We start from the raw sequence: 113,522 nt of genomic DNA on the forward strand, positions 1-113,522 counted from the left end.
TCGCGCCCACCTCGAACACCGGCGATGGCATCCTGGCGGCGGAGCGCGTCAGTGCAGCGATCGCCCGAGACCTCGACAGTCCGGCGTTGTGGATGCCGAGTTCGGTGATGACGCAGGCCGACGGTCATGTGTCGATCTTCCCGCACATCATGCTCGATCGCGCCAAGCCTGGATTGCTGGCCGTGAACAGGTCAGGCCGCCGTTTCGTGAACGAGGCCGATTCCTATCATGACTTCGTCGCCGCGATGCTGCGATCGAACGCGCCGTCTTCAAGTCCGGCCTTCCTGATCTGCGATGCGACGTTCATCAAGGATTTCGGCATTGGGCTCGTTCGTCCGGGGACGCGAAACCTGAAGGCGTTCGTGCAAGCCAGCTATCTGGTCGAGGCGGAGACGATCGAGCAGCTGGCGCGAAGGATCGGCGTCGACGCCGGGCAGCTTGCGGCAACGGTCGAGCAGTATAATCGCTACGCGGACAGCGGGATCGACGAAGACTTCGGCCGAGGGTCCAGCGCGTTGAACCGGTTCAATGGCGATCCGGAGACCAAGCCGAACCCATGTCTGCGGCGGATCGGTCAGGGGCGCTATTATGCCGTCGCCGTGTGGCCGTCGGATCTCGCCAGCAGTTGCGGTCTACTTACGGATGAGCGCGCCAGAGTGTTGTCACGCAACGGAACGGTCTTGCCCGGACTGTATGCCGTCGGGACCGATGCATCCTCCATTTTCCGCGGCATGTACCCCGGACCTGGAACGATGATCGGCCCCGCCATGGTCTTTGCATGGTGCGCCGCGCTCGATTGCGCAGGAACGCTCGCTGACCGAATGAGGCTGTCTGAGTGACCAACGGGAGGTTCGCAGGCGATTCTGATTCGCGACAATTTTGCCTTCGGGTTCAGGCGCCGGGTTGGCGCCCCCGGAGTCGCGGCTCGGCTGCGCCGCACAGACCCATGAGCCGCTGACGGTACCGATTGTAGACTAAGGCGGCCCCGGGCTGCCAACAGAGAACGATAAGCAAGAGGAGAGAACTGATGCCGATCGCGCGAGGAATTTTTTGGGCAATGCTGCTGGTGGCTGCGACTTGCCAGGTGACATCGGCGTTCGCCGAGCCGATGGCTTGTGACGACGGCATCAAAGCCGCCTTCCATCCCGACGAGATCACGACCGTGATCGCGGTCCGCCGGGTCAACAAGGGTGAGGAGCTTTTGGCGCCCGATGCGCCGAAGCCGATCACGGCGGCAGCCGATCTTTGCCTCGTGAAGCTGTTGGTCGGTCCCGGCGTCACAGCGGAGAAGGACAAAAACGCGCGCTCCTATTCAGAAGGTATCGGCATCGAGGTCTGGCTGCCGACGCAGGCCAACTGGAACGAGCGCATCCGTAACTATGGCGGTGGCGGCTGGGTCGGCGGCGGCCATCGCTTCGCCGACAAGATCGGGAGCAAGGTGCCGGCAATTGTCAACGCCAATATCGGCTATGCTTCGGGCACAACGGATGCCGGCCAGCCGTGGTATCAGGACGGTTCGTTCGCCTTCCTCTCTGACGGCAAGGTTAACGTCGAGGGCCTCCGCGACTTCTCGGTACGGGCGATGGTCGAGCAGGCGATCAAGACCAAAGCGCTGGTCAATCTCTACTATGGCAAGGCGCCGAAATTCGTCTACTACGATGGACACTCGCAGGGCGGCCGCCAGGGCCTGAAGATCCTGCAGGAATATCCAGAGCTCTATGACGGCTACATGATCGCGCAGCCTGCGCCGAACATCGCGCGGTTCGGCACCACCAGCCTCTATCCGCAGATCGTGATGAAGACCGAGCTCGGCTTCTCTGCCATCAACAAGCCGGAGGCTGCCGCGTTCGCCGCCAAGGTCGACGCTGCCAACAAGCGCGCCGTTGCAACCTGTGACAAGGCCGGGCTCGGCTTCCTGCTTGATCCCTTCGCCTGCGACTACAATCCCGCCCGCGACGCGGTGCTGCTCTGTACGGGCGAAACGAGCGACGGCGTCACCGGAAGCAACGCCGACAAGGCAGCTTGCATGAGCTCGAAGGAAGCGGGTGCGCTCAACAAAATCTGGTACGGCGCGACCCGCGATGGCAGCGTCGATCCGGCTCAGACGGCGGAAGCCCGCAGCGGCAAGGCGCTCGGCGTGAAGCAGATGTGGTGGACCTTTACCAAGGGCACGTCGATCTCAACGCAGATCACGAGCCCGTCGACTGACAATTTTGCGCTCGGCATGGAGGACGTCAGCTACGCCGCTGATGCCAGCGCGACCTCAGCCATTCCGATCACCAACACCTCGACCGCAAGGCGCAACCGCTGGCTCGAGCTCGATTATGCCGCCTTCGCTGCTGGCGTCGACAAGAATGTCGAACTGCAGCCCACGCTGTTCAGCAATCTGATCACCGACAAGGCCGATCTCTCGAAGCTGCGCGATCTCGGCCGCAAGGTGATCATATGGAGCGGCCTTGCGGATGATGCGATCCCGCCGGCCGGCAACGTCAATTATCACGAGCGCGTGCTTGCTGCGATGGGCGGCGACGCCGAGGTCTCAAAATTCATGCGGATGTATCTGGTCCCGGGGGCTGCGCATTCCTCGCAGGGCCGCTCGTACACCGTGACCGGCAAGAACGACGCCGTGCCGCTGCCGAAACTGCCGGGCAATGCCAACCAGACGCCGACCCGCGACAAGGATCAGTTCTTCTCCGCATTGACGGATTGGGTCGAGAAGGGAGTGCCGCCGGGCGAGATCACGTTGACCTCGCGCGATGGCAGCGTGAGCTATCCGGTCTGCGTCTATCCGCAGCGGACGACGTGGGATGGCCGCGGCCCTGCGACGCAGCCTTCGAGCTTCAGCTGCCGCTAGTCACTACAATCAAGAAATTCTCGACAGAGGGGAGACAGACGAGAGGCGATGGCGGTCTCAGTTGTCGTTGGAAGAGCCTGACTCTTTCACCGTTGCATGTCGCAGCTCCGTCGTCAAAATAGGAATGAAGAACCATTGGTTTGGGATTGGCAGCGGACTTCGCTACCAATCCTACTATCTCATGCGCCAAACTACGATTTTTCGTGATTCGTACTCCCGCTGCTGGCAGTCCTCGTCCGCGAACGGCACGCAATTTCCGCCGAAGGACGTTGAAACAGGTCAGTCGCTCTCAGTCGGACGTCCGCGCAGTGAAGTCTCTGCGCTGTCCCAGGGCGGTTCCGGCCGCCAAGCCTCTATCAACGCATCGATGAATGTACGCACCTTCGGCGACAAGTGCCTGCTCGAAGGATAGACGGCGCGAATGGGTGCACCATCGGCGTCGACCTCTTTGAGGATCGGCACCAGCCGACCTGCACGCAGATCGTCGCTGACCAGGAATGTGGCAAGCCGAGCGATGCCGAAACCCGCAATCGTCGCGTCGCGCAAGGCTTCAGCGTTGGTCGCGACGAAACGCCCATTGATGGCGATCACGCGAGCTTGTCCGTTCTCGTTGAATCGCCAGTCGACGGAGCGCCCGCCGTGCACGAAGGCGAGGCAGCTATGCTGCGCCAACGCGTCGATGTTTCTCGGCGTTCCTCGCTCGGCAAGATAGGCCGGCGACGCACAGGTCACCAGGCGATGGCGCGCCAGAAACCTATTCATCAGCCGAGAATCTTCGCTGCTGCCGATCCTGATCGCGAGATCCACGCCCTCGTCGATGAGATCGACATAGCGATCGCCGAAGGAGGCGCTGACGGATATCTCCGGCCATTTGCGAATGAACTCATTGAGGACCGGAAGCACGTGCAGCCGGCCGAAGGATACGGGCAGATCCAGCCGCAACCGCCCCCGCGGCGCCTGCGAGTGACTGAGCATCGCCATCTCCGCTTCGTCGAGATCGGCGAGCAGCCTCACGCACCGCTCGTGGAAGGCGGCTCCCTCTCCGGTCAGTGAGACGCTTCGCGTGGTGCGCTGGAGCAGCCTGACCCCGAGCCGGTCCTCGAGCCGAACGATGCTCTTGCCGACTGCCGATCGCGAAAGGCCGATGCGTTCGGCCGCTGCCGTGAAGCTCTTGGCTTCGGCGACATGGACGAACACGCTGATGTCCTTCATCCGGTCGATAGCCATTGCGCCTCCTGAAACAGCCCCGAGCTGCAGCCGCGGCCATTCAAATCCGCCACGAACGGTCCGATCATTGGGGCAATACGTTCCCCAGTGAAGGGAAATCACCGGATATTGTGGCTCCAAGGCGCCTATTCTAACCTTTTTGAAACTGGCTGCACCAGCATGGGAAGTAAAATTCCCCATTCAATCAGATCAATGCAAACCGGTAACATGGTAGTGCGAGGCCAATAACCTGCCGCGCAGAAGGGGAAGCGCACCGTGAAGGCTGTTCGCTATTACGGACGGAAGGACATCCGTGTCGAAACCGTCGATGAGCCCAAGGAGATGGGCGCCAGCCAGCTCCTGGTGAAGCCGCTGTGGACCGGCATCTGCGGCACGGACCTCCACGAATACATTGCAGGGCCGATCGTCACGCCCGCGTCGCCGCACGTGTTCACTGCAGCAACCTTGCCGCAGATCCTGGGACATGAGTTCTCGGCCGAGGTACTGGACGTCGGGCGCGACGTCACTCATGTGCGGCGCGGCGACCGTATTTCGGTGCAGCCGCTGATGATGCCGATGAACGACTATTACAGCCGGCGGGGTCTCAACCATCTCAGCGAAAAGATGGCTTGCATCGGCCTCAGCTGGGCCTGGGGCGGCATGTCCGATCTCGCCGTCATCAACGACTACAATGCGGCGAAAGTGCCCGACTCCATCACCGACGAGGAAGCCGCCATGATCGAGCCGGCGGCGGTCGCGCTCTATGCGGTCGACCGCGGCGGTGTCCAGGCTGGCAGCACCGTGCTGATCGCAGGTGCAGGCCCGATCGGCGCGCTGACCATTCTGTGCGCCCACGCAGCCGGCGCCGCCAGGATCTACGTGTCGGAGCCCAACGCATCGCGGCGTCGAACGATCGAGAGCTGGGGTATTTGCGCCGGCGTCTACGATCCCAAGACGACGGACGTGGTCGCGCGCGTCAAGGAGCAGACCGAAGAGAATGTCGGCGTCGACGTCGCCATCGAATGCGTCGGTAACGAAAGCGCATTGAACACCTGCGTCGAAGCCGTGCGGCGGCGCGGTGTCGTGGTGCAGGCCGGCCTGCACGTCGGCAAAGCCTCGACCGATCCGATGTTGTGGGCCCTGAAGGACATCACCATCGAGGCAACCTGGTGTTACCCGATCACGATGTGGCCGCGCATCATCGGACTGGTCGAGTCTGGCAAGCTGCCAATCTCGAAGATCATCGATGGCCGTATCCGCGCCGAGGACGTGGTCTCGAAAGGCTTCGACGTCCTCACTGCGCCAAGCAACGACAAGCTGAAGATACTCGTGTCGACGCAGCTGGCGGCACCGTCGTGAGGCGGCGTAGGCAAGACCAGGGTTGATTGTCCAGAGCGACGCTCAAGTCGCCACGATCAGTGAAACCAAAGGGGAGGAACACCAATGAGAGTGACTATCGCGAGCTGCCTGTCACTGGCCTGCCTGGCCATGGTGACACCAATTGCCGTCCAGGCGGAATATTCCGGCGCGCCGCGCACGTTCCTGTTCAATCCAGCGCTCGACGTCTGCATTCGCGACACCGCGAAGTTCAAGAAGGCGCCGCCCTACACCATCGGCTTCTCCAATGCCGGCCTCGGCGACAGCTGGCGCGTGGTTGGCCTGCACTCGCTTCAGAAAGCTGCGCACGACCATGCCGACGTCGTGAAGAAGCTGCTGATCACCGATGCGGGCCATGACGATGCCAAGCAGGTCGCCGACATCCAGGATCTGGTCTCCCGCGGCGTCGATCTCCTGATCGTCAGCGCCAACACGTCGCAGGCGCTCGATCCCGCCGTCACCCAGGCGACCGAACGCGGCATCCCCGTCGTGATGGTGGACCGCCGGGTGGATTCTGACAATTTCGTCACCTTCGTCACAGCGTCCGACGCGATGATGGGGCGCCTGTTCGCGCAATGGATCGTCGAGAAGCTGAACGGCAAGGGCAACGTGATCATCCTCGGAGGCCAGGCCGGCTCCAGCCCGAACGAGAACCGTGTCAAACCAGCGATGCAGGTGTTCTCGGCCTATCCCGGTATCAAGATCCTGGAGACCGTCTACTCCGACTGGAGCCCGGTGAAGGGCAAGCAGGTGATGCAGGCCATGATCGCCAAGTACGGCCATAGCATCAATGCCGTGTTCTCGCCGCACGGATTGCAGGTGCCCGGTGCGATCGAGGCCTTTCTCGATGCCGGCTGGAAGGGAAGCGAAATTCCGCCGATCACCTCGGCCGACATGAACGGACCGATGAAGATGGCTATCAAGAACAAGTTCCCGCTGCTCGACATCGACTATCCGCCCGCGATGATGGGCACGGCGCTCGACGTCGCGCTCAAGGTGCTGTCCGGCGCCGCGGTGCCCTGCGTCTATACCATCAACAGCAATATCGTTCTGACCCACGGTGACGAGACGCCTTCCATTCCGAAGCCTGACATGTATGCGGAGCAGCACATCGTGCCCGACGGTCCCGACGACATGCTCGTGTCCGGCGGCATGGGCCCGACCTACAATCCGAGCACGTTCAAGATCGACTATCCGCACTGAACCCGGAACAATGGCGTACCGGCGAGGCCGGCACGCCAAAGGGGCAAGACGGACCGAATGCTCACACTCAAGGCCATTTCCAAGAGTTTTCCCGGCGTGCGCGCCCTCCACGGCGTAAACTTAGACGTCAAACCTGGCGAAATCCACGGCTTGCTCGGCGAGAACGGCGCCGGCAAATCCACCCTGATCAAGATCATCGCCGGCGCGGTTGCGCCCGACGAAGGCGAGATCACCCTCGCCGGTCAACGCGTGAGATGGTCGTCACCGCGCGAGGCGAAGCTCGCCGGAGTCCACGTCGTCTATCAGGAGTTCGCGCTGTTTTCGCAGTTGTCCGTCGCCGAGAACATCTTCCTCGGCAACGAGCGGCGCAACGCGCTCGGCCTGGTCGATCACGGACGGACACGGAAAGAGGCCGCTGAGCTGATGCGCAAGCTTGGCATCACCCTTGACCCTCGCGAGACGGTGGCCTCTCTCTCGGTCGCCGACCAGCAGATGGTCGAGATCGCGCGCGCGATGACGCACAATGTCCGCCTGTTGATCCTCGACGAGCCCACCGCCGTCATTGCCGGGCGCGAGGTCGAACTGTTGTTCGAGCGCCTGCGCCGGCTGCGCGAGGCCGGTGTGTCCATTCTCTTCATTTCGCATCGGCTCGACGAAGTCTTCGCGCTGTGCGATCGTGCCACGATCCTGAAGGACGGCCGTCTGGTCGGCACGACGGATACCGTCGCCGTCACGCGCGAACGGCTGATCTCGATGATGGTGGGGCGCGATCTCGGCGAGCTGTTTCCCCCGCGCTCGACCGCGTCGCGACCGGATCAACCCGTGCTACGCACCGACGGCATCTGCGTCGGCGACCGGGTCCGTGACGTCTCGATAGAACTGCATGCAGGCGAGGTCGTCGCGCTGGCGGGCATGGTCGGCGCCGGACGCACCGATCTGGCGCTCGGTCTGTTCGGCGCAGCTCCTATCTCGAAGGGCACTCTCCACATCGCCGGCGAGCGCTTTACGGCAATGACGCCCGCCAAGGCGATCGGGCTCGGCATGGGCCTCGTCACCGAGGATCGCAAGTCGCAGGGGCTTGCGATGCTGCTCGACATTGCTGCGAACATCACTGGGCCAGCACTCGGCGAGGTCACCCGCTACGGAGTGATTGATCGCGAGGGCGAACTGGCGATCGCCGCCCACGAAATCGAACGATACCGCATCGCCTGCCGCGGACCGGCAACGCCGGTCGCAACCATGTCGGGCGGAAATCAGCAGAAGGTGATCATCGCGCGCTGGGCACGCCTGTGCAGGTCGATACTGATCCTCGATGAACCGACACGCGGCGTCGACGTCGGCGCCAAGGCCGATATTTACCGGATCATGCGCGAACTTGCCGATTCAGGCCTCGCAATCCTGATGATCAGCTCGGAAATGACCGAGGTCATCGGCATGGCCGATCGCGTGATTGTCATGCGCGAGGGACGGATCGCCGGCGAGCTGCCGGGATGCGACGCCACGGAGGAAAGCATCATGTACCTGGCCACGAGCGAGCGCGCCGCATGACCGCGATCGCCGCCCGTCTCGCGATGCCTTGGTGGCTGCGCAGCAATGCGGGGCTTGCCGGCGTGCTCGTCCTGATCTGCGCGGTATATCTTGTTGGCGCAACGGTCTCCGACCGATTCCTGACGCTGGGCAACCTGCTCAATGTCTATGAGCAGACCACCGACCTTGCGCTGGTCAGTATCGGGCAAACCCTGACCATTCTCAGCGGCGGCATCGACCTCTCGGTCGGCTCGCTGATCAGCCTCACCTCCTGCCTGACATCAGGCCTGATCAACGGCAATCCGGATCGGGTCGTTCCGGTCGTGCTCGGCGTGCTCGCGCTCGGGACATTCGTCGGCGTGCTCAACGCCGGCCTGGTCGTCACCTTGCGCGTTCATCCGCTGATCGTGACGCTCGGCATGGGCGCGGTCCTGCAAGGCGTGACCTTGCTCTACGCACTGGGACCGGTCGGTCGGGTGCCGCGCAGCTTCACCGTGCTCGCCTATGGACGCATCTCGGGCATCCCCATCGGAGCGACGCTTGCAGTCGTCCTTGGCATCCTGGTCGCGCTGCTGCTGCGATATTTGCCGCTCGGCCGCCAGATCTACGCCCTTGGCGATGATGCGAATTCCGCGCGTCTCGTGGGATTGCGGCGGACGCGCATCCTGATGCTGGTCTACGGCATCTCGGGCTTCTGCTGCGGGGCGACCGGGCTTTATCTCGCCGCGAGGTTCGGCGTTGGACAGCCCTACACCGGCGTCAACTACACCTTGGCTTCGATCACTCCGGTCGTGCTCGGCGGTACCTTGCTGAGCGGTGGCAAAGGCGGCGTGATCGGCACGCTGTTCGGCGCCTTTCTGATCACGCTCCTGAACAACCTGCTCAACTTCATGGACGTGTCGAAGCACTATCAATTGGTCGCGCAGGCGGTCATCATCATCCTTGCCGTCTCCATCTATGTCGAACGCCGCAGGATCGGGTGAGCAGGATGTCAGGCTCCGTAGAAATCGCCGGCTCCGTCACCCCGTCCTGGTCGGTCCGCAGCGTCATGGAAAGCTATGGCACAGCCCTCGCTCTGCCGCTGCTGCTCGCGCTTGGTGGCGTGATCTCACCGGCCTTCGTCAGTCCCGGTAATTTGTCCAACCTGCTGCTACAAGTCGCGCCGCTCGCGATCGCAGCCATGGGGCAAAGCCTGGTGATGATCGTTCGCGGCCTCGATCTCTCTGTCGCCTCGATGATGGCGACCGCCGCCGTGATCGCGACCGGTTTCTCGGGCCTCGACCAGAATGTCCCCGCCATCGTCGCGACGGCCTTGGTGGTCGCTGTCAGCGTTGGCCTGCTCAACGGCTTTCTCGTCACCAAGCGTCAGGTGTCCCCGTTCCTGGCAACGCTCGCCACGATGATCCTGCTCCAGGGATTCAGGTTCGCCTACACGCAGGGCGCGCCGTCCGGCAACGTGCCGCCGGTACTGCGGCTGCTCGGCTCCGGAAAATTTCACGGCGTGCCCTATAACGTACTCGTTCTGCTGTTCGCAGCGGTCTTGCTGGCTGGGGTCCTGCACCGTTCCGCTTTCGGAAGGAGGATTTTCATTGTCGGCGGCAATCCAGTGACGGGGCGCCTGTTTGGCATCCGCTCCGACGCGGTCATGATCGGCTGCTACCTGATCTCGAGCTGCCTTGCGGCGCTCGCCGGGCTGATCCTGAGCGGTTATGTCGGGCTCGTCGACAACTGGGTCGGGCAGGGGTACGAGCTCGACTCGATCGTAGCCTGTGTCGTCGGACGGGTGTCGCTGCGGGGCGGCCGCGGCTCGATCCTTGGCGCCCTCACGGGAGCCGCCATCATCGTCATCCTCGCCAACGAAGTGGTGCTGCTCGGCGTGCCGGTCCAGGTCCAATTGATCATCAAGGGCGTCGTCATTGTCCTCGCTGCTGCAATCTACACTCGTAGAGATGCACCATAGCGTTTTCTAAGGATGCGATGAGAGGAAACCCACCATGAGCGAGCATTGAGAGGAAACTGTTCCGGGTAGAAAACCGGGTACTCTCAAAAAAGTCCAATTGATTGTGCCGCTGCACCGAAGTTTGTTGCACGAGCGGACAGACCGGAGCGTTGCACGTGTTGTAGCCCCTGCGGAAGAGGTCTCCACAAGCGCATTGTTATTCGGCGATTGCTGAGGACATTCCGTGTTCATTACGATTGCCGTCAGCGACAATATTGGCTGGTTCATGGAGAACTTGCCGAGCGTTGGATGTCAGCCACCAGCGGCCATGACCCACCCCACCCGCACGTGCACATGATCGTACCGGGCGGCGGCATCTCGCCCGACGGCCAGCGCTGGGTGTCCTGGCGGCCAGGATTCTTCCCTGCCAGTGCGGGCGCTTTCACGCCTGTTCCGTCGGCTGTTCCTGGAGCGCCTGGCCACCCTCCACCAGGCCGGGCGCCTGATCTTCGGCAACGACGCCCACCTCGCCGGAGAACAATCATTAGCAACGTTGCTGGCAGCGTCGGGCAAGATGGAATGGGTCGTTTATGCCAAGCGTCCGTTCGGTGGCCCCGAGGCAGCGCTGGCCTATCTGTCGCGCTATTCCCACCGCGTCGCTATCGCCAACAGCCGCCTGCTCGCCTGCGGCCAGCAAGGCGTCACCTTCAGATGGAAGGATTACCGCGTCGAAGGGCCGCGACCGTCAAAAGCGGATGACGCTCGCGACGGACGAGTTCATTCGCCGCTTCCTCATCCACGTGCTCGCCTCCGCCGCATCCGCCACTACGGCCTGCTGGCGCGAGGCGCCTGCACCGACAACGTCGCACGCGCGCGCGAGCTGCTCTTCTCGCCATAGGCGGCTCCAGTCAGCCCGGCGACCTCCATCTCCATCAACCGCTGGGCGGCAAAGCCGATCATCTCGCGCAGAAGATCCGCGTCCGGGGCCTCCTCGACGAGCGCGCGAAGGTTCATCATCTCGTCGGTCATCGGTGGTTCCTCGAATCGAGTTGGTGTCAGCAACCCGACCCTACCGGGCAATCACCGGTGACCACCGCAAAGCCGTCCGCCCGCTACGGCGCTATGGGAGAGCGCGCGGGCGGACGGCTTTGCTCTACCAAGTTACACCACGCCCGGGAACACCGCCCTTAAAAGTATCGCAAAGCGGCAACCCGGACAAGCGCAACGACGGCTCTGGGTCGCGGGCGGAAGTCTCATGCAGAGTAAATCTCGTCTGCACAACCTCGGGCAACTGATACGCGTGGCCCTGACGGGCTTCACCTGAACCGCCTCCGTACCGCGATAGGAAATCTGTGCGTCTTCTCCGTCGTGACCGAAGCGCGACCCTTCTGGCGCCCTAGCGTCCACCCGAAGTCGCCTCCGGATCCTCACCAAGGGCCTACCTCGCCACCCTCGGTCTCGCCGCTTGGCGCGGCAAAGATCGATGTTTGATAATGCGATAGGCCCCGGACGGCTAAGGCCTTGAGCCGGTTCACGGCCTATCGGGTGCTGCGGCGCTTGGTCCTGCGGCCGAGGTCCATGCCGTCAATTGGCCAGGAGACTAAGGCCGCTATCCTACTCGACTTGCCGGCCGACCATTTGGCGGCCACTGATCGCTCACGAACGGCGGTTTTTGGGCGGGTCTTCGAGATCCGACCTTCCGAATTAGGCTGCTCTCCTGTAACAAAATAGGGCTTCTGCGATAGTGGGCTTCACGATGTAGCGGACCCCCGCTACCACCTTTCCCACACTCCCTTTACTCTGCTTGGGTATGCCTCCCCGCCAATCAGCGAGTTGAGACGGCCAGCAATTTCAACACAGACCCCGCCCGGGCGCGTGTCATCTCTCGACACCGTCACCGTCTCCACAAGATCTCGAATTGCTTCGGCAGCCTCCTCGTCGCCTGCGCTCACACCTTTGCCGAGCGCATTTTCGAGCCGCACCAATTGCTCTTCGTATCGCCGAAGAATGACGGGGTGGAGCGCAATCGGCTGCGGAGCGGAGGGCTGGCTTTGCAATTCAGCCATGATCCGCTTCCGATCGGCATCCAGAGCCGTGGACCGCGGGCCGAGAATCGAAGGATCGCCATGCCCCTTGGCGATGGCGTCAGCTGGATGCCGCAGCGAAGAAAAAGAAGCTCAATTATCCAGTATGATTGCGGGAACAGGTTTGCCGGCCGCTTCACAGACTGCCTCGATAAGCAGGCGAACCGCTTTGGCATGCCAATAGATTTTCGCTCACGAATGAACGATTTGCGGGATACTGTTGCTCGGAATTTGCGTCGCCTCCGAACGGGGAAGGGCTGGACGCAGGAGGAGCTTGCGTTCCGAGCAAAAGTCGATCGGAGCTATGTCAGTCAGCTGGAGACAGGGGTATACAGCGCATCTGTGACGATGCTCGGTAAGCTGTCCAAGGCGCTCGGCGTAGAGCCCAGCGAATTTCTAAAACCTTGACCAGAGCCTCTGGTGCTCGTTTCGCTGGGGTGCTCTGGCAGAATTGGCGACAATCGCTCGGGCTGTCCCCTATAGTGAAGACCAGCCACGTCGGCCGATCGGCCAGCGCCAGTAGCCCTCTATACTTGGGAGTCGCGCGACCGGGCCCAGCTTGGTGCGGTATTGGTGCGTGAGGATTTGAAGTAAGTACTGATCCCGCTAACGCGTTGATCGTCCATGAGACCTTATCACCCTAGGGCTGCGACCGGGCCGTTATGGGCGGCAAGCTATCGATCGGCTTCGTTGATTTTGCTGCGTTCTCGTTCGATTTCGATTGAGTTCGTTGCGGCTTGTTCGGATCGTTCTGGTGCGAGACTGGTGCGGCCCGTTGGGGGCAACATCCTCTCTAGGCTGAAACAGAGGGCGATTCTAGGAAACCTTAAGATCACTTGGCAATCAGGGGGCCACCTCGTGTTGTCCGGAAGCCATCATTGGTACACAATGCATTTTCCGAGAGCTGGGAAGCGGGTATCGACAAATTCACGATACACGACTTGAGGCGCAGCTTACGCACCGTCATGCCGCGCGCGTCTACGTCCCATCAATAAGAAGCCCGCCGGCAATCTGGGCCGTCAGCGCGAGAGCAGGGGGGTCCGGCAGAGGGCAGCGGACGAGGCACTGACGACTGCACAGTCGATGACTGCGCCCGGGGTTGCGAGAGTCTATGCTGCGGGATCGGGGCCGCCTGCTGCTGGGACAGCGACGAAGGCGGGGTTGTCGACATTCTCTGTCTGATGTCGTCTGCGACAGCTTGCAGCGTCGCAATGTTCTGGGCCATCAGCTCTTGCTTGGCGGTGAGTTGCTCTACGCTGCGCCGCACGACATCGAGATTGAACGCCAGGGGCTCAAGCTGCTGCATCGGGTCCGGGGCAGTTGAAGCAATGGCTGGCGACTTCGTCGTCGAGACGGATAACAACCAGCCCAGCGATGGAACCCGGGCCACTACCTTGTCCCTTGCTGCGTCACCGTAGGACTGCCAGGCAAGGGTGGCGCCGATACCGATGAGAACTGCAATAACAAACCGGGCAAGGGTATGGAGTGTTCGCCTGCCAGTCGACGGCCGGTCGCTCGCGATATTGTCGTCGTTGAGGCCGGAGGGGCGAGGAGAACGGCCAGGCGGTTTCATGGGCCGTCCAATCCGCGGATCGAATCGGGCGTTTGGATCGCGCGCAGGCCCGTCCCACGCATTCTCTACGAGAGGTATGCTTTGCGAGTACATAAGTAGCTCCTTCCTGACTATTCACGGATCGTGATCGCGAGCTGAGCCGGCGCGACGAGTTTCAGCACAATCAGTCTCAGCAATGTCGTTTTTCCGGACCCGTTCCGATTGTTCCGGGACGTGAAGCCAGGGTCGACCGGCTTGATGCCTTGGTCGTCACGGCATGGCGATAGACAGTTTCGATTCCTTTCCCGAAGGCGTCGACGGAATATTGCGTCGTTGCGCGAAGCCGGGCGGCATGGCCCATGCGCCAGCGCCGCTCCGGATCGCGGAGCAATGTTTCGATCGCTTCCGCCAACCGAACATGATTGCCGGGTGGAACGGTAATGGCCTCGATGCCGTGGCGCGCCACGCGTGGAACGGCCGTGTCAAGCCATGTATTGATGATCGGCCGTCCCGCCGCCATCGCTTCCAGTTGAGCGATGCCAAATGTTTCCGCATTGGTCAGGGACGGCAGGACAAAGACGTCCGCTGTACACATGAGACTGGCGAGTTTGGCCTTCGGAGCGGAGCCGAGCAGGCGGACGCGATCCGCGACGCCGAGGCTATGAATCATTCGTTCAAGCCGTGCCCGTTCTGGACCCTCGCCGATGATCCAGACCTCAAAGCGGTGGCCGACCGCCGCTCGCACCAGCACATCGAAGCCCTTGTAGGGGACGAGTTGCCCGCAAGCCAGCACGAGCCGTCCACGATCGCGTTCGGCAGCGTCATTGTCGCGCGGCTCTGGCCAATCGTACTTCGAGGCATCGACGCCGAACGGAACGACGTGACATTTCTCAGCGAATTCCTGCAGCAGCGGGCTGCTGTACAGCAGAATGGCATTGGACACGATGATTGCGTCCGCCTGCCGCAGCGTCCGGCGCAACAGCGGTTTCATAAACCACCTCAGTCCGGCATGCGAAGCGATGTCCGCATGGTAGTGCACGACCAAAGGTCGATCGCGGCCCAACCCCAGGGCGAGCATGAGATCGGCGAGCGAAAACGGTGCATGAAGCGCGAGCAGATCGTGATCGGCGACCTGGCGCCACAACCGCAGCGGATAAGTCGGCGCGGCCGGAAGCGAACCTACATCGCCGAACGAGCGCACGCGCTCGATCGTAACGCCGTTCACGACGATGCGCCGTTGCCCGTTCGACTTGGAGCAGACCAGCACGCAGGCGGTGAACGCGTCTTTCAGTCCTGCGCATATGTCGCGGATCACCGACGGGGCTCCGCCGAACAGGTCGGGATAGCAGTCATTGAAGATGTGAAGCACCGAGAGGCGCCGAGAGGGAGCGAGCATGGCCGAACTCTCCATGACTGAGCGCCTCCTTTATATGTGGGAAAATTTCACACGTCAATTGATCTCGACGGAAAAGTGGGATTGTATCCCACGGGACTCGCCGCTACAATTTCGCCATGAACGCCAAATCCCGGAGATCGAAGTCGGCTTCGCATCAGCCGATTGCGGCGGCGAGCCTGCGCGCGCCCTTGGCGCGCCTGCTGCGCCCGCTGGTGCGGCTATGCATCCGCGGTGGAATGACATTTCCTGAGCTGGCTCAGCTGTTGCGAGAACTCTTCGTCAATGTTGCCGAGCACGACTTTGCCCTGGAGGGAAAGGAGCAGACTGACAGCCGCGTGAGTCTGCTCACCGGAATTCACCGCAAGGAGGTTGCGCGGCTGCGCGGCGCCGGTGCGCCGGTCAATGAAACGCCTGCCACTCTGTCGCTGACCAGCGCGATCATGGCACGCTGGCTCGCCGCTCCGGAGTTCACGGACGCGAACGGCGATCCGCTGCCCTTGCCGCGCATGGCCAGTGGCGATGCGCCCTCGTTCGAGCAGCTTGTCAGTTCGATCACGAAGGATGTCCGCCCGCGCGCAGTGCTGGATGAATGGCTGGACCGCGAGCTCGTGACCATCAACGGCGATGAAGAGATCGTGTTGGTGGATACCGGCTTCGTTCCGCGCGGCGACGACGAGCGCAAATGGCACTATCTCGGCCGTAACCTGCATGATCATATCGCGGCAGCCGCCGAAAACGTATCCGGGCCAGCACCCCGTTTCCTCGAACGCGCGGTGCACTATGACGGCCTTTCAGCCAAGCTCGCAAAACGTCTCGAAGGGCGTTCGCGCGAACTGGCCATGGACGCCCTGAAGATCGCCAACCGGGAAGCAAACCGCGCGCTCGCCAGGGACAAGGGCGGCGACCACCGCTGGAATTTCGGCATCTACATTTACAGCGAAGGTCCGGACGACGCGGCGAATGGTGATGCTGACGAAGGCGGCTCGTCATGACCAGGCAGCCCGTCATCTCGCGCCGCTCGTTGCTTATGGGACTCTGGCTTGCCGGATCGTCCTCCGCCTGGGCGCAGGTGCGCCGCGGCAGCGATCAGGGTATCGGCGGCACCGGTATCACGCGTGGCCACGATCAGGGCATCGGCGGCACCGGCATTGTTGGCGTCATTCAGCGTTTCGGCAGCATTTTCGTCAACGGCCAACGCATCAGCTATGCGCCGAACGTCCCGGTGCGGATCGATGGCGAACCGGTATCGGCGAAGGCGCTCAAGATCGGACATCTGGCTCGTGTGCTGGCGCTGCCGCAGGCGAACGGTTCGCTGATCACCCGCGGCGTCAACGTGGTCAGCGAGGTGATGGGGCCGATCGAAAGCGTCAGGGACGGCGAGATGACCGTGCTGGGCCAGCGGATCATAGCGGCCGGCCACGAAAGCTGGCGCCATCCGGGCGTCAATGTCGCGGTCTTCGGGGTGCGCCGCATCGACGGCGTGATCGTCTCAAGCCTGGTCGAGCAACGCCTTAACGCGACAACGCGGGTTTCCGGACCACTCGAACGTGATCGCGGCGGCCTGCGAATAGGCGGGTTGCGACTCAACGGCGCCGATGCCGCACTCGTCGGACAACGTGTTCAGGCTGAGGGCCGCGTTACGCAAGGCGTGATGCAGATCTCGCGCATAAGGGCTGACGACCTCTCTGATTTCTTCGGCGCGAACCGTCTGTCGATCGAAGGCTATGTCCGCCGCGTCGGCAGCTATCTGCAATTCGGCTCGGGCTATGTCGCGCATGACAATAGTCGCTTCGCATCCTCAGGCAATGCCCGCGTGGTCGTGAACGCCACCTTTGACAGTTCCCGTGGCTTGCGGGTTGAATCCATCCAGTCCGTCAACAAATTTCCGGGTGACTCGATCCAAGGTACGAGATCCGAGCAAACTCCGGGCGCGACGCCCGGCGGCTCGGACGTCCCGGGCGGCGCTACTGTGCCAGGCGGCGGTCCTCCCGGGCTGGGCGGTGGCGGTCCTCCAGGCCTTGGCGGCGGCGGTCCTCCCGGCCTTGGCGGCGGCGGTCCTCCCGGCCTTGGCGGCGGCGGTCCTCCCGGCCTTGGCGGTGGCGGTCCTCCCGGCCTTGGCGGCGGCGGTCCTCCCGGCCTGGGCGGCGGCAGTCCTCCCGGCCTGGGCGGCGGCCGCGGCCGGCGATGAACAACGAAGATATGGCAGAGCGGGCGAGAGGCGCGCGCTCGCAGCGTCGTCCAGCTTCGCTATGCGATTCATCGCGAGCAACTTGCGCTGCGAACAGCTAGCCCGAGTTCGCGGATTCGCGCTCGAAAATCGGGATTTTGCGATTTTTTGGCGAGCTAAGTAATTGATCTGCAAAGGGTGGGGTGTTCGATTTCGGGCGAGAATGGTTGTAGTGAAGACCTCCCCGATTCCCAAGGGCGTGGCGATGCGGGTGGATCCGCCGCGCGATGTTTCTGCGACGCACGGAGCGACGAGCCCGCGGCTGAGCAGAATATGAACAACCCGACGGCGCTCGCCGCTCTGGCGAGCGCCGTCTCGCAGACGGTGCGACGACAGAAGATTGGCTGAGTTTCCGCTGATCGGCGGAGAGACGTTTGGTGGATCGAAGCGGATGCGGAGAGCACGCTATCTTGCCGGCGATGACAACTCGATTGAGACGTCGAGCGCGCTATTGTGTCTGTGTTGCCCCGCGATCCTGACGAGGACATGTGCGCCCGCTTGGCAGGCGGGGCTGAGCACGGACTCTCGGATGGACCACCAGATGTCATCACCGCGAGATCACGACGGAAGCCGGACCAATGCTATGTTGTCGACCGCTCGTGTGCAGCCGTGTAGTATCGAACAGAGGAGACGATCACGTCGAAGATGAAGGCGGAGAGACGCCCGATGTAAGCGTCCGGCCGCTGCACATGGCCTCAGATCTTGACATGATCGGCCGGCTCGATCGCCGCCGGGTGCACGGTGACGATGTCGGAACCGGCCGCGATCTGTGCAAGCTCGGCCTCTACGCGCTTACGTTCTGCCGCGAGCTCATTGACCTTCGGGTTGTGCGCTGAGCGGGATCAGCAGTCCGAGACGAGCTATGGACAGTCGTCTTGGTCAGGCCGCGCGCTCGAACTGCGGCTGCCAGCGGAGCAAGTAGGATTGCAGCGACTGGACGGCGAGCGCCAGCAGGATGCCGACGAACATCATGATGAAGATCGCCACCATCATCTCGCTCGCATTGGCGCGGGCCTCGGCCTCGATGATCAGCTTGCCGAGCCCGCGCTCGGCGCCGATGAACTCGCCGACGATGACGCCGACGAGCGCGAAGGAGACCGCTGGAAGCAGCGAGGCGAACACCCAGGCCAGTGCGGACGGGACGACGACGGTGCGCAGCACGGTCAGCTCGCTCGCGCCCAGCAGCCGGGCCGCGGCGATCTGGTCGCGGTCGACCGCGCGGGTGCCCTCGAAGGTGTTGAAGAAGACGACGAAGAACACGACGAGCCATGCGGTCGCGATCTTGGAGAGATCGCCGAGACCGAAGATCAGGATGACGAGCGGCACCAGCGCGATGCGCGGGATCGAGTTGAGCGCGATGATGTAGGGACCGAACACGCGGGCGAGAAAGTCCGACCGCCCGAGCACCACGCCGGCGGCGATGCCGGTCAGCGCGCCGAACAGAAAACCCCACCAGGTGTTCTTGAGCGTGACGAGGGTCGCGGTCCACAGATTGTTGTCGGTGGCTCCGATGCAGGCGACGACTCCGGCGGGGTCGCTGAAGCAGCCGAGGCGCAGAAAACTCTGCCAGATCAGCGAGGGCTTTGCGACGAAGTAGGGATCGAGGATCTTCGGCACATAGGCTTTGGGCAGCAGCGCTTTGCTCCACTCGAAGCCCCATTGCCAGACCACGAGCACAATGACCAGGATGGCGATCTGCCAGAACAGGATGGCGGCGCGACGGGTCGACATGATCGGTCAGCCTTCTCAGTCAGCCTTGGTGCGGCGGAATTCCTCGCCGAGGGAATGCCAGATATGGGAATAGAGCCGGCCGAACTCGGCGGTCTCACGCAGGCTCACGGGATCGCGCGGCCTGGGGAATGACACTTCGAAATCGTCCTTCAGGCGCCCGGGCCGGGCCGACAGCAGGATGATGCGGCTGGCGAGCGTCAGCGCCTCGCCGAGATCGTGGGTCACGAACAGCACGGTCTGCCGCTCGCGCTCCCAGATCTCGAGCAGGGTCTTGTGCATCTCCAGCTTGGTGTGGGTATCGAGCGCGCCGAACGGCTCGTCCATCAGCAGGATCTCCGGCGCGAGGATCAGCGTGCGCATCAGCGCCACGCGCTGCCGCATGCCGCCGGACAGCATGCGCGGAAAGCTGCGGCCGAAGCCGGTCAGCCCGGCCTTGCCGATGGCCTCGGTGACGCGCTGCGCGCGCTCCGGCTTCGGCACGCCGGCGATCTCCAGGCCGTAGCCGATGTTCTGCTCGACCGTCCGCCACGGAAACAGCGTGTCGCGCTGGAACACGTAGCCGACCCTTGGATTCACCTTGCCGGTCTCGACCGTGTCGCCGTCGATCAGGATGCGCCCGCCCGAGCGCGGCAGCAGCCCGGCGACCATGTTGAGGATCGTGCTCTTGCCGCAACCGGACGGACCCAGGAGGGCAACGAATTCGCCCTCCCGCACATCGAAGGACACGTTGTCGACGGCGACGAATTCGCGGCCGCCGGTGCTGTAGGTCTTCATCAAGCCCTGCACTGCGATCCGGGTGCGTTCCGCGGCAGGGCTCTCCGCGCCGCGCACCGAGGCGAGGCCTGCGCCAGAGGGCGGCATCATTTGGTCTTCGCCTTCGCCGCCGCGAGGAAGCTGGGATCGACGATGTCCTCGTACTTGATCTCGGGAATGTCCGTCCCCTTGCGGTACCAGGGCTTGGCGCCGCGCGCATAGGACGCGGGGTCGATGCTGCCGTCATAGGCCCAGGTGGCGGTGTCGAAGCCGAGCTCGGCGCTGACCGCTTCGGGATCGATGCCGGAGAAGTACTTCGGCGTCACCAGCGCCTGGACCTCGGTGAGCGGCGTGGCCTTGACCCAGGCCATGGCGCGGGTGATCGCATTGACGAAGGCCTGCACCAGCGCCTTGTCCTGCTCGATCGTGTCCTTCAAGGCGTAGATGACGAGCACCGGGACCGTGCCGCCGAAATCCTTCTCGAACAGTCCGGGCTTGGAGGTGTCGTAGATCACCTTGCCGAAGCCCTTCTTCTCGACCTCGATGATCCAGCTCGGCGGCGCCATGATGGCGTCGAACTGCTTGGTCTGCAGCGATGGGAACATCGTGTTCGGTCCGCCGCCTGCGACCCAGTTCACCCTATCGCCCAGGCCGCGCGACTCGAACACATAGGTGCCGTAGACCCAGGTGCCCGATCCGATCGCCGTGGCGGCGACGATCGGCTTCGCACCGTCGGCGCGCCTGGAGGCGGCGAGCGCCTCGACCGAGGTGATGCCGCTGTCGTAGAGATCCCGGCGCACCACGATGTTGGCGTAGGAGCACACCATCTCGGTCGCCAGCAGGATCTTGCACGGCTTGCCGCGTGCCGTGAGCTGCAGTGGGTGGCTGGCGTCGCCATGCGCGAACAGCACCTGGTCGGCGGCGAGCGTCTGGCGGCCGAAGGTGCCGGAATTGCCGGTGAGGAGCTTGGGATCGAGGCCCTCGTCCTTGAAGTAGCCCTTCAGCTCCGCGATCATTGAGATGGCGTAGACCGGCGACACCGGTCCGAACGCGATCGACGCAGGCCGCGTCTCGGCCAGCAGCCGTCCTGGCAGCAGCGAAGCGCCCGCGAAGGCCGCGCCGGACGCAAGCGCGCGGCGCCGTGTGATCGTCATGGAATCCTCCCGCAGTTCTTATGTTCTCGACGATGTGCGACGTGACCGCTCACCCCGGCGGCTTCACAGGCGAAATCGTTCTGTCCGCTTCCAGCACGGCAATCTCGTCGGACGACAGCCCGATCTCGGCCAGGACATCGCGCGTGTGCTCGCCGACATCAGGCGGATCGTAGCGGTTCGGCAGCCGCTGGCCGTCGAGCGACACCGGCAGCACCGGCGTCTTGGCACGACGACCGTCCGGCATGCGGATCTCGGTGAGGCCGCCGGATGCGTTGAGATGCGGATCGTCGAACAGGTCGCCGGGCTTGTTCACCGGCGCGTAGGGCAGCTCGAGCCGCTCCAGCACCGCGGCGAGATCGTCCTTGTTCCATGTCCTGAAGATCGCGGCAATCTCCGGGATCAGCCAGCCGCGATGATCGACCCGGCCCTGTGCGGTGGCGAAACGCGGATCGTCCAGCCATTCCGTGCGCTCGAAGGCGCGACAGAACGCCACCCATTGCTCCTCGCCGACGATGGTCACGAACAGCTTCGAGCCGTCCTTTGTGTCGAACAGGTCGTAGACCGGCCACGGGCTGTCCTTGATCGAATAGGGGATCGAGGGCTGGCCGGTGACGACCTCGTACATCATGGCCTGCGCCATCAGGAACACGTTGTTCTCATACAGCGCGCTCTGCACGTAGCGGCCACGCCCGGTGCGCTGACGCTCGGCCAGCGCGGCCTGGATCGCGATCACCCCGAACATGCCGCCCATGATGTCGTTGACCGATGCACCGGCGCGCATCGGACGATCCGGCAGGCCGGTCATGTAGGCAAGGCCCCCCATCATCTGCACGACCTCGTCGAGCGCGAGGCGGTTCTCGTAAGGCCCGGGCAGATAGCCTTTCAGCGAGCAGTAGATCAGCTGCGGGGCAAACGCCGCCACGGACTCGTAGTCGAGTCCGATTCGCTTCATCAGCCCGGGGCGGAAATTCTCGATCAGCACGTCGCTGCGCGCGATCAGCCTGCGCGCAACATTCTGGCCCTGCGCCGTCGACGTATCGAGCGCGATGCTGCGCTTGTTGCGGCAGTAGGTGGCGAAGAAGCCGGCCGCCGGTCCCTTGAAGGAGCGGGTGCGATCGCCCTTGATCGGCTCGACCTTGATCACGTCGGCGCCGAGATCGGCGAGGATGAGTCCGCAGCTCGGACCCATCACCATCTGGCTGAACTCGACGACGCGCACGCCCTCGAGCGGCCGAAGCGGAGCGTCGTGCTCTCGGGCCGCGCCCATCACGCTGCCCTCCGCAGCACCTTGGGGATGCCGGCCTCGTGCAGATGGCCGGTGAGGTGCTTCGGCGCGATGTGACGGGCCAGGATCTCGCGCGTGAGCATCAGCCGGTCCAGATCGATCCCGGTCGATAGACCCATGCGTTCGAGCATGAACACGAGATCCTCGGTGACGATGTTGCCGCGGGCGCCCGGCGCGAACGGACATCCGCCGAGCCCGGAGACCGCGGCATCGAAGCGGCGGATGCCGGCCTCGAGGCCGGCGACCGCGTTCGCGAGGCCGGCGCCGAGCGTGTCGTGCAGGTGCAGGCGCAGCGTGACGTCCGGCCCGATCTCGCGCCGGACGGCCGCAACGACCTGCTTGACGAGCATGGGCGTCGCGTAGCCGACGGTATCGGCGAGCCCGATCTCGTCGGCCCCCGCCTCGGCGAAACGGCGCGCCAGATCGCAGACCGCCGCCTCGCTTACATCGCCTTCGAGCGAGCAGCCGAACGAGGTGGAGATCGCGCCCATCAATTGCGGCCGCTCGGCGGCCGGCCGGGCATCGATCGCGGCGCGCACGGCATGGAAGGCTTCGACCTGCTCGGCCACGGTGCGGCGGACATTGGCGCGGTTATGGGTCTCGCTGGCCGAGATCACGAAATAGATGGTGTCCACGCCTGCGGCGATGGCGCGCTCCGCGCCCTTGAAATTGGGGACCAACGCGCCGATCCTCGTCGCCTGATGAGACAGCGCATGGGCCATCACCGCATCGACATCAGCGAATTGGGGCACGACCTTCGGCGGCACGAAGGAGCCGGCATCGATCTCGCGCACCCCTGCGGCCGCGATGGCGTCGATCAGCGCGCACTTCGCTTCGGTCGGCACGAACATGTCGAGGTTCTGCAGACCGTCGCGCGGCGCGACCTCGCAGATATGGACGTCCGGCTCACGGATCATTGGCGTTGCTTCCCCGTCGCTCGCTTCTCGATTGTACATTTTTCATATAAAGAACAATCCGGCAGACGATCTGTCAAGCTGAAAGAGGTTTCCTCGGCATCATGACCGATTGGGACACATCGCCCTCCGCTGCACGGACGGGCACGACCGACCGCGCCGAGCAGCTCGCCGGCCTGATCCTGGCGTTCGCACGCCGCGAAGGCATGAAGGCCGGGGACCGCCTGATCGAGCAAAGGCTGGCCGATGCGCTCGACGTGTCGCGTGCGCCGATTCGGCTCGGGCTGAAGGCCCTGGAGGCGGCGGGGCTGGCGCGGGGCGAGCCCCATCGCGGCTTCGTGCTGACCCAAAACCCGACGAGCGGTGCGGCACGCCCGACGCTCGCCGCGGTGAGCCGCGCCGAGCAGGCCTATGCGGACATCGCGGCCGACGTTCTCGACCGGCGCATCGAGGCCGACGTCACCGAGGCCGAGCTGATGCGCCGCTACGAGCTGAGCCGCACCGAGCTGCAGCGCCTGCTCGATCGCATCGCGGCCGAGGGCTGGATCGCCCGCCTGCCCGGCTACGGCTGGCGCTTCGCCGAGACGCTGTCGAGCCCAGAAGCCCAGGACCAGGCTGCGGCCTTCCGGGCCGTGATCGAGCCGGCAGCGATTCTGCAGCCCGGCTTCGGGCTTCAGCAGGACGTCATCGCGAAGCTTCGCCAGCATCAGCAGCGCGTACTCGGTGGCGAGCTCGACAAGATGACGATCGGCGAGGTCTATCAGTCGGGCTGCGAGTTTCACGAGGAGATCGCGCGCGGCGCCCGCAATCCGTTCTTCGTCGAGTCGCTGCGACGCGTGAACTCGATCCGCCGCCTGTTCGCCTATCGCAGCTTCGCCGATCGAGATGGCATGCGCCGGCACGTCGAGGAGCATTTGCGCCTGCTTAATCTGCTCGAAGCAGGACGTAATCAAGATGCCGCCGAGCTGATGCGCAGTCACCTTCAGCGTCCGCTATCATCGCGCTTGCCTTGAGCTTTTTGGTTCCGCGGCATGTAGTCGGAGCGGAACAGCAAGTAGCAACTTCTGAGCCGTGCGATTGCGATCCCTGGAATGAGTAACAGCCGGCCCGAGCCGGCGCGTGCGCTTGTATCCGTTATACGGGCGACGTCGACTGAATCGGACTCGTGCGTTCAGCTTGCCTACAAAGACGTGCCGTCTCTTCCAAAGGCATTTCAACTGAGGCACCTGCCTTGGGTGGGAGCGGGTACCAAGCTTCCAAGCGCAGGTCGAGTATTCGTCTCAACCAGACCCGAAGCAAGCTGCCAGGATCGGATCGCGTCTGCTCCGAAGCAGTCACAAGCAAATCGTATTTTGCTCGAAAGTCGCTGGTGGGGCCATCTGCCGTGAGAACATCCGCGAACGGTCGTATACGCACAGCGAGTTTCGTCGCACGAGCGCCAATGGCGTTCAAACGGCGGTAAATCGGACGGGTGTCCTTGGCCCGATCCCGCGAGAGGTACGGACAAGCCGATCCTCATTGGCAAAGTCGTCGCGGCCATAATGCAGGTCCATGCTATGGCGGTGCCGCGACAGGGCTGCATGGCTGCTGTGGGCATCCATCCCCGGCGTCGCCAAAAGTTTCCCGCGCCGCGCTCGACCGTCATGGACACCTCGTCGCCCAGATCGCCGGCGGCCCGCAGCCGCCCGCGCGCAGTATCGTTGAGTGCGCGGACCTCGTCGTGATCAGATCGCCGCGCGCCTGCTCGCGGGTTTGGGCTTCATGCACAAAGCCGTTGGAGCGATAGGCCTCAAGCGCAACAGCGGTTTTGCCATTGGCGAGATGGCGTGTGGCGTTGCGCTGCCAATCTTCTCGCTGGCGGCGTACCTCGCCGATTTCCGCGCCGCCGTGTCGTTCGTAAATCGAGCGGAACGCCGCGGCCGCCTCAATGGATTGCAGCTGCTGGGGATCGCCAACCAGCACGACTTTCGCGCCAGTCTCTGCCGCATGGATAGGACGCGCTCCAACTGGCGCGTGCCGACCATACCAGCCTCATCGATCACCAGCGCATCGCGGGTCGTGAGCAGGTCGCGGCCCTGTTGCCAGCCATGCGGTGCGCTGCTTTGGATGGCCGACAAGCGCCCAAGCGGTCAGGGCGAGCGAGCTATGGGCCGCAAAGGGGAAGCAAGCGTTCGAGGCGGACCCGACGACATACGAGGGGACAGATTGAAGTGTGCCAGAAGTTCGTTGTGATGCACGCCGAATAACACTTTTGAGGTTTTTCTTTTGAGCTTCTGTAGCGCGCAACGATAGTGGTAATACTATCAATTATGGCTACCGGCACGGCGTTTCCTGATCTCCGCACCAAGTTGATTCATACCACGATCAAGCTGCTGGCCGAGCAAGGTCCGGCGGCCGTTCAAGCTCGGTCCGTGGCCAACGAGGCTGGCGTCTCTACGATGGCTGTTTACAGCCATTTCGGAGGCATGCCGGAGCTATTGCGCGCAGTTGCCGATCAAGGGTTCCGATATCTGGCCTCTGCCTTTGAGGGGACGCCGAAGACCGATGATCCCGTTACCGACGTCTTCCGTTTGGCGTTGTGTTACCGCGACGTGGCCCGGCAGAACCCGCACCTCTACGATCTCATGTTCGGGCTATCAACTCGAGGAGCCTATCGGGCGATCGAGTATGATCCTACTCCGCCGTCTCGCTCGGAATCCCCTGCATTTCAAGAAGCCTTTGGCCATGTGGTTCGAGCCGCAACTCGTCTTATCAAGGCTGGCCGGATCCGCGACGATGATCCGAATGTCATCGCGGTACAGCTGTGGGGCTTCGTGCACGGGTTCATTACCCTCGAATTGGCTGGCCTCTTGGCTCGCTTTGATGACAGCGTCGAACAGATCCTTTTCCCGATGGCAATAAATATGTTGGTTGGCCTCGGCGACACGCCGGAACGCGCCGTCACCTCCATGATGCCATGCCTCAGGTGAGGGCATCCGCTCTCTGTTGATCCTTACGCCCGTTCCCTGAAACGAATAGGGACATTCAGCACTCCTTGCGTCTGCACTATAACGATGTTATTATCGGTTAATAACATCGTTATGACTGCTCAAGCAGTGAGACGCCAGCATCTGAACTGGCGCTCGTAACAGAGGGAGGATTTGTATGGCTGTATCAGTTCTGCCTGATTCGCCTCAGGGCCGGTCGACGCCGCTTGTTCGGCTACCAGCAATTCCGTTGCGCGTCTGGCTGCTCCGCGCCATCGCGCTGGCGCTCCTCCTGGCTGCGTCCCTTGATGGGTTCGCGGCGATTATGGCGGGGATCGCGTATTACAAGGGAGCCGGGAATCCTGAGATTGCTGCAAAGCGCATCGCGCTGCTGAACGCCGCCGAAGCCGGACAAGCCGTGGATACTCCCTCAAAAGTCGAGGAGTACGCTGGCAGCACGGTCGCGCTGGTGGGATCGGTCAGTTCGTCCACTTATGCTTATGGCAAGGAGAGCATCGCCGAGCATCTCCTTGTCTACAATGTCATGAGCAAGGAAAAGGCCGCAATGCTCATGGTCCATTCCTTGCTGGGCGGCGTGTGCATGCTTTTCGGCGGCCTGCAATTCTGGCCCGCTTTTCGCCGCCGCTTTCCCAAGTGGCACCGCATATCCGGTGGCATCTATATCGTCGTACTGCAGGGCACGATGATCACCGCCATGATCCATCTTGTGCGCACGTCGGTTGCCGACACGCTGGATCATCTGTTTTTCCACGTGGGACTGTGGGGCCTGGCCCTGGGCATATCGTTCAGCCTCTGGATGGCCGTACATGCGTTGTGGCGCAAGCAGATTGCCAACCACCAAGCCTGGATGTGCATAAGCTACGGGCTCTTGCTGAGCACACCCATCCAGCGTTACGGCTGGCTGCTTTTTGGAGCGCTGGATCCGGACATCCGCTTTACCGAAGCAAATTATGACGTCACAGGGGTGCTGATCCCCCTTTCTTTGACGGTCGGCTACCTTCTGTTTACGATCAACCGCTGGGTGCAGCCGGTTCGCCGGGCCGAGTCCGCAAGCATGACTGCGGCTTCCGAAAAGCGCGCGCGTCTTGCACGCAACCTCGCGCTCGTGAGTTTCCCCGCCCTCGTCGCCGCCGCCGCCATTGTTGTTCAATACTACATGGTGACCCCCGCGCTGGAGCAGGCTTTCAGCGCCCGAGAATTGGTCCCGGCGGGTGTCATCCACCTTCATGACACCGTGATTGCAAGCGATGTCGTAAGCCGCGCCACGTTTGCTCTGGCGACGTTAGTTGGTTTGTTGAGCGGAGCGCATCTGCTGTGGATCGCCTTCGTCCGACGGCAACCGAAAGGTGTTCTGGTTGCGTCGTCCTGGGCGTTGGCGTTCTCCGGCGCCGTCGCGGGAATTGTGTTGATGTACTGGGGCCTGCGGATGGGTATGCCGAGCTTCGCTACCCTTGCAGGCGGTTCGATGCACATGATTGGAGGAGCCGCCACTCTGTTGTTCGCGGTTCTGCTTGCCTTCGCCTTGCGCCGCGGAGAGGTGGCCTGGGTCAAGGAATGGGGCGTATTCGTCCTCGCCTGCATCGCGGCTACGCCCACCTTCTACTTTCTACTGCCCGTTATGGGCGCGTCCGGATTTGACGCACAGTGGGTGAGGGAGGGCCACATCTTCCGCCTGGCCCTCGCTGGCCAATGGTTGGTGGCGATAATGGGCGCCTTCATCTACGCGGCCTATGGACAAGCAACCCAAAGCAGACTGGCTCGCTGAAACCGGAGCCGCGGTGGCCATCAAGGGCGGGGACGAGTCCTCCTCGCCCACGCGCCGCGACGTGCAGAGCCCGACCCCACCAGTCCAACTGGTGCGATAACCAGAGGTTTCTCCTGATGGGAGAGGCCACCTACAAAAAGGAGTGATGTCAATGCCAACCTATTATTGCTCCAGCATCGAGGGACGCCTTTCGGGCAGGCAGAAGAGTGCGATTGCGGCTGAGATCACGCGGATCCATGCGGAGGTGACGGGAGCGCCGACCTACTTCGCGCAAGTCATTTTCGACGACGTGAAAGCTGAGAACTACTTCATGGGCGGCGCGCCACTGACGCATGACCAGGTGTTTGTCTACGGTCACATCCGAGGCGGGCGCGCCGCGATCGACAAGACACGAATGATCAAATTGATGGCAGAGGCCGTCGCGGTTGCCGCCTCTGCCGCGGATCACCGCAGCGTATGGGTATATGTCGGCGAGCTTCCAGCGCGGCAGATGATCGAATTTGGTCACGTACTGCCAGAGGCCGGCGATGAACCGGCGTGGACGGCCAATCTGCCGGCAGCGGATCGCGATTTCATGCAATCCGTGGGACCGCAGACAAAGGGCAAATGACAGAAGGGCGGCAACGCCCGCGCCGCGGTTAGCTCGTCGGCAAATAGCGCTCGGACTGCCTGCAAGAGGCTGGCGATTCGATACGCGAAAATGTCAATCAGGGAAGGTCTTCAATGCGTGGCTATACCCGATTCGACATCGACGGCGCTGGGTGGAACCGCTTGGTGGCAACGCGATCCAGGTGATCAATCCCGCCGGCGAGCAGCCGGCAGGACTAATCACTCTAGGAGCGGCTGCGGACGTAGATCGCGCTGTGAAGGCCGCGCGAACGCATTTGCCAGCGTCTCCCGCGGCAGCCGCCAGGAACGGATCGATATCCTTTCCAGAATTTTGAACGTGTACGCGAGGTGTCATGCTGATCTCGGCGCCGCTCGGCAGCAGGTCCCAGCAACAGACCCGGCGGTCGTTGCGCGCACGGTCGGAGATGAACGCGCGGCGCCGGCTCGTCCAGTCCGTAGTAGTTGAGCCGAGCCCTCGCATGGTCGTTGAGGGGAACTCATATCGTGGGCGAGCCTTTCGGCGGCGACTTTGGTCGTCCGAAGGAGCCAACCGAAGTCGGTATGGACGATCAAAATCGAGAGATGTGGCTTGGCTGCGGCGCGTAAGAGCGTGAACGTCTGCTCGCCACCGGTCGGACCCGAAGTAGTTCTATAAAAGAATTGAAATCAGCTTTCGAAGGCGAGCCTCCAGGAGGTACGGTGGGTCAGGGGGCAGCGCACGCATAATCGCGGGCTGCAACAAGTAAATAGTTCAAAGATGACTTCATTTTTCGCTTTTTCGGCCGAAGCGAGCGTGCGCCTAGGTGGTCGTGAGCTTGAGCGGATGGGTCCCGCTCTGGCGATCGAGGGGAAGACTCGAGCGGCTTGACTAGTTCCAAAAAAGAACGTTAGATCGGCGAGGAACGACGGTCGATCAAGGCCGCGCTTTGTTGGATCGTGCCACTCGGGCATGCAATCCTCATTTTTGGGAGGAAGTGATGCTGGGGCTCTTCAGGTCTGCTTTCGCGGTGCTGCTTCTGGCGTTCGGGTCATCGGCTTCTGCTGCCGATATGCCGGGGATCACGCCAACGGAGATCAGGATCGGGGGCATCTTTCCCTTTAGCGGTCCTGCTTCGTCGATCGGTCTCGTTGGTCGAGGGCTTCTCGCGTATGTCCAGTCGATTAACGACCGCGGCGGAGTAAACGGCCGAAAGGTCAACTACATTGCGTATGACGATGCCTATAGCCCACCAAAGGCGGTTGAGCATGCGCGAAGGCTCGTCGAAAGCGATGAAGTGGCCTTCATGTTCAGCCAGCTCGGCACGCCCGGCAACTCGGCCACTGCAAAGTATCTGAGGTCGAGGGGCGTGCCGGCGATCGGCATCGTCTCGGGATCGAACAAGTTCACGAATGTGGCGGAGTTTCCGCTGACGACGACCAGTCTGGTCAGCTTCGACACCGAAGGGAAAATCTACGCCAGGTTCCTGACCAAGACGCTGCCGAACGCGAAGTACGCGATCCTGTATCAGAACGATGATCTCGGAAAAGACTACCTCAACGCTTTCAAGGGGGTCCTTAAAGACGAGTTCGACAAGAAGGTCGTCGCAATTGCCTACGAGGTCAGCGAGCCGACGGTGGATTCGCAGGTGGTGAGTCTCAAGAGTTCGGGCGCCGAGGCATTGTTGGTGGCTGGTACCCCGAAGTTCGCGGCGCAGGCAATCCGCAAAGCTGCCGAAATCGGCTGGAAACCGATGATCGTACTGAACTACCCATCAAGCTCGGTTGGCGCCACGCTGAAGCCCGCAGGTCTCGATAATTCAATAGGCGTCATCGTTGGAACGGTGGCGATGGACCCGACCGACTCGCAGTGGGATAACAACGACGGAATGAAGAACTTTCGAGCATTTGTCGCACGGTACTTGCCCGGAATCGATATCGCCGACACGAACTATCTGTTCGGGTATACGCAAGGCATGCTGCTCGAACGCCTGCTCAAGCAGTGTGGGAACGATCTGTCGCGCGAAAATATCATCGGGCAGGCCAAGAACCTCAAGAACGTCGCGCTTCCCACGCTGCTGCCCGGGATCACGGTCAATACAAGCGACAAGATCAACATGAATTTCACGCAAATGAGGCTACAGCGCTGGACCGGGACGCGGTGGGATCAATTCAGCGAGGTTCTCGATGCCAGCTCGGAGTGATGAGGTTGGTGGTGTCTCGCTAACGCCGGTGGCGTCAATCGCTGCAGCTGAAATGAGGTTATCGTGAAAGGATTGATGCAGAATCAGCCTTTGCTGCTGTCCTCGCTCTTGAAGCATGCGGAGCGCTTCCATTCGCGGACGGAGATCGTTTCGCGCACCGTGGAGGGCTCGATTCATCGCTATACGTATGGGGATGCGGCGCGTCGCACCAGAAGGCTTGCCGATGCTTTGACCCGCCATGGCATCTTGCAGGGCGATCGTGTCGCAACTCTTGCCTGGAACACGTTCAGGCATTTCGAGATCGAGCATGGCGTCACGGGAATCGGTGCAGTATGGCATGCGATCAACCCGAGACTTATCCCGGATCAGATCAGCTACATTGCAAATCACGCCGAAGACAAAATCCTGTTCTTCGACAGCTCGTTTCTTCCCCTCGTGGAGAAGCTGGCGGCCGGGCTTTCCTCCGTGAAGATGTTTGTCCTGATGGCGGATCGAGCCGGCATGCCAAGGACGACGCTGCCGAATTTGCTGTGCTACGAGGAATTCGTGGACTTGGGAAAGGAGGAGTTTGAATGGCCGGTATTCGACGAACTTTCGGCCTCCTCCCTGTTCTACACGTCGGGGACCACAGGCAATCCCAAGGGCGTTCTCTACTCGCATCGATCGGATATCCTGCATTGCCTCTGCATCTGCGGTGCGTACGCAATGGGCATTGCGCCGCGCGACACTCTTCTGCCGATGACCCCGATGTTTCACGCCAACGGGGCCTGGGGCTTGACCCATGCAGCTCCCATGGTCGGTGCCAAGATGGTCCTGCCAGGACCCCAAATGGACGGCGCCGCCATTGCGGAGTTGATAGACAGGGAAGGCGTGACCATGGCCGCCGGGGTCCCGACACTCTATTCAAACCTGCTCCAGTACTTAGAGTCCAGGGGTACCGGTGCTGGGACGCTCGAGCGCATCATAGTTGCCGGTTCGGCGCCCGCGCCTAGCCTGATCGAGGGTCTTGAGCGCCTGGGCGTCTCGGTCAACCATCTGTGGGGCATGACCGAGACGAGTCCTTGCGGTACGTCTTCGCAGCCGTCGCGACGCACGGCGAGCCTTTCCCCGCAGGATCGGCTTCGACGCAAGACCAGCCAGGGGCAGCCGATCTACGGCGTCGACATCAAGATCGCTGACGAGCGGGGCAGCGAGATGCCACGCGACGGAAAATCCAGCGGCCGATTGATGGTGCGTGGGCCGTGGATCATCAGCGGTTACTACGGGGAGGACAAGCCGCTGCTGGAGGACGGCTGGTTCAATACCGGGGATCTCGCTGTGATGGATGACGATAATTACATCCAGCTGACCGATCGCGCCAAAGACGTTGTGAAGTCAGGCGGTGAATGGATTTCGTCCATCGACCTGGAAAACCTGGCGAAGGGATGCCCGGGAGTCACGGAGGCGGCCGTGATCGGCGTTCCTCATCCGAAATGGGAGGAGCGACCGCTGCTTATCGTCGTGCCGACATCCGGAGCGACCGTAACGGCGCAATCGATCAGGGCCTATCTGGACAACAAAATCACCAAATGGTGGATGCCTGACGATATCGTCTTCGTTGACGCGCTCAGCTATGGCGCGACGGGCAAGATCCAGAAGATGGAGCTACGCCAACGCTTCTCAGGGCATTATTCCGCGCCAGCGCGAGGGGACAGTGCAAGAGTGCCACAGGGCACTTCAGCGCAGAGCAACGCATCGTGATGCGAACCTCATCGAGCCGTCGCCAGTCCCCGCCGAAAGGCAAACGCCCGGGATCACGCTGCTTGTCTGCGGGTCCTTGCCTTGCTCGGCTTCTGTTCGGGAGAGGCCTTCTCGAGCTTCGCGCGCGCGCCGGGGCCCGGATGGGTATGAACTTCCTTCGCCGACAGCGGTTCGCCGCATTCCGAGCACACCATTACGGGATCGAAGACCTTGCCGCATTTCTTATGCTCATGCAGCAGAGGTCGCCCGCGTTCGTCGACCATGTGCGTGTCGCCCCAATGGACGAGCGCCATCATGATCGGATAGAGATCGAGGCCCTTTTGCGTCAGGATGTACTCATGGCGCTTGGGTGAATCCTGATACGGAATTCGCCGCAACACGCCGTTCCGCACCAGCTTCTTCAGCCGCTCGGCAAGCAGATGGCGCGTGATCCCGAGCGCAGACTGGAAGCCTTCAAATCGTCGGGTGCGCAGAAAGCATTCGCGTAAAATCAGAAGGGTCCAACGGTCGCCAATTACACCTATGGTTCGTGCCAGTGAACATGGCTCTTCCTCGAGGGCATCCCACTTCATTCGTACTTCTCCACTCTTCCAGCGACGGGGCGCTCGAATCGCCAACGCAACCGTCTTTTCAAGAACCATTCTAGATAGGGACTACGTTCCAAACAACCTCTAACCGATCTGGGCCAAAATAGCAGAAACTGCCAGTTTATTGACAGTTCGTTTTTAGAACTGTATGAGAGTTGGCGATACGGTTCGTGCGGACCAAACATGAACACTTCAACAATGCCTATGCGGGAGAGGCCGGCGTGACAGCTCTGAAGGTTGAATTCCAGTTCGATTTCGGCAGTCCCAACGCCTATCTGGCGGAACGCGCAATACCTGGCGTCGAGCGACGGACAGGCGTGAAGTTTGATTATGTGCCGATACTTCTCGGCGGCATCTACAAGGCGACCGGCAACATGTCCCCGGCGGAGTCGCTGCACGGCATCAAGAACAAGCCCGAATACATGGCGCTCGAGACGCAGCGCTTCATCCGTCGCCACAACATCACGACATTTCGGCAAAATCCGTTTTTCCCGGTGAATACGCTGATGCTGATGCGCGGTGCGGTCGCCGCTCAGTTCGAGGGTATGTTCGAGCCGTATTTCCGGGCTGCTTACCATCACATGTGGGAGGATCCGAAGAAGATGGACGACGTCGAGGTGTTCCGCGCGGCTTTCAAATCCTCAGGGCTCGACATCGACAGGCTGATGGCACGAGCTCAGCAGGACGACGTCAAGAAGAGGCTCATCGACCTGACCACGGATGCGGTCAACCGCGGAGCATTCGGTTCGCCGACGTTCTTCGTCGGCAAGGAGATGTTCTTCGGCAAGGACCAGCTCCGGGACGTCGAGGAATCGATCGTCGAGCAGATGCGACAGCCTGCCGCCAGCATTGCGTGACTCGAAACGCAGCACGAGATAATGCGCCTGGCCGAAGGAGTTGGCGTAAAGGCCGGAAGAACCAGCCAGGAGAGGGGAAACGTCATGCCAGGGCCGCTTAGCGGAGTTCGTGTGCTCGATCTGACCGGTGTGGTATCAGGTCCGTTCGCGACGATGTTTTTGGCCGATCAGGGCGCCGACGTGATCAAGATCGAGCCCATTGGTGGCGACATCACCCGCCGCAGCCGCGCCACCATCGACAAGCGCGGTGAGTTCTCGGCGTTGTTCATCTCATCAAACCGTGGCAAGCGTTCGCTTGCGCTCGACGTCAAGAGCGAAGCCGGTCGCGAGGTGCTTGCCAAACTTGTCGCGCAATCCGACGTGCTGGTGCAGAATTTTCGGCCCGGCACGATGGAACGCCTCGGGCTCGGCGCCGCCGAGTTGCGCGGCCGCTATCCGCGGCTGATTTACGTTTCCATCAGCGGCGTCGGCGAAACCGGCCCTTATGTCAAGAAGCGCGTCTACGATCCGATCATTCAGGGTCTCTCGGGGTTCGCCGACATCCAGTCGCAGCCCGTGACCAACCGGCCACAGATGATCAGAACCATCGTTTGCGACAAGACCACGGCCGTCATGACGGCACAAGCGGTTGCAGCAGCGCTCTATGCGCGAGAGAAGAGCGGACAAGGGGATCACATCCAGGTCGCGATGCTGGATGCAATGATCTCTTACCTCTGGCCAGAAGGTATGATGCAATACACTGTGGTGGGCGCCGAGGCTGCTGCGGCCGATCCCAATGATCGCCCCGACCTCGTGTTCAAGACCAGCGACGGCTACATCACTTGCGGTACTATCTCGGACTCGGAATGGCAGGGGTTTTGTCGCGCGACAGGTGATCCGGAGCTTGGCACCGACCCACGTTTTGCGACGCCGGCGGCGCGTTCCGTCAATGCGACTGCTCGCATCAACAAGATGGCTGAATACATCGCGCAGCACAACACCGCCGAATGGCTGGAACGGCTCGATGCAGCGGACGTCCCCTGCGCGCCGATCCTGCGCCGTGGGGAGATCATTCACAACGAGCAGGTGATCGCGCGCGATCTCATTGCCGAGTTGGACCAGCCCAGTGTTGGTCGCATTCGACAGCCCAAGCCGGCCGCTCGCTTCGAAGTCAATCCGGCTGCGATCGGTGGTCCTGCCCCCCGAATCGGCGAGCATTCGCGCGAGATCCTGGGTGCGCTCGGCTATGACAATGCCGCGATCGAGAAGATGGCGACCGAAAAATCGGTCCGGATCTTGGGTTAAGCCGGCGGAGCTTTTGGCAGCACCGGCGTAATTGGAACGAGCGGAATGTTAGCTTCCTGGCCGAGCCGATAGGCAGGCCGGGCGTGGATGCGCTCCAGATAGGGCAGGGCGTTATCGCAGACGCCCACCTCATAGGTGATCGCCCATTCGAGACACGTGGTCAGCAGGATATCGGCGCTGGTGAACTGATCGCCCATCAGGTATCGGCGTCCATCGGCAAGCGCGACCTCCACATGGCGCAATTGCTCGCGGAAATACTCGCCTGCCCTGGCGACGACTTCGGGAGCAATGCCGTAGATGGTGCCAAGCCCATCTGCCCGATGGCGCCGCATTACATAGAGGCTAGTGGAATCAAGCTCTGCAACGATGAAGAAGCACCATTCCAGCCAGGCAGCATAGTCGCGCTGCTTTTCTGGGATCAGCGCCCGGTCCCGCGTGGAGTAAGTGCGTGACAGGTACGCGACGATGGCGGCACTCTCGCCGATGCAGAAATCGCCGTCCTGTAGCAGCGGAACCTTCTGCCGCGGATTGAGCGCGGTATATTCCGCCGTCTTGGTTTCCCCAGTACGCGGCCCAATCGGCTTGCTCGTGTAGGCGAGACCGAGCTCGTACATCGCCCAGTGCGCCCGTACGGTCCGGCTGGTGCCTGCTCCCCACAGCGTCAGATTCGGCATGGTGTCCATCTCACCATTTCTCCGCGGAAGGACGGAGGTCGAGTTCATGGGTCCAGCCATCTCTGGTCTGCTCGTGCGCGAACCAATAGGCTTCCGCGATCGATGATGTTTTCGTCAGGCTGTCCGGTGGAATCTCGCTCGCCTCCATGCCTTTAGCCGCCTTCATTCGGGCATGGATCGCCGGGCTGTCGACGCCGGCATCGATAATGAGGTGCACCACGTGGATATTTTTTGGGCCCAATTCCCGGGCCATTGACTGCGCGACAGCGCGTAGACCGAATTTCGCGCTGGCGAAGGCCGCATAGCCCGTTCCGCCGCGGAGGCTGGCGGTCGCGCCGGTGAACAGGATGCTGCCCCGACCGCGCGATACCATGTAGCGTGCGGCCTCGCGGCCGACCAGAAATCCGGCGTAACAGGCGAGTTCCCACGCTTTAGAGAACAGCTTCTCGGTTGTCTCCAGTAAAGGCTTGTTGACGTTCGATCCGGCGTTGAAAAGGCAGACCTCGATTGGCCCGATCTCCTTCTCGATGCGCGCGAATATTTCCTGAACCCCGGATTCCTGGCGAGCATCGACACTAAAGGCGTGAATCCTGTGACCCGCCGCTCTCAGCTCCGCCACGAGCGCCTGCGATTTTGCTGCCTCTCGCCTGCAGATACAAACGGTATATCCGCCCTTCGCAAAGCGGCGGGCGACGGCCGCCCCGATCGCGTCGCCAGCGCCGACAAGTATCGCCACTCCGCGGGCTCTCGCCATCTCAATTCCTCCCCCATAAGTTCGTATTTGAAACTGTGTAAATAGACTGTGTCGACGATGCTGTAAACGGCGTCTGCGAGTGAGAGAACCAGTTTCGATGCACAGGCCAGGTAAATCAATCTGAAAATGTCGATTGACTAGTTCTAAAAAAGAACGTTCAATCGTCGTTAGATGCGGTGATTGAGCGGGCTGCCGGCGCTAAGCCAAAGACGCCAGACCTAGCCTGATCGGAGGAAGAGCCATGCAAAAGCGGAGCGCGACCGTCGCTGTGATCGGCGCCGGTGACTATATCGGTGCCGAGATCGCGAAGAAATTTGCTTCGGAAGGCTTCACGGTCTTCGCCGGTCGCCGCAACGGCGACAAGCTGGAGCCCTTGGTCAAGGAAATCGAGAAGGCAGGGGGCGAGATTCATGCGCGTTCGCTCGACGCGCGCAAGGAAGATGAGATCGTTTCATTCCTCGGCGATGCCGACAAGCACGCTCCGCTCGAGGTCTGCATCTTCAACATCGGCGCCAATGTCAATTTTCCCATTCTCGACACCACTGAACGGGTGTTCCGCAAAGTTTGGGAAATGGCGTGCTATTCCGGCTTTCTCGCGGGGCGCGAAGCCGCGCGGCTGATGCTGCCCCGCGGCAAGGGCAACATCTTCTTCACAGGCGCGACCGCCAGTCTCCGCGGCGGAACGGGCTATGCGGCGTTCGCCAGCGCAAAGTTTGGCCTTCGCGCGGTTGCGCAGGCGATCGCGCGCGAATTGGGCCCCAAGAACATCCACGTCGCGCACCTCGTCATCGATTCCGGCGTCGATACCGAATGGGTTCGCCAGAGACGGATCGAGGCGCTTGGGCCGAATGCACTGGACAATCCCGACCTGCTGATGCCCCCAGCCTCCGTCGCAGAATCGTATTGGCAGCTCTATCAACAGCCCCGCAGCGCGTGGACGTTCGAGATGGAAATTCGACCGTTCGGCGAAAAGTGGTAACGAGGCCTTTCGATGGAGCTTAAGCTTTCGAAAGAGGATGCTGCTTTCCGCGATGAAGTGCGTGCATTCATCGTGGAGCACTATCCGCAGGAAATGCGGGTGCCGAACCCGGAGACCGACCTGACCAAGGAGCAGACGCTCCTTTGGCATCGCATCCTCTACAAGAAGGGCTGGATCGCGCCGCTGTGGCCGAAGGAATATGGTGGGCCCGGCTGGTCGATCACGCAGCGCTTCATCTTCGAGCAGGAAACCAGCCGAGCCGGGACGCTGCCGCCTTTGGCATTCAGCGTCACCATGGTCGGGCCCGTCATCTACACTTTCGGTAGCAAGGCGCAGAAGGAGAAATTCCTGCCGCGCATTCTCTCCGGCGAGGACTGGTGGTGTCAGGGCTATTCGGAGCCCGGCTCAGGATCGGACCTTGCGTCGGTCAGAACCAAGGCCGTACGTGATGGCGACCATTACGTCGTCAACGGCCACAAGACCTGGACGACGCTGGCGCAGCACGCCGACTGGATCTTTTGCCTGGTGCGGACCGACCCGGCGGCCAAACCGCAGGCCGGCATATCCTTTCTCCTGATCGATATGAAATCGCCCGGCGTGACCGTGCGCCCGATCATCACCATCGACGGCAGCCACGAGGTCAATGACGTCTTCCTGGAAAATGTCCGCGTTCCGATCGAAAACCTGATCGGTGAGGAGAATAAGGGCTGGACCTACGCAAAATTCCTGCTCGGAAACGAGCGCACCAGTATGGCTGGCATCGGCCGTTCGACGCGCTACCTGGATCGGCTGAAGCAAATCGTGAAGGCCGAGATTCCCGAAGAAGATCCGACGTATCTCGAATTCGTGCGGGATATCGCACGGATCGAGCTGGACGTGTTGGCCTTGGAAGCAACCGAGCTTCGCGTGGTGGCACAAATGGCCCGCGGGATCGATCCAGGCGCCGCCGCGTCGTTGTTCAAGATTCGGGGTACGGAGATCTTCCAGAACATCACCGAGCTGACGCACCGGGCAATCGGTAATTTCGGTCTGGCGATCCGGGAGCATCCCGTCAGTGCCAACCACTTCATGCCGGGCCCGGCCTACGGTCACACTGCGTCCGAGAAGTACCTGAACTCACGCAAGCTCTCGATCTACGGCGGATCGAACGAGATCCAGCGCAACATCATCGCCAAGGCCGTGCTCGGACTTTAGGCCGAGCGGAGTACGGGGGATCGGATGGATATTCAGTTCACGGAAGAGCAGGAACTATTGCGGTCCAGCGTGCAGCGGCTTCTGCGGGATCGATACGACTTTGAAGCGCGTCGCAAGATCGTAGCCAGCGAAGAAGGCTTCAGTCGCAAGCACTGGGCCTCGTTCGCCGAACTCGGCCTGCTTGCCGCACCTTTTTCGGAGGATGCGGGCGGCCTCGGCGGTGGTCCCCTGGCGACCATGATCGTGATGCGGGAATTCGGCCGTCACCTCGTGGTCGAGCCATTTTTGGAGACGGTCGTTCTGGCCGGCGGCCTGATCGAGAGTGAAGCCTCGCCTGCACAGAGGGATCAGTTCATTCCCAACATCATCTCCGGGAAATCAATCTGGGCGCTGGCCTGGGCAGAAAAGAGCTCGCGCTACGATTTCGCTGACGTCACCACAACGGCGCGCCGCGAAGGTACTGACTATGTCCTGAACGGCGAAAAGGCGGTCGCGATCGCGGCCCCCTGGGCGGATTACCTGATCGTCTCAGCACGCACCTCGGGCCACCGTCTCGATTCGGAAGGCGTCAGTCTGTTCATCGTTGATCGTCGCGCCGCCAATCTTCACCTGCAAGGCTTCAAGACGATCGACGGCCGCCGAGCGGCCGAGGTCAGCCTCAAGGACGTGCGCGTCGGCAACGATAGCTTGCTAGGCGAAGAAGGAGGGGGCGCCGCCGCGCTAGAAGCGATTTCCGAACGCGTCATTGGCGCGCTGTGTGCCGAGGCCGTCGGCGCGATGGCCGAATTGAACTCGGCGACGCTGGAATACACCAAGACGCGAAAGCAGTTCGGCGTGGCGCTCGGCACCTTCCAGGTTTTGCAGCATCGGATGGTAGACATGTTCATCGCGCATCAGGAAGCGGTGTCCCTGATGCAGCATCTCAACTTAGGTCTGGCGGCAAACGAATCGGGCCTATCGAGACTGGCGTCGGGAGCCAAGGCAAAGGTCGGCTACGCCGCTAGATTCGTGGCCGATCAGGCCGTGCAACTGCATGGCGGCATGGGCATGAGCGACGAGCTCAATGTCGGCCACTACTTCAAGCGGATTTCTTCCATCAACATCCAGTACGGCGATCCCGCATTCCATGTTCTGCGCTATGCGCAGACCGATGCGGCCGCTTAAATCAGAGGCAAAATATGACAGAAGCAGTCATCGTATCGACCGCGCGCACCGGGGTCGGGAAGGCCTACCGCGGGGCGTTGAACAACACCGACGGACCGACCATGGCGGGCCATGTGATCGCGGAAGCCGTCAGGCGCGCCAAGATCGAGCCCGGCGAAGTCGAGGACATCGTGATGGGTTGCGCGATGCAGCAGGGCACCATGGTTATGAACGTCGCTCGCAAAGGCGCGATCCGTGCCGGATTGCCGGTGACGGTTGCCGGCACGACCATTGATCGGCAATGCGCATCCGGCTTGCAGGCCATCGCGGTCGCCGCGCGCTCGATCATGCTTGACGGCGTCGATGTCGCCATCGGAGGCGGCATCGAATCCATCAGCCTCGTCCAGAACGAGTATATGAACAAGTTTCACGCTGTCGACGCCGATTTGATGGCGATGAAGCCGGAAATGTACATGTCGATGCTGGAGACCGCCGAAGTGGTCGCCGAGCGCTACAAGATCGGGCGCGACCGCCAGGATGAATATTCGCTCGAATGCCAGCGTCGCGTCGGAGCCGCGCTGCAGGGTGGGCGCTTCAGTGACGAGATCGTTCCGATCACGACGAAAATGGCTGTCGTCGACAAGGACACCAAGGAGATCTCCTACCAGGAGGTTACCCTGGCACAAGACGAAGGTCCGCGCCCGGAGACCACGGCCGAGGGCTTGGCCAAAATCAAGCCGGTGTTCGAAGGCAAGACCATCAGCGCCGGCAATGCCAGCCAGCTCTCCGATGGCGCGTCGGCTTGCGTAATCATGAGCGACAAGATTGCTGCAAAGAAGGGAATCCAACCGCTTGGCATTTTCCGCGGCTTCGTCGCCGCGGGTGTCGAGCCCGACGAGATGGGGGTCGGGCCGGTGGCCGCGATCCCTCGCTTGCTGAAACGGCACGGCTTGCGAATCGACGATATCGATCTGTGGGAGCTGAACGAGGCCTATGCGGTTCAGGTGATCTACTGCCGCGACAAGCTGGGCATTGATCCGGACAAATTGAACGTCAATGGTGGGGCGATCGCCATCGGCCCCCCCTATGGCATGACGGGCTCGCGACTGGCCGGCCATATCCTGATCGAGGGCCGGCGCCGCAAAGCGAAATTCGGCGTGGTGACGATGTGCATCGGCGGCGGCATGGGCGCGGCCGGGCTTTTCGAGATCGTGCACTGATCGGAAACTGGAGGCTTACGTGAAGACAGCTATCACTGAACTATTTGGCATCCAGCATCCGATTATTCAGGGCGGCATGCATTATGTCGGCTTTGCCGAACTGGCTGCAGCGGTGTCCAACGCCGGCGGCCTTGGCATCATCACCGGCTTGACGCAGAAGACGCCGGAGCTGTTGGCCAAGGAGATCGCGCGCTGCCGCGATATGACGGACAAGCCGTTCGGCGTAAACCTCACCTTCCTGCCGACCTTTTCGGCGCCACCCTATCCCGAATACATTCAAGCCATCGCCGAAGGCGGCGTCAGGGCCGTCGAGACCGCGGGCCGCAGTCCCGAGCAATACATGCCAGCGCTCAAGGCGGCCGGCATCAAGGTGATCCACAAGTGCACGTCCGTCCGGCATTCGCTCAAAGCCCAGGAAATCGGGTGCGACGCCGTCAGCGTCGACGGTTTCGAATGCGGCGGTCATCCCGGCGAAGACGACATGCCCAACATGATCCTGTTGCCGCGCGCCGCCGATGAGCTGTCGATCCCATTCGTGGCGTCGGGCGGCATGGCGGATGCCCGCAGCCTAGTCGCGGCGCTGGCGATGGGCGCGGCAGGCATCAATATGGGCACGCGTTTCATCGCTACCAAGGAAGCGCCGGTGCACGACAACGTCAAGAACGCGCTGTTGGAAGCTACCGAACTCGACACCCGCCTTGTAATGCGCAACTTGCGCAACACCGAGCGTGTGTTGAAGAACAAGGGCGTCGATCGCCTGCTAGAGATCGAGCGTGAAAAGGGCAAGAGCCTGAAGATCGAGGACATCCTCGACCAGGTCGCGGGCGTCTACCCCAGGGTCATGATCGATGGCGACATGGATGCCGGGGCCTGGAGCTGCGGCATGGTCGTCGGCCTCATCCATGACATTCCAACGGTGAAGGAACTGATCGATCGCATCATGACCGATGCGGATGCGATCATCCGTCAGCGACTAACCGGCTTCCTCGATGCCGACGAAAATTCCGTCCGAAAGGGGGCTTGAGGCGACAGACGTCCGCTAACGAGGTGGCGGATTGCTGATGGTCCTGGGCCGGGAGGCTGCGTATCATGACCGATGGATCAATTTCGATCGACACCGGAACGAACGAACTACTCTGTTCGGTCCGAGATCGCGTTGCCATTATCACGCTGAACCGGCCCGAAGCGCGGAATTCACTATCGGACCATTTGACGCCGGCGCTGCGCCGGATGATCAGGCAAACTGGCAGCGATCCTGATGTCGGCGCTCTGCTGATCACCGGCGCCGGCACCGCGTTTTGCTCCGGCGGTGATGTCAAGGGTATGGGCACAAAGTCGTCCACGAGGCCCATGGCCTATGGAGACAAGGTCGTGCGCCTGATGGAAGGGCAGCGGACGCTGACCGGGGCGCTTGTTTCTCTCCGCAAGCCAACGATCGCGGCGCTTCCGGGGCCGGCCGCCGGCGCCGGCCTTGCCATCGCGCTTGCTTGCGATATCCGGATTGCCTCCGAATCTGCCTTAATGACTACTGGTTATGCCAAGATTGCATTGACCGGAGACTACGGAATTTCCTGGCTGCTGACCCGGTTGGCCGGGACGGCGCGCGCGAGAGAGCTGATGTATTTGTCAGAACGGATCGATGCCCGCCGCTGCGAGGCGTTGGGCCTTGTCAACCGTGTAGTACCCGATGCAGATCTGCTAAGCGAAGCATTTGTCATCGCAAGAACGCTCGCGAATGGTCCGGCCCATGCGTATGCAGCGATCAAAGACAATCTCGATCTGGCGCTGTCGACAGATTTTGTGACATCGCTGGACCATGAAGCCAAAAACATGGTCATGGCGGCGGAGACTGCACAGCATACTGAAGCCGTAAAGGCGTTCATCGAGAAGCGCTCGCCTGATTTTCGAGGCATTCCATGAAGACGGCAATTGTCATCGGAGTGGGCCCAGAGCGGGGACTGGGGGCCCAGTTGTGCAAGAGATTCGCCGCTGAAGGTTTGAGGGTGATAGTCGCCGGCCGTACGAAACTCGCGCTTGAGACGATCGCAAATGACATTACCTCATCGGGCGGACAGGCTCTCCCGATAGTGGCGGATGCGACCAACGAAGCCGATATAGTCGCAATGTTCGACAGAGCCGGCGATGAACTCGATCTGGCGATCTATAATGCGGGCAACAACACACCCGGGCGTATTCTGGAGATGGAAGCGGGGTACTTCGAGCAAAGCTGGCGTGTCGTCTGCTTCGGTGGGTTCCTGTTTGGCCGCGAGGCCGTTCGCCGCATGCTGCCGAACAAGGCCGGCACGCTTTTGTTTACCGGCGCCAGTGCTTCGCTGCGCGGAAAAGCGGGGTATGGCGCGTTCAATTCGGCGAAAGCTGGCCTGCGGATTCTCGCGCAGGCCATGGCAAAGGAATATGCCAGCGAAGGGATCCATGTAGGGCACGTCGTTGTCGACGGAGCCATCGCCGGTGACAAGATCTTCAGGCGCATACCCGACGCAGCCCAGCGGGAGAACAGCCTGGTCAGTATCGAGGGCATAGTCGACGCATTTGCGTTCCTCTACCGGCAATCACCGCGAGCATGGTCATTTGAAGTTGATGTCCGTACCTCCCAGGAAAGGTGGTGATCGCCGTCAGGCCGGTGCGTCATTCATGGGAGGCGGGCCCGTGGCCACCTGAAATTTCTCAGCGTCATGACGTGCAATTGCAAGCCGTGGCCTATGCTCCGCCTCCCGGTGCAGGAAGGTGATGGACTACGGGCTGGCGTTCGGAATCGTCACTAAGGGTAAAGGCGCGAACATTTCGGCTGCGAAGGCGCGCGATCACATATTTGGCTACACGATTTTCAATGATTTTTCCGCGCGAGATGCCCAGCTCATAGAGATGGCAGGCCGGCTGGGGCCGGCCAAGGGTAAAAGCTTTGATGGGGGCAATGTGCTGGGGACCCTGGATCGTCACGCCTGACGAAATTGACGACTCCGACAAACTCAGGATGGAAGCTCGCGTGAACTGAGAACTTCGTTCTCAAGGTACCAGCGAAGGCATGCTTTTCTCGTTCGAGGAAATCATTGCACACGTCACCCTGGATGAGACGTTGATGCCCGGCGAGTTCATCGAGTCCGGCACGGTTGGCAACGGCTGCGGCCTCGAACTCGGCTGGTACCTCGAGCATGGAGAGAGCATTGAGCTCGAAGTCGAGAAGATCGGCATTCTGAAGAACCGCATGGAACGCCGGACTGGTTGATATCGATGATGACTTGCAAAACGCAAGTCATCATGTATTGTGCCTGCAAGAGCCGGAGTGTGCATCTGCAGGTGCGGGGCCGGAAAACAGGAGGCAACTTTGTCCGAGGAAGCGATGGTTGCGCGCGAGGAGCGTGGCAATATCTCCGTTTTGACGATGGTTTACCGGCCGTACAATCTGCTCGGCCCGAAGCTCATCAACGCTATCGTGGAGCAGGTGGAAGCATCGCGAAAGGCGGGTAGCCGTGCCATCGTGATCAGAAGCGGATTGCGCCACTTTTCTGCCGGCGCCGACCTGGACATCTTTGACAAGCGCGTAGCGGCGGGCACATCTGATCAGAGCGGTGAAAATCGGCTGCTGAGCGGCGTCGAGTTCCTCCGCTTCATGGAATTATTGCCGATTCCGTTGATCGCCAGCGTTCATGGCGTTTGCCTCGGCGGCGGGCTCGAGCTCGCGCTGTCATGCGACTATGTCATCGCGGCTTCGTCAGCAAAGATCGGCTCGGTCGAGGCGACGCTTGGGTTGCATCCGCTACTTGGCGGAATCCAGCGGCAAGTTCAGCGGATCGGGGCACAGCGAGCCAAAGAGATGTCGATGCTGGCACGGCGCTACGATGCGCCGACATTGGAGAAGTGGGGCCTGATTAATCTTACCGTGCCCGAGGAATCCTTGGAAAAGGCGACGATGTCTATCGCGGAGGAGTTCGCTCAGGGGCCGACGGTGGCACACGCGGCGACCAAGGAGCTTGTGCATATTGCGGTCAACGACGGTGTGGTGGCGGCAGACGAAGCGATGGCAAGAGTGCAGGCGCCGATTTGGGCATCGGAAGATCTGAAAACCGGTCTTGCGTCATTCCGCAAGAACGGCCCGGGTCTCGCCAAGTTCGCGGGGCGCTGACATGGGCGGTCCTCTCAACGGAATCCGTGTCGTCGACTTCTCCCGTGTGTTGGCAGGCCCCTTATGCGCGCGAACCTTGCAGGATCTCGGTGCCGAGGTCATCAAGGTGGAGCCGCCAAGCCCGGACGTCTCACGCTTCGCGTTTCCCTCAACCGACGGGATGTCGGGCTATTACGCGCAGCAGAACGCCGGTAAACGCAACGTCAGCATCAATCTCAATGTTCCCGGTGCTTATGAACTCGCACTGAAGCTCTGCGATACCGCCGATGTCGTCGTGGAAAACTTCCGCGCGGGCACGCTTGGTTTCTTCGGCCTTGATTATGAAACCCTGTCCAAGCGCAATCCGCGATTGGTATATGCCTCGATCACCGGCTATGGCCAGGGCGGACCCTGGCGCAGCCGGATGGCCTATGCGCCGACCGTGCAGGCCGAGGCCGGCTTCACCGAAAACAGCATTCGTCACTATGGAGAGGCGTTGACTGAACCGCGCACGGACAGCCTCTCGCACGCGGACGTCTACGCCGGCCTGCAGGCCACCATCGCGATTCTTGGCGCGCTGAATAGCCGCCAAAGGACAGGTCAGGGCCAATATATCGATGTCGCGATGGCTGCGACACTGCTCGCGGTCAACGAACGTGCACATGTCGATCTTTCCGACGATGATATTGGAGCCGAGCCCGCCGTGCTCGGCGCGACGGACTGCTCATTCTTTACCGGACCTAATGGAGAGCATTTCACGGTTGCGACGAGCATTATCGGCAGCCGGACCTTCCCATCCTGGCTGCGCGCGATGCGTCGCGTGGATTTGATGGACGACCCGCGCTTTGCGAGCGCGGCCGCGCGTCGCTTGAATTTCGGTGTGCTGCACCAGATGATCCAGTCGTGGATCTTGACCTTCCCCGACATGGCGACGCTCGATGCCCAATTCGACGAAGCCAAGATCGCGATGGGCGAGATCCGCTCGATCAAGGAACTGAGCGCGTCGGAATGGAGCGATTATTGGGGCGCAGTGCAGCACGTGCCGGACCGCAGCGGCGGCGAATATCGACTGCCGGGTCGGCCGTGGCGGTTCTCGGCGGAGGAGTTGAAGCCGATCGGAGCACCTGCGTTCCAGGGAGAGCACAATTTCGAGGTGTTCAGCGAGCTGGGCGTGAGCCAGGAGGAACTGAGACGCTTGAGCGAAGCGGGTGTGCTGGTCACGCATCCCCGCGCTCTGGAGCCCGAGATTGGCGTCAAACCGCCGGCCGAGTCGGGCCATGCGGCATGAGATCCGAGAGAACCATTCGGCTGCGAAGGTTTGCAACCCGCTAGCTGGCACTGGACATACTGGGATTCCGCTCAATATGGTATGAGCTGAATTCGAAGCTAGGAAAACTATGTCCGGTGCGAAGCAGAGCCGTCTTGCCAATAAGGAATGCTCCATGGCTCGTGCCATGGAGGTGGTCGGCGACCGCTGGTCCATCCTGATTCTCCGTGAAGCCTATTATGGCGTGAAGCGGTTCGATGAGTTCGAACACTACATTGGCATTGCTCCCAATATCTTGAGCAATCGCTTGAAGAAGTTCGTCGATGCTGGTGTGATGACGCGCGTGCCGCTGCCCGAACATTCCGGACGATACGAGTACGTACTGACCGAGAAGGGGCGCGCTTTCTTTCCGGCCTACCTGGCTCTCAAGAAGTGGGGCGATGATTGGCTCGCAGAGCCTGAGGGACCGCAGGTCGTCTTCCGCGATCGTGTCGCTGGGCGCCCGATTGAATTTCCCGTACTGCGGACGTCCAGCGGCAAGCCTCTGCGGCTCGAGGACGTCGAAGTGGTGCCGGGCTCGGGCGCCGTTCCCTTCAATCGCAAGCGATTTGGTGGCACGGCTTCCGCGGAAGCCTCGGCTGGTGTGAGGGCAAGCGCCCAAAGACGAAAGCGGAAGTAACGGCTTGCCAAGATGTAGCTAAAGCGGCCGGGAGAACGCAGCAGCCGTGGCCCGCTCCGCTTTTGCTGGAGCTGAGCCCCGCTCTACTGCCAGCGCCGAAAAATGATGCTCGCGTTGACGCCCCCAAAGCCGAAACCGTTGGAGATCGCATGCTCCATCGTCATGGGCCGGGCCTGACCGGCGACAAGGTCGACACCTGCCGCGGCGGCATCGCAAGTTTCGAGATTGAGAGTAGGTGGCGCGACTTGATCGCGCAGCGCCAGAATCGTGAAGATTGCTTCCGCTCCGCCGGCCGCTCCGAGCAGATGGCCAGTTGCGGATTTGGTGGCACTCACGGCAATCTGCCCCTCGCGGCCGAAGACCGCCTTGATCGCCTCCAGTTCGGAAACATCGCCGACTGGCGTTGACGTGGAATGCGCGTTGAGGTGCTGGACGTCACCGGGTTTGAGGCCGGCCTGCCGCAATGCGCCTTCCATGGCGCGGCGCGCACCGTCGCCGTCCTCGGGCCCTGACGTGATGTGGTACGCATCTGCCGTCGTTCCGTAGCCGACGATTTCCGCAATCGGCTTTGCGCCGCGGCGGATCGCATGCTCCAGCTCTTCTATGACCAGGACGCCCGCGCCTTCGCCCATGACAAAGCCGTCGCGATCACGGTCGAAGGGACGGGAAGCGCGGGCGGGCGTTTCATTGAAGCCGGTCGAAAGCGCACGCGCAGCGGCGAACCCGCCCAGGCTCACGAGATCGATGCAGGCTTCCGAACCGCCGCAAACCGCGGCGTCGACTTCTCCAGATCGGATCAGGCGTGCGGCATCGCCGATTGCCTGCACGCTCGCGGCGCAAGCGGTGACCGGCGCGCCGATGGGACCCTTGAAGCCGTAGCGGATCGAGATGTGGCCAGCCGCGAGATTTGCGAGAAAGGACGGCACGGTGAAAGGCGAGAGACGCCGGACCCCGCGCTGGTCTGTGGTGCGGACCGCTTCCACGATCGCCGGAAAGCCTCCGATGCCGGAAGCGATCACTGTCGCCGTGCGCTCAAGCGAATGCGCGTCGGACGGAGTCCATTCCGCCTGGGCAATGGCCTCGGCCGCGGCGGCAAGCGCGAACAGGATGAAGCGATCCATCCTTCGCTGATCCTTAGGCGCGACGGTCAGATCCGGATCGAATCCGCCCTCTTGATCTTTGGCCCTTGTCGGCACCATTCCTGCGACCCGCGCCGGCAGGGCGGCCGCCCACTCGGGAAGGGCGGCAAGCCCCGAACGGGCCGCGAGCAGCCGTGACCACGCCAGCTCGCTGCCGCAACCCACCGGCGATACCAATCCCAATCCCGTAACGACGACTCGGCGCATCACGGATTCCGTCTCACAAGGAAAGCGCAAGTAGCGCGCGTCTGGTCTCGGTCCGGATCAGATTCGCCCGATACTCCGCTGAAGCGTAGCGATCCGAGAGGCATTCGGTGGTCTCGCTCAGCAATGTGGCCGCCTGGTCGATATTCTCCCGCGACAACGTCTTTCCGGTCAGGAAATCGGCAGCGGCCTGGCCGGCGAAAGCGTGGTTCGCCGCGCCTGTCACGCCGAGGGAGACCTCGGCCACCACGCCGTCTCGCATGCGCACGCCGACCGCAATGCCCACGACAGCAAAGCCGCTCGCGGGATGCCGGATCTTTCGGTATATGAAGCGCATGCCGGCTGTCGGCCGCGGGATATGAATGCTGGTGAGAACCTCGTCCGGTTCCAGCACAGTAGAAAAGATATCGACAAAGAAATCCTGCGCCGCGACCCGTCTGTGGCCGTTCGCGCCGGCGATCTCGATCTCTGCCTTCAGCGCGACGACGACCGCCGGCCAGTCAGCCGCCGGATCGGCATTCGCAAGCGAGCCGCCGATCGTGCCACGGTTGCGCACCTGGGGATCGGCTATCAGACTCGCCGCCTGGCGAAAGATGGGCAATTCCTCGAACAGCGTCTCTGATGCAAGCAGGTCGGCATGCCGCGTCAGCGCGCCGATCCTGACTCCGGCTTTGCCGATCTCGATGCCCTTGAGCTCGGTGATGCCTCCGATATCGATCAGAAGTTCGGGCGACGCCAGCCGCAGCTTCAGGGCCGGAAGCAAGGTATGGCCACCGGCCAGGAGCTTCGTTCCGTCGGGATCTTCCCGCAGCAGATCGATGGCCTGGGCGAGCGAAGCCGCGCGGACATAGTTGAAGGCTGCCGGGATCATTGGAGTTCTCCCGAGCGCGCCTCTTGTACCGCCTTCCAGATTCGCGGCGGCGTCAGCGGCATATCGAGATGTTTGATACCGAACGGTGACAACGCATCGAGTACGGCGTGGACCATGCAGGGGGGCGCCGCGATCGAGCCACTCTCGCCGATGCCCTTGACGCCAATCGGATTGGTCGGCGAGGGCGTCTCCTGGAACTGCGAACGGATGTTCGGCACGTGCTCGGCGCGCGGAACGGCATAGTCGAGCAGCGAGCCGGTCAGGAGTTGTCCATTGTCTGGATCGTAGCTGACCTCTTCATAGAGCGCCTGCGCGATGCCCTGCACGACGCCACCATGAATCTGGCCCGCCGCGAGACGTGGATTGATCAGGGTGCCGACGTCGTCAACCGCGACATAGTCGAGAATGTCGACGATGCCAGTCTCAGGATCGACCTCGACGTAGGTGAGGTGGACGCCTGACGGCGAGCCCATACCGGTTGGGTCGTAAAACTCCGTTTCGTCCAGGCCCGGTGTAACGCCATCCGGCAGCTTGTGGCCGACATAAGCCATGCGGGCCACCTTCGAGAACGTTAACGGCGCGATATCCGTGCCAGGCACGCTGAACGCACCGGCGGAATAGGAAACGTCCTTCTCATCCACTTCCAGCATGCTCGCCGCGATCTTCTTTGCTTTGGCCACGACGCGCTGCGAGCACACATGCACACTGGATCCGCCGACCGCCATCGAGCGGGAATTGAACGTGCCGTGGCCGGCCTGCACTTGCCGCGTGTCCCCCTGCACGATGTCGATGTCCTCAACGGGAATCTGCAGCACGTCCGCGGCAATCTGCGACAGCGACGTGATATGGCCCTGACCCTGGCTCATCGAGCCTGAATAGATCGTAGCCCGGCCGCTGGAATCGATGCTGACCCGCGCACTTTCCCAGCCGCCGCGATCAAATCCGCTGAGCGCCAGCCGCCGCGACGGCGCCATGCCACACATATGCGTATAGGCGGCGATGCCGACGCCGCGATAGACACCGCTGGCACGCAAGGCATCACATTCCTTTCGGCGCCCTTCGTAGTCGAAGGCGGCAAGCGCCTTGTCGAGCAGTCCCTGATAATTGCCGCTGTCGTACATCACGCCCGTGCTGCCATACGGTCGATACGGAAATTCCGCTGCTTGAACGAAATTCTTCCGCCGCACCTCGACCTGGTCGAGATGAAGGTGGCGCGCGACCGCATCGATCGCCCGCTCGGCGATATAGGCGCCCTCTGGTCGTCCATAGCCGCGATAGGCATCCACCGGCACCGTATTGGTGACAACGACTCGGGATATCGCCTCGTAGTTATCGATCTTATAGGTTCCGGTACCGAAGTTGACGGTGTTCACGGTGGGACCGCCGCTCGCCATGTTCGATAGATAGGCGCCGACATTACCAAGGGTCTCGACTTTCAGGCCTAGGATCTTGCCGTCGTTTTTGAACGCGATCTCGATATTTTCCGTGTGCGCGCGACCGTGGCTGGTCGATTGATGGCTTTCGGAGCGGCTTTCCCACCATTTGACTGGCACGCCGAGCTCGCGTGCGAGATAGGGGCAGAGCAAGTCTTCAGGGTAGAGGTGCATTTTGGCGCCAAACCCACCTCCGATATCAGGCGCGATCACCCGCAACTGATGCTCGGGAATGCGAACCGTCTCGGCGATCCAGCGCCGGTGCATGTGCGGAACTTGGCTGCCAATATAGACCGTCAGCGTCCCGTCTGGCTCCGGCGTGGCAACGATCGCGCGCGTTTCCATGCAGGTCGGGATCAGGCGGTTGTTGACGACGCGCAGTCCGATGACCTGATCGGCCTCGTTGGCGGCCTTCTGGTAGTCGCCGCCACGCACCTTGTAGATCGTAGTGATGTTGCCGGGAACGTTGTCATGAAGTTGCGGCACGTCCTGCCGGATAGCGGTCTCTTCGTCGATCACGGCAGGCAGCACTTCGTAACCGACGTCGATCAGCCCGACGGCGTCGTAGGCTTCGGCCAACGTTTCCGCCACTACCAACGCGACGCATTCGCCGACAAAGCGGACGCGGTCGGTCGCGACTACAGGGCGGAACGGCACCTTGCTGCCCGGAAGAACCCAGTTCGGAACAATCGGGCCAATCTTGCCGGCGAGCGCCATCCCGGAAAGGACCAAGCGAACCCCTGGTGCGGCTTTTGCTGCAGAGAGATCGACGCTTCTAATCTCGGCGTGGGCGTGCGGCGATCGCAGTACCGCCATGTGCAGCATGCCCGGCAGCCTGACGTCATCGACGTAGCGGCCCTTGCCAGCGAGCAGCTTGAAATCTTCGCGCCGCTTTAAGGGCCGACCGATATGGCGGATCGCAGGCGTGTCGTTCAAGGCTGCTGCTCCTTCGCTGCGAGGCTTTCAACGGCGCGGACAATGTTGTGATAGCCGGTGCAGCGGCAGATATTGCCGGCAAGTCCATGGCGGATGTCGTGCTCGCCGGGATTGGGATGATCCCTCAGGAGCTGCCGTACGCTCATCACCATGCCCGGCGTACAGAAGCCGCATTGCAGCGCGTGATGTTCGTGAAAGGCGGCCTGAACAGCGCTGAGTTCGCCACCGGGATCGGTCAATCCCTCGACTGTGGTGATCGACGCGCCGTCCGCCGTCACGGCCAGTACCGTGCAGGATTTGACCGCCAGTCCATCGATTTCGACGGTGCAGGCACCGCATTGGGAGGTGTCGCAGCCGACATGGGTGCCGGTGAGGCCAAGATCCTCCCGGATCAGATGGACCAGCAACTTTCGCGCTTCAACGAAAACCGTCTTGCGCGATCCGTTTATCTCGAATGTCACCAAGTGCCGGCTGTGAGGGTCGGGCATTTATCCTCCTGGGATCGGCGCGCGGTTTTTGTTATCCAATAGCCACTCTAATAATAAGAGTGACAAAAATGCAAGACATTTCTTGTCGATGTTCGCGGCTTGGCGCTTGGATGGCGTCCCGAGCATGATTATTCTGCTGAGAAGTGTTGTTAGGAGGGATGATGCGCTCGAAGGGCTTTGAAGGAATGGCGTGCTCGATCGCCGGCGTATTGAACGCTGTCGGTGACCGCTGGGCCATGCTCATCCTGCGCGATCTGTCACTGGGATTGAGCAGATATGAGGAGTTGAGGAAGTCGACCGGCGTCACACATGCCACCCTGTCCGATCGGCTCAAGCATCTCGAAGAAAATGAACTGCTCGAGCGGCGTCGGTATCAGACCGGCCCTGAACGCTACGAATACCTTCTGACCCGAAAGGGCAGGGACATTATCCTGGTGATCCAGGCGCTTGCCCAGGTCGGGGACAAGTGGGCGATTACGGGGGATGCGGGTCCGCCGCTCAAATTCATCAACAAGAACAGCGGACGTCCGGTTAAGCTCGCTCTTGTCGATGACAAGTCGGGCGAATTGGTACGCATGAGGGATGTCCGGCCGCTGGCCGGACCAGGGGCTGACGACCTTGTTCGGTGGCGGCTCGCCAAGTTCGACCAGCGATGATTCGGATTGCAGAAGGTGGACCGGGGCTGAGCTTCCCGATAGAAAATCGGCAAGCGACACCATTTGGGCCGCTTGCCAAGTGCTTTTTGCGAGCTGGCCTCGACTAGCGAACGATACGCTGGACGGCGATTGCAGTGGCTTCACCGCCGCCGATGCAGAGTGCGGCGACGCCGCGTTTGAGGTTCTGCGCTTCCAGCGCATGCAGCAGCGTCACGATCAATCGCGCGCCGGTGGCGCCGATCGGGTGGCCGAGCGCGCAGGCGCCACCATGGACGTTGAGCTTTTCGCGGGGAATGCCGAGGTCCTTCTGCGCGGCCATCGCCACCACCGCAAAGGCTTCGTTGATTTCAAACAGGTCGACGTCGCCGACGCTCCAGCCGACCTTGTCCAGGAGCTTGCGGATCGCCGGGATCGGCGCGGTGGTGAACCATTGCGGTTCTTGGCTATGGGTGGCATGGCCCCTGATTTCCGCCAGTGCCGGCAGTCCCTCGCGATCGACGAGCGAGCGCTTCGCCAGGATCAGGGCGGCGGCTCCGTCGGCGTTCGCCGAGGAAGCGGCAGGCGTGATGGTGCCGTTGGCGCGGAACGCCGCCTTCAAGCCTGGGATCTTGGCAGGGTCTACCTTCAGCGGATGCTCGTCATTGGCGATGACGCGCGGCCCTGCTTTTTCGGTCAGAGTGATCGGTGCGATCTCGGCCTTGAACGCGCCGCTTTCCACGGCCTTGCGTGCTCGGATCAGCGTCTCCATCGCATAGGCGTCTTGGTCCTTGCGGGTGAACTGATAGGCTTCGGCCGTGGCCTCGCCGAAGTCCCCCATCGAACGGCCGGTCTCATAGGCATCTTCCAGGCCGTCCATCAACATGTGGTCGATGATCCGGTCGTGGCCGGCCCGATAGCCGGCGCGCGCCTTTGCCAGCAGATATGGCGCGTTGCTCATGCTCTCCATGCCACCGGACAGCACGATGGCGGCAGAGCCCGCATTGATGATGTCGTGACCGAGCATGGTCGCCTTCATGCCGGAGCCGCAAACCTTGTTGATCGTGGTGGCCCCGGTCGCATCAGGCAGCCGGGCGCCGCGCGCAGCCTGGCGGGCCGGCGCCTGACCCTGGCCGGCCGGCAGCACGTTACCCATAAAGACCTCGTCGATCCGCTCCGGCGCGAGCTTGGCACGCTCCAGCGCTGCCGCGATCGCGTGAGAGCCGAGCTTATGTGCCGAGAGCGGCGACAACTCACCCATGAAACGTCCCAAAGGCGTGCGTACGGCCGAAAGAATGACAACGGGATCGGTGACTGCGGACATGATGAAATCTCCCCGACAAGCGGTGTTGTTTGTATGACGATAATCATATAACTTGGCTCATCTTGCAATGAAATGTTGCGGGGAGGCATGGCGCAAAATCCAGGACTGAAACGCCGTCGCCGATGCTTAGATGTCGGCTGGAATCGGAGCGGCCGGCCATGGGGCGTTTGGCGTCTGATGAGCCGCCCAACAGATCTTCTGCAAATCGGATGAAGCACGATGCGTTACGTGAGAGATCATAAGCGTCAGACCCGCAACCGGATCGTCGAGAATGCCTCCTACGGTCTGCGCAAGAAAGGTGCCGAAGCGCTCAGCGTTGTCGATTTTATGCAGCTCGTTGGTCTGACACATGGCGGCTTCTATAACTATTTCGCGTCCCGTGCGGCTCTCGTTGCTGAAGCAACCGGCTTTGCAATGGATCAGACTATCGAGCGCTGGAAACGGCTGACGAATGGGAGCGCTGTCCCGACGTGCGTTGATGCGATCGTTGCCGATTACCTCAGTCCTCGCCACCGTGACGATCCCACGCACGGTTGCGCGCTTCCGGCGCTCGCCGCCGACATCGGGCGATCAGAAGCGCGGGCACGCCGGAGCTTTGAGCGTAAGCTGGATCAAATGGTCGACGTCCTAGCTGAGCTAAATTCCGGCGCTTCTTCTCAAGAGGCACGCCAGATCGCCACAGGCATCATCTCGACCATGGTAGGTTCAATTCTGCTCGCCCGTGCTGTCAACAGCAAAGCAGCTTCTGACCATATTCTTGGGGCCGGTCGAGAGATCGTTGGTGAACTTGGTGCTCGACGGTCCGACCGCGCGGCCAGCAGCTTAGTTCGAAAAAATGATCGTGATGGCGCTTCTGCTCCACACCGAGGTGCTCGGTGAGGCCCGCTCCTATGTTTTCGCCGGATCTTCGCGCCCCACGTTCTCCGGAGACTTCGGTAGTGTAGGATAGTCGGTATAACCGTGGGCATCCGGACCGTAGAAAGTTTCGGGGCGGGGCTGATTGAGCGACGCGCCGAGCGCCAAGCGCTTAGGCAGATCCGGATTGGCAATGAATGCCTTTCCGAAGGCAACCGCATCGGCCCAACCCGCATCGAGAACCGCCTGGGCGGTTTCCGCAGTGAAACCTTCATCTGCAATATACTTTCCGCCGAAGGCGGCCTTGAGAGACGGTCCCAAGCTGTCGGGTCCCAAGCGCTCGCGAGCGCAGATGAAGGCGATGCGGCGCCGTCCGAGTTCAGCTGCCACGTATCCGAACGTCGAGGCACGGTCGGAGTCGCCCATGGAATGCACGTCAGCCCGAGGCGCAAGATGCATTCCCACCCGGTCGGGTCCCCATACCGACACTGCAGCATCTGTGGCCTCGAGCAAGAGCCTGGCGCGGCTTTCGATTGAGCCTCCGTACCGATCCGTCCTTTGGTTGGAGTTATCTTGGAGGAATTGGTCCAGCAAATACCCATTCGCGCCGTGGAGTTCCACGCCATCGAAGCCAGCTATCTGGGCAAACTTGGCAGCATTGCGAAATGCTTCGACAACCTCCAAGACTTCTTCTGTCGTAAGCGGGCGCGGCACGCTGAAAGCCCGTTCCGGACGGACAAGGCTGACGTTGCCTTTCGCGGCGATGGGGCTGGGGCCGACCGGCGCCTGACCATCCAGGAATATTGGATCGGAGATCCGGCCGACGTGTCAGATCTGCATGAAAATCCGCCCCCCACGTGCCTTCACCGCGCGTGTAACGGCTTTCCAGCCCTCGACGTGGTCTGCCGACCAAATGCCGGGAACGCCGGCATAGCCCACTGCCTGAGGCGAAACAGGAACACCTTCTGTGATGATCAGACCCGCCGAAGCCCTCTGCGCGTAATACTCCGCCATGATCGCATTGGGGATCCGGCTCTGGCCTGCGCGTAGCCTGGTCAGCGGGGCCATGATGACCCGGTTCGGCAGATGCAGATCGCCAATAGTTACGGGGTCAAACAGCGACGGCATTTAGCCTCCGGAATACGGTTGCAAGGCGTTCGCGCGAAGTTGTTGATCGGGAGGTTCAAACATCCTGTCGCGGCGATCGTGGAAATCGCTCGCGATCGACTGTTTCGACGGGATCACCCCGGCAGCCCCATCTGCTTGCGAAGGCTTTTGTCGAACATTCCTTCAGGCACAAAACGACGAAGGATGCTCACCTGGCGCGCAACCTTTCCGCAGGTGTATCGCCGACGAGGTGATGGCGTTGTCGCGGCCAAAATCACCTTCTCGGCAACAACCTCGGGACTCTCGGCTGTATTCATCACATCGCGTAGCAGCGCGCTGGCTCGGGTTCGCGCCGACACATATTCCTTCAGGTTCCGGTCCGGAAGCACCATGTTCTGCTCAAACGAGGTGCGGGTATAGGCCGGCTCAAGCAGGCAAACGCGAACGCCAAAGATCCGCACTTCGTGGTCGAGAGATTCGGAGTAACCCTCGATGGCATGCTTCGTAGAAGAATAGAGGGCGGAAAACGGCGCAGGTATCAATCCCAGGACAGAACTAATGTTGATGATCCGTCCGGCTTTTCGATCTCGCATGGTCGGGAGGACCGCATTTGTCATGCGCATCACTCCGAAGACGTTCACGTCGAACAAGGCCTTGGCCTGATCGGCCGAGGATTCTTCGGCCCCGCCCAGCAAGCCGAAGCCTGCGTTGTTCACCAGAACATCGATCCTGCCGGTCGCAGCCAGTACCTTGTCGACGGCCGCTTTCACCGAGGCGTCGTCCGTCACATCGCAGCTTAGCATCTCAGGATCGCTCGCGGCAGCTCGTCGGCTGGTCCCGAACACCCGGAATCCCGCCTCGCGCAATGCTCTTGCGGAGGACAGCCCGATTCCCGTCGAAGCCCCGGTCACGGATCGCCACTTTTCCGTCCTGTCGCACAGAAGCTCTCCGTTGACGCAGTTGAACCCTAGATTAGATTAAGATATACATATCACATGATTTACATCATACAATAGGCTGTTCGTTCGGAGGGCCTGCATGCGGTATGCCAAGGGGCACAAGGATAGTTCGCACGAACGGATACTGAAGGTCGCCGCAAGGAAATTCCGGCGACAAGGCTTTGCGGCGACTGGAATGACGGGAATTATGTCCGAGGCGGGCCTTACGAATGGCGGCTTCTATTCTCACTTCGGCTCGAAAAGCGATCTCGTTCGGGAAGGGCTTGAGCGGGCGCTGGACGAGCAGTTGCGGCGACTGAGTGAAGCCGACGTTGTCCCCGGGGAACTGAGCACGCTGATCCGGTCTTACCTGTCTGCGGAGCATCGCGATCGGCCGGACGTTGGATGCGCCTCGGCTGCACTGCTTCCAGAGATCGGTCGCCAACCTCGATCCGTCCGAAAGGCCTACACAGCTAGATTGCGCGAAATATTCGAGCAGCTAAAGAGGCGATTGCCGCGGAAAACGTCCAGCCGCGCCGCGCAAGAGGCCGCAATCGGAATTTTCGCTGTACTCGTCGGCTCTCTCCAGCTTGCTCGTGCCGCCGAAGACTCGTCGATGTCGGATGCGATACTTGCGGCTGGCATTCATGCAGCAAATGCGCTCGCGCTCGTACCTCAACAAGAGCGCTGAGCTTGTCTCGTCCGGCTTTCAGATAATCAGACCAAGTAAACGATCGAGATCAGGGAGGACACGAGTATGAAGAGCAAGGCGCCAATTCTGGTGACGAGCGCCGGTGGACAAACCGGCTCGGTTGGCCGAACCATTGTTCGCGGCCTGCTGCAGCGCGGCCTTCCCGTCCGTGCGTTCGTGCGGAAAAATGACGAGCGGGCGCAGAGTTTGCGCGACATGGGAGCCGAGGTGTTCGTGGGCGATCTCCTAAATCCGCGTGACGTCACGCAGGCCGTCAAGGGTGTGCGGCGCATCTATTTCAGCATGAGCCTGAACCCGTCCTACGCCGATGCCACCATCTTAATGGCCGCAGCGGCCAAGAAGGAAGGAGGCACCGAGATATTCGTCAACATGTCGGACTATGAGCAATGTTACATGACGCTCGAGACCATGTCGGCGCCGGACGCGGAGCGCATCGCCGTGCTGGGCGTGGACGTCCAGTGGTCGCCCCAGCAAAGGGCGCATTGGGCGGGCGAGCGAGCCCTCGATTGGTCAGGCCTGCCGATCGTTCATATCCAGGCGGCGATGTTCGTCGAGAACCCAATCACACTGTGGGTGCCGGCTATGACCATCAAGGAGGACGGCACGATCCGTCTGCCATTCGGCCTGGGAAAGACCGCGCCGGTGGCAACGGCCGACGTCGCTGATGTCTGTATTGAGGTGTTAGCTGACCCAGCCGGCCACGCTGGGAAGTCCTACGAGTTGACGGGGCCGGAACGAAAGGACATGTACGGGTTTGCCGAGGATTACTCGGCGGCGCTCGGTCGAAAGATCGAATACCTGCCGACGACGATGGAAGAGTTTCGGCAACGTATGCGTAAGCTCATGCCTCATATCGCTGAGCATCCTGCGTTGCATCTGGAAAACCTGTGCATGCAAAATGGCGGTGATCGGTATATTGCCGAGGTAACGCAGGACGTCGAGAAGCTGCTCGGCCGGCCGGCCACCACATTCAGGAAGGTCATTGAAAAGGAGGCGTGGCGCTTCGAGAGGGGGACGCCAAACCATCTGCAGCACCGCGAAGTGAAGGATCTGAACCCGACCCGTGTCTTGCAGGCATAGCGGCTTTGCCTCGCTCAAAACTCCGGACCTGAAAGCCCTAGAATGGAAAGCAGCGCATATAGGCGGCGAACAGATCTGCATCGCTTGGAACGATGAGCCGCGACTCGATCGCCTCCGCAAGCTCGAGATCGCGGCTAAGCACTCGGAGCCATGCCTCGCTATCGGCCGTGATCGAAAGCCGGGCGTCGCCGGCATGGGTTCCGGGCGTTACATCCAGAATCTTGTCGTTGATGCGCACTGTCCCTTGGAACGGAGTTTTTCCCGTAAAGGTCCAATGAGTGACCAGATCGAGCTTCTTTGCCTTTCCACGCTGGAAGCCGAGCCTCAGTGTAAAGAGGTACGCCTGAACGCTTCCGATCGGACGTCCTGCGCGCACATGCCGGATCGTCTTATTCGGGAACCGTCGTGGCGCACTCTCCTCGGCGTCCGATCCAGGAATCACGAACAGCGTCTCTTCTTTCTCGAGCAGAGGTTTGACCACATCATTCACATAGGACACCCGGTCATCAAGATATGGTCCGATTACATCCTCGCCAGCCGGGCAGACCGATACGCAATATGCAGCCTTGTACCCGGGCTTGAATGAGAGAGATTGCCAAATGCTCTGAGTCTCGGAAGGGCTCACGCGGGACCTGTAGTCCTTCGCGTCACGCGAGTCCGCAACCTCTTCGACCCATTTGGTAAAGTTTCCGAGAAAATCGTGGTAGTTGTGCGTGAAGCAGGTCTGAAAATCGAAGTACCCATCGTGCTTTATCGCGCCGACGGGGCAAGCTCCGACACATAGTCGGCATTCCAAGCAAGGATTATAGTCGATCGGCTGGTCATAGGCATCGATCTCGTCCGCCAGCAAGATCGTTCCAAGCAGGATGAAGCTGCCAAATTTCGGGTGGATGATGTTGCGATGAATCCCCATGCGACCCAGCCCGGCCTCGACGGCGACCGGCTTGTGCTGCACCATCATGATGCGTGCCTGGTCCATCTCCATGGGAAATGCGGCAACCGAATTGCAGGCCGCGATGCCGTGCTCCGCCAGGGCGCGGACAATTGCGCGCGAAGTCTCGTTCACATGGTCATAGGTTCCATGAAATTCCTCATTAGCCACCGAGCGAGTGGGAGAGCGTACCGGCTCGCGATTCATATGACATGCGATCGCCATCAAGGACTTCGTGCGGCCATAGACCTTTCGGATGTAGTCGACTTGGGGACTGATTGCCGGACGGCCAATCTCGACCAGCCCGACATCGTCCGCTCCACAGCTTATCGCGATCCTCTTGACGAGCTCCGCCGACAGCGGCGCCGCGTCGGTCCGGGCCAGGCTGCGCGACCGAAAGGCCTTTACCGTCGGATGATCCTCAATGGTCAATTTTCGTCTCCTCAGATGCGTCGAGTGTCATTCCGACTGGGAAGCGACCTGCGATTGATGCAACGAAAGAATGCTGAGACTGCCACCAGGCGCTGCCCCATCCTCGATAGTGCTTGGCCCTGCACATCACACGGCAAATGACCAAACATTGCGCGGACGCTCATGTGTTTTCGCGACATCGGCGCCCTCTGATGACGGGGTAGGCCATCGACAGAGAGCCCAGCCGTGGTTCATGATCGCGCCGCTTCCTGCGGCTCCGAGAGAATGGCCTGCAGCTCTCCAGACCGGAACATCTCCGTCACGATATCGCAGCCACCTACGAATTCGCCCCGTACATACAGCTGTGGAATGGTCGGCCAGTCCGAGTAGTCCTTGATACCCTGCCGCAACTCCTCCGACTCGTAGATGTTGTGCGATTTGAACGAAACTCCCAGATGATCGAGGATGCGAACTATCTGCGCCGAGAACCCGCAGGCCGGCGACGAGGGCGTACCTTTCATGAACAGGACGATCTCGTTGGACTCCACCTCACTGCGAATGAACTGCGCAACGCTCATGTTGGTCTCTCCATCTGTCCGTCGCATCAGTTCGAATTTAGCACTTAATGGTCGGGCCAGAAAAGAGCAAAATTGCCTTGAAGCCTGCTTGGCCGGCCTCGCGCTAAGGCGCGGTAGCTATTATTTTCCGCAGAGTCCACGAAAGATGCCGGTCGATCGGACAGTCGACCATCGCTTGGAGGGATTAGAACGACCGGGCGCTCGATTAGATCGAATATCAATTCTAAAAAGGAATTGACGAGCGTTCTGTGGCAGCTAAAGTCGGGTCAATCACAAGAAGAGACTGATGGCTGTCGTCTGCGCCGAAGCCACTGTTTCAGGAGGGAAAATGGGCGCTCGACCCCAATTTTTGGAATTTGGAGGTTGTCCGCGCATCAGGGGGCGGCAAGCTCAAGGCGACCGGGGCGGTCGAATTCGTCTGGCCCAGACTCAAGGCGTCTTAACATTCCGTCTTGGCAGGCTCCGCTGCTTCTGCCGGGGAGTTGGATGACGAGCGCAATGACCAGCATCGACTTCTATTTCGACTTTCGCAGTCCTTATTCCTATCTCGCCAACGCTCAGCTCGGCACGCTGGATGCTGAGCTGAGCGACCACCCTGTAGATATCGTCGCAGTCATGAAGCAGGTCGGTAACAGGCCGACGACCTTGACCTGTCCGGTCAAGGGCAAATACGCCGGCGCAGATCTACAGCGCTGGGCGAAGAGATACGGCGTACCGCTGAGCCGGCATAAGGACATAAAATCGATCGACGGCCGCAGGCCGCTGCGCGGCGGAAGATTGCGGTCTCGCCAAGGAGGTCGTTGCGGCGATCTTTCCGGCGTTCTGGCGACATGGCTTGCCGCTGAGCACAGCCGGGGATCTGGTGCGGATCCTTGAAGCTTCCGGAATACGTGACCCCCAAGTTGCTTCCAGTGTCGATAGCAGCGAATTGGATGATCGGTTGACGCAGAGAAATGAAGCAGCGGGAGCGCGTGGCATCTTCGGCGCGCCGACTTTCATCGTGAACGACGAAATGTTTTTCGACAATGACCGCCTTGAATTCATTCGCGAAGAACTGAGGGCAGCATGAGCAAGATTGATGCGCAGCCGCTGGCAATTGTCACCGGAGTCGGACCTGGTACCGGCTCTGCTATCGTCAGGCGGTTCGCGGCCGGAGGGTATCGCGTCGCGATGCTCGCGCGCGACAAGGCGCGCCTGGACGCGCTATCGGCGGAGATTCCGTCGAGTATTCCGATGGCGTGTGACGTCTCGGACTCGGCAGCGCTCGCGCGGGTGCTCGACGAGATCGACCAGCGGTCCGGCCCGCCGAAGGTCGTTGTCCATAATGCGGTTGGCGGGGCGTTCGGAAAGTTTCAGGAGGTAGGTCCCGAGGTTCTCCGAGCCAATTTCGAGACAAACGTGATGGCACTGCTCCATCTCGCGCGGCACGTCGCGCCCCCAATGATAGCGGCTGGCGGCGGAGCGCTCCTCGTAACGGGCAACACGTCGGCTCTGCGAGGAAAGGCGAACTTCGCGGGTTTTGCGCCGACGAAGGCAGCCCAGCGTATCCTCGCCGAGTCGATCGCGCGCGACCTCGGCCCGCAAGGGATTCACGTGGCTTATCTGGTCATCGATGCGGTCATTGACGTGCCATGGCAGCGGGAGCGAATGAAGGACGCGCCCGACGATTTCTTCATCAAACCCGCGGCGATCGCCGAGGAAATCTACCACATCGCGCATCAGGACCGCTCGGCGTGGTCTTTCCTCTCGGAAGTGCGACCGTAACGCGAACCCTGGTAGATCCGGGGCGAGCGGTCCGTCGTCGTTCGCGGTGTTGGCGCCGCGCTCCACATCTGAACGTCATCGGGCAGCCCGCCTGACTGATCGGGAGGAAACAGCCAACTCCCGGTTGGTGCGACGACAACCTCTTTTTAGGAGAGAGCCCATGATCAAGGTTGGACTTCATCAATATCCCCCGATGGATCAGGTGATCTTCGGAAAGCCTGCCGGGCAAGCGCTGGCCGAGGAGGCGGAGCGGCTCAACGCGCACAGGGTGTTTCTGATTGCCAGCCATACGTTGAATACGAAAACCGACGAGATCGAAAAGATCCGCAAAGCATTAGGTTCCAGGTATGCGGGGACGTTTGATGGGGTCCCGCAGCACACCACACGTACGTCTGCCGTAGCTGCAGCCGCAAGGGCGGTCGGGGCGGGCGCCGACCTGATCGTGGCCGTCGGCGGTGGTTCTGTCGTCGACGCGGCAAAAATCGTTCTGATGTGCATTGAGCACAAGATCACCGATGAGGGCGGCCTCGACGGGTTTGAAGTAGTCTCGACCCCGGAGGGCCCGCGCCCTGGTCCGTTTCGAGCTCCGAGCGTCAGGATGATCGCCATCCCGAGTACATTGTCCGGCGGCGAATACAACGCCGGTAGCCTCGTTACCGATACACGGCGGAAACTGAAGCAGATCTTTCACCATCCCTTGATGATGCCTCGTTCGATCATCCTCGACCCCGCGATTACGGTTCACACGCCCCAGAACTTGTGGCTCGGCTCCGGAACGCGCGCGATGGACCACGGGATCGAAGCCGTCTGCTCGCCGAGAGGCAATCCCCTCGTCGAAAGCGTTTGCCTGCGAGGACTGCGCTATCTCTATGACGGGCTGCTCGCGACAAAAATGAATCCGGACAATCTTGAGGCCCGGCAATCCTGCCAACTCGGGTCGTGGCTGTCCGCCTTCGGGCTGCAGTGTCGGGTTCCGATGGGGGCGAGCCATGCTATCGGACACGTGCTTGGCGGTACATGCGATGTGCCGCATTACTTTTGCACCGCGGTCATGATGCCCAGCGTGCTGGAGTTCAATCGCCCGGATACGGCTGGAGCACAAGACAAGCTCGCCGAAGCTTGGGGAGTGCCGGGGGCGAAAGCAAGCGAGACGTTCGCCGAATTTATACGACAGTTGGAGCTCCCGCGTCGATTGTCTGAAGTTGGCGTGACCGAGGACAAATTCGATCTGATCGGACGGAACGCGATGCTTTCGGTTTTCACGCGCGCAAACCCGCGTCCGATCAAAGGCCCCGAAGACATCGTTAAGATTCTCCGGATGGCCGCTTAGCGCGTGTCAGCCCGGCGGCCAGGGATGCGGTGGGCCGTACGGTCGGTACAAAGCTCGTCTATTTCAATCGGATAGACCGGCCGAACGGAAGGCGAGCAAATTGCAGAGTGTTCAAGTCGCTCGTGAATGGGAGCGGAGGAAATCCATGACGACGAATGTTGCCGCGCGCGCCACGTCTGACGTCAACTTCGCTCCACGCGAGGTCAGTATCGAAGTGCATCCCGATGGAAGCCTCATCCTGAGGTCGCCGATCAACTTCGTCGAGCCGAGCTGGTCGGTCACCGACTTTCTACCCGTATGGGCGATGCAGGAGCCCGATCGCGTCTTTCTGGCGCAACGCGAAGCTGCCGGGTGGCAAAAGATATCGTATCGGCAGATGTGGCTACGGACTCAGTCCGTAGGTCAGGGGTTGATCGATCGCGGAGCTCAGCCGGGCGACAGGATTGCAATTCTCTCGGGGAATTCGATCGAGCATGCAATCGTCATGTTCGCGGCCATGTCGATCGGGATGGCCGTCGCTCCCATTTCGCCCAACTATACATTGATGCCGGGCGGGCTGTCCCGCTTGACGGACATCGCTCGGCTGCTCAGGCCATCATTTGTATTCGTCCAGGACGGCAGCGCCTTTGCGGCAGCCCGATCAGTTAGTGGGCTGGAGGAGGCGACTTGGATCGCATGCGGTGGATCCGACGGGCTTCTGCCGCTTGAGGCCCTGTACGAGGGACGACCAACCTCGGAGTTTCAGCGGCGGTTCGGAAACCTCGATCGTGACGCCATCGCAAAAATTCTGTTCACGTCGGGCTCGACCGGCCTGCCGAAGGGCGTCATCAACACGCATCGCATGATGGCATGCGCCCTCGAAATGGGCAGTCTGCTGGCGCCGGCAAACCAAGCTCCGGTTCAGGTCGAGTGGTTGCCCTGGCATCACACGATGGGGGGCAATGTCATTCTGCAGGGCACCCTGAAGAATGGGGGGACGCTCTACATCGACGACGGACGCCCCGTCCCACAACTCTTCCATAAGACCATCGCCAACCTGAGGGAAATTTCCCCCACAGCGATGTTCAACGTGCCCGGCGGCTACACGCTCCTGTGTGATGTTCTCGAAGCGGACGAGCATTTCAGAAATACATTCTTCAACCGCATGGAGCGAATGACCTACGCCGGAGCGGCAATTCCGCAGCCCACACTGGACAAGCTCTATGACCTGTCATTTCGTGCGACCGGCCGCCGCATTCCCGTCATGTCTGGGTACGGCACGACCGAAACGGCCCCAACGATCAGCACGACGCACTGGGCCACCGAGGAACCGGGAGAGGTCGGCCTTCCGGGACCTGGTCTCAGGCTCAAGCTGCTGCCTGCGGGAGATAGTTACGAGGTTCGCGTAAAGGGACCGAACGTCACGCCGGGATATTTCGGCAGATCCGATCTCACGGAAAGTGCATTCGACGAGGAGGGCTACTACCGGGTTGGAGACACCGTGGCTTTCCTCGACCCGGAGCGGCCGCATCTCGGATTGAGATTCACGGGCCGTCTTTCCGAAAACTTCAAGCTCACGAACGGGACCTGGGTGGTTGTCGGGAACCTCAGGGCGACCATCCTGGGCGCAACGCGTGGCGTTCTTCAGGACGTCGTCATTGCGGGCGAAAACCGGGACCAATGCGCGGTTCTTGCCTGGCTAAATCCCAGCCAAGCCAAACAACACGTCTCCTGGCCCGTTGGCGATCTCGAGCGAGATCCAGGCGTGCTGGCATTCCTGAGAGAGTGCTTTCGGGCACACAACGAAACAGTCGGAAGCAGCGAACGAATCCGCTCATTCAAGTTGCTGAAGGAGCTTCCGTCGCTTGCCGCTGGTGAAATCACCGACAAGGCCTATGTAAATCAGCGGGCTGTACTCGGCCACCGAGCGCATAGCGTTGAGGAATTGTATGCCGGGTCACCTGCTGAAGATGTGACCTTCATCTGAGTGCCCCGACTTCGCAAGGAGTGCTCCTGGAAGTGAAGGTCCGAGGTGGCACTGAACCGGCTCTGAGCAAGGTTCCTCCATCTCAGACGTTGTCATCGCGGCGAAGCCATCGGCTGAAGTTGAGACGCTCGCCGGCGCCGGACAGTCGACCTCATCAGAGGAGAGCCGATGGTCGGTGCCGCGCAGACTCGGCTCACGCGGAATAAATCATCGGTCTCTAACGAGGAAGAGGGCAATGAAAGGATCGAGCCTGCCTGACATTTCGCCGAAGGAATATGCGGCAATGGTGGGTAAGGAGGTCGGCGTGTCACGCTGGTTCGAGATTGACCAATCTCGCATCGACCAATTCGCCGACATTACGGAGGATTGGCAATTCATCCACATAGATCCGGTGAAGGCCGCCGAGACGCCGTTTGCCGGAACCGTCGCTCACGGCTTCCTGACGCTTTCTTTGCTTGCGCCGATGGCGTTTGACGCGCTTCCGAAGCTTTCGGGGAGAGTCATGGCGGTCAACTATGGTTTCGACAGGATACGATTTGTGTCCGCCGTACGATCCGGAGGTCGGGTGCGGGCCAGATTCAAACTTCTGGATATGACGGCTCGCAATCCGAAGGAGGTGGCCACCAAGTTGGAGGTCTCTGTTGAGATCGAGGGGGCGCAAAAACCCGCGTTGATCGCCGAATGGCTCGGAGTGGCCTATTTCGCCGAAGCAGTCGTCGTCTAATTTGCCGCGGATACTTTCCACCTGCGTCCGGTCGACATAGCGAAGAAGAGCCGCGAACATTATGCTCTGCTCGCAAGGTCTGCCGCGGAAGAGAGGGAGCAGTTAGCGGTTATCTCTTTTGTCCAACTGCCCCTCGCTCCGCGCCCTCGAAAATGTTCAGCCCTTGCTGGTGGCCTTGATGAAAGCGCCGATTTGGGCGGAAGCCTCGTCCGGATATTGATGATGCGGCCCGTGCCCGGCTCGCGCATAGGTGATCAGATGAAGGGTCGGCAGCTGTCGATTCAACGCATACCAGTTCTCGATCGGGAACACGATGTCGTGGTCGGCTCCCAGGTGCAGGATCGGAACCGACGTCGTCTTCAAGAGCTGCAAAATCTGGTCTGATGGAAACACCGGGTTACGCGGCGTGTTGCCGATCTGCGCCATGGCCCAGTCGGCCGGAACGTCGGGGCTGCGGTCTTTCTTTCGCGCCATGATGCGATCGAACGAGCGCTTTGAAGCCGCCCGGCTGCCTGCGTCCGCAGGTTCGAAGAACACAGTCGTGAACTGCTCCAATGCGATGCCGGGGATTGCCGCGGTATCATAGAAGAGTTGTTCGCCCGTCTTGACCAGCGGGCCCGGAGGTGTCGTGGCCAACAGAACCACATGAGTTGCCATCGGCCCGGTCATTGCCAGCAAGATCTGCGCGGCGATCCCACCGATCGACCATCCACCGATCGCGACGTCCTTGAGGCCGAGTGCCTCGATGAGATCCTTACCATCCTTCGCGAGCGACATCGGATTGTAGGATTTTTCGCCAGTCGACTGGCCGAGACCTGAATAGTCGAAGGTTACGACCTGAAAGCCCTGAGCGGCCAATCCGTCGATGAAGGCGGGATCCCAAAGATCGAGGACGCCTCGAAAACGGTTGCACAGGACCAGCGGCTTGCCCGTGCCGACGGATCGATAGGCGAGGCGGCGTCCGCCAACGTCGACGAACTGGGTGGAGGCGGTCGCCGAACTGGCGGCGGCCTGCGCCTTCAGCGGTAGCGCAAGTGCCGCAGCGCCCAGCGCTCCGGCGGTGATCATCGTGCGACGAGATTGAGAGTTCATGTCCGCAATTCCTGATGAGGCAGCATTGAGGCTGCACGCTGGATCGAAGGGATGGCTACGCGTTTCGAGATGAGGAGCGGGAGTACCGATCGGCCGGTATCGCCGGCCGATCGGAGCGTTGTGACTAGGCGCTGGCGCGCGCGCGGTAGCGCTCGGCGGGCTGCGCCCCCAAACCTGAGGGCAGAACCGCTCGTGCGCCCTCGAACGCCTCCCAGAGGCCCAGGTCCGAAAGGGGCGGTATCGTCACGGCTTCGCGGCGATCGAAGCCGACCAGCGCCGCGTCGACCAGGTCCTCGACGCCCATGAGATTGGGAATTTTCGAGAGATCGGCACCCGCCCGTTCCCAGATTTCGGTCCTGGTTGCCGCCGGTACCACGGCCTGGACGTAGACGCCCTTGGGCCCGACCTCGGCCGCCAGCCCCTGCGAGAACGTGAGCACGTAAGACTTGGTCGCCGAATAAATCCCCGGAAAAAACGCGGGCATGAACGACACCACCGAACCGAGATTGATGATGGCGCCGCTTCCGCGTTTCACCATGCCCCCGATCGCCGCCGAAGCCAGCAGCGTCGGCGCAGTCACATTGAGCTTGAGCAGTTGCTCCATGGCGGCGGGATCCGCCGCCTCGAACGGGCCGAGCAGCGCCGCGCCAGCGTTGTTGACCAGAATCTCGACTGGGCTGCCCAAATGGAGCCGGTTCGCCACCATTTGCAGCTGCGCGGCATCCGTCAAATCCGCTGTCAGGACTTCGACGGCAATCCCGTGCGCCTTGCGCAGTTCCGCGGCCAGGGCCGCCATTCGCTCCGTCGCGCGAGCGACGAGGACGAGGTCATGGCCGCGCGCGGCGAGGCGCCGCGCATAGACGGCGCCGATGCCGCTGGAGGCGCCAGTAATGAGTGCAGTAGACATGTCTTCTTCTCCGTGGGAGGGGCCAATCTGTCCCCAAAATGTAGATGACAATCATCATCTACTTGCAAAGATGATGTTTGTCATCTACATTTTTGAACTGAGGGAGATTTATTTTGGCAAGAAGCCGGGAGCAGAAGGCGGAGAGCAGGCGGGCGATCGTGAACTCGGCCGCTAAGTTGTTCCGGGAGAAGGGAATTGACGGTGTTACCGTCGCCGAGATCATGGACGCAGCGGGGCTGACGCACGGCGGCTTTCCAAGGCACTTTGCGAGCAAACAGGAGCTCGTGACCGAGGCCCTGGCGGACGTTTTCGAGGCCAGCAGGCGTCAACCCCTGCTGCCGACGGATGTCCGTGGCTTCGCCCGCGCGTATCTGCGGCCAGAACATCGGGATGCGGCGGGGGCGGGATGCGTCTTCGCGGCGCTCGGGCCCGAGATGTCGCGGGCGCCGGCGCCCACACGCCGCGTCCTGACCGAGGAGATGCGACGGCAGATCGAACAATTCATGGCCTCGGCGCCAGGTGACGATCCGCACCAGAAGCGTGTCGCGGCGATCGGCAGTTGGGCAGCGATGATTGGGGCGATGTTGCTCGCGCGCATCTCCGATTCAGAAGAACTGTCGGACGAAATCCTACGGGCGACCCGCGCGTTCCTCGGCGCGGAGCCCTGAGAGCTGGAATTCCCAAAGTGCGGTCATAGTCGCCTGTCCAAAGCCGTCGCGCAGATCCTCGCTGGCGAAGCGGGCGGTCAATTCGATACGTGCGCGAAGAGGGCGCAACGCCGAAGATCGCCAAAAGACGGTCCTGAAGGTGCTCCCGTCTAGTAGGCGCCAAACCTTTCTGTGCGCATCGCAATCACCTCTGCCGATGTCGGAACGCTTCATGGACCGCTTAGCGCAGAAATCCAACGGCGGCCCGAGCCTCGCCTGGAACGCGGGTCCGAGGCCGGAAGCGATGGTCCAGCATGAGGTGCTGACCGAGCCAGCACCAAGGAGCCTCGTTGTGCGTAGGATTGCAGGAAGTATCGTAGGTCCGCCGGCTGTGGGGAAAGGCGGTAGCGCTCCCCCGCGACCACCTTTCCCTGCACTCGCTTCATTCGGCTCGGATACGCCTCTCCGCCAAGCGGTGAGGCTGTGACCGTTTCCACCGGGTCCGGTTTGCTTTCCTCGGCATCGCCCGCGATCACGGCTTTGCCGGCCGCACGTTCCAGGGCCCATCGGTTTCGGGGCGTCCCAGCGACTGCCACGCGGGGTGGGTGTGCGGCGGAGAAGAACTATATCGACGGCTCCGTTTCCGTACTCTGCTGATTTGCCGTTCCCAACAGAGGGGCAGGACCGATCGCAAAAGAAGCCTACGAGCCGGGATCGTCGATCAGGGGCTTTGGCCGGGCAAACAGCTCCAACCGCTCCTTGTGGTCGATGACGATCTCTCGTCCGCGGACGCGAACCCCATGGCTCGTAAGTTGGGCGAGACTGCGTGACAGGTTTTCGCGCGTCGTGCCGATGTGGGAGGCCAGCGTGCCGCGGTCGAATGGGATGACGATATTCGCATGCCCCGGCTCGCGCTGGGCCTCGGCGAGGATCCAGTTGGCGAGGCGCTCGATGCTCGACCGGGCCAGGGTGCCCTTCAGCTTCTTGACAGAAGCGCGATAGGCATACGCCAGCTCCTGAGCAACAATCCGTGCGAATGCGATGTCTTCGTCGAAGAGCGCCCTTACATCGCGGGCGGGGATCAGCAGCACCCGCGACTCCGTCAGCGTGCGGGCTGAATTGAGATACGCCTGATCGACGACGACTGCAGCAAGTATGAAGGTCGACACGGGACGCAGCAGTGAGATGCCCCACTCGGCCTCGTCGAGCTCGGTGTAGATTTCCACCAACCCGCCAATCAGCACATGCAGGAAGTCGGCCTGATCTCCCTCGCGAGCCAACCGCACCCCGGGCGGAAATTGCTGCAGCAGAGCCGCGCCGAGCAGCCGCTTCAGGTTCTCCTCGCTGAGGTCCGCAAACAGCGGCAGCGTCTTCAACTGGGCGAGTTCGTCGGGGCGCAAGCGAAGCTCCAAGAGTCACTCATCCGCTATCGCGCCGAACTGTGACAAAAGTCAATTGCATACGTGCAGTCTGACAATTCGATCTGGGACATTTGGCAGATTGTGGCCGACCGGACCGTCCGGTTGATGCATCGCAAAACCTTTTCCCGGTGCCCCGAATAACTGCTGTGGCGTCGAAGCCATACGTCGAGGCCACCATGGACGCCGTAGATTTCAGCCCTGAGCACCGAACGCGAGCACTCTGGCTCTCAACAATCTCGTTCACGATCTGCTTTGCGGTGTGGACGATCTTCTCGATCATCGGCATCCGGATCAAGCAAGAGCTGGATCTGAACGAAACCGAGTTCGGTCTCCTGATCGGCACCCCGATCCTGAGCGGCTCGCTGATCCGGCTGGTGCTCGGCATCTGGACCGATCAGTATGGCGGGCGCCGCGTCTACACCGTCGTGATGCTCGCCGCGGCGGTCGCGACCTATCTCCTGACCTGGGCGCATACCTATCCGCAATTTCTCGTCGCCGCGCTCTTCGTAGGAATCGCCGGTGGCTCGTTCGCGGTCGGCGTCGCCTATGTGTCGCGGTTCTATCCGACGGCCAAGCAGGGCACTGCGCTGGGAATCTTCGGCGCCGGCAATGTGGGCGCCGCCGTTACCAAGTTCGTCGCGCCGTTCGTGCTGGTCGCCTATGGCTGGCAGACCGTGGCCCAGATATGGGCGCTCGCGATCGGCGTCATGGCGATCGTCTTCTGGCTGTTCTCCGAGGAGGACCCGGTGGTCCGCTCGCGAAGGCAGCGCAAGCAGAAGGCCGGCAGCGCCTGGCTCGAGCTCGCGCCGCTCAAGAACATACAGGTCTGGCGCTTCGCGCTGTACTACCTCTTCGTTTTCGGCGCCTTCGTCGCGCTGTCGCTGTGGCTGCCGCAATACCTGATCAAGGTCTACGGCGTCGGAATCCAGTCGGCCGGCATGATGGCCGCCATGTTCTCGTTTCCGGCCAGCGTGTTTCGCGCCTATGGCGGACACTTGTCCGATCGCTTCGGTGCCCGTCGCGTGATGTACTGGACATTTCTGGTCGGTGTCGCGGCGACCTTCCTGTTGTCCTACCCGCCGACGGACTACGTCGTGACGACCGTCAACGGAAAGGTCGGCTTTCATCTGGAGATGGGGCTCGTCCCGTTCGTCGTCATCGTCTTCGTGCTCGGCTTCTTCATGGCGCTCGGCAAGGCCGCCGTCTACAAGCACATCCCCGTCTACTATCCGAACAATGTCGGAGCCGTCGGCGGCCTGGTCGGCATGATCGGCGGGCTCGGCGGATTCGTGCTCCCGATCGCGTTCGGCGCGCTGGTCGATCTCACCGGTCTGCGAACCAGCTGCTTCATGCTGCTCTTCCTGCTCGTCGGGGTCGCGCTGGTCTGGATGCATCTCTCGATCCGGCAGATGGAGCGCGGCGTTGCCGGCGAGGCGCTGAAGCGGCTGCCGGAGCTGCCCGAAATGGAGGAGATCCACCGGCCCGAGCACATCGGAGCCCTGTCCGGCGCGGTTCTCACCGACTGGCGGCCTGAGGACGACACGTTCTGGAGGGAGCAGGGCCGAGCCATCGCGCGACGCAATCTCTGGATCTCCATTCCGGCGCTGCTGTTGTCCTTCGCGGTCTGGCAGGTCTGGTCTGTCGTGGTTGCGAAGCTGCCTTCGGTCGGCTTCAAGTTCACGACCGATGAGCTGTTCTGGCTGGCGTCGCTGCCTGGGATCTCCGGTGCAGTTCTGCGCATCTTCTACTCCTTCATGGTGCCGATCTTCGGCGGCCGGCTGTGGACCACGCTGGCCACGTGGTCGCTGCTGATACCCGCGATCGGAATCGGCTATGCGGTGCAGAATCCCGCAACGCCCTATCCGGTGTTCCTGATACTGGCGCTGTTGTGCGGCTTTGGCGGCGGCAATTTCGCCTCGTCGATGGCTAACATCTCCTTCTTCTTTCCCCGCGCCGAGAAGGGCAACGCGCTCGCGCTCAATGCCGGCCTCGGCAATCTCGGCGTCAGCGTGGTCCAGTTCGTGGTGCCAATCGTCATCACGGTCGGCGTGTTCGGCTGGTTCGGCGGAGATCCGGCGATGGCAACGAGCGGGTCGCAGCCGATGCCGATCTGGCTTCAGAACGCCGGCTTCGTCTGGGTGCCGTTCATCGTCGCCAGTGCTTTCGCCGCCTGGTTCGGGATGAACGACATCGCCTCCGCGAAAGCGTCCTTCGCTGATCAGGCCGTCATCTTCCAGCGGCGGCACAACTGGATCATGTGCTGGCTCTACACCGGCACGTTCGGCTCGTTCATCGGCTATTCTGCGGGCTTCCCGCTGCTGGCGAAGACCCAGTTCCCGGCCGTCGACGCGTTGCAGTTCGCATTCCTCGGGCCGCTGGTGGGTGCCTTGTCGCGGTCCGCGACGGGCTGGATGGCCGACAAATGGGGCGGCGGGCGCGTGACCGTCGGGGTGTTCCTGCTGATGATGGCCGGCGTGCTCGGGGTGCTCTACTTCCTCGGCATCAAGGATCAGCCCGGTGCATTCTGGGGCTTCTTCGCGATGTTCCTGCTGCTGTTCTTCGCGACCGGCGTCGGCAATGCATCGACCTTCCAGATGATCCCCAACATCATGCGCCAGGAAATGACCCGGCTCATGCCGACCGCGGACGCGGAGACGCGGCTGCGCCAGGCCGAAAAGGAATCCGCCGCCATCACCGGCTTCACCTCCGCGATTGCCGCCTTTGGCGCATTCTTCATTCCCAAATCCTACGGCACCTCGATCGACCTCACCGGCGGCGTGCAGGCCGCCCTATGGGGCTTCTTCGGCTTCTACGTCACCTGCGTGCTGATCACCTGGGCCGTCTACACCCGCAAGGGCGGCGTCCTGCACGATGTCGAACGGCGCCGGGCGATCGCGGCCGCTGCCCAACCCGCTGAATGAGGACGTAAAAGATGAGCCATTTTCTCGATAGGCTGACCTTCTTCACCCGGGCCAAGGAGGAGTTCGCAGGCGGACACGGCGTGACGACGACCGAGGACCGTTCCTGGGAGGAGGGCTATCGCAAGCGCTGGCAGCACGACAAGATCGTGCGCTCGACGCACGGCGTGAACTGCACCGGCTCCTGCTCGTGGAAGGTCTACGTCAAGGGCGGCATCGTCACCTGGGAGACCCAGCAGACCGACTACCCCCGGACGCGCCCTGATCTTCCCAATCATGAGCCGCGCGGCTGCGCCCGCGGCGCGAGCTACAGCTGGTACCTCTATTCCGGAAACCGGGTGAAATATCCGCTGGTGCGCTCGCGGCTGCTCAGGCTGTGGCGCGAGGCGCGAGCGCGGATGACGCCGGTCGCAGCCTGGAAGTCGATCGTCGAGAATCCGGGCAAGCGCTCGGACTATGTGCAGAAGCGCGGACTGGGCGGCTTCGTGCGGGCGAGTTGGGCCGAGGTCAATGAGCTGATCGCGGCAGCCAATGCCTATACGGTCAGAGCCCATGGTCCGGACCGCGTGTTCGGATTTTCGCCGATCCCGGCGATGTCCATGGTGAGCTACGCGGCCGGCGCGCGCTATCTGTCGCTGCTCGGCGGCGTCTGCATGTCGTTCTACGATTGGTATTGCGACCTGCCGCCGGCCTCGCCACAGACCTGGGGCGAGCAGACCGACGTACCTGAAAGCGCGGACTGGTACAATTCAGGCTTCCTGATGCTGTGGGGCTCCAACGTGCCACAGACGCGTACGCCGGATGCGCACTTCTACACGGAGGTACGCTACAAGGGGACCAAGAGCGTCATTGTCTGCCCGGATTATTCCGAGGCTGCGAAATTCGCCGATCTCTGGCTGTCGCCGAAGCAGGGCACCGACGCGGCGCTCGCGATGGCGATGGGTCACGTGATCCTCAAGGAGTTTCACATCGACCGGCAGACGCCGTACTTCAACGACTATGTGCGCCAGTATACGGATATGCCATTTCTGGTGCGGCTGGTGAAATCCGAGGGACGGCTCGTTCCTGAGCGGTTCGTGCGCGCCTCGGATTTCGCCACATCTCTCGACGAGGCCAACAATCCCGAATGGAAGACCGTCGCCTATGATGAGATCAGCGGGGCCATTGTCGTGCCCAAGGGATCGGTCGGCTTCCGCTGGGGCGAAAAAGGCAAGTGGAGCCTGGAAGAGAAGAGCTCGGCGAACAACGACACCCGGCTGCGGCTGTCTCTGGCCGGCATCGAGGACGACATCGCACCGGTGGGATTCCCCTATTTCGGCAACCGTCAGCACGATCACTTCAGCGGCACCAATCATCCGGATGTGCTGACCCGCAACGTGCCGGTGAAGCGACTTCGTCTTGCCGATGGCGAGGCGGTCGTGGCCACTGTGTTCGATCTGTTCGCCGCCAATTATGGCGTCGATCGCGGCTTCGGCGGCGACCACCTCGGCAGGAGCTACGACGATCTGGAACCGTACACTCCGGCATGGGCCGAGGCGATCTGCGGCGTGCCGCGCGGCCAGATCATCGCGGTTGCCCGCGAGTTTGCCTCGAACGCGTCCAAGACCCGGGGGCGCTCGATGGTCATCGTCGGGGCCGGTCTGAACCACTGGTACCACATGGACATGAACTATCGCGGCATCATCAACATGCTGGTGATGTGCGGCTGTGTCGGCCAGTCCGGCGGTGGCTGGTCGCATTATGTGGGGCAGGAAAAGCTGCGGCCGCAGTCGGGCTGGACGCCGCTCGCCTTTGCGCTCGATTGGGGGCGCCCGCCGAGGCAGATGAATTCGACTTCGGCGTTCTACGCTCACACCGACCAATGGCGCTACGAGACGGTCAATGTCAGCGAGATTCTCTCACCGACCGCACCGGCCGGTTCTTGGGAGGGAGCGCTGATCGACTACAATGTCCGCGCGGAGCGCATGGGATGGCTGCCGTCCGCGCCGCAACTGCAGGCCAATCCGATCGAGGTATCGAAGCGCTCCGCCGCCGCGGGCCTGGAGCCGAAGGACTACGTCGCGAAGGCCTTGAAGTCGGGCGAGCTGAAGCTCGCCTGCGAGGATCCCGACCATCCGAAGAACTGGCCCCGCAACCTGTTCGTCTGGCGCTCCAATCTGCTCGGCGCCTCAGGCAAGGGCCACGAATACTTCCTCAAGCATCTGCTCGGCACCAAGCATGGCGTGATCGGCAAGGATCTCGGCGACCAGGGCCACAATAGACCGGTCGAGGTCGCTTGGCACGAAGAGGCCCCGGAAGGAAAGCTCGATCTGCTGGTCACGCTCGACTTCCGGATGTCGACCACGTGCATGTATTCGGACGTCGTGCTGCCGACGGCCACTTGGTACGAGAAGAACGACCTCAATACGTCCGACATGCATCCATTCATCCATCCGCTCTCGGCGGCGATCGATCCGGTGTGGGAATCGCGCAGCGATTGGGACATCTACAAGGGGATCGCCGAGGCCTTCTCCAGGGTCGCGCCCGAAGTGCTCGGGGTCGAGAAGGACGTCGTGCTGACGCCGATCATGCATGACAGTCCGGGCGAAATCGCGCAGGCGTTCGACGTCAAGGACTGGAAGCAGGGCGAGATCGATCCGATCCCCGGCAAGACCATGCCAGCGGTCACCGTGGTCGAACGTGACTATCCGAATCTCTACAAGCGCTTCACCTCGCTTGGACCGTTGATGAACAAGCTCGGCAATGGCGGCAAGGGGATGGCCTGGAACACCGACCATGAGGTCGAGCTTCTGAAGCGCCTCAACGGCGTCGTCGCTGACGACGGACCGACCCAGGGGCTGGCTCGCATCGACAGTGCGGTCGACGCTTGCGAGGTGATCCTCAGCCTGGCGCCGGAAACCAATGGCGAGGTCGCGGTCAAGGCGTGGTCGTCCCTGGAGCAATTCACCGGCCGCGACCATGCTCATCTCGCCATTCCGAAGGAAGACGAGAAGATCCGATTCCGCGACGTCGTCGCGCAGCCGCGCAAGATCATCTCGTCGCCGATCTGGTCGGGGCTCGAGTCGGAGAAGGTCTGCTACAACGCCGGCTACACCAATGTCCACGAGCTGATCCCCTGGCGGACGCTGACCGGCAGGCAGCAGCTCTATCAGGATCACCTATGGATGAGGGCCTTCGGCGAGGGCTTCTGCGTCTACCGGCCGCCGATCGATACCAAGACCGTCAAGCCGGTGATCGATCGCAAGCCGAATGGCAATGCGTCCGTCATCCTGAACTTCATTACGCCCCACCAGAAGTGGGGCATCCACTCCACCTATACCGACAATCTCCTGATGCTGACCCTGTCGCGCGGCGGTCCCATCGTGTGGATCAGCGAGATCGACGCAAAGGCTGCCGGTATCGCCGACAATGACTGGATCGAGGCCTACAACACCAATGGCGCGCTGGTTGCGCGCGCTGTGGTCTCCCAGCGGGTCAAGCAGGGCATGTGCATGATGTATCATGCTCAGGAAAAGATCGTGAACGTGCCGGGCTCCGAGCAGACGGGGCTGCGCGGCGGCATCCACAATTCGGTCACGCGTGTCGTTCCGAAGCCGACGCACATGATCGGGGGCTACGCTCAGCAGGCCTATGGCTTCAACTACTACGGCACGGTCGGCGCCAACCGCGACGAGTTCGTCATCGTCCGGAAGATGTCGAAGATTGATTGGCTGGACCAGCCGACTGCTGACCGGTCGGCCACGACCCCCTCGGAGGCTGCAGAATGAAGATCCGTGCTCAGATCGCAATGGTGCTCAATCTCGACAAGTGCATCGGCTGCCACACCTGCAGCGTGACCTGCAAGAACGTCTGGACCAGCCGCGAGGGGATGGAATACGCGTGGTTCAACAACGTCGAGACCAAACCAGGCGTTGGCTATCCCAAGGATTGGGAGAACCAGTCCCGCTGGAAGGGAGGCTGGTCGCGCAATCGCGACGGGTCGATCCAGCCGCGGATCGGCGGCAAGTGGCGGGTTCTGGCGAATATCTTCGCCAATCCCGACCTCCCCGAGATCGATGACTACTACGAGCCGTTCACCTTCGACTATCAGCACCTGCAAAGTGCGCCCGAGGTATCTGCGATGCCCACGGCACGGCCGCGCTCGCTGGTGTCTGGAGAGCGGATGGAAAAGATCGAGTGGGGACCGAACTGGGAAGAGATCCTGGGCGGCGAATTCGCCAAGCGCTCTCAGGACATCAATTTCGACGGCGTGCAGAAGGAGATCTACGGCCAGTTCGAGAACACCTTCATGATGTATCTGCCGCGGCTGTGCGAGCATTGCCTCAATCCGGCATGCGTCGCATCCTGCCCGTCCGGCGCGATCTACAAGCGCGAGGAGGACGGCATCGTCCTCATCGATCAGGACAAGTGCCGCGGCTGGAGAATGTGCGTCTCCGGCTGTCCATACAAGAAGATCTATTATAACTGGTCCTCGGGAAAATCGGAGAAGTGCATCTTCTGCTATCCTCGGATCGAGGCGGGGCAGCCGACCGTGTGCTCCGAGACCTGTGTCGGGCGCATTCGCTATCTCGGTGTCGTGCTGTATGACGCGGACCGCATCGCAGAGGCCGCGGCCAAGCCCGACGAGGGCGATCTCTACCAGGCCCAGCTCGACATCTTTCTCGATCCGAACGATCCGAACGTGCTTGCGGAAGCCGAGCGCCAGGGCATCCCTCATGCATGGCTGGAGGCGGCGATACGGTCGCCGATCTGGAAGATGGCGATGGAATGGAAGGTCGCCTTCCCCTTGCACCCGGAATATCGGACCCTGCCGATGGTCTGGTATGTGCCGCCGCTGTCGCCGATCACGTCGGCGGCCTCGTCCGGCAAGATCGGGCACGATGGCGAGATGCCCGACGTCAAATCCTTGCGCATTCCGATGCGGTACCTCGCCAATCTGCTGACTGCGGGCGACGAGAAGCCGGTAACGTTGGCGCTCGAGCGAATGCTGGCCATGCGTGCCTATATGCGGGCCAAGACCATCGACGGCGTGGTCGACGAGGCGATCGCGAGGCGCGTCGGCCTGAGCGGCCCGCAGATCGACGACATGTACCACATCATGGCGATCGCCAACTACGAGGACCGCTTCGTGATCCCGACCGCGCACCGCGAGCTCGGTGCCGACGCGTTTGATATCCGCGGCTCGTGCGGCTTCTCGTTCGGCAACGGCTGCTCCGGGGGCGAAAGCGAAGTCAACCTGTTCGGATCGCCGCGTAAGGCCAAGAACCCGATGGAGGTCGCCTGATGAAGACGTTCAAGGTGCTGTCGGCATTGCTGAACTATCCGAGCGGGGAATTGATCACGGCCATCCCGGAGCTCGCGCGGGTGCTCGACCAGGAAGGCCTCGTCCAGCCCGGCATTCGCCGGGAGCTCGATGTGCTGCTGCAGGAGATCGCCACGGGCGACGTCTACGACCTGCAGGAGCGCTACGGCCTGCTGTTCGACCGCAGCAAGACCCTGGCGCTGCATCTGTTCGAGCACGTCCATGGCGAAGGCCGCGACCGCGGCCAGGCCATGGTCGACCTGCGGGCCATGTATGACCGTGCGAACCTCGTCATCGCCGGCAACGAGCTGCCGGATTATCTGCCGCTGTTCCTCGAATTTCTCGCCACCCGGGAGCTTGCGGACGCGCGCGAGTTGCTTGGCCAGACCAGCCACATCATCGCCGCGCTCGCGGAACGATTGGGGCGTCGGCAGTCGAGCTATCGGGCGGTGTTCGATGCGCTGCTCCAGATCGCCGCGGATCAGCCCCGCGCGGAGATCGTCGATGAGCTGCTGAAGGCGGCGGACGTGGATCCGATGGACCTGCACGCGCTCGACGCGGCCTGGGAGGATGAAGAGGTCAGGTTCGGCCCGGGAGGGGGCGACCAGGCAGCCTGTGGGCACGACCATCTGATCGCAAAACTGCGCCACGCCAAACGTGCGGTCAACGCGCCGCCGTCACAGTTGCAATGAGGGATTGGCCATGCAAACGCTCAATGCCATCGTCTTCGGCTGGTATCCCTATCTCTGCCTGACAGTCTTTCTGGTCGGCAGTCTGATTCGGTTCGACCGCGAGCAATACACGTGGCGCTCAGGCTCGAGTCAGCTGCTTCGGCGGCGCCAATTGATCTGGGGCTCGAACCTTTTCCATGTTGGGATCCTCTTCATTTTTGCGGGTCATTTCGTCGGGCTGCTGACGCCGATCTGGGTGTTTGACATGCTCGGCGTGTCCCACGGCTTCAAGCAGATGCTCGCGATCGTCGCCGGTGGCGGTGCCGGACTGATGTGTCTGGTCGGCATTTCACTCCTCGCGCATCGCAGGCTTTTCGATCCCAGGATTCGCGCGACGTCGTCTTTTGCTGACACGGGTATCCTTCTGGTGCTGTTCGTCCAGTTGCTGCTTGGCTTGGCGACCATCCCCGTGTCGCTCGGTCATCTCGATGGTCATGAAATGGTCAAGTTCATGGCCTGGGCGCAGGGCATTCTCACGTTGCAGCCCGGAATCGCCGCCAACATTGTCGACGTCCATCCGATCTTCAAGGCGCATCTGGTCCTGGGAATGACTATCTTCCTGCTCTTCCCCTTCACCCGCCTTGTCCACATCTGGAGTGCGCCGGTGTGGTATCTCGGCCGCCGCGGCTATCAGGTGGTGCGCAGCCGCGACGGGCGCCGTCATCTTGTGCAACCAATTCAGCCCGCGGAGTAGCCGATGGACTGTTCATTGGGCGCGGCGCTTCCAAAGCCGAAGCTGGTCAGTGTAAACGGGGTCGTGATCGAACGCGACGTCATTGCCCGGGAAGTTCAGAACCATCCGTCGGACAAGCCGATCCTCGCCTGGCAAGCGGCGGCGCGCGCGCTTGCGGTGCGCGAATTGCTGAGACAGGAGGTCATGCGGCTCGGCATAACGGCCGCTCCTCTGCGCGATGCCGAAGGTCGCAGCGAAACCGAGGAAGAGGCGGCGATGCGGGCGCTGATCGCGCGTGAGGTTCTGATACACGAGCCGGACGAATCGACGTGCCGTCGCTTCTACGATCAGAACAGGCAGCGGTTCCTGGTCGGAGAACTCTACGAAGCGTCTCACATCCTGCTGATCGCGCCGAGCAGCGATTCGCTGGCTCGGTCGGCTGCGCGAGACGAGGGGCGGACGATCGTGGAGGCCGTGCAGAGAAGCCCGGAACTGTTCGAGACCATCGCGCGCGATCGCTCCGATTGCAGGGTCTCGGCGGAGAATGGTGGCAGGCTCGGGCAGCTGTCGCGTGGGCAGACGACCGCAGAGTTCGACGCCGCGCTGGCCCGGATGTCGGTTGGAGAGGTCGGTCTGATTGAGACACGCTTTGGTATCCATGTCGTGCGCCTCGACCGACGGGCCCTCGGACAAGTCCTGCCGTTCGACATGGCAAGGGCGCGCATTTCGCAATATCTCACCGAGCGTGTGCGGCATCAGGCGCTCGCGCAATATGTAGCCAATCTGGCAGACCGCGCGGAGATCGTTGGCGTGACGTTGCCGGCGCCGCAATCGGTACTGCCGCAGTAGGGGGGCGATCATGCTGCTCGGGGATCTCATTCACGATCTCAGTGACGACGCGAAGTCGAGTGCGGTGTTGCAGGGGTGCGGCGACCTCACGCTCCTGGTGCGCATCAGCTCTGTCGCGGATCGCCTCGGCGAGGATGTCGGTGAGTATGCGTCGGCTGCTGTCCGGCGCTTTGCAAATCTCGCAGAGAATGAGGATTGGCTCGGGTTGATGAGCGCTATCGACCGCGCCGCCGACCCCGCGATCGTCTGTCTGACGTCCATGATCAAGTGGTCGCTGCAGAGGGATGAAATCGAGCTCTCCTAGAACGGATCCACCGCAGGCTATCCGTGCTGGAGGGGCGGGTCAAAAATGTCGAAGCGTCAAATTGATGTTGGGATTCGCATGCACGATGTGATGGTAGAGAAAGTCGGCGTTGCGGCCGCGCCGCTCGTGGCGCTCGTATACGACGACGGGAAATATCCCTACGAGACGTTCGATCACCTCGTGGATCACTCGCGTCGAGCGCGATTGAAGGTCGCCGGCGCACTGCAGCGAAGGCTGTTCCTCGACGAAAATCGCAGGTGCGACGTCCTGCTCGAGGAGATCGACACGGCAAATCAAACCCCGATCTTCGAGGATCGTGGATCGGGAGCGAGAGGTTGCCGGCTGGATGAATCGGCGCTTGCAGAGGTGACAGTTCGGGTCCTCGCCAGCTTGGATGCGCGTCCAAACATCCTGGTGTTGAACAAATTTGGTAAGGCAGAGTGCGGGGGAGGCGGAACGCTTGATCTGATCGCCCGCGCGTTGGACCTTGCGATACCGACGATTGTCGGCGTGCCGCGCAGCAATATCGATGCCTGGAGAGATTTCGCCGGAGATATGGGGGTTGAGCTCGAAGCCCGCGGAGACGTGGAGCGGTGGCTGGAAAGTGTTCGGCAGGATCGAACCATAGACTCAGCCAGCCAGCTGCGCTGATTGCGATTGCGAGCAATCGAGGGGTCGGGGACACAGAACTGCCAAGCCAGACCGTCGAAGATGTCTGCCGGCTGACATGGATGTTCCTCGACGAGACAGGAAACCCGCCGGTCGATCTGGAGTGGTCATCACGACGCTGATGACACGGAATGTTGCGCTCCGACAAAGAATGGCCGGTCGCGCCAGTTTAGCATCTTTCCGATCGCCGGGGATTGTATGGCGCAAGCTCATTGTTCGCGCCCCCTTGGCTGCGTTCCTCCGGGCGCCACGGCAACTGCCGAATGGCGCATCGTCGTGGCGAGTGCTGCGTCCGCGATCAACAACTGGAGCCGCTCATGATTGGGGCGAAGATCTCGCGCTGGACGATGAGCTATTTCGCGGCAGCGCTGGGGTGGCTGCTCGTTGCCTTGGCAATGCTGGTCGGCGGACTCGGTTACCCCGCCGCAGAGCTCGGCGCTCCCGATACGCTTGTCGTTGTGCATGCGGTCTGTATCGGTTGGCTCAGTCTCTCGGTATGCGGCGCCTTGTTCCAGTTCGTTCCCGTTCTCGTCGCAAGGCCGCTCCCCTTCGACAAATGGGCCTTGCCGGCCTTGTTCCTCATCAACGTCGGTCTGGTCTGCTTGATATTGGGCTTCCTCTCGCTGGCCGGACGAATTGCTCCAGCCGTTTGGCTTCTGCCGGCCGGCAGCGTGGTGCTCGGCGCGGGTCTGGCGATGGTCGCGCTCGATCTGGGCCTGACCCTCTTCAGCCAGCCGAAGGGATCTGCTCTCTTTGTCATCGCCGGACTTGGCGCGTTATGCGCAACTGTCGCGCTCGGCGTCGCGTTCGCGTTTGCTCTCGCCGGATCGGCGGGCGCCTACGGCGACGCGCTCCTGGCCGCGGCGATTCCGATCCATGCGATTGCCGGGCTGGGAGGCTGGCTGACCCTGACCGCCATGGGGGTGAGCTATCGCCTGCTGGCCATGTTCATGCTCTCGGCGGACCTCGGCGAGCGACAGAGCACATCCGCGCTGAAATTTGGTGCGCTCGCGCTATCGGTCGGTGTCGTGGGCGGATTGTTCGCGATCGGTCTCGAGGCCGGGCTCGGAGCCGTGCTCATCCTCGCCGCCGTTCTTGGGGTGATCTCGCTTGCGCTCTATGGACGGGACATCGCGACGATCTATCGCTCCCGCAAACGGCGCCAGCTCGAGTTGAACATGCGGATGGCAACCGTGTCTTTCGCCAACCTGGCGGCGACGGTGACGCTCGGCGCCGTCATCATCGTCAGCGGAAAGGTCGGCGTTCATGTCGGCGCGTTCGCGTTCTTGGCCGTGTTCGGCTGGCTGTCTGGTCTCATATTCGCGAAGCTCTACAAGATTGTCGCCTTTCTGACCTGGCTCGAAACCTACGGTCCCGTGATGGGGCGCGCCCAGACGCCACGGGTTCAGGACCTGGCGGTGGAACGTCGGTCCGAGAAGTGGTTCATCATCTATTTTCTAGGCGTCTGGGCGGCGACCATCATGTTGATGATGGGCGAGGGCCAGGCGTTTCGCGGCGCCGCGGCGGTCATGGCCGTGGGCAGTATTGGAATCATACACGAGCTTGTGCGAGTCCGACGTCTTTCCGATGTTGCGGGCTCCCGTAGGCTTCCGGCCGGAGCCATCGCGCCAAGCCTGTTGTTCGCCAGAAACTAGGAGGAGAGCCATGACCGCGTACATTGACGTCGACGTCCGACCGATTCTCAGGGCCGGAGGCGAACCGTTCTCCATCATCATGGACGCGGTCGACCGGCTGGCGCCAGGCCAGGGTGTGCGGCTGATCGCGAGCTTCAGGCCGGTTCCGCTGCTCTCCGTCATGGCAAGAAAGGGCTTCGCCCACACCGATCGACCGCTCGACGATGGCGATTGGGAAGTGCTGTTTTCGCCGCTGGCTGCCGAGGACGCCGGTCAGGAAGACGCTGGTGCCGGCCTCGCCTTCGAGCAATGGCCAGATCCCGTAGTCACGCTCGACAACCGAGAGCTCGACCCACCCGAGCCGATGGTGCGCATCCTCGCGGCTGCGGAGGAGCTGGGCCCTGGAGAGACCTTGTCGGCACTTCTGGGCCGCGAGCCGGTCTTCCTGTTCCCTGAACTTGAGAAGCGCGGCTTTCGCTGGCTCGGCGGGTTTACGCCGGATGGATCGACCTACGAACTGTCGGTGAGGGCTCCGCTATGAGCCGCGATGTCATCGACCGCATCCGCGACGCAATGCGCGTGGTCATCGATCCGGAACTGGGGGAAAACGTGGTCGATCTCGGCTTCATCTATGAGATCACGGCGACGGATGGCGTCGTGCATGTCACGATGACGGCCACAACGCCCGGGTGCCCCGCAACAGGTTTTCTCAAGGAAGGGGTCGCAAGCAGCATTGCGGAGATTGCGGGCGTCGAAGCCGTGGACGTGACGATGACATTCGATCCGCCGTGGACCCCATCCAGAATTGATCCGGCCGTTCGTGCTGCGCTGGGTTTCGACAACGTCAATTGACCGAACGAAAGCGAAAAGCTGGCAGCGCTCGGCCGGAGAGGCGGCGTCGTTACGCCCGCTCGTCGAAGAACACGTCAACCGTCGTGGACGCCTTCGGCCCATCGCCCGAGTGGATCTGTCGTGTTCTGTCTTCAAATCCTATTGCCTGTCTTGCTTCCCTATCTCAACAAGGTTGCCTGCTTCGGTCGTCCGGTCCGGAAGCCACTCCCGCGCGTTGGCGTGGAGCCCGGGGACGCCGAGCAGGTTGATCGCGCGACAGGCGATCTGCTCGATGACGTCATCGAGCGACTGGGGCTTCAGGTAGAACGCCGGCATTGGCGGCGCGATGATCGCGCCGATCTCGGTGGCCTGCGTCATCGCTCGGAGATGACCGAGATGCAGCGGGCTCTCCCGCACCAACAATATCAGCCGGCGGCGCTCCTTGAGTTGAACGTCGGCGGCGCGGACCAGCAGGTTGTCGAGTTGGCCCCAGGCGATCGCCGAGAGGGTGCGGATCGAGCAGGGCGCCACGATCATGCCGGCTGCAGAAAACGAGCCGCTGGCGATGCTCGCACCGATGTCGGCGACATCATGAGCATGCGCCGCCAGTTCGCGCAGCCGCGCGAGGCCGCCCTGGCCGACCTCCTCGTGCAAGGTGCGCACGGCAGCGTCGGACACCACGAGATGGACCGCGCATTGCGGCTGCTCCGCGAGCCGTTCGACGATGCGCGCACCGATCGCGGCGCCCGAGGCGCCGCTGATGCCGACGATGACGTGATGCCGCCCATTCATGTCGAGGCCGTTCGGTCGGCCATGGCGTCGCCGAGGCCGAGGCTCGGCCACATCGCGTCGATGCGCGCGGCTACAGCAGGGTCCATCGCCAGCACCTCGCCCCAGGCGCGTTCGGTCTCGACCCCGAGCTTGGTTGTGGCGTCGATGCCGAGCTTCCCGCCGAGGCCGGATTTTGGCGAGGCGAAGTCGAGATAGTCGATCGGCGTGTCGGCAAGCGGCACGAGGTCGCGCGAGGAGTCGCTGCGCGTCGCGACGGCCCACATTACCGCGCGCCAGTCGCGGACGTCGATGTCTTGGTCGACCACGATGAGGAGCTTGGTGTAGCTGAACTGCGGCAGCATCGACCAAAGGCCGAGCATGATGCGCCTTGCTTGGCCCGGATAGCGCTTCTTGATCGCCACCACGGCGATCCTGTAGGAACAGGCCTCCGGCGGCAGATAGCAGTCGACGACCTCCGGGAATTGTCGTCGGATCAAGGGGACGAACAGCGTGTTCAGCGCCTCGCCAATTCGAGACGGCTCGTCCGGCGCGCGTCCCGTGAACGTCGACAGATAGAGCGGACTTCGACGCGTGGTGATCGCGGTGACCTGAAGCACCGGAAAGCTCTCGACGGCGTTGTAGTAGCCGGTGTGATCGCCATAGGGCCCCTCCGGCGCGGTCTCCGTGGCCGACACGATGCCCTCGATCACGATCTCGGCGGCCGCCGGCACCGTCAGGGGCACGGTGAGGCATTCGACCAGCTCGGGACGGTCGCCGCGCAGGACGCCGGCGAAGCGCAGCTCGGAGATGGTCTCGGGCAATGGCAACACGGCGCTGAGGATGGTGGCGGGATCGGCCCCGATCACGACCGCAATCGGCATGTCGCGCCCCTGCGCCTGCCACTGCTGGTGGTGGCGGGCGCCGCCGCGATGGGCGAGCCAGCGCATGATGGCGCGATCGCGGCCGAGCACCTGCATGCGGTAGACGCCGACATTTTCCTGCTCGCCGGCGGACGCGTCCGGCGGCACGGTGATGACGAGCGGCCACGTCAACAGCGGCGCCGGCTCGCCCGGCCAGCAGATCTGGGCCGGCAAGGTGGTCAGGTCGATGTCATCGCCCATCGTGACACGTTCATGCACCGGCGCGGCTGATCGCAGCCTCGGCCGGGTCGACAGTGCTGCGCGTGCCAGCGGCAGCTTCTGCAGCGCATCCCTGATGTCGCGCGGCGGCTGCGGGGCGCGCAACTCCGCCATCATCTCGCCGAGCTCCGCCAATCGTTCCGGCTGCACGCCCATGCCCCAGGCCACCCGCTCCACGGTGCCGAAAAGATTGGTGACGAGCGGCATTGCCGAGAGCGATCCGCATGCCTTGATCGGCCGTTTGAACAGCAGCACGGGCCCTTCGGCGGAGATGACGCGGCGATGGATCTCGGTGATCTCGTGGACGACCGAGACGTTGTCGCGAATGCGTCGCAGCTGTCCCCGCTCGTCGAGAAAGCGCAGGAAATCCGACAGCTCGCGGAAGCGAGGGACATCACGTCGCAACGATAGGCTCCGTTCAAAAAACGCCTCGTAGCTGGAACAATCAGTGTGATCTTTGTTCCGGGTCAAATACTTCCCCCGCCGATCCGGCCAGAGCTTGTGCCATGAGCTCTCTTCAGGACGCGTCTTCGACCTCGCTGCCCCTGTTGCCGCCACTGCTCAGGCAGGTGCTGCGTCCGTTGCCGTTGCTGCCCCTGCAGATCGCGCTCGGCGCTTTCTTGCGTGGGCTCTTGCGCCGGCATCCGCATCTGCTCGACCGGCTCGGGTCGCATCGCGGAAAGCGCTTTGGCATCAAGCCGACCGATCTGCCGTTCGCATTCGTGATTCAGGCGGGCCCACAGCAGCCGCAACTCGCAGCGGTGCGCGAGCTGCCCACCGGCCTCGATGCCTCCATCTCCGCGTCGATCGTGAGCCTGTTGGCGCTGGTCGAGGGCCGGCTCGACGGCGATGCGCTGATGTTTTCGCGTCAGCTCGTCGTCGAAGGCGATATCGAGGCGGTGCTGGCGCTCCGCAATGCGATCGACGATGCCGGTCTGGATCTGGTCGGCGAGATCGCAGCGCTTTCGGGACCGTTCGGCGTGCCCGCGCAACGCCTGCTGGCGGCCGCGCGTGACTCGCTGCTGAGATCAACGACGAACGAAAGCGGGATGCGACGATGGAGTTGATCTGTCCGGCAGGGACGCCGGCGGCGCTGAAGAGCGCGGTCGAAGCCGGTGCCGATGCCGTCTATTGCGGCTTCGCCGACGAGACCAATGCCCGCAACTTTCCTGGGCTGAATTTCAGCCGCGAGCAGATGCGCGAAGGAGTAACGTTCGCGCATCGGCGCGGCGCCAAGGTGCTGGTTGCGATCAACACCTTCCCGCGCGCCGGCGCCGTCGAGCTGTGGCGTCGCGCGGTCGACGATGCCGTCGAGGCCGGGGCCGACGCGCTGATCCTTGCCGATGTCGGGCTGATGCACTATGCCGCGCGGCGCCATCCCGAACAGCGACTGCATGTCTCGGTGCAGGCGGCGGCGGCGAATGTCGACGCGATCGCGTTCTATGTCGAGAATTTCGGCGCCCGCCGCGTGGTGCTGCCGCGCGTGCTGAGCGTACCCGAGATCGCCGAGATCACCCGTGAGACGGCATGCGAGACCGAAGTGTTCGTGTTTGGCGGACTATGCGTTATGGCCGAGGGGCGCTGCTCGCTGTCCTCCTACGCCACCGGCAAGTCGCCGAACATGCAGGGGGTATGCTCGCCGGCCAGTCATGTCGTCTATCAGGAGACGATACTGGGCACGACCTCGCGGCTTGGTGCTTTCACAATCAACCGATTCGGACGCAACGAACCTGCCGGCTATCCAACGCTGTGCAAGGGGCGTTTCTCGACCGCACAGGGCTCTGGCTACATCTTTGAGGATCCGGTCAGCCTCGATGCCACGACCCTGCTCGCAGGCTTGCGCGAAGCCGGCGTCACCGCGCTCAAGATCGAGGGCCGCCAGCGCGGCCGCGCCTATGTCGACGGGGTCGTGCGGCATTTCCGCAGCGTGCTGGCAGCGCTCGATGCCGGCCGGTCCGCCGACGCGTCCGACCTCACGCCGTTCACTGAAGGGCAGGCCACCACGCAGGGCGCCTACCGCAAGACCTGGCGCTAGGACCACATGACAATGGCGGAACAAGGCGCAGGCCGAATGCAGCTCACTCTGGGGCCCGTGCTCTACAATTGGCAGCCCGAGCGCTGGCGTGATTTTTACTTTCGCATGGCCGACGAGGCCCCGCTCGACCGCGTCGTGGTCGGCGAGGTCGTCTGCTCGAAGCGCGCGCCGTTCTTCGAACCCCATTTGCCTGAAGTCATCGAGCGGCTTATGGCTGCCGGCAAGCAGGTGCTGCTGGGTTCGCTGGTCCTGGTGTCGTTGCGACGCGAGCGCCGGCAGACGGCAAGCCTCGCCGAGTATGGCCACGGTCTGGTGGAGGTCAACGACCTCACCTGCCTCAAATCGATCGCCGGTCGGCCGCATGCCATCGGGCCATTCGTCAACATCTACAACGAGGCCAGCGCCGCGTTTCATGCCGCCCAGGGCGCTTCCCGGATCTGCCTCCCGCCGGAGCTGCCGCTGTCCTCGGTTGCCGCGATCGCCGGCGCCGTGCCGCAGGTGGCGATCGAAGTGTTCGCCTTCGGCCGTGTGCCGCTCGCGATCTCCGCGCGCTGCTATCACGCCCGCCTGCACAAGCTCGCCAAGGACAATTGCCGCTTCGTGTGCGAGCAGGATCCGGACGGCCTCGTCGTGACGACGCTGGACAATGAAGCGTTCCTCACCATGAATGGCGTGCAGACGTTGTCGCATGGTTGCTGCAATCTGCTCGGCGATCTCGATCGTCTGACGCAGAGCGGCGTGAGATCGCTGCGGCTGTCACCTCAGGCCTGCGACATGGTCGCGGTGTCCGAGCAATTTCAGGCGGTCCTGGCGGGCCGCGTGGAAGCTGGGGCCGCCAGGGACCGCTTGCGCGAGATCTATCCGGACGTTCCATTCGCCAACGGCTTCTTGCACGGCGCCCCCGGTGCCTCCTACGTCTCGGGGTAGGTACTGCCGTGTCCTTCTGTCGAGGTGAACTCGGATATGCTCAGTGTGCATGTCGACCCATCTCAAATTGACTGACCACGGATGGACGACGTTGAGAGACGGCGCGCAGCCGTTCTTGCCGGCGTGCTGCAGATTGCTGACCGCGCCAAGGCGGAAGCCCAGGAAGCCGGGGAAATCGTGGTCTGTCCCCGATTTCCCCTCCCAAGCCGGCTGGCGTCCGACGCGCCGACCGCAGAGCCCAGCTGACGGCCGACGCCTCATCCCGATTTGTCGCTGAACGCGGCGGGAAGCGTAGCGAGGAACGCCATGACGCGCTGCGTGCGCAGCGGCGGCCGGCGGTTCGAGGTGCGCAGCATCCATAGGGGCTCCGCCGGCGCGCGCCACGGCTCAAGCACTTCGACGAGCCGACCTGTGCGCAAGTCGTCGTGGACGAGCCATGCCGGGCCCCAGCCAATGCCGAACCCATTCGCGATCAAAGCGACCGAAGCGTGCGCGTCGTCACAAATGTGCTTGGGCTTGGGCGCGACGCGAACGAGTTTTTTGCCGCGCGGGTCGGTGAAGCGCCAGGTCAGGATCTGCCCGCTCGCGGGATTGCGGAAGCCGACGTGGTCATGTTCGGAAAGCTCGTATGGAGTCGCCGGCGCACCGCGCGCGTTCAGATAGGCGGGCGAGGCGCAAGCGATCCAGGAGAACGTGCAAAGCCGCCGCGCCAGATGACCGGGCGCGCGATCGAGGGGTCCTGAGCGGATGGCGATGTCGACGCCTTCCGCCGCGAGATCAAGAATCTCGTTGCGGAATTTGATCTCGATCTCGATTTCGGGCCGCTCCCGCAGGAACGCAGGCAGTCGCGGCAGGATGCAGGCACGCGCGAACGAGGCGGGGGCGGTCACTCGCACCCGTCCGCCATCGTTACGCGCGGCTTCGCTGAGCGCGGATTGGACGCGATCGAGACTGTCGGCCAGCGCGCGTCCCGCTGCCATCAGCCGCTCGCCCTCTTCGGTCAGCGCCAGCGAGTGGGTCGTGCGATGCAAAAGCCGTATTCCGCGAGCCTGTTCGAGGCGGGCGACCGCCTTGGACATCGCCGAGGTGGTCGTCCCCGCCCGCCGCGCGGCTTCGGCGAAGGAGCCCGCCTCGACGACGCGGACGAAGGCGAGGAGGCGCGAGAGGTCGGGAGGCAAGGCCGTTGTGGACATCCAGTCCACATAGTCATGGCGGCGTGGTCGCTACAAGAGACCGTTCCGATGGGCCAAATGGGGAGCGTCAGCGCGCATGCTGCGCCGCTAGAAACCGCGAGAAGTCCCATGCACCCCATCGAAATCACGCTGCAAGCCCTCGACGTCGCCGAGCGCGCGATTCCCCCCGGCCAGCCGGTCTACATGCTCAATCTGTTGCGCTACCGCGCGTATGCGCGTTACGAGGACGGCTTCGACGCCGCGCCCTGTTCGGGCCGCGAAGCCTTTAACGAACGCTATAGACCGGCCTTCCGGCGTCTCGCAGCCGGTAAGCCGCTGGTGCGGATGTTTTCCGGGCCGGTTCTGGCGAGCCTGGTCGGCCCGCAAGGCGAACGCTGGGACGAAGCGGCGATCAATGAATACGGCGATTTCGCCGCCTTCCGCTCGATCGTCGACACCGAGACCTACCAGCGCGAAGTCGCTCCGCATCGGCACGCGGCGCTCGAGGATTTCCGGTTGTTCGCGCTCGCCAAGGCGATGTGAACGCCTTGAGGCGGCGGCCTCATGCATTTGCCTTAACCAAGCGTGACGCTCCGACGAGCCCGGGAAACCGTTCCACCGATCGCAAGAATTGGTGTCGCGGGCCCCGGGATTTGGACTTGTCCATCGGCATTTGGGCTACCCGCCGATAAGAAAACAGGGCTTCCGAAATAGTGGGTCTAGCGATGTCGCGGACCCCTGCTATCAATGTTCCCCGCGTTCCCTTTTTGCTGGGCTCGACATGTCTGTCCGCTGATCGGCGGGTTGAGATGGTGAGACCGTGTCCGTTTCCACGGGTCCGGGTTGCTTCTGATGGCTGTCGCGCGTCGCCCTGGAATGGCGGCGAGGCGCCGACAAAAAAACGGCGGCCGGGGGGCCGCCGTTGGAGTCGAGACCACGCGACGCTGATCGTGGTGCTCAGGAGGTTCGGAGCTGGACGCGCTGGATCTTGCCGACGATCAGCAAGTAGGCACACGCCGCGACCAGGGCGTTGAGGCCGACGAACACCAGCGCGCCGTTGAAGGAGCCGGTGGCCGACAGGATGTAGCCGATCACGATCGGCGTCGTGATGCTGGAGAGGTTGCCGAAGGTGTTGAACAGGCCGCCGGAGACGCCGCCGGCTTCCTTCGGCGAGGTGTCGGAGACGACCGCCCAGCCGAGCGCGCCGATGCCCTTGCCGAAGAACGCCAGCGCCATCAGGCCGACCACCAGCGCCTGGCCGTCGACATAGTTGCAGCCGATGATCGCCATCGACAGCAGCATGCCGCCGACAATCGGGATCTTGCGGGCGAGTGTCAGCGATCCCGTCTTGCGCAGGATGGCGTCGGAGATGAAACCGCCGAGCACGCCGCCGATGAAGCCGCACAGCGCCGGCAGGGTGGCGACGAAGCCGGCCTGCAGGATCGAGAGGCCGCGCTCCTTGACGAGATAGACCGGGAACCAGGTCAGGAAGAAATAGGTCAGCGTGTTGATGCAGTACTGGCCGATATAGACGCCGAGCATCATGCGGTTCGACAGCAACTGCCCGATATGCGACCAGGTCGGACCACCGGAGCTGGCCTTGGCGTCTTTCGCGCCTTCCATGTCGACCAGCGCGCCGCCGTCCTTGATGTAGTCGAGCTCGGCCTGGTTGACGCTCGCGTGCTCCTTCGGTCCGTACATGGTCCTGATCCACATTAGGCCCATGAGAATGCCGAGCGCGCCCATCACGGTGAAGACGTGGCGCCAGCCGAATTCATGCGCGATCCAGCCCATCAGCGGTGCGAAGATCACTGTCGCGAAATACTGGCCCGAGTTGAAGAACGCCGACGCCGTGCCGCGCTCGTTGCTCGGAAACCAGGCGGCGACGATGCGGGCATTGGCCGGGAAGCTCGGCGCTTCGGCGAGACCGACCAGGAAGCGCAGCGCGAACAGCGCGGTGACCGCGGCGGCGCCGGAGAAGAAGCCGATCCAGCCCTGCATCATGGTGAAGATCGACCAGATCACGATGCTGCAGGCATAGACCCAGCGCGAACCGAAGCGGTCGAGCAGCCAGCCGCCCGGCACCTGCGCGAGCACATAGGACCAGCCGAAGGCGGAGAACACATAGCCCATCGCGACGGGATCGAGATGCAGCTCCTTGGACAGCGAAGGTCCTGCGATCGACAAGGTCGCCCGGTCGGCGTAGTTCACGGTCGTGACCAGGAACAGCATGGTCACGATGAATAGCCGCACGCGCGATCGGCGCAATTCGGCCGTGGTTACGATTGCGCTCATGCGCTCCACCTCTCTTGTCACGTTCCTCGATGACTGTCCTAGAGGAGAGGGAGGGCCGGGGTCCAAACCGAAGCCTGTATCGATCGATCCAAATTTTGGATCAATCCCGGGGTCTCCATGCCGGACAAAGGCGCTCTTTCCTGAGCAGCCGCGGCGTGCGACGCATGAGCCGATCAGGCTTGCACGTCGAGGTTTTGCAGATTTCGTCGCGCATTCCGACGGCCGTCGCGGCAATCGCCAGCATGCGGATCTCTCCTCACGTCCACCGCGCTTCGCGCCAGATCGCCCGGATCCCGGCGAACCCGCTGCCGGCAAGATGCGAGGCGCAGCGTTCCGTTCCGCCGGTTGGAAGCTGCGGGCACGGACCAACGGACGTGCGAACCATCTGTGCTTGTATCGGCTGCGACTGCGTGCACAATCGTCGGTGCAAGCGAACAGGAGCCACTGCGCGTGAAGGCCGTCTACACCGAGCTGCATCGCAGCCATGATCCGCAATTCTATCTGGTGCGCGGCGTCGTCAAGCGCACCACCGAGCAGCCCGAGCGGGCGGATCGTCTGCTTGCGGGATTGAAGGCCGGCCATCACGAGGTGGTCGCGCCGCTTCATTTCGGCCAGGAAGCTCGCGCGCGCGTGCACAGTCCGGAATACCTCAGTTTCCTGGAAGAGGCTTGGGACGCTTGGGCCGCGCTCGGCGATGCCGGTGCGGAGATGATCCCGAACATCCATCCCGTTCGCAATGCCGCCACCTATCCGACGCACATCGTCGGGCGGCTGGGCTGGCACACGACCGATACCTCGGCGCCGATCGGGCCGGGGACGTGGGAAGGCGCCTGCGCCGCGACCGACGTGGCTGCGACCGCGGCGCAACTGCTGCTCGATGGCGAGGATGCGGTGTACGCGCTGTGCCGGCCGCCGGGCCACCATGCCTATCGAGACATGGCCTCGGGCTTCTGCTTCTTGAACAACTCCGCCATCGCGGCCGCGCATCTGCGTCAGCGCTACGAGCGCGTCGCCATCCTCGACGTCGACGTCCATCACGGCAACGGCACGCAGGGCATCTTCTACGAGCGGCCCGACGTGCTCACCATCTCGATCCACGCCGACCCCACGCATTACTACCCGTTCGTCTGGGGCTATGCGTATGAGCGCGGCGCAGGCGCGGGGCTTGGCGCCAACCTCAACATTCCGCTGCCGCTGAAGAGCGGCGACGACACCTATCTCAAGGCGTTCGAGACCGCGGCCAAGACGATTCATGCGTTCGCGCCCGGCGCGCTCGTGGTGGCGCTCGGTCTCGATGCCTCCGAGCACGATCCGCTCAAGGGGCTCTCCGTGACGACGCCGGGTTTCCGTCGCATCGGCGGCGCGATCGCGCGGCTCGGCCTTCCCACGGTGTTCGTGCAGGAGGGCGGCTATCTCTCGGACATTCTTGGGCAGAACCTGACCGCAGTGCTCGGAGGTTTCGAGGCCGCGCGGTAGGCCATCATCTCTTCCTCGCGATCTCTTCTTGGTGTGTACCCCAGAACGCCATCGCAAATCATTCGCATGGCGGCATCTGACGTGTGGAGGCGAGCCGCGACGCGACCACTCGAGGCTCGACGGTGCAGGCGACCGTCGAAACATCCGGCTCCAATTGCTGCACCATTTAGCAAGTGCTAGGCTTTGTGAACTACCCTCGGCTGTAGGCGGCTCGGAGGGACGTGATGAAGCGGCGAATGATCGGCCTGGAGACCCTGGTCACGGGATCCGAAGAGGCGTTGGCTCCGCCGAAGTCCAAGCCGACCGGGCCGGAGCTCAGCTCTGCAGCCTCGGCCGGCCGGCCATCCCGCCGAAGGCTGCTGGCCTCAGCCGGCCTTGGCTTCGGCGCTGCGGCATTGTCGTTCTCCGCCGGCCCGGCTGTCGCGCAGCCACGTGACGGCGCAAGCCTCGGCCAGCCGGTGCGCATCAGCAAGGATCGGCTCGATGCGCTCGCAGCGAAGCTCCACGCCGTCTTCAATGAGCACAATATCTTGCCGCCATTCTCGGCCGACAAGCACGGGGCGCGGGTCGACGTCGAACTGCGTCGGCTGACGACCTACACGCGCATTCCCGGCACCGGTGAGCGCGTCAAGGTCAGCGGCCTGCTCGCGCTGCCCGCCGATCACAAGGGCGCACTGCCGGTCGTGTCGTGGCAGCACGGCACCATCCTGTCGTTCGACCAGGTCCCGTCCAATCTCGTCAAGCTGGCCGATCCGAACTACGAGCCGCGCGACAATGTCGATTCGATCGAGACGCTGTTCAACGTCCAGCGCCTTGTCGGCAACGGCTTTGCGTTGATCGCGGCCGACTATCTCGGCAAGGGACCGTATCGCCAGGGGCGAGGCGAGGCCTATGCGGTGAAGGACGCGACCGTGCAGTGCTGCCTGGACGTGCTGAGCGCGGGTCTGCTCGCGCTCGATCATCTCCGCCTGCGAAAGTCCGGGCTGTTCCTGAACGGCTGGTCGCAGGGTGCCTTGAACACGCAATGGCTGCGCCAGGAACTGCAGCGGCGGCGCGTCGCGGTGGCGGCGAGCGCCACGCAGAGTCCGTTCAACAATCTTGCGGATTCGATGCGCTATTGGGTGTCGGCCCAACCGGGCAGCGCGTCGACCGACAGCACCTATCCGAAGCAGCCGATCTGGATAACGCCCTGCGTCATCGTCCTCCTGGGCAGCTATCGCCAGTATTACCGGCTCGGCGACCTGTTCAAGACTGCGATCAAGCCGCAGCACCTCGCGCTGGCCGAGAAATACTGGGCCGACTACAGCATGGACGAGGCGTTCAGCAAGTCGGTGCCGCAGCCCTCGGACCTGCTGGTCGACGGCTTCTTCGAGCGCTTCACCCACGAGACCAACAGCCGCTTCCTCCGTCGTCTGGCCGGCAATAGCTCGACCTATTGGGACTATGACGCCCCGATGCGGTTCTATTACGGTCTTCTCGACGAGGCGCTGCCGCCGAGCCTCGTCAAGATGCCGCTGGCGGCCGACGGCCGCTTTGCGCAAGGCATCGCGGTCACCGGCGCCAGCCATCGCGGCACGTTCCTGGCAAGCCTGTATGGCGGCGGCGACGTCACCGGCGGCGCTTCGACCGTGCTGGACTTCTTCAAGGCCAGCTCCTGAGCTTCGGCCATGATCAGCTCGCCAGCGCCTGCGGCGTGCGCGAGGCGAGCTCCCGCTCAGCGGTACGGACGATCTCCATGGTGCGCACGATGCTCGCCGGATTGACGCTGATCGAATCGATGCCGAGTTCGGCCAGATAGCGCGCGACTTCCGGATAGTTTGCCGGCGCCTCGCCGCAGATGCCGACATGGCGATGGTTGCGGTGCGCGCCCTCCACCGCCATCCGCAGCATCGCCAGCAGGCCGGGATCGCGCTCGTCGAAATCGAACGCGACGATGTCGGAGTCGCGGTCGACGCCGAGCGTGAGCTGGGTGAGATCGTTGGAGCCGATCGAGAAGCCGTCGAAATGTTTGGCGAACTCATCGATCAGGATCACGTTGTTCGGGATCTCGCACATCATGTAGATTTCGAGCCCGTTTTCGCCTCTGACGAGGCCATGCCCGGCCATCGCCGCGATCACCTTGCGTGCCTCCTCGACCCGGCGGCAGAACGGGATCATGATCTTCAGATTGGAGAGCCCCATCGTGTCGCGCACGCGCTTCATCGCCGCGCATTCCAGCGCGAAACCGGCGGCGTAGGCGGGATGCGCATAGCGCGAGGCGCCGCGGAAGCCGAGCATGGGGTTCTCTTCCTTCGGCTCGAAATCGGAGCCGCCGATCAGGCTGGCATATTCGTTGGTCTTGAAGTCCGAGAGGCGCACGATCACCGGCCGCGGGTAGAATGCCGCGGCGATGGTGCCGACGCCTTCCGACAGCCGCTCGACGAAGAAGTCGGCGGGCTTCTTGTAGCGCGCGGTCAGGCGCTTGATCGTCGCGCGGTCCTTTGCCGCGGTCACCTTTGCGGGCGTCGCCAGCGCCATCGGGTGGATGCCGATCGCCTGGTTGATGATGAACTCCATGCGGGCGAGGCCGACGCCATCGTTCGGCAGCAGCGCGGTCTTGAAGGCCAGTTCGGGATTGCCGAGATTGACCATGATCTCGGTGCGCGGCTTCTCCAATCTGTCGATCGCCAGGCGCTCGACATCGAACGGCAGTGCGCCGTCGTAGACATGGCCGGCGTCGCCCTCCGCGCAGCAGACAGTGACCGTCGTTCCGGTCTTCGCGCGCTTGCTGAAATCCTCCGTGCCGACCACGGCCGGCACGCCGAGCTCGCGAGCGACGATCGCGGCATGGCAGGTGCGGCCGCCATGATCGGTGACGATCGCCGCCGCGGTCTTCATCACCGGCTCCCAGTCCGGACTGGTCGACGCGGCGACCAGCACCTCGCCGGGGCGGAACGCGTTCAGATCCTTGGGAGTGCGGATCAAGCGGATCTTGCCGGTGGCGATCTTTTCGCCCACGGCGCGGCCGGTTGCCAGCGTTCTGCCGGTCTTCTTCAGAACGTAGGTCTCGATCGCCTCGGGCCGCCGCTGCGAGGCCACCGTCTCCGGCCGCGCCTGGATGATGTAGAGCGCACCGTCGCGACCGTCCTTGGCCCATTCGATGTCCATCGGCGTCGGCCTGCCGGCCTTCTGCGAGTAGTGCTCCTCGACTACGATGGTGGCCTGCGCGAGCTCCAGCACGTCGGCATCGCTGATGCAGAATTTCGCCCTGTCAGCCGGCGGCGTCGCCTCGGTGCGCGTCGTCGGGCCACGGCTGCGCGCGCCGGCCTTTGCGCTGGCTTTGGCATAGACCATCCGCTTGTCCTTGGCGCCGAGCCGGCGCGACAGCACGCTGCGGAAGCCGGCCGCGAAGGTGGGCTTGTGGACGTAGAACTCGTCCGGATCGACCGTGCCCTGCACGATGGTCTCGCCGAGGCCGTAGACCCCGGTGATGAAGGCGACGTCGCGAAAGCCGCTCTCGGTGTCCAACGAGAACATCACGCCGCTCGCGGCGCGGTCCGAGCGCACCATCTTCATCACGGCCACCGACAGCGCGACCTTGTCGTGGTCGAAGCCGTTGTCGATGCGGTAGGAGATCGCGCGGTCCGTATAGAGCGAGGCGAAGCAGTGGCGGCACGCCTCGAACAGGTCCTTGGCGCCGCGAATGTTGAGAAAGCTCTCGTGCTGGCCTGCGAAGCTCGCATTCGGCAGGTCCTCGGCGGTGGCCGAGCTGCGCACGGCAACCGCGACGCCGCGGCCATACTCCTGCTCCAGCTGCTTGTAAGCCTCTGCGACCTCGTGGCGTAGATCGTCACGGTCGGTCGCCGCGAACACGATCGCGCGCGCCTTCGCCGCGCGTTTGGCGAGATCGGCGATGCGGCGCTTGTCGAGGCCGGCGAGCAGCTTGCGCAGCGCGTCGTCGGCGCCGGTCGCGCGCAAGGCGTCGCGATAGGCGGCGGCCGTCAGTGCGAAGCCGTTGGGTACGCGCACGCCTTGCGACGCCAGCGCCGAATACAGCTCTCCGAGCGAGGCCGTCTTGCCGCCGACGCCGGGCACGTCCTCGATACGAAGGTCCTTGAACCAGCGGATGTAGCCGGGTGCCGTCATCGGTGATCTCCCGCATCGCAGCGCGAACTTCAGTTTGTCGCGGCGGGCGGCGACTGCCTTGCGCAAGATCAAGCAAGGCGCTTCGCGAGCCCCTTAAATCGCGGGATGACAACGGTTCCACCATAGGCGAGGATGTTTGTTAAGACCCATCAATCGTACCCATCCGGATCACCAATGATCTCCGACGACGAGAACGAGGACGGCAATCGCGAATGGTCGCGGTTCTGGCTCACGGCGCGGCAATTCTGGCTCGGATCGACGGCATGGCGGGTCTGGCTGCTCTGCGTCGCCCTGATCGTCCTCGTGGTGCTTCAGCTCTACGTGCAGTTTCGGTTCAATTACTGGAACAGGGATTTCTTCGACGCATTGGAGGGCCGCGATCCGACGCGGCTGCGGCAGCAGGCCGTTCTGCTCATTCCGCTTTGTCTGGCGAGCGTCGTGCTGGCGATCGTCTCGGTGTGGGGCCGCATGGTGATGCAACGCAACTGGCGGCAATGGTTGAGCGCCAAGGTGATCAACTACTGGGTCGAGAACGATCGCTATGCGCGGCTCGCGACGGTGCAGGGCGATCTGAAGATTCCGGAGTATCGTATTGCCGAGGATGTCCGCATCGCCACCGATGCACCGATCGACTTCGTGGTCAGTGTGATCTCCTCGCTGCTGACGGCGGTCGTGTTCGTCCAGGTGCTGTGGCAGGTCGGCGGATCCATCGGCTTTGCCGTGGCCGGGCACCAATTGTGGATTCCAGGCTACCTGGTGGTCAGCGTCGTCATCTATTCCGGGCTGGTGACCGGGGCCATGCTGTGGGTCGGTTCGCCACTCACGCGCGTCATCCAGACCAAGAACCAGGCCGAGTCGGAGCTGATCACCGCAGCCCATCACTTGCGCGACATCGGCGAAGGCATCGCGCCCAAGCAGGAAGAACGCAGCGTCGTTGCCGGGCTGTGGATGGCGCTCGACCGCACGATCCAGCAATGGAAGCGGCTGTGCTGGCAGCTGATGCGCAACACCCTGGTGTCTCATCTGAATACGCTGCTCGCGCCGATCATCGGCCTCGTGCTGTGCGCGCCGAAGTTCCTCGGCGATCAGATGACCCTGGGCGAACTCACCCAGGCAGCCGCTGCGTTCACGCTGGTGCAGGGGTCGTTCAATTGGATGGTGGACAATTTCAACCGCCTCGCAGAGTGGATGTCGTCGCTGGAGCGCGTCGGCGGGTTGCTGCTCTCGCTCGATCGGCTCAACGGTGATGCGGCGAGCGATGTCACGCCGTCTCAAGCCGCACGTCAGCCTGCAGACGGCTGACGTCGGCGGGATCGGACAGCGCGGTGCCGGTGCGCAGCAGCGCCGCGGCACCTGCGGCGACCGCAAAGCGAAACGCGTCGTCCAGCAACTCGCCCGCGGCGAGCTTCGCGACCAATGCGCCGAGAAAACTGTCACCGGCGCCGACTGCGTTGACCGGCACCATCGTCAGCGGCTGAGCGCGCAGCACGCGGTCGCGGGTGACCAGCAGGGCGCCGAGATGACCCATGGTCAGCGCGACGGTGCCGGCCTTGCCGCTCGCGACCAGCGCGTGGGCGGCTTTCTCCCACGCCGTGGCATCGGGCAGCGCGCCGCCGACCAGCTCTTGCATCTCGTGCAGCGACGGCTTCATCAGGTCGATGCCGCCGGCTACCGCCGCGGCCAAAGCTGGCCCCGAGGTGTCGAGCACGAATTGCGCGCCGCGTGACCGTGCAAGCGTCGCAACGCGCGCATAGAAGTCGGTCGGCACGCCGCGCGGCAGGCTGCCGCTGCCGACGACGAAGCGGGGAAACGGATCCTGGGCTGCGAGCAAGGCAAGGCCGGCCTGCCATTCGGCCTCGGTCAGCGTCGGACCCGGCAGGATGAAGCGATAGGGCTGGCCGCTGACGCGCTCCTGGACGAAGAAGTCCTCGCGCGTGTCCTCGGCCGTCGCCCAGGTGCGGCTGGCGACGCCTTCCTTCTCGACGAGCTGCTTCAGCAGCAGGCCGGTCGGACCGCCGACCGGATAGAGCGCGGTGACGTCGCCGCCGAGGCGGGCGATGACACGGGCGACGTTGATGCCGCCACCACCGGGATCTCGCTGTTGCGTCGTGCCGCGCAGCTTGGCCACCGGCACGATTTTCTCGACGGTCGTCGAGATGTCGACGGCCGGGTTCGGCGTGATCGTGACGATGTCGCTCATTCGATCTCAGTGGGTCGGGGAGCCGCCGCTCGCGGTGATGCCGGCCTCGAAGAACGATTTGAGACCGAGGAAGCTGATGTCGGGCTTGATAACGAGATGAACCGGGATCGGACGCAGATAGCTGTCATAGCGCCCCTTGCCCTCGAACTGCCGGCGGAAATCGGATCTGGCAAAGTAGTCGGGAAACCGCGGCGGGATGCCGCCGGCGATGTAGACGCCGCCGCGGGCGCAGAAGGTGAGCGCGAGGTTGCCGGCGACGGCACCGAGCCAGGCGCAGAACATGTCGAGAGTCGCGCGGCTGGTGGCGCAACTGCCGTCCAGCGCGGCGTGGGTGATCGCTGCGGCATCGCGCGGCGGCACCGTGACCCCGTCGACCGCGGCAATGGCCTGATAGACGTTCGAAAGGCCCATGCCCGACAGCGCACGCTCGATCGAGACATGGCCGAAGCGCTCGCGCATCTTGGCGAGCACGGCGGCCTCGCGCGCCGTCGTCGCCGGCAGCGTGGCATGGCCGGCCTCGGTCACGGCAACCGTGGGACGGCCTTCTGCCGGGAGATAGCACGCGGCGCCGAAGCCGGTGCCGGGGCCGATCACCAGCATCGGCGCGCCGTCGACCGCGGCGCTTCCGCCAAGCGGAAACAGGTCGTCGGGATGCAGCGCCGGCAGCGACCAGCCGACCGCCTCGAAATCGTTCAGGAGCTTGGCCGAGCGCAGCTTGAACCGCTCCGCCAGCTCGGCGCCGTCGATCACCCAGGTCGAGTTGGTGAGCATGCCGCGATTGCGCTCGATCGGGCCGGCGATGTCGAGCACGGCTGCGGTGGGCGGGCCGCCGGCGGCGTGTCGCAATAGGAAGTCGGTGATCGCGTCCGTGATGGTCGGGAAGTCGGCGACCTTGAGATGCGCGACCTCGCTGATGACGTGGCCGTCAAGCAGCGCGAACCGCGCATTGGTGCCGCCGATGTCACCCAGAAGAACGCGTTCGCTCATCCTCACTCTTCCGCCCGGTTGTGCCGCCCGGCGGGATCGTCGGATACCCGGTGAGCGGCAATCATGTTCGAATACCACCGCGCCGACGCCTTGGGAATGCGGCGCTGGGTGGCGCGATCGACATAGACAATGCCGAAGCGCTGCGAATAGCCCGCTCCCCATTCAAAATTATCCAGGAGCGACCAGACGAAATAGCCGCGCACGTCGGCGCCCGCCGCGATCGCCTGTTCCATCGCGGTCGTATAGGCCTTGAGATAGCCGATCCTGCCGTCGTCCTGGATGCAGCCGGATGCATCGACGGTGTCATTGGCCGCCGTTCCGTTCTCCAGCACGTAGATCGGAAGCCGGAACCGGCTGTGGATGTCCAGGAGCGTATCGCGGAACGCCTCGGGCACGACGGGCCAGCCGATTGCGCTGCGCGGCACTGCCGCGGGAGGCGCTCCGAAGCTGGCGCCCATCAGGTTGCTGCCCGCCTTGATGTAATGCGGCGAATAGTGATTGAGCCCGAACCAGTCGACGGGGCGCGCGATCTGCGCCATGTCGCCGGGTGCGATATAGGGCGCGACGGCGTCCTGGAGCTCCGGCGGGTAGCAGGCAAAGGCCTGCGGAAACGGGAAGGCATCGTTCCAATAGGCGGCGAGCCGCAAGGCGGCCGCGGCGTCCTCCGCACCGTCGCTCGCAGGGTAGCAGGGCTGCCGATTGTGGATGGCGCCGATCGAGGCGCCGGCCACGTCCCTGCGCAGCACGTCGACGGTGCGGCCATGGCTGAGATTGACGTGATGAATGGCCTTGTGCAGGGCCGCTCCGTCGGCGATCCCCGGCGCGTGCCAGCCGAGGCCGTAGCCGAACAGCGTGAACACGCAGGGCTCGTTGAAGGTGGCGAAGCGCTTGACCCGGTCGCCATAGCGCCGCGCGACCAGCGCGGCATAGTCGGCGAACCAGCCGACGATGTCGCGGTTCTGCCAGCCGCCGAGCGCCTCCAGCGCCTGCGGCAGGTCCCAGTGGTAGAGACAGAGCCACGGCTCTATCTCAGCGGCAAGCAGGGCGTCGATGAGGCGGTCGTAGAAGGCGAGGCCGGCTTCGTTGGCCGCGCCGCGGCCTTGCGGTAGCAGCCGCGGCCAGGCGATCGAGAACCGATAGGCATTGAGGCCGAGATCGCGCATCAGCGCCACGTCCTCCGCGTAGCGATGATAGTGATCGCAGGCGGTCTCGGCGGTGTCGTTGTGGCTCACCCGGCCGGGGGCGCGCAGATAGACATCCCAGATGCTGTCGGCGCGGCCGTCGAGGTGCGCCGCGCCCTCGATCTGGAAGGCCGAGGTCGAGGCGCCCCAGAGAAAGCTCGGACGGATGGTCATGATCGAGATGGGCCCTTGCGTTGTTGCGATCAGCCGCATGATGACGGTCGCCGGCGCTCCGCCGTTGACCGGGATCAAGCCGGCGATACCCCGGCGGGTGCGGTGTGCGAAGGTGCCTCCGCCCGGCAATGGCAATCATGCAGGCAATGGGCTTGCATCGGAGCCGAAAGCTGTGGAACGTGCGGCCGCCGAAAACTGGAGTCCCGGCGCGAATGAGCGTTTTTCTGCTGCGGCGCTTCCTGACCTTGCTGGCGACCCTCGTCGGCGCGTCGCTGATCATATTCCTGGTGCTCGACGCGCTGCCGGGCAATGCCGCCCAGATGCTGATGGGCGCGGATGCCTCGCCGGATGCGGTCAGGGCGCTGACCGTCAAGCTCGGGCTGGATCAGCCGCTGGCGTTGCGTTACCTGCACTGGATCGGCGGCCTGCTGAGCGGCGATCTCGGCAACAGCTACGCCTATGGCACGCCGGTGGCCGAACTGATCCGCGAGCGGCTGGCGATGACCATTCCGCTCGCGATCCTGGCGATGGGGCTCACGACCGTGCTGGCGCTCGCGGCCGGCATCTACACGGCCGCCAATCACAACCGCCTCGGCGATGTCGGCGTCATGTCGCTGACCCAGATCGGCATCGCCTTGCCGAACTTCTGGTTCGCGATCCTGCTGATCCTCCTGTTCGCGGTGAAGCTGCAATGGCTGTCGGCCGGCGGCTTTCCCGGCTGGGAGGACGGCATCTGGCCCGGTCTGCGCGCGCTGCTGTTGCCCGCTGTGGCGCTGGCAGTGGTGCAGGCCGCGATCCTGGCGCGGGTGACGCGTTCGGCCGTGCTCGACGTTCTGCGCGAGGATTTCGTCCGCACCGCGCGCGCCAAGGGCCTGACGAAGCGCGAGGTGCTGTGGCAGCACGTGCTGCGCAACGCCATGATCCCGGTGCTCACCGTGATGGGGCTGCAATTCGCCAACCTGCTCGCCGGCACCATCGTGATCGAGAACGTGTTCTATCTCCCGGGCCTGGGGCGCCTCATCTTACAGTCGATCGCCAATCGCGACCTGATCGTGGTGCGCAACTGCGTGATGCTGCTGGCGGCCATGGTGATCATCGTCAACTTCGTGGTCGATGTCCTGTATGCGGTGATCGATCCGCGCATCAAGGTGCACGAGCTGTGAGTTCCGCCGTGGTCGTTCAAACGGGCGCTGCGCCTGCGTCCAACGCGTTCTGGCGCCGCGCGCTGCGCCATCGCAGCTTCACGATCGGCGCGCTGCTCTGTCTGCTGGTGCTCGGCGCCGCGCTGCTGTCGCTGCTCTGGACGCCATGGTCGGCCTATGAGATCGATGTCGCGTCCAAATTGCGGCCGCCATCAGCAGCGCATTGGCTGGGCACCGACGTGCTCGGCCGCGACATCGTCTCGCTATTGCTGGTGGGTGCGCGCGCGACCATTCTGGTCGGCATCATCGCCGTCGGCATCGGTCTCACCTGCGGCGTCTGCCTTGGCCTGGTCGCAGCCGCGCAGCGCGGCTGGAGCGAGGAACTGATCATGCGCTTCAGCGACTTCACCTTCGCCTTTCCCGCGGTGCTGTCGGCGATCATGCTGGCGGCGGTGATCGGGCCGGGCATGGTGACGTCGATCACCGCGATCGGCATCTTCCAGATCCCGGTGTTCGTGCGCGTCACCCGCGGCTCCGCCGGTGCGGTCTGGGCGCGCGAGTTCATCCTGGCTGCGCGCGCCGCCGGCAAGGGCCGCTTCCGCATCACCATCGAGCACGTGCTGCCGAACATCTTGTCGATTCTGATCGTGCAGGCGACGATCCAGTTCGCGCTGGCGATCCTGGCGGAAGCGGCGCTGTCCTATCTGGGCCTCGGCACGCAGCCGCCGCAGCCGTCCTGGGGACGCATGCTGAACGATGCGCAGACCCTGTTGTTCCAGTCGCCGAGCCTCGCCGTGTATCCCGGTGCCGCCATCGCGCTCGCGGTGCTCGGCCTCAACCTGCTCGGCGACGGCCTGCGCGATCTGCTCGACCCACGGCTGGCGAGGCAGCGATGACGGTAGGCGATCAGCCTCTGCTCGATGTGTCGGGTCTCGGCATCCGCCTCAATACCAGCCGCGGCTCGGCGCAAGCCGTGCGCGAGGTCTCCTTCACGCTCCGGCGCGGCGAGACGCTCGGCATCGTCGGCGAGTCCGGTTGCGGCAAGTCGATCACGGCGCTCGCTCTGCTTGGCCTTCTGCCTGACAGCGCCGTCGTCAGCGGCAGCATCACGCTCGACGGCCGCGAGCTGGTCGGTCTCGGTGATGCCGATTACTGCAAGCTGCGCGGCAACCGCATCAGCATGATCTTTCAGGAGCCGATGACCGCGCTCAACCCGATGCATACGATCGGTCATCAGGTGGCCGAGCCGCTGCTGCGGCATATCGGCTGCACGGCGACCGAGGCGAAACGACAGGCGATCGCGCTCCTCGACCGCGTCGGTCTGCCGGATCCCGCCCGACGCTACGGCGCCTATCCGCACCAGTTCTCCGGCGGCCAGCGCCAGCGCATCACCATCGCGATGGCGCTCGCCTGCAAGCCCGACGTGCTGATCGCCGACGAGCCGACCACTGCGCTCGACGTCACCATCCAGCGCCAGATCCTCGACCTCATCGCCGATCTGGTCGCCGAGCGCGGCATGGCGATGATCTTGATCTCGCATGATCTTGGCGTCATCGCCGAGAACGTCCAGCGCATGATCGTGATGTATGGCGGCACGGTGGTCGAGAGCGGCACCACGGACGCCGTGTTCTCGCGCATGGGGCATCCCTACACGCAGGGCCTGTTCCGCGCGCGGCCGCGGCTCGGGGCCCGCAAGGGCACGCGCCTTGCGACCATCGCCGGTACCGTGCCGGAGCTCGCCGATCTGCCGGCCGGTTGTCCGTTCGCAGATCGCTGCGGGCTGGCGATCGACGCCTGTCGCACGGCGCTGCCGCCGTCGATCGAGATCGGCGCCGGGCACGGCGTCCGGTGCATCCGGACCGGCGTCGCGCTCGCGTGTGATCCGGCGGGAGTGGTCGCTTGAGCACCGCCGCGCAAGGAGTTGCAGAGACGCCGCTGCTCGAGGTCAGGGATCTCGTACAGCGCTACGCGCTGCCGCGCGAGAGTCTGCTGCGGCCGCCCGGCGAGGTGCTCGCGCTGAACGGCGTGTCACTGTCGTTGAAGGCGGGCAAGAGCCTCGGCATCGTCGGCGAGTCCGGCTCTGGCAAGTCGACCCTGGCGCGGCTGATCATGGCGCTGGAGCGGCCGTCAGCGGGATCGGTGCTGATGGTGGGCCGCGACCTCAACCGCCTCCCGGTGGATGAGCTGCGGCGGGCGCGCCGCGATTTCCAGATGGTATTTCAGGATCCGTACGGATCACTCGATCCGCGCCAGACCATTGCGCGCATCGTCGCCGAGCCGCTGACCGCTCTCGAACACCCGGATCGCGATTCTCTCCGCAGGCGCGTCGCGAGCGTGCTGCGGCAGGTCGGATTGCGCGATGCCGACATGGACAAATATCCGCATGAATTTTCCGGGGGGCAGCGCCAGCGCATCGCGATCGCGCGGGCCCTGATCACCCAGCCGAAGCTGATCGTCGCCGACGAGCCGGTGTCGGCGCTGGATGTCTCCGTGCAGGCGCAGGTTCTCAACCTGATGCAGGATCTGCAGGAGCAGTTCGGCCTGAGCTACGTGCTGATCAGTCATGATCTCGCGGTCGTCGACTATCTCTGCGACGAGGTTGCGGTGATGTATCTCGGCCGCATCGTCGAGCGCGGGCGGCCGGAGGACTTGTTCGGAAGTTGCGCGCATCCCTACACGCGGGCGCTCCTCGACGCCGTGCCGCGGGCCCAGGCCGGCGCGGTCCGGCGCCGTCGCGAGAGCGTTGCGATCGCTTCGCAATCCCTCGGCGCGGCCGGATGCGCCTACGCGCCGCGCTGTCTGCTCGCCGATGCCCAGTGCCGCGCGACGGCCCCCGCGTTGCGAGCGCTCACCGGACAGCATTCCGCTGCCTGCCATCGGGCGGAAAGCGTAATGGCGCTGCCGGCGCTCGTCGCAACGGAACTGCAGCCACTTGTCTCGAAGCCGCTTTGACGCGTAATTTGGCTTCCTCAGGGAGAAACAAACAATGTTCAAGAAACTATCGATCATCGCCATGGCCGCGCTCGTTGCGGCCGTCGCGCCGGCTCTCGCGCAGAGCAAGAAGGATAGCGTCGTTGTCGGCATGACCTTGGAGCCGCCGGGGCTCGATCCGACCAGCGCGGCCGCGGCGGCCATCGCCGAGGTGACGCTCTACAACGTCTATGAGACGCTGACCAAGATCAACGAGGACGGCTCGGTCTCGCCGCTGCTGGCCTCGAGCTGGCAGGCCTCGTCCGACCTGAAGAGCTACACGTTCAAGCTCGCCAAGGGCGTGAAATTCCAGAACGGCGAGGCGTTCGATTCCGCCGCGGTGAAGTTCTCGTTCGAGCGCGCCGGCGCCGCCAACAGCACCAACAAGGACAAGGCGCTGTTCCAGTCGATGGAGTCCGTGACGGCTCCCGACGCGGAGACCATCGTCGTCAAGCTGAAATATTCTGAGCCCAACCTGCCGTTCCTGCTCGGACAGGCCACCGCCTCGATCGTCGAGCCGAAGAGCGCGCCGACCAACGCGACGCAGCCGGTCGGTACTGGGCCGTACACGCTGGGTAGCTGGGCCAAGGGCTCGTCCCTGACCTTGAACAAATGGCCCGATTATCGCAACGCCGCAGCCGTGAAGCTGTCCAAGGTGACGATCCGCTTCATCTCCGATCCGGCGGCGCAGGTCGCTGCGCTGTTGTCGGGTGACGTCGATGCCTTCCCGCGCGGCACCACGGCGCGCACCATCGCGCAGTTCAAGTCCGACCCGCGCTTCACCGTGCTGATCGGCGGCTCAAAGGCGAAGACGATCGTCACCATCAACAACAAGAAGAAGCCGCTCGACGACGTCCGCGTCCGCCGCGCGATCCTTGCTGCGATCGATCGCAAGGCGATGGTCGAAGGCGCCGTCGACGGCCTGGGTACGCCGATCGGCAGCTTCTACGTGCCGGGCTCGCTCGGCTATGTCGACACCACCGACATCAATCCCTACGACCCGGAGAAGGCCAAGAAGCTGCTCGCCGAAGCCGGCGTGACCACGCCGCTGCAACTGTCGCTGCGGCTGCCGCCGCCGGCCTATGCGCGCCAGGGCGGTGAGGTGCTCGCGGCTCAATTGGCCAAGGTCGGCATCGTCGCCAAGATCGAGAATCTCGAATGGGCGGCGTGGCTGTCACAGGTCTTCAACGGACCGCATGATTTCGACCTGACCATCGTCTCGCATGTCGAGCCGTTCGATCTCGTGAAGTTCACCGACAAGAATTACTACTTCGGCTATCAGTCCGAGGCCTTTGACAAGCTCTACCAGTCGATCGTCGATACGCCGAACGAGACCGAGCGCGCCAAGCTGCTCGGCGATGCCCAGCGCATGCTGGCGACCGATGCCGCTGCGGGCTTCCTGTTCCAGCCGCAGTGGATCACAATCATCAACAAGAAGCTCAAGGGTGTCTGGAAGGACGTGCCGCAGTTCGAGAATGATTTCTCGAGCTGGTCGTGGGAATGATGACGACCCCGTTTCGCACGGCTTTGCGGTGACACTGCAGAATACAGCGCCCTCTCCCCTTGTGGGAGAGGGCATCGCAAGCCTGTCCGCAAACTCTGTCCTACTTGCCCTCTCCCATAAGGGAAGAGGGCGCAATAACGACCGCCGCGCTGTCTGGTCGAACGCAATACTTCAACTTGAGCGCTGAGGTGAGCCCCACGATCCTTGCCCAGTCAGTTCGGCCAATCGATCGGCGTGAAGCGCAACTGCCGCCGCCGCATCTCGGCCTGGAGCTCCTGCGCGTACTGCTTGGCCCGATCGCCGATCAAACGGTAGGGGCCTCCGATCCGGCTGTCGGCGGCCACCTGCTTTCGGACACTTTCGTAGTACGCCATCAAGCTTTCATCAGTCGAATTTACAAATCGCATCCACGCGCCCTCGCAACAAATCCCCTCGCTGCCAAGTTTGCACGGCTTTTCCGCCGCGGCAGCGACATAGGTTAACGTCCCTCGGTGGCAAAAGTTCCACTTGTGTTCCAGAGAGTTCCGGGTCGATTTCATCGATACGTTTGCCGAAATGTTTTCCGCGCGAGAACTTTCTGCTCCGATGCAGCTTGAGCCAAGACTGGAGCAGGGCGGCAATGCGCACCGAAGTCCTCGTCATAGGCGGCGGGCCAGCTGGACTGATGGCCGCGATTTACCTGGCCCGGTTCCGGCGTGAGGTCGTGGTCGTCGATGGCGGCGCATCGCGGGCAGCGCTGATTCCGCGGAGCCACAACCTGCCGGGGTTCCCGAACGGCGTGCCCGGAAGCGAGCTGCTCGCACGAATGCAGCGGCAGGTCGAGGAACTTCACGTTCCTATCGTCCGGAGGACGGTGAGCGCTCTCGAGACGCATGATGGAGATCTGGTCGCCACTCACGAGCGCGGTACGGTCGCGGCACAGCGCGTCATCCTCGCGACGGGTATCGTCGACAAGCAGACGCCGCTCGCCGATTGGAGAGTGGCGGTCCGTGACGGCGAGCTGCGCTATTGTCCGGTCTGCGACGGCTTTGAAACCATCGACCACAAGATCGCGATCGTGGGCGCGCTCGGTCACGCCGCTGGCAAGGCGCTGTTCATGCGCGTCTACAGTTCGGACGTCACCTTGATCCCGATCGATGATGAGCAGGATGCGGCGAAGCGGCAGGAGCTTGCCGCCGCCGGCGTCCGGGTGACGCCGCAACTTCATGCGTTGCAGCGCCGAAACGGTGCGATCGAGGCGTCATTCGTCGACGGCAGCAGCGAACGGTTCGAGATCGTGTATCCTGCGATGGGCGCCGATGTCCGCTCCGAGCTCGCCATCAAGCTCGGCGCGCGGCATACATCCGATGGCTTTCTCGAGGTCGATGCCAAGCAGCGCTGCGGCGTGGCGGGACTCTACGGCATTGGCGACGTCGTCACCGACCTGCATCAGATCGCGGTGGCATTCGGCCACGCCGCGGTCGCCGCCTGTCACGCGCATCATTCATTGCCGATGCGCCATGCGGATCCATCGGGGTAAGGCAGGCCTGGAATTGATCACAACCGGAAGTCGCGATATCATATGTAAGTTCCGTTTGCGTTGATGTGTCGGACCATGATTCATGGACAGAAGATCGGCGTGCATGACTGCGGCATTGAGCTGTCGCGAGGAGGCCGAACGCGATCCGGCTCGCCGCGATCAGTGGTTGCAGCAGGCGTCGAGATGGATGGCGCTGGCGGGCGAGCAAGCGGGGCATGCCCTGATCATCTGCGAGCATAGTGCCGCGGCGAGTCACGAGGCTCGCCGCTGATCGAGGCTATTGCAGCGTCGGATCGAGCCGGTCGCGCAGCCTGTCGCCGATCACCGAGACGGCGAGCGTCGTCACCACGATGGTGATCGCCGGTGCCAGCATGATCCATGGTGCGCGCGTCAGATATTCGCGGCCATAGCCGACCATGTTGCCGAGGCTCGTCATCGGCGGCTGCACGCCGAGGCCGAGGAAGGAGAGACCGGACTCCAGCAGGATGACTTCGGGAAACACCAGCGTCATCGACACGATCAGGGTCGAGGCGATGTTCGGCAGGATGTGCCTGAGATAGACGCGCTGCGGCGTTGCGCCGAGCTGTCGGACGGCGGCGGCATAGCCTTGTGCATTGGCGGAGATGGCAAGGCCGCGCGCGATGCGCGCATAGCGCTCCCAGCCGAACAGGCCCATCAAGCCGATCAAGAGCGGCAGCGAGTTGCCGAAGAAGGCGAGCACGGCGAGCGCCAGAATCAGGAACGGCATGCTGGCCTGGAAGTCCGCCAGCATCAGCACGGCCTGCTCGACCAGGCCGCGGAAATGCGCGGCGAGAAAGCCGAGCGTGGTGCCGGCGATGGCGGATATCGCGGTCGCGCCGAACGCGATCAAGAGCGAAATCCGGATCGACACGATCAGACGCGACAGCACGTCGCGACCGAGCTCGTCGGTGCCGAGCCAATGCGCCGGGTTGCCCGGCAGCGACAGGCGATTGCGCAGATCGAATTTGGTGAAGCCATGCGGCGCGAGCTGATCGGCGAAAATCGCCAGCAGCAGCATCGCGACGATCCAGCCGACTGCGATGGTCACGGAGACGGGAATGTTCGGCCAGCACAGCCGCCGCGCGGCGGGCGATTTCAATGCAAGGTCGGTCATGCCTCTGCTCCCTTGCTGCGCAGCCGCGGATCCAGCAGGCCGTAGAGGAAATCCACCATCAGGTTCGACGTGACCATGGTCATCGCCACCAGCAGCAGGATGCATTGCACGACCGCGAGGTCGCGGTTGGCGACGGCGACGACCAGGAGACGGCCGACGCCGGGCCAGGAGAACACGCTCTCGACGACGACCGCGCCGGCGATCAGGCTGCCGACCATGAAGCCGAGAATGGTGACGGTGGGGATCGCCGCGTTGGGCAGCGCGTGATCCGTGATCACCCGGCGCCACGGCACGCCCTTGGCCGACGCCGTTCTGATGTAGGGCTGGCCGAGGATTTCCAGCATGGCGCTGCGCGTGAACCGCGCCAGCACCGCGGCGCCGCCGAAGCCGAGCGTCACGATCGGCAGGATGGCGTGCCGCCAGGAATCCTGTCCGCCCGACGGCAGCCAGCCGAGCTGCACGGCGAAGATCAGCACCAGGATCAGGGCCAGCACGAAGCTCGGCACCGTGAAGCCCGCGACCGCCGTGATCATCACGGCGCGGTCGATCGCCGATCCCCGATGCAGCGCGGCGTAGATGCCGGCGGGAATGCCGAGCAGCACTTTCAGCAGGAACGCCGGAATGGTCAGCGCCAAGGTCGCGGGGATGCGCTCGATGACGAGCTGGATCGCGGGCCGGCCGTCGCGCATCGAGCGTCCGAGCTCGCCTTGGCCGATCGCCTTGAAGTAGTCGAGATACTGCACCCAGATCGGATGATCGAGGCCCCACGCCTTGCGGAACGCTTCGATCACCTCGGGCGGCGCCTCGGGCCCCATGATCATCAGCGCGGGATCGCCCGACAGCCGGAGCACGATGAAGGCGAAGGTGACGACGAGCGCGATGGTCAGCAGCGCGCGCGCCAGGCGGATGGCGAGATAGCGCAGCATCACGCGGCGACCTCGGTCTGCGACTGCGGCCCCGAAACGAGATGACAGGCCACCTGGCGCTGCCGATCCAGCGCGGTGAGCGCGGGCACCTCGTTGGCGCAGCGGGCGGTCGCGTGGCTGCAGCGCGGGTGGAAGGCACAGCCGGAGGGGCGCGCGGCCGGGTTGGGCGGGTCGCCCGTCAGCACGATGCGGCTGGTGCTGCGGCGTCCCGGGGCAGGGGAAGCGGACACCAGCGCCTGCGTGTAGGGATGCTGCGGCCGCGCGAACAGGTCGTCGACATCGCCATATTCGACGATGCGGCCGAGATACATCACCGCCACCTTGCTGCTGATCTGTCGGACGACGCGCAGATCATGGCTGATGAACAGCATCGTCAGACCGAGCCGGGCCTGGAGATCGACCAGCAGGTTCACCACCTGCGCCTGGATCGAGACGTCGAGCGCGCTGACCGGCTCGTCGCAAACGAGGAAGTCGGGCTTGGTCGCCAGCGCACGGGCGAGCACGATGCGCTGGCGCTGCCCGCCGGACAGCGCGCCGGGATAGCGGGCGCCATGGCTGTCGTTGAGATCGACAGCCTGGAGCAGCTCATGCACGCGCGCGTCGCGCTCGGCGGCCGTGCCGATGTCGTGGATGTCGAGCGGCTCGCGGATCTGCGCGGCAACGGGAAGTCGTCGATCGAGCGCGCCGAGCGGATCCTGGAAGATCATCTGCATGCGCGCGCGCTGGGCGCGCCACGCCGCCGAGCCTGGCGCTGCGATCGGGGCGCCGTGGAAGCGCACACTGCCGCGGTCCGGCGGCTCGAGACCGAGCACCATGCGGCCGGTGGTGGATTTGCCGGAGCCGGACTCGCCGACGATGCCGAGCGTCTCGCCCTTTTGGATCGAGAAGCTCAGGCCGTCGACGGCGTGGACGGATGCGGCGCGTCCGAACAGGCCGGTCCTCATCCGATAGGTGCGCGAGATCGCCTGGACCTCGACCAGCGGCGCTGTCATTCGGCGGCGAGCTCCATCGGCAGGCGCTGCGGCCGCAGGCAGGCCACCGCGCGGTCCGGCTCGACCGGTGCCAGCGGCGGCACGCCGGCATGGCAGCCGTCGCCGGCAAACGTGCAGCGCGGCGCGAAGGCGCAGCCGCTGGGCAGTGCGCGCGGATCAGGCACCGTTCCGGGAATGGCCTGCAGCCGCCGCCTGATGCCATCGAGCGGC

The 113,522-nt window shown here is 62.9% G+C and carries 101 protein-coding genes and 5 pseudogenes (2 of these 106 running past the window's edge); 67 read left to right on the forward strand and 39 right to left on the reverse strand.

Annotated elements, in window-relative coordinates; genetic code table 11:
* On the forward strand, nt 1-839 hold the 3' end of the coding sequence (locus ACQR03_RS09255) for an FAD-dependent oxidoreductase (protein WP_315706503.1). It extends 883 nt beyond the left edge of the window; only the last 839 of its 1,722 coding nucleotides appear in the window; its start codon lies off the left edge, out of view; it ends in the stop codon at nt 837-839.
* On the opposite strand, the pseudogene ACQR03_RS09260 reads toward ACQR03_RS09255, so the two are convergent.
* A pseudogene (locus ACQR03_RS09260) lies at nt 840-968 on the reverse strand (hypothetical protein); the annotation flags it as partial.
* A gap of 59 nt (nt 969-1,027) precedes the next feature.
* Between ACQR03_RS09260 and ACQR03_RS09265 the strand changes: the two are divergent.
* Nucleotides 1,028-2,854 (forward strand): tannase/feruloyl esterase family alpha/beta hydrolase, encoded by a 1,827-nt coding sequence (locus tag ACQR03_RS09265; protein WP_315706502.1) that lies wholly within the window; start codon nt 1,028-1,030, stop codon nt 2,852-2,854.
* 279 nt (nt 2,855-3,133) lie between these two features.
* Here the strand turns inward: ACQR03_RS09265 and ACQR03_RS09270 are convergent, their stop codons facing one another.
* On the reverse strand, nt 3,134-4,201 hold the full coding sequence (locus ACQR03_RS09270) for a LysR family transcriptional regulator (protein WP_316179841.1): 1,068 nt from the start codon (nt 4,199-4,201) through the stop codon (nt 3,134-3,136).
* 135 nt (nt 4,202-4,336) lie between these two features.
* Between ACQR03_RS09270 and ACQR03_RS09275 the strand changes: the two genes are divergently transcribed.
* From ACQR03_RS09275 to ACQR03_RS09300, 6 genes are all read left to right on the forward strand, one after another.
* Nucleotides 4,337-5,419, forward strand: coding sequence for a 2,3-butanediol dehydrogenase (locus tag ACQR03_RS09275; protein ID WP_315706500.1), 1,083 nt, complete (start codon nt 4,337-4,339; stop codon nt 5,417-5,419).
* An 84-nt stretch (nt 5,420-5,503) separates the two neighbouring features.
* Nucleotides 5,504-6,640, forward strand: a complete 1,137-nt coding sequence (locus tag ACQR03_RS09280; RefSeq protein WP_315706499.1) for an ABC transporter substrate-binding protein — start codon at nt 5,504-5,506, stop codon at nt 6,638-6,640.
* A gap of 57 nt (nt 6,641-6,697) precedes the next feature.
* Nucleotides 6,698-8,188, forward strand: a complete 1,491-nt coding sequence (locus ACQR03_RS09285) for a sugar ABC transporter ATP-binding protein (protein ID WP_315706498.1) — start codon at nt 6,698-6,700, stop codon at nt 8,186-8,188.
* Nucleotides 8,185-9,150, forward strand: a complete 966-nt coding sequence (locus ACQR03_RS09290) for an ABC transporter permease (protein WP_315706497.1) — start codon at nt 8,185-8,187, stop codon at nt 9,148-9,150. Before ACQR03_RS09285 ends, ACQR03_RS09290 begins: the two co-directional genes overlap by 4 nt.
* Nucleotides 9,151-9,302: 152 nt before the next feature.
* Complete coding sequence (locus ACQR03_RS09295) at nt 9,303-10,127, forward strand: ABC transporter permease (RefSeq protein ID WP_434841367.1); 825 nt, start codon at nt 9,303-9,305, stop codon at nt 10,125-10,127.
* A 409-nt stretch (nt 10,128-10,536) separates the two neighbouring features.
* A complete protein-coding gene (locus ACQR03_RS09300; protein WP_315706495.1) occupies nt 10,537-11,004 on the forward strand; it encodes a transposase in 468 nt (155 codons plus the stop codon).
* On the opposite strand, the pseudogene ACQR03_RS09305 reads toward ACQR03_RS09300, so the two are convergent.
* Together ACQR03_RS09305 and ACQR03_RS09310 are read right to left on the reverse strand one after the other, a co-directional pair.
* Nucleotides 10,980-11,135, reverse strand: a pseudogene (locus tag ACQR03_RS09305) (IS256 family transposase); the annotation flags it as partial. The gene ACQR03_RS09300 and the pseudogene ACQR03_RS09305 sit on opposite strands and share 25 nt — an antisense overlap.
* Before the next feature lie 743 nt (nt 11,136-11,878).
* Nucleotides 11,879-12,172: a hypothetical protein gene (locus ACQR03_RS09310; RefSeq protein ID WP_316193222.1), complete on the reverse strand. Its 294-nt coding sequence runs from the start codon at nt 12,170-12,172 to the stop codon at nt 11,879-11,881.
* On the opposite strand from ACQR03_RS09310, the gene ACQR03_RS09315 reads away from it, so the two are divergent.
* Complete coding sequence (locus tag ACQR03_RS09315; RefSeq protein WP_316169300.1) at nt 12,158-12,598, forward strand: helix-turn-helix domain-containing protein; 441 nt, start codon at nt 12,158-12,160, stop codon at nt 12,596-12,598. The two genes, ACQR03_RS09310 and ACQR03_RS09315, sit on opposite strands and share 15 nt — an antisense overlap.
* 1,334 nt (nt 12,599-13,932) lie before the next feature.
* Here the strand turns inward: ACQR03_RS09315 and ACQR03_RS09320 are convergent.
* The gene (locus tag ACQR03_RS09320; protein WP_316201287.1) at nt 13,933-15,153 is read right to left on the reverse strand and encodes a glycosyltransferase; all 1,221 of its coding nucleotides are present in this window, start codon (nt 15,151-15,153) and stop codon (nt 13,933-13,935) included.
* Between the two features lie 101 nt (nt 15,154-15,254).
* Here ACQR03_RS09320 and ACQR03_RS09325 point away from each other — a divergent pair, with 101 nt between their 5' ends.
* The 3 genes from ACQR03_RS09325 (at nt 15,255) to ACQR03_RS09335 (ending at nt 18,201) form a co-directional block, all read left to right on the forward strand.
* On the forward strand, nt 15,255-16,130 hold the full coding sequence (locus ACQR03_RS09325) for a DUF6502 family protein (protein ID WP_315714183.1): 876 nt from the start codon (nt 15,255-15,257) through the stop codon (nt 16,128-16,130).
* Complete coding sequence (locus ACQR03_RS09330) at nt 16,127-17,326, forward strand: hypothetical protein (RefSeq protein WP_315714184.1); 1,200 nt, start codon at nt 16,127-16,129, stop codon at nt 17,324-17,326. The genes ACQR03_RS09325 and ACQR03_RS09330 overlap by 4 nt, the downstream gene beginning before the upstream one ends.
* A gap of 746 nt (nt 17,327-18,072) precedes the next feature.
* The gene (locus ACQR03_RS09335; protein WP_316169296.1) at nt 18,073-18,201 is read left to right on the forward strand and encodes a hypothetical protein; all 129 of its coding nucleotides are present in this window, start codon (nt 18,073-18,075) and stop codon (nt 18,199-18,201) included.
* Nucleotides 18,202-18,244: 43 nt separating this feature from the next.
* Here the strand turns inward: ACQR03_RS09335 and ACQR03_RS09340 are convergent, their stop codons facing one another.
* Genes ACQR03_RS09340 through ACQR03_RS09360 form a run of 5 tightly spaced genes read right to left on the reverse strand, consistent with a single transcriptional unit; the run spans nt 18,245 to nt 23,205 of the window.
* Complete coding sequence (locus ACQR03_RS09340) at nt 18,245-19,096, reverse strand: ABC transporter permease (protein WP_315714186.1); 852 nt, start codon at nt 19,094-19,096, stop codon at nt 18,245-18,247.
* A 15-nt stretch (nt 19,097-19,111) separates the two neighbouring features.
* A complete protein-coding gene (locus ACQR03_RS09345) occupies nt 19,112-19,960 on the reverse strand; it encodes an ABC transporter ATP-binding protein (protein WP_434841366.1) in 849 nt (282 codons plus the stop codon).
* The gene (locus tag ACQR03_RS09350) at nt 19,957-21,003 is read right to left on the reverse strand and encodes an ABC transporter substrate-binding protein (protein WP_316174918.1); all 1,047 of its coding nucleotides are present in this window, start codon (nt 21,001-21,003) and stop codon (nt 19,957-19,959) included. The genes ACQR03_RS09345 and ACQR03_RS09350 overlap by 4 nt, the downstream gene beginning before the upstream one ends.
* 49 nt (nt 21,004-21,052) lie before the next feature.
* On the reverse strand, nt 21,053-22,270 hold the full coding sequence (locus ACQR03_RS09355) for a CaiB/BaiF CoA transferase family protein (RefSeq protein ID WP_316174916.1): 1,218 nt from the start codon (nt 22,268-22,270) through the stop codon (nt 21,053-21,055).
* Nucleotides 22,270-23,205 carry a hydroxymethylglutaryl-CoA lyase gene (locus ACQR03_RS09360; RefSeq protein ID WP_316174915.1) on the reverse strand — a complete coding sequence of 312 codons (936 nt, stop codon included), beginning with the start codon at nt 23,203-23,205 and terminating at the stop codon, nt 22,270-22,272. Before ACQR03_RS09360 ends, ACQR03_RS09355 begins: the two co-directional genes overlap by 1 nt.
* 101 nt (nt 23,206-23,306) lie before the next feature.
* On the opposite strand from ACQR03_RS09360, the gene ACQR03_RS09365 reads away from it, so the two are divergent.
* Nucleotides 23,307-24,215, forward strand: a complete 909-nt coding sequence (locus tag ACQR03_RS09365) for a GntR family transcriptional regulator (protein ID WP_315714191.1) — start codon at nt 23,307-23,309, stop codon at nt 24,213-24,215.
* Between the two features lie 391 nt (nt 24,216-24,606).
* Here ACQR03_RS09365 and ACQR03_RS09370 read toward each other — a convergent pair.
* A pseudogene (locus tag ACQR03_RS09370) lies at nt 24,607-25,325 on the reverse strand (AAA family ATPase); the annotation flags it as partial.
* A 186-nt stretch (nt 25,326-25,511) separates the two neighbouring features.
* Here ACQR03_RS09370 and ACQR03_RS09375 point away from each other — a divergent pair.
* The 5 genes from ACQR03_RS09375 to ACQR03_RS09395 all read left to right on the forward strand — a co-directional run bounded on the left by ACQR03_RS09375 (nt 25,512) and on the right by ACQR03_RS09395 (nt 32,483).
* Nucleotides 25,512-26,171, forward strand: a complete 660-nt coding sequence (locus tag ACQR03_RS09375) for a TetR/AcrR family transcriptional regulator (RefSeq protein ID WP_316174913.1) — start codon at nt 25,512-25,514, stop codon at nt 26,169-26,171.
* 175 nt (nt 26,172-26,346) lie between these two features.
* A complete protein-coding gene (locus ACQR03_RS09380) occupies nt 26,347-27,954 on the forward strand; it encodes a DUF2306 domain-containing protein (RefSeq protein WP_434841364.1) in 1,608 nt (535 codons plus the stop codon).
* Between the two features lie 151 nt (nt 27,955-28,105).
* On the forward strand, nt 28,106-28,564 hold the full coding sequence (locus ACQR03_RS09385) for a 4-oxalocrotonate tautomerase family protein (RefSeq protein ID WP_315714194.1): 459 nt from the start codon (nt 28,106-28,108) through the stop codon (nt 28,562-28,564).
* Nucleotides 28,565-29,540: 976 nt separating this feature from the next.
* The gene (locus tag ACQR03_RS09390) at nt 29,541-30,743 is read left to right on the forward strand and encodes an ABC transporter substrate-binding protein (protein WP_316174910.1); all 1,203 of its coding nucleotides are present in this window, start codon (nt 29,541-29,543) and stop codon (nt 30,741-30,743) included.
* Between the two features lie 63 nt (nt 30,744-30,806).
* Nucleotides 30,807-32,483, forward strand: a complete 1,677-nt coding sequence (locus tag ACQR03_RS09395) for a long-chain-fatty-acid--CoA ligase (RefSeq protein ID WP_434841363.1) — start codon at nt 30,807-30,809, stop codon at nt 32,481-32,483.
* A 53-nt stretch (nt 32,484-32,536) separates the two neighbouring features.
* Here the strand turns inward: ACQR03_RS09395 and ACQR03_RS09400 are convergent, their stop codons facing one another.
* Nucleotides 32,537-33,055, reverse strand: a complete 519-nt coding sequence (locus tag ACQR03_RS09400) for a winged helix-turn-helix transcriptional regulator (protein ID WP_315827680.1) — start codon at nt 33,053-33,055, stop codon at nt 32,537-32,539.
* Nucleotides 33,056-33,300: 245 nt separating this feature from the next.
* Here ACQR03_RS09400 and ACQR03_RS09405 point away from each other — a divergent pair, with 245 nt between their 5' ends.
* Together ACQR03_RS09405 and ACQR03_RS09410 are read left to right on the forward strand one after the other, a co-directional pair.
* Nucleotides 33,301-33,927, forward strand: coding sequence for a 2-hydroxychromene-2-carboxylate isomerase (locus tag ACQR03_RS09405; RefSeq protein ID WP_315714388.1), 627 nt, complete (start codon nt 33,301-33,303; stop codon nt 33,925-33,927).
* A gap of 84 nt (nt 33,928-34,011) precedes the next feature.
* Nucleotides 34,012-35,211, forward strand: a complete 1,200-nt coding sequence (locus ACQR03_RS09410) for a CaiB/BaiF CoA transferase family protein (protein WP_434840581.1) — start codon at nt 34,012-34,014, stop codon at nt 35,209-35,211.
* Here ACQR03_RS09410 and ACQR03_RS09415 read toward each other — a convergent pair.
* Both ACQR03_RS09415 and ACQR03_RS09420 read right to left on the reverse strand, forming a co-directional pair.
* A complete protein-coding gene (locus ACQR03_RS09415; RefSeq protein ID WP_316169625.1) occupies nt 35,208-35,885 on the reverse strand; it encodes a glutathione S-transferase family protein in 678 nt (225 codons plus the stop codon). The genes ACQR03_RS09410 and ACQR03_RS09415 overlap by 4 nt on opposite strands.
* A 10-nt stretch (nt 35,886-35,895) precedes the next feature.
* Nucleotides 35,896-36,639 (reverse strand): SDR family NAD(P)-dependent oxidoreductase, encoded by a 744-nt coding sequence (locus ACQR03_RS09420; protein ID WP_316172586.1) that lies wholly within the window; start codon nt 36,637-36,639, stop codon nt 35,896-35,898.
* 241 nt (nt 36,640-36,880) lie between these two features.
* Between ACQR03_RS09420 and ACQR03_RS09425 the strand changes: the two genes are divergently transcribed.
* From ACQR03_RS09425 to ACQR03_RS09475, 11 genes and pseudogenes are all read left to right on the forward strand, one after another.
* Complete coding sequence (locus ACQR03_RS09425) at nt 36,881-37,618, forward strand: SDR family oxidoreductase (protein WP_315714199.1); 738 nt, start codon at nt 36,881-36,883, stop codon at nt 37,616-37,618.
* A gap of 12 nt (nt 37,619-37,630) precedes the next feature.
* Complete coding sequence (locus tag ACQR03_RS09430; RefSeq protein WP_316172585.1) at nt 37,631-38,812, forward strand: acyl-CoA dehydrogenase family protein; 1,182 nt, start codon at nt 37,631-37,633, stop codon at nt 38,810-38,812.
* 24 nt (nt 38,813-38,836) lie between these two features.
* Nucleotides 38,837-39,976 carry an acyl-CoA dehydrogenase family protein gene (locus ACQR03_RS09435; protein WP_316172584.1) on the forward strand — a complete coding sequence of 380 codons (1,140 nt, stop codon included), beginning with the start codon at nt 38,837-38,839 and terminating at the stop codon, nt 39,974-39,976.
* Between the two features lie 14 nt (nt 39,977-39,990).
* On the forward strand, nt 39,991-41,175 hold the full coding sequence (locus tag ACQR03_RS09440; protein ID WP_434841362.1) for an acetyl-CoA C-acyltransferase: 1,185 nt from the start codon (nt 39,991-39,993) through the stop codon (nt 41,173-41,175).
* Nucleotides 41,176-41,194: 19 nt separating this feature from the next.
* A complete protein-coding gene (locus tag ACQR03_RS09445) occupies nt 41,195-42,199 on the forward strand; it encodes an NAD(P)H-dependent flavin oxidoreductase (RefSeq protein ID WP_316172582.1) in 1,005 nt (334 codons plus the stop codon).
* 65 nt (nt 42,200-42,264) lie between these two features.
* Complete coding sequence (locus ACQR03_RS09450) at nt 42,265-43,095, forward strand: enoyl-CoA hydratase-related protein (protein WP_434841361.1); 831 nt, start codon at nt 42,265-42,267, stop codon at nt 43,093-43,095.
* Nucleotides 43,092-43,802: an SDR family NAD(P)-dependent oxidoreductase gene (locus tag ACQR03_RS09455; RefSeq protein WP_434841360.1), complete on the forward strand. Its 711-nt coding sequence runs from the start codon at nt 43,092-43,094 to the stop codon at nt 43,800-43,802. Before ACQR03_RS09450 ends, ACQR03_RS09455 begins: the two co-directional genes overlap by 4 nt.
* 106 nt (nt 43,803-43,908) lie before the next feature.
* Nucleotides 43,909-44,419, forward strand: a pseudogene (locus ACQR03_RS09460) (fumarylacetoacetate hydrolase family protein); the annotation flags it as partial.
* A 99-nt stretch (nt 44,420-44,518) separates the two neighbouring features.
* Nucleotides 44,519-45,316 (forward strand): enoyl-CoA hydratase/isomerase family protein, encoded by a 798-nt coding sequence (locus tag ACQR03_RS09465; RefSeq protein WP_316169281.1) that lies wholly within the window; start codon nt 44,519-44,521, stop codon nt 45,314-45,316.
* Between the two features lies 1 nt (nt 45,317).
* Nucleotides 45,318-46,583: a CaiB/BaiF CoA transferase family protein gene (locus tag ACQR03_RS09470; RefSeq protein WP_316172579.1), complete on the forward strand. Its 1,266-nt coding sequence runs from the start codon at nt 45,318-45,320 to the stop codon at nt 46,581-46,583.
* Between the two features lie 154 nt (nt 46,584-46,737).
* Nucleotides 46,738-47,241 carry a winged helix-turn-helix transcriptional regulator gene (locus tag ACQR03_RS09475; RefSeq protein WP_315714209.1) on the forward strand — a complete coding sequence of 168 codons (504 nt, stop codon included), beginning with the start codon at nt 46,738-46,740 and terminating at the stop codon, nt 47,239-47,241.
* An 83-nt stretch (nt 47,242-47,324) separates the two neighbouring features.
* On the opposite strand, the gene fabF is transcribed toward ACQR03_RS09475, so the two are convergent.
* The 4 genes from fabF to ACQR03_RS09495 are packed head-to-tail and all read right to left on the reverse strand — an operon-like array spanning nt 47,325 to nt 52,312.
* Nucleotides 47,325-48,587 (reverse strand): beta-ketoacyl-ACP synthase II, encoded by a 1,263-nt coding sequence (gene fabF / locus ACQR03_RS09480; protein WP_434841359.1) that lies wholly within the window; start codon nt 48,585-48,587, stop codon nt 47,325-47,327.
* A 13-nt stretch (nt 48,588-48,600) separates the two neighbouring features.
* Nucleotides 48,601-49,455: an FAD binding domain-containing protein gene (locus ACQR03_RS09485; RefSeq protein WP_316225914.1), complete on the reverse strand. Its 855-nt coding sequence runs from the start codon at nt 49,453-49,455 to the stop codon at nt 48,601-48,603.
* Complete coding sequence (locus ACQR03_RS09490) at nt 49,452-51,824, reverse strand: xanthine dehydrogenase family protein molybdopterin-binding subunit (protein ID WP_316172577.1); 2,373 nt, start codon at nt 51,822-51,824, stop codon at nt 49,452-49,454. Before ACQR03_RS09490 ends, ACQR03_RS09485 begins: the two co-directional genes overlap by 4 nt.
* The gene (locus tag ACQR03_RS09495; protein WP_315714213.1) at nt 51,821-52,312 is read right to left on the reverse strand and encodes a (2Fe-2S)-binding protein; all 492 of its coding nucleotides are present in this window, start codon (nt 52,310-52,312) and stop codon (nt 51,821-51,823) included. Before ACQR03_RS09495 ends, ACQR03_RS09490 begins: the two co-directional genes overlap by 4 nt.
* Nucleotides 52,313-52,473: 161 nt before the next feature.
* Here ACQR03_RS09495 and ACQR03_RS09500 point away from each other — a divergent pair, with 161 nt between their 5' ends.
* Complete coding sequence (locus ACQR03_RS09500) at nt 52,474-52,968, forward strand: winged helix-turn-helix transcriptional regulator (RefSeq protein WP_315750123.1); 495 nt, start codon at nt 52,474-52,476, stop codon at nt 52,966-52,968.
* Between the two features lie 103 nt (nt 52,969-53,071).
* Here the strand turns inward: ACQR03_RS09500 and ACQR03_RS09505 are convergent, their stop codons facing one another.
* Entirely contained in the window at nt 53,072-54,268 is a 1,197-nt protein-coding gene (locus ACQR03_RS09505) for an acetyl-CoA C-acyltransferase (protein ID WP_316169273.1), read from the reverse strand.
* 219 nt (nt 54,269-54,487) lie between these two features.
* On the opposite strand from ACQR03_RS09505, the gene ACQR03_RS09510 reads away from it, so the two are divergent.
* Nucleotides 54,488-55,147 (forward strand): TetR/AcrR family transcriptional regulator, encoded by a 660-nt coding sequence (locus ACQR03_RS09510; RefSeq protein WP_316172575.1) that lies wholly within the window; start codon nt 54,488-54,490, stop codon nt 55,145-55,147.
* A gap of 9 nt (nt 55,148-55,156) precedes the next feature.
* Here ACQR03_RS09510 and ACQR03_RS09515 read toward each other — a convergent pair.
* A pseudogene (locus ACQR03_RS09515) lies at nt 55,157-56,251 on the reverse strand (alkene reductase).
* Between the two features lie 113 nt (nt 56,252-56,364).
* The gene (locus ACQR03_RS09520) at nt 56,365-57,141 is read right to left on the reverse strand and encodes an oxidoreductase (RefSeq protein WP_434841358.1); all 777 of its coding nucleotides are present in this window, start codon (nt 57,139-57,141) and stop codon (nt 56,365-56,367) included.
* Nucleotides 57,142-57,268: 127 nt separating this feature from the next.
* On the opposite strand from ACQR03_RS09520, the gene ACQR03_RS09525 reads away from it, so the two are divergent.
* Nucleotides 57,269-57,859, forward strand: coding sequence for a TetR/AcrR family transcriptional regulator (locus tag ACQR03_RS09525; protein WP_316172574.1), 591 nt, complete (start codon nt 57,269-57,271; stop codon nt 57,857-57,859).
* A gap of 66 nt (nt 57,860-57,925) precedes the next feature.
* Nucleotides 57,926-58,960, forward strand: a complete 1,035-nt coding sequence (locus ACQR03_RS09530; protein ID WP_316169269.1) for an NAD(P)H-binding protein — start codon at nt 57,926-57,928, stop codon at nt 58,958-58,960.
* A 37-nt stretch (nt 58,961-58,997) separates the two neighbouring features.
* Here ACQR03_RS09530 and ACQR03_RS09535 read toward each other — a convergent pair whose 3' ends face one another.
* The gene (locus ACQR03_RS09535; RefSeq protein ID WP_434841357.1) at nt 58,998-60,323 is read right to left on the reverse strand and encodes a 4Fe-4S binding protein; all 1,326 of its coding nucleotides are present in this window, start codon (nt 60,321-60,323) and stop codon (nt 58,998-59,000) included.
* Between the two features lie 230 nt (nt 60,324-60,553).
* Nucleotides 60,554-60,880 carry a Grx4 family monothiol glutaredoxin gene (gene grxD, locus ACQR03_RS09540; RefSeq protein ID WP_316172572.1) on the reverse strand — a complete coding sequence of 109 codons (327 nt, stop codon included), beginning with the start codon at nt 60,878-60,880 and terminating at the stop codon, nt 60,554-60,556.
* Between the two features lie 498 nt (nt 60,881-61,378).
* Between grxD and ACQR03_RS09545 the strand changes: the two genes are divergently transcribed.
* The 6 genes from ACQR03_RS09545 (at nt 61,379) to ACQR03_RS09570 (ending at nt 66,664) form a co-directional block, all read left to right on the forward strand.
* A complete protein-coding gene (locus tag ACQR03_RS09545) occupies nt 61,379-61,756 on the forward strand; it encodes a DsbA family protein (RefSeq protein ID WP_316172571.1) in 378 nt (125 codons plus the stop codon).
* Nucleotides 61,689-61,949, forward strand: coding sequence for a DsbA family protein (locus ACQR03_RS09550; protein ID WP_315750444.1), 261 nt, complete (start codon nt 61,689-61,691; stop codon nt 61,947-61,949). Before ACQR03_RS09545 ends, ACQR03_RS09550 begins: the two co-directional genes overlap by 68 nt.
* Nucleotides 61,946-62,644, forward strand: a complete 699-nt coding sequence (locus tag ACQR03_RS09555; RefSeq protein WP_315750130.1) for an SDR family NAD(P)-dependent oxidoreductase — start codon at nt 61,946-61,948, stop codon at nt 62,642-62,644. Before ACQR03_RS09550 ends, ACQR03_RS09555 begins: the two co-directional genes overlap by 4 nt.
* A gap of 160 nt (nt 62,645-62,804) precedes the next feature.
* The gene (locus ACQR03_RS09560; protein ID WP_316172570.1) at nt 62,805-63,974 is read left to right on the forward strand and encodes an iron-containing alcohol dehydrogenase; all 1,170 of its coding nucleotides are present in this window, start codon (nt 62,805-62,807) and stop codon (nt 63,972-63,974) included.
* 145 nt (nt 63,975-64,119) lie between these two features.
* The gene (locus ACQR03_RS09565; protein ID WP_434841356.1) at nt 64,120-65,940 is read left to right on the forward strand and encodes an AMP-binding protein; all 1,821 of its coding nucleotides are present in this window, start codon (nt 64,120-64,122) and stop codon (nt 65,938-65,940) included.
* A 235-nt stretch (nt 65,941-66,175) separates the two neighbouring features.
* Nucleotides 66,176-66,664 carry a MaoC family dehydratase gene (locus ACQR03_RS09570; RefSeq protein ID WP_315714227.1) on the forward strand — a complete coding sequence of 163 codons (489 nt, stop codon included), beginning with the start codon at nt 66,176-66,178 and terminating at the stop codon, nt 66,662-66,664.
* Between the two features lie 156 nt (nt 66,665-66,820).
* On the opposite strand, the gene ACQR03_RS09575 is transcribed toward ACQR03_RS09570, so the two are convergent.
* The gene (locus tag ACQR03_RS09575) at nt 66,821-67,756 is read right to left on the reverse strand and encodes an alpha/beta fold hydrolase (protein WP_316166543.1); all 936 of its coding nucleotides are present in this window, start codon (nt 67,754-67,756) and stop codon (nt 66,821-66,823) included.
* 124 nt (nt 67,757-67,880) lie between these two features.
* The gene (locus ACQR03_RS09580) at nt 67,881-68,663 is read right to left on the reverse strand and encodes an SDR family NAD(P)-dependent oxidoreductase (RefSeq protein ID WP_316193211.1); all 783 of its coding nucleotides are present in this window, start codon (nt 68,661-68,663) and stop codon (nt 67,881-67,883) included.
* Here ACQR03_RS09580 and ACQR03_RS09585 point away from each other — a divergent pair.
* Nucleotides 68,647-68,838 (forward strand): hypothetical protein, encoded by a 192-nt coding sequence (locus ACQR03_RS09585; protein ID WP_315827696.1) that lies wholly within the window; start codon nt 68,647-68,649, stop codon nt 68,836-68,838. The genes ACQR03_RS09580 and ACQR03_RS09585 overlap by 17 nt on opposite strands.
* A complete protein-coding gene (locus ACQR03_RS09590; protein WP_316193210.1) occupies nt 68,822-69,331 on the forward strand; it encodes a TetR/AcrR family transcriptional regulator in 510 nt (169 codons plus the stop codon). Before ACQR03_RS09585 ends, ACQR03_RS09590 begins: the two co-directional genes overlap by 17 nt.
* A gap of 680 nt (nt 69,332-70,011) precedes the next feature.
* Here the strand turns inward: ACQR03_RS09590 and ACQR03_RS09595 are convergent.
* A complete protein-coding gene (locus ACQR03_RS09595; protein WP_315827697.1) occupies nt 70,012-70,710 on the reverse strand; it encodes a helix-turn-helix domain-containing protein in 699 nt (232 codons plus the stop codon).
* 197 nt (nt 70,711-70,907) lie between these two features.
* On the opposite strand from ACQR03_RS09595, the gene ACQR03_RS09600 reads away from it, so the two are divergent.
* The 11 genes from ACQR03_RS09600 (at nt 70,908) to ACQR03_RS09650 (ending at nt 84,663) form a co-directional block, all read left to right on the forward strand.
* Nucleotides 70,908-73,652 (forward strand): nitrate/nitrite transporter, encoded by a 2,745-nt coding sequence (locus ACQR03_RS09600; RefSeq protein WP_316193209.1) that lies wholly within the window; start codon nt 70,908-70,910, stop codon nt 73,650-73,652.
* A gap of 11 nt (nt 73,653-73,663) precedes the next feature.
* Complete coding sequence (locus ACQR03_RS09605) at nt 73,664-77,416, forward strand: nitrate reductase subunit alpha (RefSeq protein WP_316166544.1); 3,753 nt, start codon at nt 73,664-73,666, stop codon at nt 77,414-77,416.
* Nucleotides 77,413-78,933: a nitrate reductase subunit beta gene (gene narH / locus ACQR03_RS09610; protein WP_315750140.1), complete on the forward strand. Its 1,521-nt coding sequence runs from the start codon at nt 77,413-77,415 to the stop codon at nt 78,931-78,933. The genes ACQR03_RS09605 and narH overlap by 4 nt, the downstream gene beginning before the upstream one ends.
* Nucleotides 78,933-79,643 (forward strand): nitrate reductase molybdenum cofactor assembly chaperone, encoded by a 711-nt coding sequence (gene narJ / locus ACQR03_RS09615; protein WP_316193208.1) that lies wholly within the window; start codon nt 78,933-78,935, stop codon nt 79,641-79,643. Before narH ends, narJ begins: the two co-directional genes overlap by 1 nt.
* Nucleotides 79,644-79,653: 10 nt before the next feature.
* Nucleotides 79,654-80,376, forward strand: a complete 723-nt coding sequence (gene narI, locus ACQR03_RS09620) for a respiratory nitrate reductase subunit gamma (protein ID WP_315714236.1) — start codon at nt 79,654-79,656, stop codon at nt 80,374-80,376.
* Between the two features lie 3 nt (nt 80,377-80,379).
* Nucleotides 80,380-81,204 carry a peptidylprolyl isomerase gene (locus ACQR03_RS09625; protein ID WP_316166546.1) on the forward strand — a complete coding sequence of 275 codons (825 nt, stop codon included), beginning with the start codon at nt 80,380-80,382 and terminating at the stop codon, nt 81,202-81,204.
* 10 nt (nt 81,205-81,214) lie between these two features.
* Entirely contained in the window at nt 81,215-81,508 is a 294-nt protein-coding gene (locus ACQR03_RS09630; RefSeq protein WP_315750143.1) for a hypothetical protein, read from the forward strand.
* 45 nt (nt 81,509-81,553) lie between these two features.
* Nucleotides 81,554-82,159, forward strand: coding sequence for a DUF2478 domain-containing protein (locus ACQR03_RS09635; protein WP_316201238.1), 606 nt, complete (start codon nt 81,554-81,556; stop codon nt 82,157-82,159).
* Nucleotides 82,160-82,494: 335 nt separating this feature from the next.
* On the forward strand, nt 82,495-83,832 hold the full coding sequence (locus ACQR03_RS09640; protein ID WP_316201237.1) for a hypothetical protein: 1,338 nt from the start codon (nt 82,495-82,497) through the stop codon (nt 83,830-83,832).
* 10 nt (nt 83,833-83,842) lie between these two features.
* Nucleotides 83,843-84,352, forward strand: coding sequence for a DUF2249 domain-containing protein (locus ACQR03_RS09645; RefSeq protein ID WP_316172562.1), 510 nt, complete (start codon nt 83,843-83,845; stop codon nt 84,350-84,352).
* Nucleotides 84,349-84,663 (forward strand): metal-sulfur cluster assembly factor, encoded by a 315-nt coding sequence (locus tag ACQR03_RS09650; RefSeq protein WP_315750147.1) that lies wholly within the window; start codon nt 84,349-84,351, stop codon nt 84,661-84,663. The genes ACQR03_RS09645 and ACQR03_RS09650 overlap by 4 nt, the downstream gene beginning before the upstream one ends.
* A 138-nt stretch (nt 84,664-84,801) precedes the next feature.
* Here the strand turns inward: ACQR03_RS09650 and ACQR03_RS09655 are convergent, their stop codons facing one another.
* Together ACQR03_RS09655 and ACQR03_RS09660 are read right to left on the reverse strand one after the other, a co-directional pair.
* Nucleotides 84,802-85,434 (reverse strand): UbiX family flavin prenyltransferase, encoded by a 633-nt coding sequence (locus tag ACQR03_RS09655; protein ID WP_315750148.1) that lies wholly within the window; start codon nt 85,432-85,434, stop codon nt 84,802-84,804.
* Nucleotides 85,431-86,957, reverse strand: coding sequence for a UbiD family decarboxylase (locus ACQR03_RS09660; RefSeq protein WP_316201236.1), 1,527 nt, complete (start codon nt 86,955-86,957; stop codon nt 85,431-85,433). The genes ACQR03_RS09655 and ACQR03_RS09660 overlap by 4 nt, the downstream gene beginning before the upstream one ends.
* A gap of 101 nt (nt 86,958-87,058) precedes the next feature.
* On the opposite strand from ACQR03_RS09660, the gene ubiT reads away from it, so the two are divergent.
* From ubiT to ubiV, 3 genes are read left to right on the forward strand one after another with little or no spacing between them, the layout of a single operon-like run.
* The gene (gene ubiT, locus ACQR03_RS09665) at nt 87,059-87,619 is read left to right on the forward strand and encodes a ubiquinone anaerobic biosynthesis accessory factor UbiT (RefSeq protein WP_316172559.1); all 561 of its coding nucleotides are present in this window, start codon (nt 87,059-87,061) and stop codon (nt 87,617-87,619) included.
* Nucleotides 87,610-88,587, forward strand: a complete 978-nt coding sequence (ubiU, locus tag ACQR03_RS09670) for a ubiquinone anaerobic biosynthesis protein UbiU (protein ID WP_316172558.1) — start codon at nt 87,610-87,612, stop codon at nt 88,585-88,587. Before ubiT ends, ubiU begins: the two co-directional genes overlap by 10 nt.
* A gap of 36 nt (nt 88,588-88,623) precedes the next feature.
* The gene (gene ubiV / locus ACQR03_RS09675; RefSeq protein WP_316169255.1) at nt 88,624-89,514 is read left to right on the forward strand and encodes a ubiquinone anaerobic biosynthesis protein UbiV; all 891 of its coding nucleotides are present in this window, start codon (nt 88,624-88,626) and stop codon (nt 89,512-89,514) included.
* Between the two features lie 257 nt (nt 89,515-89,771).
* Here ubiV and ACQR03_RS09680 read toward each other — a convergent pair whose 3' ends face one another.
* Nucleotides 89,772-90,707 carry a LysR family transcriptional regulator gene (locus ACQR03_RS09680; protein WP_316172557.1) on the reverse strand — a complete coding sequence of 312 codons (936 nt, stop codon included), beginning with the start codon at nt 90,705-90,707 and terminating at the stop codon, nt 89,772-89,774.
* Between the two features lie 108 nt (nt 90,708-90,815).
* Between ACQR03_RS09680 and ACQR03_RS09685 the strand changes: the two genes are divergently transcribed.
* On the forward strand, nt 90,816-91,229 hold the full coding sequence (locus ACQR03_RS09685; protein ID WP_315827709.1) for a hypothetical protein: 414 nt from the start codon (nt 90,816-90,818) through the stop codon (nt 91,227-91,229).
* 414 nt (nt 91,230-91,643) lie between these two features.
* Here the strand turns inward: ACQR03_RS09685 and ACQR03_RS09690 are convergent, their stop codons facing one another.
* Complete coding sequence (locus ACQR03_RS09690) at nt 91,644-92,981, reverse strand: MFS transporter (RefSeq protein ID WP_315714254.1); 1,338 nt, start codon at nt 92,979-92,981, stop codon at nt 91,644-91,646.
* A gap of 450 nt (nt 92,982-93,431) precedes the next feature.
* Here ACQR03_RS09690 and ACQR03_RS09695 point away from each other — a divergent pair, with 450 nt between their 5' ends.
* Nucleotides 93,432-94,457: a histone deacetylase family protein gene (locus tag ACQR03_RS09695; RefSeq protein ID WP_316172556.1), complete on the forward strand. Its 1,026-nt coding sequence runs from the start codon at nt 93,432-93,434 to the stop codon at nt 94,455-94,457.
* A 224-nt stretch (nt 94,458-94,681) separates the two neighbouring features.
* The gene (locus ACQR03_RS09700) at nt 94,682-96,115 is read left to right on the forward strand and encodes a lysophospholipase (RefSeq protein ID WP_316172555.1); all 1,434 of its coding nucleotides are present in this window, start codon (nt 94,682-94,684) and stop codon (nt 96,113-96,115) included.
* A 13-nt stretch (nt 96,116-96,128) separates the two neighbouring features.
* On the opposite strand, the gene ppsA is transcribed toward ACQR03_RS09700, so the two are convergent.
* Complete coding sequence (ppsA, locus tag ACQR03_RS09705) at nt 96,129-98,582, reverse strand: phosphoenolpyruvate synthase (RefSeq protein WP_316193205.1); 2,454 nt, start codon at nt 98,580-98,582, stop codon at nt 96,129-96,131.
* Nucleotides 98,583-98,756: 174 nt separating this feature from the next.
* Here ppsA and ACQR03_RS09710 point away from each other — a divergent pair, with 174 nt between their 5' ends.
* Nucleotides 98,757-99,884, forward strand: coding sequence for an SbmA/BacA-like family transporter (locus ACQR03_RS09710; protein WP_315714258.1), 1,128 nt, complete (start codon nt 98,757-98,759; stop codon nt 99,882-99,884).
* On the opposite strand, the gene ACQR03_RS09715 is transcribed toward ACQR03_RS09710, so the two are convergent.
* The 3 genes from ACQR03_RS09715 to ACQR03_RS09725 are packed head-to-tail and all read right to left on the reverse strand — an operon-like array spanning nt 99,844 to nt 103,124.
* The gene (locus ACQR03_RS09715) at nt 99,844-100,782 is read right to left on the reverse strand and encodes a 1-phosphofructokinase family hexose kinase (protein WP_315827712.1); all 939 of its coding nucleotides are present in this window, start codon (nt 100,780-100,782) and stop codon (nt 99,844-99,846) included. The two genes, ACQR03_RS09710 and ACQR03_RS09715, sit on opposite strands and share 41 nt — an antisense overlap.
* Nucleotides 100,783-100,788: 6 nt before the next feature.
* A complete protein-coding gene (gene glk / locus ACQR03_RS09720) occupies nt 100,789-101,769 on the reverse strand; it encodes a glucokinase (protein ID WP_315827713.1) in 981 nt (326 codons plus the stop codon).
* A gap of 2 nt (nt 101,770-101,771) precedes the next feature.
* The gene (locus tag ACQR03_RS09725) at nt 101,772-103,124 is read right to left on the reverse strand and encodes a GH1 family beta-glucosidase (protein ID WP_316172606.1); all 1,353 of its coding nucleotides are present in this window, start codon (nt 103,122-103,124) and stop codon (nt 101,772-101,774) included.
* Nucleotides 103,125-103,336: 212 nt separating this feature from the next.
* Here ACQR03_RS09725 and ACQR03_RS09730 point away from each other — a divergent pair, with 212 nt between their 5' ends.
* Genes ACQR03_RS09730 through ACQR03_RS09750 form a run of 5 tightly spaced genes read left to right on the forward strand, consistent with a single transcriptional unit; the run spans nt 103,337 to nt 108,740 of the window.
* A complete protein-coding gene (locus ACQR03_RS09730; RefSeq protein WP_316172553.1) occupies nt 103,337-104,287 on the forward strand; it encodes an ABC transporter permease in 951 nt (316 codons plus the stop codon).
* 8 nt (nt 104,288-104,295) lie between these two features.
* The gene (locus ACQR03_RS09735; RefSeq protein ID WP_316172552.1) at nt 104,296-105,162 is read left to right on the forward strand and encodes an ABC transporter permease; all 867 of its coding nucleotides are present in this window, start codon (nt 104,296-104,298) and stop codon (nt 105,160-105,162) included.
* Nucleotides 105,159-106,169, forward strand: coding sequence for an ABC transporter ATP-binding protein (locus ACQR03_RS09740; RefSeq protein ID WP_315714263.1), 1,011 nt, complete (start codon nt 105,159-105,161; stop codon nt 106,167-106,169). Before ACQR03_RS09735 ends, ACQR03_RS09740 begins: the two co-directional genes overlap by 4 nt.
* The gene (locus ACQR03_RS09745; RefSeq protein WP_316172551.1) at nt 106,166-107,218 is read left to right on the forward strand and encodes an ABC transporter ATP-binding protein; all 1,053 of its coding nucleotides are present in this window, start codon (nt 106,166-106,168) and stop codon (nt 107,216-107,218) included. The genes ACQR03_RS09740 and ACQR03_RS09745 overlap by 4 nt, the downstream gene beginning before the upstream one ends.
* A 34-nt stretch (nt 107,219-107,252) precedes the next feature.
* Nucleotides 107,253-108,740, forward strand: a complete 1,488-nt coding sequence (locus ACQR03_RS09750) for an ABC transporter substrate-binding protein (RefSeq protein ID WP_316172550.1) — start codon at nt 107,253-107,255, stop codon at nt 108,738-108,740.
* A gap of 212 nt (nt 108,741-108,952) precedes the next feature.
* Here ACQR03_RS09750 and ACQR03_RS09755 read toward each other — a convergent pair whose 3' ends face one another.
* Nucleotides 108,953-109,147 (reverse strand): hypothetical protein, encoded by a 195-nt coding sequence (locus ACQR03_RS09755; protein ID WP_434841394.1) that lies wholly within the window; start codon nt 109,145-109,147, stop codon nt 108,953-108,955.
* 212 nt (nt 109,148-109,359) lie between these two features.
* On the opposite strand from ACQR03_RS09755, the gene ACQR03_RS09760 reads away from it, so the two are divergent.
* Nucleotides 109,360-110,259: an NAD(P)/FAD-dependent oxidoreductase gene (locus ACQR03_RS09760; RefSeq protein WP_316172548.1), complete on the forward strand. Its 900-nt coding sequence runs from the start codon at nt 109,360-109,362 to the stop codon at nt 110,257-110,259.
* A gap of 277 nt (nt 110,260-110,536) precedes the next feature.
* Here ACQR03_RS09760 and ACQR03_RS09765 read toward each other — a convergent pair whose 3' ends face one another.
* The 4 genes in view from ACQR03_RS09765 to ACQR03_RS09780 are tightly spaced (each overlapping or abutting the next) and all read right to left on the reverse strand, a layout consistent with a single transcriptional unit that may run on beyond the window.
* Nucleotides 110,537-111,394, reverse strand: coding sequence for an ABC transporter permease (locus tag ACQR03_RS09765; RefSeq protein WP_434841355.1), 858 nt, complete (start codon nt 111,392-111,394; stop codon nt 110,537-110,539).
* Nucleotides 111,391-112,320, reverse strand: a complete 930-nt coding sequence (locus ACQR03_RS09770; protein WP_434841354.1) for an ABC transporter permease — start codon at nt 112,318-112,320, stop codon at nt 111,391-111,393. The genes ACQR03_RS09765 and ACQR03_RS09770 overlap by 4 nt, the downstream gene beginning before the upstream one ends.
* A complete protein-coding gene (locus tag ACQR03_RS09775) occupies nt 112,320-113,312 on the reverse strand; it encodes an ABC transporter ATP-binding protein (protein WP_434841353.1) in 993 nt (330 codons plus the stop codon). Before ACQR03_RS09775 ends, ACQR03_RS09770 begins: the two co-directional genes overlap by 1 nt.
* On the reverse strand, nt 113,309-113,522 hold the final stretch of the coding sequence (locus ACQR03_RS09780; protein WP_316201589.1) for an ABC transporter ATP-binding protein. It continues 761 nt past the right edge of the window; the window shows 214 of its 975 coding nt (coding positions 762-975); the start codon falls outside the window, past its right edge; it ends in the stop codon at nt 113,309-113,311. Before ACQR03_RS09780 ends, ACQR03_RS09775 begins: the two co-directional genes overlap by 4 nt.

Source organism: Bradyrhizobium sp. HKCCYLS3070, from assembly GCF_051167575.1.
Lineage (GTDB): Bacteria > Pseudomonadota > Alphaproteobacteria > Rhizobiales > Xanthobacteraceae > Bradyrhizobium.

Excerpts from the sequence above, each read along its gene's own strand:
- ACQR03_RS09265 (WP_315706502.1), top strand. The coding sequence starts at position 1,028 with ATGCCGATCGCGCGAGGAATTTTTTGGGCAATGCTGCTGGTGGCTGCG.
- ACQR03_RS09280 (WP_315706499.1), top strand. The coding sequence starts at position 5,504 with ATGAGAGTGACTATCGCGAGCTGCCTGTCACTGGCCTGCCTGGCCATG.
- ACQR03_RS09285 (WP_315706498.1), top strand. The coding sequence starts at position 6,698 with ATGCTCACACTCAAGGCCATTTCCAAGAGTTTTCCCGGCGTGCGCGCC.
- ACQR03_RS09290 (WP_315706497.1), top strand. The coding sequence starts at position 8,185 with ATGACCGCGATCGCCGCCCGTCTCGCGATGCCTTGGTGGCTGCGCAGC.
- ACQR03_RS09310 (WP_316193222.1), bottom strand. The coding sequence starts at position 12,172 with ATGGCTGAATTGCAAAGCCAGCCCTCCGCTCCGCAGCCGATTGCGCTC.
- ACQR03_RS09320 (WP_316201287.1), bottom strand. The coding sequence starts at position 15,153 with ATGGAGAGTTCGGCCATGCTCGCTCCCTCTCGGCGCCTCTCGGTGCTT.
- ACQR03_RS09325 (WP_315714183.1), top strand. The coding sequence starts at position 15,255 with ATGAACGCCAAATCCCGGAGATCGAAGTCGGCTTCGCATCAGCCGATT.
- ACQR03_RS09330 (WP_315714184.1), top strand. The coding sequence starts at position 16,127 with ATGACCAGGCAGCCCGTCATCTCGCGCCGCTCGTTGCTTATGGGACTC.
- ACQR03_RS09335 (WP_316169296.1), top strand. The coding sequence starts at position 18,073 with ATGATCGGCCGGCTCGATCGCCGCCGGGTGCACGGTGACGATGTCGGA.
- ACQR03_RS09340 (WP_315714186.1), bottom strand. The coding sequence starts at position 19,096 with ATGTCGACCCGTCGCGCCGCCATCCTGTTCTGGCAGATCGCCATCCTG.
- ACQR03_RS09345 (WP_434841366.1), bottom strand. The coding sequence starts at position 19,960 with ATGATGCCGCCCTCTGGCGCAGGCCTCGCCTCGGTGCGCGGCGCGGAG.
- ACQR03_RS09350 (WP_316174918.1), bottom strand. The coding sequence starts at position 21,003 with ATGACGATCACACGGCGCCGCGCGCTTGCGTCCGGCGCGGCCTTCGCG.
- ACQR03_RS09355 (WP_316174916.1), bottom strand. The coding sequence starts at position 22,270 with ATGGGCGCGGCCCGAGAGCACGACGCTCCGCTTCGGCCGCTCGAGGGC.
- ACQR03_RS09360 (WP_316174915.1), bottom strand. The coding sequence starts at position 23,205 with ATGATCCGTGAGCCGGACGTCCATATCTGCGAGGTCGCGCCGCGCGAC.
- ACQR03_RS09365 (WP_315714191.1), top strand. The coding sequence starts at position 23,307 with ATGACCGATTGGGACACATCGCCCTCCGCTGCACGGACGGGCACGACC.
- ACQR03_RS09375 (WP_316174913.1), top strand. The coding sequence starts at position 25,512 with ATGGCTACCGGCACGGCGTTTCCTGATCTCCGCACCAAGTTGATTCAT.
- ACQR03_RS09380 (WP_434841364.1), top strand. The coding sequence starts at position 26,347 with ATGGCTGTATCAGTTCTGCCTGATTCGCCTCAGGGCCGGTCGACGCCG.
- ACQR03_RS09385 (WP_315714194.1), top strand. The coding sequence starts at position 28,106 with ATGCCAACCTATTATTGCTCCAGCATCGAGGGACGCCTTTCGGGCAGG.
- ACQR03_RS09390 (WP_316174910.1), top strand. The coding sequence starts at position 29,541 with ATGCTGGGGCTCTTCAGGTCTGCTTTCGCGGTGCTGCTTCTGGCGTTC.
- ACQR03_RS09400 (WP_315827680.1), bottom strand. The coding sequence starts at position 33,055 with ATGAAGTGGGATGCCCTCGAGGAAGAGCCATGTTCACTGGCACGAACC.
- ACQR03_RS09410 (WP_434840581.1), top strand. The coding sequence starts at position 34,012 with ATGCCAGGGCCGCTTAGCGGAGTTCGTGTGCTCGATCTGACCGGTGTG.
- ACQR03_RS09415 (WP_316169625.1), bottom strand. The coding sequence starts at position 35,885 with ATGCCGAATCTGACGCTGTGGGGAGCAGGCACCAGCCGGACCGTACGG.
- ACQR03_RS09420 (WP_316172586.1), bottom strand. The coding sequence starts at position 36,639 with ATGGCGAGAGCCCGCGGAGTGGCGATACTTGTCGGCGCTGGCGACGCG.
- ACQR03_RS09425 (WP_315714199.1), top strand. The coding sequence starts at position 36,881 with ATGCAAAAGCGGAGCGCGACCGTCGCTGTGATCGGCGCCGGTGACTAT.
- ACQR03_RS09430 (WP_316172585.1), top strand. The coding sequence starts at position 37,631 with ATGGAGCTTAAGCTTTCGAAAGAGGATGCTGCTTTCCGCGATGAAGTG.
- ACQR03_RS09435 (WP_316172584.1), top strand. The coding sequence starts at position 38,837 with ATGGATATTCAGTTCACGGAAGAGCAGGAACTATTGCGGTCCAGCGTG.
- ACQR03_RS09440 (WP_434841362.1), top strand. The coding sequence starts at position 39,991 with ATGACAGAAGCAGTCATCGTATCGACCGCGCGCACCGGGGTCGGGAAG.
- ACQR03_RS09450 (WP_434841361.1), top strand. The coding sequence starts at position 42,265 with ATGACCGATGGATCAATTTCGATCGACACCGGAACGAACGAACTACTC.
- ACQR03_RS09455 (WP_434841360.1), top strand. The coding sequence starts at position 43,092 with ATGAAGACGGCAATTGTCATCGGAGTGGGCCCAGAGCGGGGACTGGGG.
- ACQR03_RS09470 (WP_316172579.1), top strand. The coding sequence starts at position 45,318 with ATGGGCGGTCCTCTCAACGGAATCCGTGTCGTCGACTTCTCCCGTGTG.
- ACQR03_RS09475 (WP_315714209.1), top strand. The coding sequence starts at position 46,738 with ATGGCTCGTGCCATGGAGGTGGTCGGCGACCGCTGGTCCATCCTGATT.
- fabF (WP_434841359.1), bottom strand. The coding sequence starts at position 48,587 with ATGCGCCGAGTCGTCGTTACGGGATTGGGATTGGTATCGCCGGTGGGT.
- ACQR03_RS09485 (WP_316225914.1), bottom strand. The coding sequence starts at position 49,455 with ATGATCCCGGCAGCCTTCAACTATGTCCGCGCGGCTTCGCTCGCCCAG.
- ACQR03_RS09495 (WP_315714213.1), bottom strand. The coding sequence starts at position 52,312 with ATGCCCGACCCTCACAGCCGGCACTTGGTGACATTCGAGATAAACGGA.
- ACQR03_RS09500 (WP_315750123.1), top strand. The coding sequence starts at position 52,474 with ATGCGCTCGAAGGGCTTTGAAGGAATGGCGTGCTCGATCGCCGGCGTA.
- ACQR03_RS09505 (WP_316169273.1), bottom strand. The coding sequence starts at position 54,268 with ATGTCCGCAGTCACCGATCCCGTTGTCATTCTTTCGGCCGTACGCACG.
- ACQR03_RS09510 (WP_316172575.1), top strand. The coding sequence starts at position 54,488 with ATGCGTTACGTGAGAGATCATAAGCGTCAGACCCGCAACCGGATCGTC.
- ACQR03_RS09525 (WP_316172574.1), top strand. The coding sequence starts at position 57,269 with ATGCGGTATGCCAAGGGGCACAAGGATAGTTCGCACGAACGGATACTG.
- ACQR03_RS09530 (WP_316169269.1), top strand. The coding sequence starts at position 57,926 with ATGAAGAGCAAGGCGCCAATTCTGGTGACGAGCGCCGGTGGACAAACC.
- grxD (WP_316172572.1), bottom strand. The coding sequence starts at position 60,880 with ATGAGCGTTGCGCAGTTCATTCGCAGTGAGGTGGAGTCCAACGAGATC.
- ACQR03_RS09545 (WP_316172571.1), top strand. The coding sequence starts at position 61,379 with ATGACCAGCATCGACTTCTATTTCGACTTTCGCAGTCCTTATTCCTAT.
- ACQR03_RS09555 (WP_315750130.1), top strand. The coding sequence starts at position 61,946 with ATGAGCAAGATTGATGCGCAGCCGCTGGCAATTGTCACCGGAGTCGGA.
- ACQR03_RS09560 (WP_316172570.1), top strand. The coding sequence starts at position 62,805 with ATGATCAAGGTTGGACTTCATCAATATCCCCCGATGGATCAGGTGATC.
- ACQR03_RS09565 (WP_434841356.1), top strand. The coding sequence starts at position 64,120 with ATGACGACGAATGTTGCCGCGCGCGCCACGTCTGACGTCAACTTCGCT.
- ACQR03_RS09570 (WP_315714227.1), top strand. The coding sequence starts at position 66,176 with ATGAAAGGATCGAGCCTGCCTGACATTTCGCCGAAGGAATATGCGGCA.
- ACQR03_RS09575 (WP_316166543.1), bottom strand. The coding sequence starts at position 67,756 with ATGAACTCTCAATCTCGTCGCACGATGATCACCGCCGGAGCGCTGGGC.
- ACQR03_RS09585 (WP_315827696.1), top strand. The coding sequence starts at position 68,647 with ATGAGTGCAGTAGACATGTCTTCTTCTCCGTGGGAGGGGCCAATCTGT.
- ACQR03_RS09580 (WP_316193211.1), bottom strand. The coding sequence starts at position 68,663 with ATGTCTACTGCACTCATTACTGGCGCCTCCAGCGGCATCGGCGCCGTC.
- ACQR03_RS09600 (WP_316193209.1), top strand. The coding sequence starts at position 70,908 with ATGGACGCCGTAGATTTCAGCCCTGAGCACCGAACGCGAGCACTCTGG.
- ACQR03_RS09605 (WP_316166544.1), top strand. The coding sequence starts at position 73,664 with ATGAGCCATTTTCTCGATAGGCTGACCTTCTTCACCCGGGCCAAGGAG.
- narH (WP_315750140.1), top strand. The coding sequence starts at position 77,413 with ATGAAGATCCGTGCTCAGATCGCAATGGTGCTCAATCTCGACAAGTGC.
- narJ (WP_316193208.1), top strand. The coding sequence starts at position 78,933 with ATGAAGACGTTCAAGGTGCTGTCGGCATTGCTGAACTATCCGAGCGGG.
- narI (WP_315714236.1), top strand. The coding sequence starts at position 79,654 with ATGCAAACGCTCAATGCCATCGTCTTCGGCTGGTATCCCTATCTCTGC.
- ACQR03_RS09625 (WP_316166546.1), top strand. The coding sequence starts at position 80,380 with ATGGACTGTTCATTGGGCGCGGCGCTTCCAAAGCCGAAGCTGGTCAGT.
- ACQR03_RS09630 (WP_315750143.1), top strand. The coding sequence starts at position 81,215 with ATGCTGCTCGGGGATCTCATTCACGATCTCAGTGACGACGCGAAGTCG.
- ACQR03_RS09635 (WP_316201238.1), top strand. The coding sequence starts at position 81,554 with ATGTCGAAGCGTCAAATTGATGTTGGGATTCGCATGCACGATGTGATG.
- ACQR03_RS09640 (WP_316201237.1), top strand. The coding sequence starts at position 82,495 with ATGATTGGGGCGAAGATCTCGCGCTGGACGATGAGCTATTTCGCGGCA.
- ACQR03_RS09645 (WP_316172562.1), top strand. The coding sequence starts at position 83,843 with ATGACCGCGTACATTGACGTCGACGTCCGACCGATTCTCAGGGCCGGA.
- ACQR03_RS09650 (WP_315750147.1), top strand. The coding sequence starts at position 84,349 with ATGAGCCGCGATGTCATCGACCGCATCCGCGACGCAATGCGCGTGGTC.
- ACQR03_RS09655 (WP_315750148.1), bottom strand. The coding sequence starts at position 85,434 with ATGAATGGGCGGCATCACGTCATCGTCGGCATCAGCGGCGCCTCGGGC.
- ubiT (WP_316172559.1), top strand. The coding sequence starts at position 87,059 with ATGAGCTCTCTTCAGGACGCGTCTTCGACCTCGCTGCCCCTGTTGCCG.
- ubiU (WP_316172558.1), top strand. The coding sequence starts at position 87,610 with ATGGAGTTGATCTGTCCGGCAGGGACGCCGGCGGCGCTGAAGAGCGCG.
- ubiV (WP_316169255.1), top strand. The coding sequence starts at position 88,624 with ATGCAGCTCACTCTGGGGCCCGTGCTCTACAATTGGCAGCCCGAGCGC.
- ACQR03_RS09680 (WP_316172557.1), bottom strand. The coding sequence starts at position 90,707 with ATGTCCACAACGGCCTTGCCTCCCGACCTCTCGCGCCTCCTCGCCTTC.
- ACQR03_RS09685 (WP_315827709.1), top strand. The coding sequence starts at position 90,816 with ATGCACCCCATCGAAATCACGCTGCAAGCCCTCGACGTCGCCGAGCGC.
- ACQR03_RS09690 (WP_315714254.1), bottom strand. The coding sequence starts at position 92,981 with ATGAGCGCAATCGTAACCACGGCCGAATTGCGCCGATCGCGCGTGCGG.
- ACQR03_RS09700 (WP_316172555.1), top strand. The coding sequence starts at position 94,682 with ATGAAGCGGCGAATGATCGGCCTGGAGACCCTGGTCACGGGATCCGAA.
- ppsA (WP_316193205.1), bottom strand. The coding sequence starts at position 98,582 with ATGACGGCACCCGGCTACATCCGCTGGTTCAAGGACCTTCGTATCGAG.
- ACQR03_RS09710 (WP_315714258.1), top strand. The coding sequence starts at position 98,757 with ATGATCTCCGACGACGAGAACGAGGACGGCAATCGCGAATGGTCGCGG.
- ACQR03_RS09715 (WP_315827712.1), bottom strand. The coding sequence starts at position 100,782 with ATGAGCGACATCGTCACGATCACGCCGAACCCGGCCGTCGACATCTCG.
- glk (WP_315827713.1), bottom strand. The coding sequence starts at position 101,769 with ATGAGCGAACGCGTTCTTCTGGGTGACATCGGCGGCACCAATGCGCGG.
- ACQR03_RS09725 (WP_316172606.1), bottom strand. The coding sequence starts at position 103,124 with ATGACCATCCGTCCGAGCTTTCTCTGGGGCGCCTCGACCTCGGCCTTC.
- ACQR03_RS09730 (WP_316172553.1), top strand. The coding sequence starts at position 103,337 with ATGAGCGTTTTTCTGCTGCGGCGCTTCCTGACCTTGCTGGCGACCCTC.
- ACQR03_RS09740 (WP_315714263.1), top strand. The coding sequence starts at position 105,159 with ATGACGGTAGGCGATCAGCCTCTGCTCGATGTGTCGGGTCTCGGCATC.
- ACQR03_RS09750 (WP_316172550.1), top strand. The coding sequence starts at position 107,253 with ATGTTCAAGAAACTATCGATCATCGCCATGGCCGCGCTCGTTGCGGCC.
- ACQR03_RS09755 (WP_434841394.1), bottom strand. The coding sequence starts at position 109,147 with ATGCGATTTGTAAATTCGACTGATGAAAGCTTGATGGCGTACTACGAA.
- ACQR03_RS09760 (WP_316172548.1), top strand. The coding sequence starts at position 109,360 with ATGCGCACCGAAGTCCTCGTCATAGGCGGCGGGCCAGCTGGACTGATG.
- ACQR03_RS09765 (WP_434841355.1), bottom strand. The coding sequence starts at position 111,394 with ATGACCGACCTTGCATTGAAATCGCCCGCCGCGCGGCGGCTGTGCTGG.
- ACQR03_RS09770 (WP_434841354.1), bottom strand. The coding sequence starts at position 112,320 with ATGCTGCGCTATCTCGCCATCCGCCTGGCGCGCGCGCTGCTGACCATC.
- ACQR03_RS09775 (WP_434841353.1), bottom strand. The coding sequence starts at position 113,312 with ATGACAGCGCCGCTGGTCGAGGTCCAGGCGATCTCGCGCACCTATCGG.